The 115,343-nt window shown below is 68.7% G+C and carries 88 protein-coding genes and 4 pseudogenes (2 of these 92 running past the window's edge); 65 read left to right on the forward strand and 27 right to left on the reverse strand.

Features of this window, described 5'->3' with window-relative positions; translation table 11 throughout:
- The 3 genes from leuC to ADBZ9K_RS16310 all read left to right on the forward strand — a co-directional run.
- Positions 1–1,034 carry the 3' portion of a 3-isopropylmalate dehydratase large subunit gene (leuC, locus tag ADBZ9K_RS16300; protein WP_526622179.1) on the forward strand. Its footprint begins 400 nt before the window's first position, so only the last 1,034 of its 1,434 coding nucleotides appear in the window; its start codon lies off the left edge, out of view; it ends in the stop codon at positions 1,032–1,034.
- Positions 1,035–1,056: 22 nt separating this feature from the next.
- Complete coding sequence (gene leuD / locus ADBZ9K_RS16305; protein WP_526622181.1) at positions 1,057–1,653, forward strand: 3-isopropylmalate dehydratase small subunit; 597 nt, start codon at positions 1,057–1,059, stop codon at positions 1,651–1,653.
- A gap of 199 nt (positions 1,654–1,852) precedes the next feature.
- On the forward strand, positions 1,853–2,521 hold the full coding sequence (locus ADBZ9K_RS16310; protein WP_526622183.1) for an HU family DNA-binding protein: 669 nt from the start codon (positions 1,853–1,855) through the stop codon (positions 2,519–2,521).
- Positions 2,522–2,637: 116 nt separating this feature from the next.
- On the opposite strand, the gene mutT1 is transcribed toward ADBZ9K_RS16310, so the two are convergent.
- The 3 genes from mutT1 to cofC form a co-directional block, all read right to left on the reverse strand.
- Positions 2,638–3,516: an 8-oxo-(d)GTP phosphatase MutT1 gene (mutT1, locus tag ADBZ9K_RS16315; protein ID WP_526622185.1), complete on the reverse strand. Its 879-nt coding sequence runs from the start codon at positions 3,514–3,516 to the stop codon at positions 2,638–2,640.
- Positions 3,517–3,673: 157 nt separating this feature from the next.
- Positions 3,674–5,845: an RNA degradosome polyphosphate kinase gene (locus ADBZ9K_RS16320; protein ID WP_526622187.1), complete on the reverse strand. Its 2,172-nt coding sequence runs from the start codon at positions 5,843–5,845 to the stop codon at positions 3,674–3,676.
- 73 nt (positions 5,846–5,918) lie between these two features.
- Entirely contained in the window at positions 5,919–6,548 is a 630-nt protein-coding gene (gene cofC, locus ADBZ9K_RS16325; protein ID WP_526622189.1) for a 2-phospho-L-lactate guanylyltransferase, read from the reverse strand.
- A gap of 102 nt (positions 6,549–6,650) precedes the next feature.
- Between cofC and ADBZ9K_RS16330 the strand changes: the two genes are divergently transcribed.
- The 3 genes from ADBZ9K_RS16330 to ADBZ9K_RS16340 all read left to right on the forward strand — a co-directional run bounded on the left by ADBZ9K_RS16330 (position 6,651) and on the right by ADBZ9K_RS16340 (position 9,970).
- On the forward strand, positions 6,651–7,661 hold the full coding sequence (locus tag ADBZ9K_RS16330) for an NAD(P)H-dependent glycerol-3-phosphate dehydrogenase (RefSeq protein WP_526622191.1): 1,011 nt from the start codon (positions 6,651–6,653) through the stop codon (positions 7,659–7,661).
- A gap of 7 nt (positions 7,662–7,668) precedes the next feature.
- Positions 7,669–8,778, forward strand: coding sequence for a cystathionine gamma-lyase (locus ADBZ9K_RS16335; RefSeq protein WP_526622193.1), 1,110 nt, complete (start codon positions 7,669–7,671; stop codon positions 8,776–8,778).
- Between the two features lie 79 nt (positions 8,779–8,857).
- A complete protein-coding gene (locus tag ADBZ9K_RS16340) occupies positions 8,858–9,970 on the forward strand; it encodes a D-alanine--D-alanine ligase family protein (RefSeq protein ID WP_526622709.1) in 1,113 nt (370 codons plus the stop codon).
- Positions 9,971–9,977: 7 nt separating this feature from the next.
- On the opposite strand, the gene ADBZ9K_RS16345 is transcribed toward ADBZ9K_RS16340, so the two are convergent.
- Together ADBZ9K_RS16345 and ADBZ9K_RS16350 are read right to left on the reverse strand one after the other, a co-directional pair.
- Positions 9,978–10,541: a DUF3515 family protein gene (locus ADBZ9K_RS16345; RefSeq protein WP_526622194.1), complete on the reverse strand. Its 564-nt coding sequence runs from the start codon at positions 10,539–10,541 to the stop codon at positions 9,978–9,980.
- Between the two features lie 18 nt (positions 10,542–10,559).
- Positions 10,560–10,796, reverse strand: a complete 237-nt coding sequence (locus ADBZ9K_RS16350) for an Lrp/AsnC ligand binding domain-containing protein (RefSeq protein WP_526622196.1) — start codon at positions 10,794–10,796, stop codon at positions 10,560–10,562.
- A 239-nt stretch (positions 10,797–11,035) separates the two neighbouring features.
- Here ADBZ9K_RS16350 and ADBZ9K_RS16355 point away from each other — a divergent pair, with 239 nt between their 5' ends.
- Positions 11,036–11,944, forward strand: a complete 909-nt coding sequence (locus tag ADBZ9K_RS16355; protein ID WP_526622711.1) for a thiamine-phosphate kinase — start codon at positions 11,036–11,038, stop codon at positions 11,942–11,944.
- A 23-nt stretch (positions 11,945–11,967) separates the two neighbouring features.
- Entirely contained in the window at positions 11,968–12,666 is a 699-nt protein-coding gene (locus tag ADBZ9K_RS16360; RefSeq protein WP_526622198.1) for a uracil-DNA glycosylase, read from the forward strand.
- Between the two features lie 82 nt (positions 12,667–12,748).
- On the opposite strand, the gene rpmB is transcribed toward ADBZ9K_RS16360, so the two are convergent.
- Positions 12,749–12,943: a 50S ribosomal protein L28 gene (rpmB, locus tag ADBZ9K_RS16365; protein WP_135424465.1), complete on the reverse strand. Its 195-nt coding sequence runs from the start codon at positions 12,941–12,943 to the stop codon at positions 12,749–12,751.
- Between the two features lie 286 nt (positions 12,944–13,229).
- Between rpmB and fakA the strand changes: the two genes are divergently transcribed.
- The 4 genes from fakA to ADBZ9K_RS16385 all read left to right on the forward strand — a co-directional run bounded on the left by fakA (position 13,230) and on the right by ADBZ9K_RS16385 (position 18,673).
- Positions 13,230–14,876 (forward strand): fatty acid kinase ATP-binding subunit FakA, encoded by a 1,647-nt coding sequence (gene fakA / locus ADBZ9K_RS16370; protein WP_526622200.1) that lies wholly within the window; start codon positions 13,230–13,232, stop codon positions 14,874–14,876.
- The gene (gene recG, locus ADBZ9K_RS16375; protein ID WP_526622202.1) at positions 14,877–17,093 is read left to right on the forward strand and encodes an ATP-dependent DNA helicase RecG; all 2,217 of its coding nucleotides are present in this window, start codon (positions 14,877–14,879) and stop codon (positions 17,091–17,093) included.
- Positions 17,090–17,797 (forward strand): GmrSD restriction endonuclease domain-containing protein, encoded by a 708-nt coding sequence (locus ADBZ9K_RS16380; protein ID WP_526622204.1) that lies wholly within the window; start codon positions 17,090–17,092, stop codon positions 17,795–17,797. The genes recG and ADBZ9K_RS16380 overlap by 4 nt, the downstream gene beginning before the upstream one ends.
- A 264-nt stretch (positions 17,798–18,061) precedes the next feature.
- Entirely contained in the window at positions 18,062–18,673 is a 612-nt protein-coding gene (locus ADBZ9K_RS16385; RefSeq protein WP_526622206.1) for a superoxide dismutase, read from the forward strand.
- A 12-nt stretch (positions 18,674–18,685) separates the two neighbouring features.
- Here the strand turns inward: ADBZ9K_RS16385 and ADBZ9K_RS16390 are convergent, their stop codons facing one another.
- Positions 18,686–19,525, reverse strand: coding sequence for an aldo/keto reductase (locus ADBZ9K_RS16390; RefSeq protein ID WP_526622207.1), 840 nt, complete (start codon positions 19,523–19,525; stop codon positions 18,686–18,688).
- A gap of 318 nt (positions 19,526–19,843) precedes the next feature.
- On the opposite strand from ADBZ9K_RS16390, the gene ADBZ9K_RS16395 reads away from it, so the two are divergent.
- The 13 genes from ADBZ9K_RS16395 to smc all read left to right on the forward strand — a co-directional run bounded on the left by ADBZ9K_RS16395 (position 19,844) and on the right by smc (position 34,678).
- Positions 19,844–20,968 carry an alpha/beta hydrolase gene (locus tag ADBZ9K_RS16395; protein WP_526622209.1) on the forward strand — a complete coding sequence of 375 codons (1,125 nt, stop codon included), beginning with the start codon at positions 19,844–19,846 and terminating at the stop codon, positions 20,966–20,968.
- A 111-nt stretch (positions 20,969–21,079) separates the two neighbouring features.
- Positions 21,080–21,862: a DsbA family protein gene (locus ADBZ9K_RS16400; protein WP_526622211.1), complete on the forward strand. Its 783-nt coding sequence runs from the start codon at positions 21,080–21,082 to the stop codon at positions 21,860–21,862.
- Positions 21,859–22,497 (forward strand): vitamin K epoxide reductase family protein, encoded by a 639-nt coding sequence (locus ADBZ9K_RS16405; RefSeq protein WP_526622213.1) that lies wholly within the window; start codon positions 21,859–21,861, stop codon positions 22,495–22,497. The genes ADBZ9K_RS16400 and ADBZ9K_RS16405 overlap by 4 nt, the downstream gene beginning before the upstream one ends.
- 36 nt (positions 22,498–22,533) lie before the next feature.
- Positions 22,534–25,947, forward strand: a complete 3,414-nt coding sequence (locus ADBZ9K_RS16410; protein ID WP_526622215.1) for a pyruvate carboxylase — start codon at positions 22,534–22,536, stop codon at positions 25,945–25,947.
- Positions 25,944–26,513, forward strand: coding sequence for a 16S rRNA (guanine(966)-N(2))-methyltransferase RsmD (rsmD, locus tag ADBZ9K_RS16415; protein WP_526622713.1), 570 nt, complete (start codon positions 25,944–25,946; stop codon positions 26,511–26,513). Before ADBZ9K_RS16410 ends, rsmD begins: the two co-directional genes overlap by 4 nt.
- Before the next feature lie 111 nt (positions 26,514–26,624).
- Entirely contained in the window at positions 26,625–27,107 is a 483-nt protein-coding gene (gene coaD, locus ADBZ9K_RS16420) for a pantetheine-phosphate adenylyltransferase (protein ID WP_526622217.1), read from the forward strand.
- 199 nt (positions 27,108–27,306) lie between these two features.
- Positions 27,307–28,044 (forward strand): cell division protein SepIVA, encoded by a 738-nt coding sequence (gene sepIVA, locus ADBZ9K_RS16425; RefSeq protein ID WP_526622219.1) that lies wholly within the window; start codon positions 27,307–27,309, stop codon positions 28,042–28,044.
- Positions 28,045–28,103: 59 nt separating this feature from the next.
- Positions 28,104–28,709, forward strand: a complete 606-nt coding sequence (locus ADBZ9K_RS16430; protein WP_526622221.1) for a YceD family protein — start codon at positions 28,104–28,106, stop codon at positions 28,707–28,709.
- The gene (gene rnc / locus ADBZ9K_RS16435; protein WP_526622715.1) at positions 28,709–29,398 is read left to right on the forward strand and encodes a ribonuclease III; all 690 of its coding nucleotides are present in this window, start codon (positions 28,709–28,711) and stop codon (positions 29,396–29,398) included. The genes ADBZ9K_RS16430 and rnc overlap by 1 nt, the downstream gene beginning before the upstream one ends.
- Before the next feature lie 27 nt (positions 29,399–29,425).
- The gene (gene mutM / locus ADBZ9K_RS16440) at positions 29,426–30,277 is read left to right on the forward strand and encodes a DNA-formamidopyrimidine glycosylase (protein WP_526622223.1); all 852 of its coding nucleotides are present in this window, start codon (positions 29,426–29,428) and stop codon (positions 30,275–30,277) included.
- A gap of 86 nt (positions 30,278–30,363) precedes the next feature.
- Complete coding sequence (locus ADBZ9K_RS16445; protein ID WP_526622224.1) at positions 30,364–30,777, forward strand: OsmC family protein; 414 nt, start codon at positions 30,364–30,366, stop codon at positions 30,775–30,777.
- Positions 30,774–31,052: an acylphosphatase gene (locus ADBZ9K_RS16450; RefSeq protein WP_526622226.1), complete on the forward strand. Its 279-nt coding sequence runs from the start codon at positions 30,774–30,776 to the stop codon at positions 31,050–31,052. Before ADBZ9K_RS16445 ends, ADBZ9K_RS16450 begins: the two co-directional genes overlap by 4 nt.
- Before the next feature lie 26 nt (positions 31,053–31,078).
- On the forward strand, positions 31,079–34,678 hold the full coding sequence (gene smc, locus ADBZ9K_RS16455) for a chromosome segregation protein SMC (RefSeq protein WP_526622228.1): 3,600 nt from the start codon (positions 31,079–31,081) through the stop codon (positions 34,676–34,678).
- Here the strand turns inward: smc and ADBZ9K_RS16460 are convergent.
- The 3 genes from ADBZ9K_RS16460 to fni all read right to left on the reverse strand — a co-directional run bounded on the left by ADBZ9K_RS16460 (position 34,675) and on the right by fni (position 37,596).
- Positions 34,675–36,141, reverse strand: a complete 1,467-nt coding sequence (locus tag ADBZ9K_RS16460; RefSeq protein WP_526622230.1) for an amino acid permease — start codon at positions 36,139–36,141, stop codon at positions 34,675–34,677. The genes smc and ADBZ9K_RS16460 overlap by 4 nt on opposite strands.
- Positions 36,142–36,153: 12 nt before the next feature.
- Positions 36,154–36,444, reverse strand: a complete 291-nt coding sequence (locus ADBZ9K_RS16465; protein WP_526622232.1) for a hypothetical protein — start codon at positions 36,442–36,444, stop codon at positions 36,154–36,156.
- Positions 36,445–36,576: 132 nt separating this feature from the next.
- Positions 36,577–37,596 (reverse strand): type 2 isopentenyl-diphosphate Delta-isomerase, encoded by a 1,020-nt coding sequence (gene fni / locus ADBZ9K_RS16470; protein WP_526622234.1) that lies wholly within the window; start codon positions 37,594–37,596, stop codon positions 36,577–36,579.
- 87 nt (positions 37,597–37,683) lie between these two features.
- Here fni and ftsY point away from each other — a divergent pair, with 87 nt between their 5' ends.
- From ftsY to ADBZ9K_RS16490, 4 genes are all read left to right on the forward strand, one after another.
- A complete protein-coding gene (ftsY, locus tag ADBZ9K_RS16475; protein ID WP_526622235.1) occupies positions 37,684–39,033 on the forward strand; it encodes a signal recognition particle-docking protein FtsY in 1,350 nt (449 codons plus the stop codon).
- A gap of 177 nt (positions 39,034–39,210) precedes the next feature.
- The gene (locus ADBZ9K_RS16480; RefSeq protein ID WP_526622237.1) at positions 39,211–40,590 is read left to right on the forward strand and encodes an ammonium transporter; all 1,380 of its coding nucleotides are present in this window, start codon (positions 39,211–39,213) and stop codon (positions 40,588–40,590) included.
- 5 nt (positions 40,591–40,595) lie between these two features.
- Positions 40,596–40,934, forward strand: a complete 339-nt coding sequence (locus tag ADBZ9K_RS16485) for a P-II family nitrogen regulator (RefSeq protein ID WP_078020040.1) — start codon at positions 40,596–40,598, stop codon at positions 40,932–40,934.
- 74 nt (positions 40,935–41,008) lie between these two features.
- Complete coding sequence (locus tag ADBZ9K_RS16490) at positions 41,009–43,492, forward strand: [protein-PII] uridylyltransferase (protein WP_526622239.1); 2,484 nt, start codon at positions 41,009–41,011, stop codon at positions 43,490–43,492.
- 13 nt (positions 43,493–43,505) lie between these two features.
- Here ADBZ9K_RS16490 and ADBZ9K_RS16495 read toward each other — a convergent pair whose 3' ends face one another.
- On the reverse strand, positions 43,506–44,738 hold the full coding sequence (locus tag ADBZ9K_RS16495; protein WP_526622241.1) for a class I SAM-dependent methyltransferase: 1,233 nt from the start codon (positions 44,736–44,738) through the stop codon (positions 43,506–43,508).
- 15 nt (positions 44,739–44,753) lie between these two features.
- On the reverse strand, positions 44,754–45,170 hold the full coding sequence (locus ADBZ9K_RS16500) for a hypothetical protein (protein ID WP_526622243.1): 417 nt from the start codon (positions 45,168–45,170) through the stop codon (positions 44,754–44,756).
- Positions 45,171–46,900: 1,730 nt separating this feature from the next.
- Between ADBZ9K_RS16500 and ADBZ9K_RS16505 the strand changes: the two genes are divergently transcribed.
- The 6 genes from ADBZ9K_RS16505 to ADBZ9K_RS16530 are packed head-to-tail and all read left to right on the forward strand — an operon-like array spanning position 46,901 to position 53,431.
- Complete coding sequence (locus ADBZ9K_RS16505) at positions 46,901–47,869, forward strand: CehA/McbA family metallohydrolase (protein ID WP_526622245.1); 969 nt, start codon at positions 46,901–46,903, stop codon at positions 47,867–47,869.
- Positions 47,870–47,877: 8 nt separating this feature from the next.
- Positions 47,878–49,539 (forward strand): ABC transporter substrate-binding protein, encoded by a 1,662-nt coding sequence (locus tag ADBZ9K_RS16510; RefSeq protein WP_526622247.1) that lies wholly within the window; start codon positions 47,878–47,880, stop codon positions 49,537–49,539.
- Positions 49,539–50,519 (forward strand): ABC transporter permease, encoded by a 981-nt coding sequence (locus ADBZ9K_RS16515; RefSeq protein WP_526622249.1) that lies wholly within the window; start codon positions 49,539–49,541, stop codon positions 50,517–50,519. Before ADBZ9K_RS16510 ends, ADBZ9K_RS16515 begins: the two co-directional genes overlap by 1 nt.
- A complete protein-coding gene (locus ADBZ9K_RS16520; protein WP_526622251.1) occupies positions 50,497–51,438 on the forward strand; it encodes an ABC transporter permease in 942 nt (313 codons plus the stop codon). The genes ADBZ9K_RS16515 and ADBZ9K_RS16520 overlap by 23 nt, the downstream gene beginning before the upstream one ends.
- A complete protein-coding gene (locus tag ADBZ9K_RS16525) occupies positions 51,435–52,403 on the forward strand; it encodes an ABC transporter ATP-binding protein (protein ID WP_526622252.1) in 969 nt (322 codons plus the stop codon). The genes ADBZ9K_RS16520 and ADBZ9K_RS16525 overlap by 4 nt, the downstream gene beginning before the upstream one ends.
- Positions 52,400–53,431: an ABC transporter ATP-binding protein gene (locus ADBZ9K_RS16530; protein WP_526622254.1), complete on the forward strand. Its 1,032-nt coding sequence runs from the start codon at positions 52,400–52,402 to the stop codon at positions 53,429–53,431. The genes ADBZ9K_RS16525 and ADBZ9K_RS16530 overlap by 4 nt, the downstream gene beginning before the upstream one ends.
- On the opposite strand, the gene ADBZ9K_RS16535 is transcribed toward ADBZ9K_RS16530, so the two are convergent.
- Positions 53,372–54,043, reverse strand: coding sequence for an HAD family hydrolase (locus ADBZ9K_RS16535; protein ID WP_526622717.1), 672 nt, complete (start codon positions 54,041–54,043; stop codon positions 53,372–53,374). The two genes, ADBZ9K_RS16530 and ADBZ9K_RS16535, sit on opposite strands and share 60 nt — an antisense overlap.
- A gap of 129 nt (positions 54,044–54,172) precedes the next feature.
- On the opposite strand from ADBZ9K_RS16535, the gene ffh reads away from it, so the two are divergent.
- Positions 54,173–55,738 carry a signal recognition particle protein gene (ffh, locus tag ADBZ9K_RS16540; RefSeq protein WP_526622256.1) on the forward strand — a complete coding sequence of 522 codons (1,566 nt, stop codon included), beginning with the start codon at positions 54,173–54,175 and terminating at the stop codon, positions 55,736–55,738.
- Position 55,739: 1 nt separating this feature from the next.
- Positions 55,740–56,828, forward strand: a complete 1,089-nt coding sequence (locus ADBZ9K_RS16545; RefSeq protein WP_526622258.1) for a metal-dependent hydrolase family protein — start codon at positions 55,740–55,742, stop codon at positions 56,826–56,828.
- 81 nt (positions 56,829–56,909) lie between these two features.
- On the opposite strand, the gene ADBZ9K_RS16550 is transcribed toward ADBZ9K_RS16545, so the two are convergent.
- A complete protein-coding gene (locus tag ADBZ9K_RS16550; protein WP_526622260.1) occupies positions 56,910–68,291 on the reverse strand; it encodes a beta-propeller fold lactonase family protein in 11,382 nt (3,793 codons plus the stop codon).
- Here ADBZ9K_RS16550 and ADBZ9K_RS16555 point away from each other — a divergent pair.
- Together ADBZ9K_RS16555 and ADBZ9K_RS16560 are read left to right on the forward strand one after the other, a co-directional pair.
- The gene (locus ADBZ9K_RS16555; protein ID WP_526622262.1) at positions 68,284–68,517 is read left to right on the forward strand and encodes a hypothetical protein; all 234 of its coding nucleotides are present in this window, start codon (positions 68,284–68,286) and stop codon (positions 68,515–68,517) included. The two genes, ADBZ9K_RS16550 and ADBZ9K_RS16555, sit on opposite strands and share 8 nt — an antisense overlap.
- A gap of 1,101 nt (positions 68,518–69,618) precedes the next feature.
- On the forward strand, positions 69,619–69,801 hold the full coding sequence (locus ADBZ9K_RS16560) for a hypothetical protein (RefSeq protein WP_526622263.1): 183 nt from the start codon (positions 69,619–69,621) through the stop codon (positions 69,799–69,801).
- 333 nt (positions 69,802–70,134) lie between these two features.
- Here ADBZ9K_RS16560 and ADBZ9K_RS16565 read toward each other — a convergent pair whose 3' ends face one another.
- The 4 genes and pseudogenes from ADBZ9K_RS16565 to ADBZ9K_RS16580 form a co-directional block, all read right to left on the reverse strand.
- The gene (locus ADBZ9K_RS16565; protein WP_526622265.1) at positions 70,135–71,559 is read right to left on the reverse strand and encodes a hypothetical protein; all 1,425 of its coding nucleotides are present in this window, start codon (positions 71,557–71,559) and stop codon (positions 70,135–70,137) included.
- Between the two features lie 237 nt (positions 71,560–71,796).
- A pseudogene (locus ADBZ9K_RS16570) lies at positions 71,797–72,612 on the reverse strand (D-alanyl-D-alanine carboxypeptidase family protein).
- A gap of 168 nt (positions 72,613–72,780) precedes the next feature.
- The gene (locus ADBZ9K_RS16575) at positions 72,781–73,656 is read right to left on the reverse strand and encodes a D-alanyl-D-alanine carboxypeptidase family protein (RefSeq protein WP_526622267.1); all 876 of its coding nucleotides are present in this window, start codon (positions 73,654–73,656) and stop codon (positions 72,781–72,783) included.
- A 41-nt stretch (positions 73,657–73,697) separates the two neighbouring features.
- Positions 73,698–75,353 (reverse strand): diflavin oxidoreductase, encoded by a 1,656-nt coding sequence (locus ADBZ9K_RS16580; RefSeq protein ID WP_526622269.1) that lies wholly within the window; start codon positions 75,351–75,353, stop codon positions 73,698–73,700.
- A gap of 104 nt (positions 75,354–75,457) precedes the next feature.
- Here ADBZ9K_RS16580 and ADBZ9K_RS16585 point away from each other — a divergent pair, with 104 nt between their 5' ends.
- The 6 genes from ADBZ9K_RS16585 to ADBZ9K_RS16610 all read left to right on the forward strand — a co-directional run bounded on the left by ADBZ9K_RS16585 (position 75,458) and on the right by ADBZ9K_RS16610 (position 80,360).
- Positions 75,458–75,874: a nuclear transport factor 2 family protein gene (locus ADBZ9K_RS16585; RefSeq protein ID WP_526622719.1), complete on the forward strand. Its 417-nt coding sequence runs from the start codon at positions 75,458–75,460 to the stop codon at positions 75,872–75,874.
- 185 nt (positions 75,875–76,059) lie between these two features.
- Positions 76,060–76,539, forward strand: coding sequence for a 30S ribosomal protein S16 (gene rpsP / locus ADBZ9K_RS16590; RefSeq protein WP_526622271.1), 480 nt, complete (start codon positions 76,060–76,062; stop codon positions 76,537–76,539).
- A complete protein-coding gene (locus tag ADBZ9K_RS16595; RefSeq protein ID WP_099040063.1) occupies positions 76,536–76,778 on the forward strand; it encodes an RNA-binding protein in 243 nt (80 codons plus the stop codon). The genes rpsP and ADBZ9K_RS16595 overlap by 4 nt, the downstream gene beginning before the upstream one ends.
- Before the next feature lie 36 nt (positions 76,779–76,814).
- A complete protein-coding gene (rimM, locus tag ADBZ9K_RS16600) occupies positions 76,815–77,336 on the forward strand; it encodes a ribosome maturation factor RimM (protein WP_526622273.1) in 522 nt (173 codons plus the stop codon).
- 12 nt (positions 77,337–77,348) lie between these two features.
- Positions 77,349–78,038, forward strand: a complete 690-nt coding sequence (gene trmD, locus ADBZ9K_RS16605; RefSeq protein WP_526622275.1) for a tRNA (guanosine(37)-N1)-methyltransferase TrmD — start codon at positions 77,349–77,351, stop codon at positions 78,036–78,038.
- A gap of 225 nt (positions 78,039–78,263) precedes the next feature.
- A complete protein-coding gene (locus ADBZ9K_RS16610) occupies positions 78,264–80,360 on the forward strand; it encodes an MDR family MFS transporter (RefSeq protein ID WP_526622720.1) in 2,097 nt (698 codons plus the stop codon).
- Here ADBZ9K_RS16610 and ADBZ9K_RS16615 read toward each other — a convergent pair.
- On the reverse strand, positions 80,357–81,283 hold the full coding sequence (locus ADBZ9K_RS16615; RefSeq protein WP_526622277.1) for a serine hydrolase: 927 nt from the start codon (positions 81,281–81,283) through the stop codon (positions 80,357–80,359). The genes ADBZ9K_RS16610 and ADBZ9K_RS16615 overlap by 4 nt on opposite strands.
- 310 nt (positions 81,284–81,593) lie before the next feature.
- On the opposite strand from ADBZ9K_RS16615, the gene rplS reads away from it, so the two are divergent.
- The 4 genes from rplS (at position 81,594) to ADBZ9K_RS16635 (ending at position 83,947) form a co-directional block, all read left to right on the forward strand.
- A complete protein-coding gene (gene rplS / locus ADBZ9K_RS16620) occupies positions 81,594–81,935 on the forward strand; it encodes a 50S ribosomal protein L19 (protein WP_133689847.1) in 342 nt (113 codons plus the stop codon).
- 169 nt (positions 81,936–82,104) lie between these two features.
- A complete protein-coding gene (gene lepB, locus ADBZ9K_RS16625; protein WP_526622722.1) occupies positions 82,105–82,875 on the forward strand; it encodes a signal peptidase I in 771 nt (256 codons plus the stop codon).
- Positions 82,876–82,887: 12 nt separating this feature from the next.
- Positions 82,888–83,592, forward strand: a complete 705-nt coding sequence (locus tag ADBZ9K_RS16630; protein ID WP_526622724.1) for a ribonuclease HII — start codon at positions 82,888–82,890, stop codon at positions 83,590–83,592.
- Between the two features lie 49 nt (positions 83,593–83,641).
- On the forward strand, positions 83,642–83,947 hold the full coding sequence (locus ADBZ9K_RS16635) for a DUF2469 family protein (RefSeq protein ID WP_526622279.1): 306 nt from the start codon (positions 83,642–83,644) through the stop codon (positions 83,945–83,947).
- 1 nt (position 83,948) lies between these two features.
- On the opposite strand, the gene ADBZ9K_RS16640 is transcribed toward ADBZ9K_RS16635, so the two are convergent.
- A complete protein-coding gene (locus tag ADBZ9K_RS16640; RefSeq protein WP_526622280.1) occupies positions 83,949–85,127 on the reverse strand; it encodes an ROK family protein in 1,179 nt (392 codons plus the stop codon).
- Positions 85,128–85,321: 194 nt separating this feature from the next.
- On the opposite strand from ADBZ9K_RS16640, the gene ADBZ9K_RS16645 reads away from it, so the two are divergent.
- From ADBZ9K_RS16645 to dprA, 6 genes and pseudogenes are all read left to right on the forward strand, one after another.
- On the forward strand, positions 85,322–86,563 hold the full coding sequence (locus ADBZ9K_RS16645) for an MFS transporter (protein ID WP_526622282.1): 1,242 nt from the start codon (positions 85,322–85,324) through the stop codon (positions 86,561–86,563).
- 139 nt (positions 86,564–86,702) lie between these two features.
- The gene (locus ADBZ9K_RS16650) at positions 86,703–87,320 is read left to right on the forward strand and encodes a hypothetical protein (protein ID WP_526622284.1); all 618 of its coding nucleotides are present in this window, start codon (positions 86,703–86,705) and stop codon (positions 87,318–87,320) included.
- An 86-nt stretch (positions 87,321–87,406) separates the two neighbouring features.
- Complete coding sequence (locus tag ADBZ9K_RS16655; RefSeq protein ID WP_526622725.1) at positions 87,407–88,180, forward strand: HAD-IIA family hydrolase; 774 nt, start codon at positions 87,407–87,409, stop codon at positions 88,178–88,180.
- A 105-nt stretch (positions 88,181–88,285) separates the two neighbouring features.
- A complete protein-coding gene (locus tag ADBZ9K_RS16660; RefSeq protein WP_526622285.1) occupies positions 88,286–88,651 on the forward strand; it encodes a YraN family protein in 366 nt (121 codons plus the stop codon).
- Positions 88,651–90,163, forward strand: a pseudogene (locus tag ADBZ9K_RS16665) (YifB family Mg chelatase-like AAA ATPase). Before ADBZ9K_RS16660 ends, ADBZ9K_RS16665 begins: the two are co-directional and overlap by 1 nt.
- 41 nt (positions 90,164–90,204) lie before the next feature.
- Positions 90,205–91,290, forward strand: a pseudogene (gene dprA / locus ADBZ9K_RS16670) (DNA-processing protein DprA).
- Here the strand turns inward: dprA and ADBZ9K_RS16675 are convergent.
- Complete coding sequence (locus tag ADBZ9K_RS16675) at positions 91,273–92,466, reverse strand: sensor histidine kinase (protein WP_526622286.1); 1,194 nt, start codon at positions 92,464–92,466, stop codon at positions 91,273–91,275. The pseudogene dprA and the gene ADBZ9K_RS16675 sit on opposite strands and share 18 nt — an antisense overlap.
- A 131-nt stretch (positions 92,467–92,597) precedes the next feature.
- Here ADBZ9K_RS16675 and ADBZ9K_RS16680 point away from each other — a divergent pair, with 131 nt between their 5' ends.
- Both ADBZ9K_RS16680 and ADBZ9K_RS16685 read left to right on the forward strand, forming a co-directional pair.
- On the forward strand, positions 92,598–93,245 hold the full coding sequence (locus ADBZ9K_RS16680) for a response regulator transcription factor (protein ID WP_526622288.1): 648 nt from the start codon (positions 92,598–92,600) through the stop codon (positions 93,243–93,245).
- An 88-nt stretch (positions 93,246–93,333) separates the two neighbouring features.
- The gene (locus ADBZ9K_RS16685) at positions 93,334–94,182 is read left to right on the forward strand and encodes a siderophore-interacting protein (RefSeq protein ID WP_526622290.1); all 849 of its coding nucleotides are present in this window, start codon (positions 93,334–93,336) and stop codon (positions 94,180–94,182) included.
- Here ADBZ9K_RS16685 and ADBZ9K_RS16690 read toward each other — a convergent pair.
- Positions 94,179–97,160: an MMPL/RND family transporter gene (locus ADBZ9K_RS16690; protein ID WP_526622291.1), complete on the reverse strand. Its 2,982-nt coding sequence runs from the start codon at positions 97,158–97,160 to the stop codon at positions 94,179–94,181. The genes ADBZ9K_RS16685 and ADBZ9K_RS16690 overlap by 4 nt on opposite strands.
- Positions 97,157–97,588: an MmpS family transport accessory protein gene (locus ADBZ9K_RS16695; RefSeq protein ID WP_526622293.1), complete on the reverse strand. Its 432-nt coding sequence runs from the start codon at positions 97,586–97,588 to the stop codon at positions 97,157–97,159. Before ADBZ9K_RS16695 ends, ADBZ9K_RS16690 begins: the two co-directional genes overlap by 4 nt.
- A 75-nt stretch (positions 97,589–97,663) precedes the next feature.
- Here ADBZ9K_RS16695 and ADBZ9K_RS16700 point away from each other — a divergent pair, with 75 nt between their 5' ends.
- The 4 genes from ADBZ9K_RS16700 to ADBZ9K_RS16715 all read left to right on the forward strand — a co-directional run bounded on the left by ADBZ9K_RS16700 (position 97,664) and on the right by ADBZ9K_RS16715 (position 99,636).
- Positions 97,664–97,990: a metal-sensitive transcriptional regulator gene (locus ADBZ9K_RS16700; protein ID WP_526622295.1), complete on the forward strand. Its 327-nt coding sequence runs from the start codon at positions 97,664–97,666 to the stop codon at positions 97,988–97,990.
- A 27-nt stretch (positions 97,991–98,017) separates the two neighbouring features.
- Positions 98,018–98,185 carry a DUF8730 family Cys-rich protein gene (locus tag ADBZ9K_RS16705; protein ID WP_526622297.1) on the forward strand — a complete coding sequence of 56 codons (168 nt, stop codon included), beginning with the start codon at positions 98,018–98,020 and terminating at the stop codon, positions 98,183–98,185.
- A gap of 44 nt (positions 98,186–98,229) precedes the next feature.
- Entirely contained in the window at positions 98,230–98,652 is a 423-nt protein-coding gene (locus tag ADBZ9K_RS16710; RefSeq protein ID WP_526622727.1) for a DUF5078 domain-containing protein, read from the forward strand.
- 63 nt (positions 98,653–98,715) lie between these two features.
- Positions 98,716–99,636 carry a tyrosine recombinase gene (locus ADBZ9K_RS16715; protein WP_526622299.1) on the forward strand — a complete coding sequence of 307 codons (921 nt, stop codon included), beginning with the start codon at positions 98,716–98,718 and terminating at the stop codon, positions 99,634–99,636.
- A 4-nt stretch (positions 99,637–99,640) separates the two neighbouring features.
- On the opposite strand, the gene ADBZ9K_RS16720 is transcribed toward ADBZ9K_RS16715, so the two are convergent.
- Together ADBZ9K_RS16720 and ADBZ9K_RS16725 are read right to left on the reverse strand one after the other, a co-directional pair.
- Positions 99,641–101,074, reverse strand: coding sequence for a protein adenylyltransferase SelO (locus tag ADBZ9K_RS16720; RefSeq protein WP_526622301.1), 1,434 nt, complete (start codon positions 101,072–101,074; stop codon positions 99,641–99,643).
- 123 nt (positions 101,075–101,197) lie between these two features.
- Positions 101,198–101,626 (reverse strand): annotated as a pseudogene (locus ADBZ9K_RS16725) (M23 family metallopeptidase); the annotation flags it as partial.
- Positions 101,627–101,985: 359 nt separating this feature from the next.
- Here ADBZ9K_RS16725 and rpsB point away from each other — a divergent pair.
- The 3 genes from rpsB (at position 101,986) to ADBZ9K_RS16740 (ending at position 105,257) form a co-directional block, all read left to right on the forward strand.
- Positions 101,986–102,825 (forward strand): 30S ribosomal protein S2, encoded by an 840-nt coding sequence (gene rpsB / locus ADBZ9K_RS16730; protein ID WP_526622302.1) that lies wholly within the window; start codon positions 101,986–101,988, stop codon positions 102,823–102,825.
- A gap of 21 nt (positions 102,826–102,846) precedes the next feature.
- Positions 102,847–103,662, forward strand: a complete 816-nt coding sequence (gene tsf / locus ADBZ9K_RS16735) for a translation elongation factor Ts (RefSeq protein WP_526622304.1) — start codon at positions 102,847–102,849, stop codon at positions 103,660–103,662.
- Positions 103,663–103,808: 146 nt separating this feature from the next.
- The gene (locus ADBZ9K_RS16740) at positions 103,809–105,257 is read left to right on the forward strand and encodes an amidase (protein WP_526622306.1); all 1,449 of its coding nucleotides are present in this window, start codon (positions 103,809–103,811) and stop codon (positions 105,255–105,257) included.
- Here the strand turns inward: ADBZ9K_RS16740 and ADBZ9K_RS16745 are convergent.
- Entirely contained in the window at positions 105,216–107,687 is a 2,472-nt protein-coding gene (locus ADBZ9K_RS16745) for an FAD-dependent monooxygenase (RefSeq protein ID WP_526622308.1), read from the reverse strand. The genes ADBZ9K_RS16740 and ADBZ9K_RS16745 overlap by 42 nt on opposite strands.
- Positions 107,684–114,871 carry a non-ribosomal peptide synthetase gene (locus ADBZ9K_RS16750; RefSeq protein WP_526622310.1) on the reverse strand — a complete coding sequence of 2,396 codons (7,188 nt, stop codon included), beginning with the start codon at positions 114,869–114,871 and terminating at the stop codon, positions 107,684–107,686. Before ADBZ9K_RS16750 ends, ADBZ9K_RS16745 begins: the two co-directional genes overlap by 4 nt.
- Before the next feature lie 276 nt (positions 114,872–115,147).
- On the opposite strand from ADBZ9K_RS16750, the gene ADBZ9K_RS16755 reads away from it, so the two are divergent.
- Positions 115,148–115,343 carry the beginning of an ABC transporter permease gene (locus ADBZ9K_RS16755; RefSeq protein WP_526622312.1) on the forward strand. It continues 983 nt past the right edge of the window, so 196 of the gene's 1,179 nt are visible here — the first part of the coding sequence; it begins with the start codon at positions 115,148–115,150; its stop codon lies beyond the right edge, outside the window.

The following is a 115,343-nucleotide window of genomic DNA, read 5'->3' on the forward strand; positions in this document are numbered from 1 at the left end:
TTGTGTGTGGCGATAGTCATACCTCCACCCACGGCGCGTTCGGTGCCCTGGCGATGGGCATCGGCACCTCTGAGGTCGAGCATGTACTTGCCACCCAGACACTTCCGCTGCGGCCGTTCAAGACCATGGCGGTCAATGTCGATGGACCGCTGCCGCGCGGTGTGAGTGCCAAGGACATCATCTTGGCGGTGATCGCCAAGATCGGCACCGGCGGGGGTCAGGGGTACGTCATCGAATACCGCGGCAGCACCATCGAATCGCTGTCGATGGAAGCCCGGATGACGATCTGCAACATGAGCATCGAGGCGGGTGCCCGCGCCGGGATGGTGGCTCCCGACGAGATCACCTACGAATTCCTGCGCGGACGTCCCTACGCTCCGGCGGGTGCGGACTGGGATGCGGCTGTCGACGCCTGGGAGCGGCTCAAAACCGACGAGGGGGCGGAATTCGACGCCGAGGTCTACATCGACGCAACGACACTGACCCCGTTTGTGACATGGGGCACCAATCCCGGCCAGGGTGTCCCGTTGGGCGATGCGGTTCCGGACCCGGAGCTGATGACCAGCGATTCGGAGCGCCAGTCCGCGGAGAAGGCGTTGGCCTACATGGACCTTCGCCCGGGCACTCCCATGCGCGAGGTGCCGGTAGATGCGGTATTCGTCGGCTCGTGCACTAACGGCCGCATCGAAGACCTGCGGGTGGTGGCCGAGGTGTTGCGTGGCCGCACGATCGCCGACGGAGTGCGGATGCTGGTCGTGCCCGGCTCGATGCGGGTCCGGGCACAGGCCGAATCCGAAGGGCTGGGGGAGATCTTCACCGCGGCCGGCGCTGAGTGGCGCCAGGCCGGATGTTCGATGTGCCTGGGGATGAACCCCGACCAGCTGGCGGTCGGCGAGCGCTGTGCGTCGACGTCCAACCGGAATTTCGAAGGCAGGCAGGGCAAAGGCAGCCGGACGCATCTGGTGTCTCCGGCCGTCGCCGCGGCCACCGCGGTGCGTGGAACGTTGTCCTCACCTGCCGATCTCGATAACTAGACGACCTGCCAAGGAGTTCACAATGGAGCCATTTCACACCCACACCGGGATCGGCGTTCCGTTGCGCCGGTCCAATGTCGACACCGATCAGATCATTCCCGCCGTGTATTTGAAGCGGGTAACCCGAACAGGTTTCGAGGACGGGCTGTTCGCCGCCTGGCGCGCAGATCCTTCATTCATTCTCAATCTGAGCCCCTTCGATCGGGGTTCGGTTTTGGTCGCCGGACCCGATTTCGGCACCGGGTCGTCGCGGGAGCATGCCGTCTGGGCGCTCATGGACTACGGATTCCGGGTGGTCATCTCGTCCCGATTCGCCGACATCTTTCGCGGCAATGCGGGCAAGGCGGGGCTGTTGGCGGCCGAAGTCGCTCAGGATGATGTCGAACTGCTCTGGAAGCTGATCGAGCAGAATCCCGGCCTGGAAATCACTGTGAATCTTCAAGATCGAAATATCACCGCGGGAACGGCCGTGGTGCCGTTCACGATTGACGATTACACCGCCTGGCGGCTGCTGGAGGGGCTCGACGATATAGGCCTTACGCTGCGGAAACTCCCCGAAATCGAAGCCTTCGAGAGTAGTAGACCCCGGTGGAAGCCACGCGTATCGGCGACCGGCTGAACGGTGCGGGACGCTGAATTCCCGCACTGAAAGGGGGGTTCAGGCCCCCTCGAATCACCGCCCTAGGGCGGCAAGCGGATTGCTGAAATCCTCCTAAGTCGTTCCTGAAATTGGGCGTGGCTCTTGGAAATCTGCAGCACAAGGGTTTACCGTGTTGTGCAGTCGGTCCAAAGTGGACCACTGGCTTCGGAGGAATTGAATGAACAAAGCAGAGCTCATCGACGTACTCACGGAGAAATTGGGCTCAGATCGTCGGCAGGCAACTCTGGCGGTGGAGAACGTCGTCGACACCATTGTGCGCGCGGTGCACAAGGGCGACAGCGTGACCATCACCGGCTTCGGCGTTTTCGAGCAGCGGCGTCGTGCCGCCCGTGTCGCGCGCAATCCGCGCACCGGCGAAACCGTCAAGGTCAAGCCGACTTCCGTTCCCGCTTTCCGTCCCGGCGCTCAGTTCAAGGCTGTTGTTTCCGGTGCGCAGAAGCTTCCGGCCGAAGGCCCGGCCGTCAAGCGCGGTGCCGTCGCCGGTCCCGTTAAGAAGGCCGCTGCCAAGAAGGCCGTTCGCAAGGCGGTCGTGAAGAAGGCCCCCGCGAAGGCCCCGGTCAAGAAGGCCGCGCCGGTGAAGAAGGCCGCGCCGGTGAAGAAGGCCGCGCCGGTGAAGAAGGCTGCGCCGGTGAAGAAGGCTGCGCCGGTGAAGAAGGCTGCGCCGGTGAAGAAGGCTGCGCCGGCCAAGAAGGCTGCGCCGGCCAAGAAGGCTGCGCCGGCCAAGAAGGCTGCGCCGGCCAAGAAGGCCGCGCCGGTGAAGAAGGCTGCGCCGGCCAAGAAGGCCGCGCCCGCCAAGAAAGCTCCGGCCAAGAAGGGCCGTCGCTAAAGTTCAGAAGGTGAATACGCCGCGGGCCCAGCGCCCGCGGCGTATTCGCGTGTCTGGGGCCGTTAACCGATCGTCGTGGCGTCCGTCACCGGAGTCCTTCGGCGGGACCGGTGACGTCATGCCTTAGTGGCGAGCGCATTGTCGATGTAGTCGGCGGCGATGATCCGGCCGCCCTCCAATGACAGCACCCAGGTGCTGCCCTTGCGGTTGCGCGACTTGTCCGGCTTGCCGGTATCGCGCCACCAGGCGAGCAGGTAGGGAATCACCTTGCCCTGCGTGCAGATGACCGGTGTGCCGCCCCGCGAGGCGATCTCGGCAACGCGGTTGTGCGCGGTGTCCGGGTCGCTCGCGTACGCCTCTTCGGTGAGGCAGGGTTCCGAGGTGATCGCCACGCCGAGTTCCTGTGCCAGCGGCTCGACTGTCTGGACGCAACGCGTCCGGTCGGCGGCATAGATGTTGGTGGCCCCGAATGCCATCAGCTGTCCGGCCAGCGACTCGGCCTGCGCGCGACCGTTCTTGTCCAAGGGGCGGTTCCGGTCGTCACCTTTGTAGCGTGACTTGATCCCCGCGGTGCCATGGCGAACGATCAATACGGTCTGGGTGTCGGCGGGATGGGTGATGAAGGACGCGAGTACATCCCGGTCATGGGGATAGGTAAGCCTTTCCGACGCTTCGGCGATCGGTAACCACTCCAGACGGTCGACCTCGTCGCCCGGGACGAAGTCGCCACCCAGTGCGCGAGCCGCCCAGTAATGCACCGTCTTGTGGCCTTGCGGAATCTGGTAGTGGGTCTGGATCAGGCGACGGCCAAGGTGCGATCGCTGGCCGGTCTCTTCCCATATCTCGCGCACCGCGGCCACCGGCTCGTTCTCGCCGGGATCGACTTTGCCTTTGGGCAGGGACCAATCGTCGTACCGGGGGCGGTGAATCATCGCCAGGTGTGGTTCACCGGTATCAGGGTCGGGTCGCCACAGTGCCGCACCCGCCGCGACCACGCGCTGGGGTTTAGTTCCCGCCTTCTTGGTCGATACCTTCTTCGTCGATTTGGTCTTCGAGCTGTCACGTGACGCTCTCTTGGCCACCTCAACTCCCGCAAGTCAATTCGGGTCCATGCCAGGGCAGAACCGTGGTTGGTCGCTTCGGACAGGGCACTCAGTGCTGCCGGTGGAGCTCCATCAGCCACACCTGGTGATCGCGGACTTGTCGACCGTCTTGCGGAGACGCCGTCCAGCGGCCTTCGGGGCCGAGTTCCCAGCACCGCGTCGAGGGATCCATAGCCGACTCGAACACCTCATCGAGATAGCTGGTGAGCCGGGGGTCCTTGACCTGCGCGAGAACTTCGACGCGGCGGTCCAGGTTGCGGTGCATCATGTCGGCGCTGCCGATGAAGACCTCGTCAATGGCACGGAATTGGAAGACTCGCGAGTGCTCCAGGAAACGGCCGAGGATCGAGCGGACGACGATGTTGTCCGAGTAACCTTCGGCACCCGGCTTGAGCGCACAGATACCGCGCACGACGACCTCGACGCGCACGCCGGCCTGCGATGCCCGGTACAGCGCGTCGATGACTTGTTCGTCGACAAGGGCGTTGGCCTTCAGCCGGATCCGGCCGTTGCCGCTTTCGCGGTGCGCGGCGATCTCGAGGTCGATGCGCTCGATGATGCCCCGGCGCACGCCGTACGGCGCCACCAGCAGATTGCGGTAGCTCACCTTGCGCGAGTAGCCCGTCAGCGAGTTGAAGAGGTCGGTCAGGTCGGCCCCGATGTCGGGGGAGGCCGTCAGCAGGCCGACGTCTTCGTAGAGCCGGGCAGTCTTGGGGTTGTAGTTTCCGGTGCCGATATGGCAGTAGCGACGAATCGTCGAGCCTTCGCGGCGGACCACCAGGCAGGTCTTGCAGTGGGTTTTCAGCCCGATCAACCCGTAGACCACATGCACGCCCGCATCTTCGAGCTGGCGAGCCCACTTGATGTTGGCCTGCTCGTCGAAGCGGGCCTTGAGCTCGACGAGGGCGACCACCTGCTTGCCGGCCTGGGCGGCGTCGATGAGCGCGTTGACGATCGGGGAGTCGCCCGACGTCCGGTAGAGGGTCTGCTTGATCGCCAACACATTCGGATCCGCGGCGGCCTGCTCGATGAAGCGCTGCACGCTCGTGGAGAACGAGTCATACGGGTGGTGGACGAGGACGTCACCATCTCGGAGCGTCGAAAAAATACTCTTGGGCGTCTCGCGTTCCCCGAAGGCCGGGTGCGTTGCCGGGACAAAGGGCCGATCCTTGAGAGCCGGGCGGTCGACTCCGTAGATCTGCCACAACGACGAAAGATCCAGCAGCCCCGGCACGTGAACCACGTCACCGGGATCGACGTCGAGTTCGCGCAGCAGCAGTTCGAGCATGTGCTCGGTCATATCGCCGGCGATCTCGAGCCGGACCGGGGAGCCGAACCGCCGGCGGGCGAGTTCGCGCTCCAGCGCCTGGAGTAGATCCTCGTCGCGGTCTTCCTCGACCTGCATGTCGGCGTTGCGGGTGATACGGAAGACGTGGTGCTCGACGATCTCCATCCCGGGGAACAGCACCGGCAGGAACGCCGCGATGAGTTCTTCGGTGGGCAGGAACCGCACCACCTCGGTTTCCCCGTCGGTTTGCTTGAGTTCCACGAATCGGTCGACGTTGTCGGGCACCTTGATCCGGGCGAAGTGCTCGCCGCCGTCGTCGGGGGACTTCACCGTGATCGCGAGGTTCAGGCTCAGCCCGCTGACGAACGGGAACGGATGCGCCGGATCGACGGCGAGCGGGGTGAGGACCGGGAACACCTGCTCGTGAAAGTACGTCGACAACTGGCTGCGCTCGGCATCAGTGAGGTCGCCCCACGTGATGATGCGGATGCCTTCTTCGGCCAGTGCGGGACGCACCGACTCGAGGAACACCTGGGCGTGGCGGGTGGAGATCTGCTGGGTGCGCTCGCCGATGCGGCGCAGCTGCTCACGGGGGGACAGCCCGTCGGCCGAACGCACCGACAGCCCCATCTCGTCGCGGCGCTTGAGCCCGGCCACCCGGACCATGTAGAACTCGTCGAGATTGGAGGCGAAGATCGCCAGGAACTTCGCCCGCTCCAGCAGGGGTAGCGAGGTGTCGGCGGCCAGCGCGAGCACCCGGGCGTTGAAGTCCAGCCAGCTCAGCTCGCGGTTCAGATACCGGTTATCGGGCAGCGTGTCCTCGACGGCGGCCGCCGTAGCCGCGGGTGGAGCCTCCGGCGCAGCGTCACCGGGCTGCCAGTAGTCGTCCGTGGAGCGCGCGTCGGTTTCGGTCTCGGTCACATAGGCGATCATCCCTCATCGTCGGCGCTCGCGGACGCCGGCAGTCGAAAGTCGATCGTCGTTCAGGCGTTGTTAACCGTCGGCGTCACCCGATTGCCCTGGCTGTTGCCGCCCCGACACCGAGAAGCCGCGCTGCGTGCAGGTCCTCGACGGTGTCGATATCGCAGCGCAGGCCCGGCCAGGCCCCGGTCAGCTCCACCGCTCCGGAATCGCGGTGTCGGCGTGCCGAATCAGCTCCGAGCAGTGGATCCAGGGGAGTGCCGAATGCGAACAATGCCGCGGTCCCGCTGGCGTGGCGGTCGGCGACGAAACTGCGCCGGTGCAGTCGCGCCTGTGCTAACGCCGCACCCAGCTCGCGGGTCTGCAGAGCCGGCAGGTCCCCTTGGAGCACAACGGTATTGGTGATGTTGGTGGCAACACTGGCCCATGCGAGCCGCACCGCGGTGTTGAGCGGGTCTGGCTCGGTGGGCGGCGTCGTGTCGGGGATGACCACCGCGCCGAGCTCACGGGCGGCCGCGGCCGCCGTCTCGTCGGGCGTGACGACGGTGATCGACCGCACCGCACTGACCGCGCGGGCCGCTGTGATCGTGTCGACCAGCATCGCGAGCACGACCTGCTCGCGGGTGGCGGCGGAGAACACCGGTGCCAGTCGGGTCTTGGCCGCCGACAGGCGCTTGACCGCAATGATCACGCCGATATCGGCCGCGCCGCTCATGTTCACCATCCTTCCAGCGTCGATCGGCCCGGTTGCATTCCTGGTGCTGGCGCAGGTTTGTGGCTGCTGGCCGAGAAGTTGAGGTGCGTTACGTTAATCACCATGACCAGCTCGGTGGGGACTGCCACGGTGATGGGGGCCGGGGCCTGGGGAACAGCGCTGGCCAAGGTGCTGGCCGACGCCGGCTCCGAGGTGCGGCTGTGGGCCCGCCGCGCCGAGGTGGCCCAGGAGATCAACGGCAGCCATACCAACACTCCCTACCTGCCCGGCGTCGCGCTACCCGCTGCCGTGCGGGCCACCACCGACGCCGCCGAAGCCCTCGACGGTGTCACGACCGTGCTGCTGGGCGTCCCATCCCAGACGATGCGTGCCAACCTCGAACACTGGCGGGGTTTCCTCACCCCCGGCGCCACCCTGGTCAGCCTGGCCAAGGGCATCGAACTGGGCAGCCTCATGCGGATGAGCCAGGTTATCGCCCAGGTCACGGGCGTCGACTCCAGTCAGGTCGCGGTGGTGTCCGGACCCAACCTGGCCGCCGAGATCGCCGACGAACAACCCGCTGCGACCGTGGTGGCCTGCACCGACTCCGGCCGGGCGGTGGCCCTGCAGCGCGCGCTGAGCACCGGCTATTTCCGGCCGTACACCAATGCCGACGTCATCGGCACCGAGATCGGTGGGGCGTGCAAGAACGTCATCGCGCTGGCCTGCGGGATGGCCGCCGGGGTGGGGCTGGGCGAGAACACCGCGGCCGCGATCATCACCCGCGGCCTGGCCGAGATCATGCGACTCGGGATCGCGGTGGGCGCCAAGTCCGCGACGCTGGCCGGCCTGGCCGGGGTGGGCGACCTGGTTGCCACCTGCACGTCGCCGTACTCGCGCAACCGCAGCTTCGGTGAACGGCTCGGCCGGGGCGACACCCTCGACGCCGCCCAGCGCGCCGCCGACGGACACGTCGCCGAAGGCGTCACCTCGTGCGAGTCGATCCTGGCCCTGGCCTCCAGTTATGACGTGGAGATGCCGCTCACCGACGCGGTGCACCGGGTGTGCCACAAGGGGCTATCCGTCGATCAGGCCGTGGTTCTGCTGCTCGGGCGCAGCACCAAACCGGAATGATGATCCGATGAGCCAGGACTGCGGCGATTCCACCCGCGCTGTCAAAGCCACCGGCACCGAGCCGATTCCGGGTCGGCCGGTCGGGCCGGCTCCGGTCCTGGCGTCGGCCTTCCACCTCTCCCCGGACGAGGGCAGCGAGCAGGACACCTACGGGCGCGGTTCCAACCCCACCTGGCGAAGGCTCGAGTCGGCGCTGGCCCAGTTGGAAACTGCGGACACCGCACTGAGCTTCGGGTCCGGGATGGCGGCCATCACCGCCGCGCTCCGAGCCACGGCCAAACCCGGTTCGGTACTGGTGGTGCCGGCCGACGGCTACTACCAGGTGCGCCGCTATGCCACCGAATACCTTGCGCCCCTTGGTGTCACGGTGCGTGAGGCGAGGGCCTCGGAGATCTATGACGCGGCCGATGGCGCCGATGTGGTGCTGGCCGAAACCCCCACAAATCCCGCGCTGGACGTGGTGGACCTGGGCCGGTTGGTCCGGATCTGCCGTGCCGGCGGCGGGCGACTCCTGGTCGACAACACCACCGCCACACCGCTGGGCCAGCAACCGCTGTCACTGGGCGCCGATCTGGTGGTGGCCAGCGCCACCAAGGCGCTGTCCGGGCATAGCGACCTGCTGGCCGGCTACGCCGCAGGCAGCGACCCCGACTTGATGGCGGCGCTGGAACGAGAGCGGCTGCTGTCCGGGGCGATCCTGGGCTCCTTCGACGCCTGGCTGCTGCTGCGCAGCGTGGGCAGCGTCGGCTTGCGCTTCGAGCGGCAGTGCCACAACGCGCTCGCACTGGCCACCGCCCTGCAGAGCCACCCCAAGGTGGCCTTCGTGCGGTACCCGGGTCTGCCCGACGACCCGTCTCATCCGGTGGCCGTCGCGCAGATGCGCCGATTCGGCGGACTGGTCTCGATCGGACTGGCCGACGCCGCGGCGGTGCACGCCCTGGTCGAGCACAGCGATCTGCTGGTGGCCTCGACCAGCTTCGGCGGCCTGCACACCTCGGTGGACCGGCGGGCGCGCTGGGGTGACCCGGTCGGCGACGGGTTTGCCCGGATCTCGGCGGGAATCGAGGACACCGATGACCTGCTCGCCGACGTCATCGGCACACTCGACGCGGTGTGAACCCCGAAAGGCCTGTTCACGGCGTCGGATCGTGCTGGAAAGCCCCGGGCTGTAGCCTCTCTAGGTTGTGACTTCGCGCCTGCCCTCCGAGGGGTCTCGCATCCGTGTCGCCGTCGTCTACGGGGGCCGCAGCTCCGAGCACGCCATTTCCTGCGTGTCGGCGGGCAGCATCCTGCGCAACCTCGACCCGCAACGATTTGAGGTCGTTGCCGTCGGGATCACCCCGCACGGCTCCTGGGTACTGACCGACGCGCGGCCAGAGACCCTGGCGATCACCGACCGGCAGCTGCCGGAGGTGAGCGGGGAATCCGGTACCGCGCTGGCGTTGTCCGCCGACCCGCTGCGCCGCGGCCAGCTGGTGTCGCTGGGTCAGGCGACCGGTGAGGTGCTGGCCTCGGTTGACGTGGTCTTCCCGATCCTGCACGGCCCCTACGGCGAAGACGGCACCATCCAGGGCCTGCTGGAGCTGGCTGGAGTGCCTTATGTGGGCGCCGGGGTATTCGCCAGTGCGGCGGGCATGGACAAGGAATTCACCAAGAAACTGTTTGCCGCCGAGGGGCTGCCGATCGGTGACCATGTGGTGCTGCGGCCTCGGCAGGCCGCTCCCACGTTGGACGAGATTGAGCGACTCGGCTTTCCGATGTTCGTCAAACCCGCCCGCGGCGGTTCGTCGATCGGGGTCAGCCGGGTCAGCAACGCCGACGAACTGCCGGCCGCCATCGCCGATGCCAGACAGCACGATCCGAAGGTGATCATCGAAGCGGCGATTCTGGGCCGTGAACTCGAGTGCGGCGTGCTCGAATTCCCGGATGGATCAATCAAAGCCAGCGCTATCGGCGAGATCCGGGTGGCCGGCGTGCAGGGGCGCGATGACGGCTTCTACGACTTCGCCACCAAGTACCTCGACGACGGTGCGGAGTTGGATGTGCCGGCCGAGATCGATGACGATGTTGCAGATGAGTTGCGCGACTTGGCTGTTCGGGCGTTCAATGCGCTGGATTGTCAGGGCCTGGCCCGGGTCGATTTCTTCCTGACCGACCAGGGCCCAGTGGTCAACGAGATCAACACCATGCCGGGGTTCACCACCATCTCGATGTACCCGCGGATGTGGGCGGCCAGTGGCATCGACTACCCGACGCTGGTGGGCACGATGGTCGAGACCGCGCTGGCTCGCGGCACGGGCCTGCGTTGAAGCCTGGTCAGCGCGGGGGATTCGGGCTGATCGCGACCTCGGGCATGGTGCGCGCGATCGCATCCGACAACGCCTGGATCGGCGTCGGCCCGGACTGCTGGGGCAGCGTCAGCGCCACGTAGACCGGCCGATCGACACTGACCCACGTGCTGCGGTCGGTAGCGGGATCGTCGACCCGGAACCACTGCACCTGGTTGACCATCTGGATGGGCGAGCCGATCACGAACTCGGCGGGCCGGTCCACCCCGCACCGCAGGATCACCGGCTCGCCGTCGGCCCCGGCGCGCCAGGCCGCCGCGCCGGCCGGGGTGGGTTCGGCGGCCGCGACGCGGTCGAAGTCCCCGAGACGGTCGGGCAGGGCGTCGAGCAGGGCCCGGCAGGTCGAGGAGTCGGCGTTGGGGGCCGGTACCGACGCGATGACAACCGGCTGTACCGGAGCGCGGCGGGTGGCCGCGATGGCGAGCACGGCACCAATTGCTGCCACGGCCACCACCAGGGCGGCGATCAGCACGGCGCGCGGCGGACCGTCCGACGTGGGGGGCTCGGCCGGAGGGGGAACGGGTTCGGTCATCGGTCGGGCGAAGGCCGTTCAGCCAGCATCGGCGATGGGGCAGGTCAGTGTGCGGGTGATTCCGGTGATCTGCTGGACGCTGGGCACGACGGCGGCGGTGAGGGCGTCCTCGGTGGCCGCGCTGATCCGTGCCACCACGTCGTAGGGGCCGGTGACGTACTCCGAGGACAGCACCCCGGGCAGCGCGGCGACCTGCTTGGCGACGACCTCGGCGCGGCCGACCTCGGTCTGGATCAGCATGTAGGCCTCCACCACCCGTCGTCTCCTCGTCTCGGTGTTCGTCGGGTGCGGTGTCGCCCCGCCTACACTGGCGTGTTCGTGGGTCCTGACCCGCGCCGGTGAGCGGCCAGGACGGCGACGCACTGCGCGTCGACAGGGTCCAAAGGTTACCGCAGGTTGGGTGAGGCTGCGGCGATGAGCGGACGCGATAGCAGGAGGTACGACTGGTGGTCGACGGCCGTGGACCCACGCTGCAGCAACTGGGCGAGTTCCCGATGATCGACCGGCTGGTGGTGGGCCGCCACCAACCCGCGGGCGTGACGGTCGGCCCCGGCGACGACGCCGCGGTGGTCGGCGCGCCGGACGGACGCGTCGTGATCACTACCGACATGCTGGTGGAAGGCCGTCACTTCCGGCTGGACTGGTCTGCACCGCGCGACATCGGGCGAAAGGCGATCGCGCAGAACGCCGCCGACGTCGAAGCGATGGGCGCGCGGGCCACGGCTTTCGTCGTCGGGTTCGGCGCCCCGCCTGACACCGCGGTTGCACAGGTGCAGGAGCTCTCGGACGGGATGTGGCAGGAGGCCGGGGGCCTGGGAGCCGGAATCGTCGGGGGCGATCTGGTCAGCAGCCCGCAATGGGTCGTGTCGGTGACCGCGCTGGGCGATCTGGCCGGGCGCCCAGCGGTGCTGCGCAGTGGTGCGCGGGCGGGATCGGTGATCGCGGTGACCGGCGAGCTGGGCCGCTCTGCGGCAGGATTTCTGCTGTGGCACAACAGAATCGACGGATTCGACGACGTGCGGCAACGGCATCTGGTGCCGCGCCCGCCGTACGGACAGGGAGTCGTCGCCGCCGAGGCCGGCGCGCAGGCGATGACCGATGTCTCCGACGGATTGCTCGCCGACCTCGGTCACGTCGCCGCGGCGTCCGGTGTGGCGATGGATCTCGTCGGCGACGCCCTGCTGCCCGATGTCGAGGCCGTTGTGCCCGTGGCGGAGGTGGCCGGCGCCGACCCGTGGTCGCTGGTGTTGTCCGGTGGCGAAGATCACGCCCTGGTCGGGTGTTTTCCCGGTGCGGTGCCGCCGGGTTGGCGGGTGATCGGCACCGTCTCGGACGGCGCCCCCGGCGTCTCGGTCGATGGCCGGCAGTGGAGCGGCCCAGCGGGCTGGCAGTCGTTCGACTGATCGCGCACGTTAGGTTGGCGTCCGTGACGACCACGGCCAAACCGCTGACTGAACTCGTCGATCCCGGCTGGGCGAGGGCGCTGACCCCGGTCAGCGAGCAGATCACGCAGATGGGCCAGTTCCTGCGGGCCGAGATCACCGCGGGGCAGCGCTACCTGCCCGCCGGGCCGAACGTGCTGCGCGCCTTCACCTTCCCGTTCGAGGAGGTGCGAGTGCTGATCGTCGGCCAGGATCCCTATCCGACGCCCGGCCATGCGGTTGGCCTGAGTTTCTCGGTGGCCCCCGACGTGCGGCCGCTGCCGCGCAGTCTGGCCAACATTTTCACCGAGTACACCGCCGACCTGGGTCACCCACAACCCTCCAACGGCGACCTGACGCCCTGGGCGCAGCGCGGCGTCATGCTGCTCAACAGGGTGCTCACGGTGCGGCCGGGAAACCCCGCGTCGCACCGCGGCAAGGGCTGGGAAGCGGTGACCGAATGCGCCATCCGCGCGCTGGTCGCCCGTGATCAGCCGATGGTGGCGATCTTGTGGGGGCGTGACGCGTCGACGCTCAAGCCGATGCTCGCCAACGGGCGGGAGGGATCGTGCGCAGTGATCGAGTCACCCCACCCGTCACCGCTGTCGGCGTCGCGCGGCTTTTTCGGTTCGCGGCCGTTCAGCCGTGCCAACGAGCTGTTGACCGGGATGGGCGCACCGCCGATCGACTGGCGACTGCCCTAGCCCACGCCGAGATCGACGTTATGGCGTGCGCGTCTCGCTCTCTTCCGCCCAAACGTCGGTTTGGGCGGAAACGGGAGGGCGACTAGCCGCGGGTGACCTTGCCAGCCTTCAGGCACGAGGTGCAGACGTTGATGCGCTGCTTGTTGCCGCCGGGACGGGTCACGGCGTGCACCGTCTGGATGTTCGGGTTCCACCGACGGTTGGTCCGGCGGTGGGAATGCGACACCGACTTGCCGAAGCCGGGGCCCTTTGCGCAGATATCGCACACGGCAGCCATGTAGAACTCCTCAAATCAGTAGGCATCAGTAGCTCGCAGGGGCCAACGACCGGGCGACGGGTGACCCGACAACCTGACTAGGATAACCGTCCGGTGAACTGAACGCCAAAATGCGCCCCGCCCGTGCCCGCAGCGAGCGCCCCTGGACTCACCCATAGTTCCCTGAACTGCGGCGATCAGATGATCACACGGGACCGGGTCGCGGTGACGTCGAACTGTCGGACGGACTGGATAGGCTGGCGCGACGGGAGCCGTGTGGTGTGCCAGGGATCGCGAGGAGGTGTCGATGCCGGACCGGCGGCTGGACGCTTCGGCCTTGCGTGACTGGGCTCATACCGCGGTGGGCGACCTGATCACCCACACCGACGAGATCAACCGGCTCAACGTGTTCCCGGTGGCCGATTCCGACACCGGCACCAATCTCTTGTTCACCATGCGCTCGGCGCTCGCCGAAGCCAACTCGGCGGCCGACTCGGGTGACGTCACCCAGGTGGCCGCCGCGCTGTCTGAGGGAGCGCTGCATGGTGCCCGGGGCAATTCCGGGGTGATCCTGTCGCAGATCCTGCGGGGCCTGGCCGATGTGACGGCCTCGGCCGGCGCCGACTCCGAGGGCTCGCTGGCCGACATCGACGCCGTCTTGCTGGGGGCGGCGCTGCGTCACGGGGTGGGGCTGGTGGTGTCGTCGATGGGCGGGCAGCTGGTGGCCGGCACCATCGTGTCGGTGCTGCAGGCCGTCGCCGATGCCGTCGAGCACGGCGCGGCCCAGGGCGCCGGGCTGGGTGAGGCGCTGGCTGCCGGTGCCGATGCCGCGGTGGTGGCGCTGGAGCGCACACCGCAGCAGCTCGAGGTGCTGGCCGATGCCGGCGTGGTCGATGCCGGGGGGCGCGGCCTGCTGGTTCTGATTGACGCGCTGATCGCCACCATCAGCGGGCACACGCCGCACCGGCGGGCCTACGTGCCTGGCCCGCCCCGGTCCGAAAGCGTTGCCGCCGAAGCGGCCCCGCTGCAGTTCGAGGTGATGTACCTGCTCGGTGAGTGTGACTCGACGGCCCTGGACCGGTTGCGTGTGCGGCTGGACGAACTCGGGGATTCGGTCGCCATCGCTGCCTCGGCCAGCGATCGGCACTCCGTGCACGTGCACACCGACGACGCGGGTGCCGCCGTGGAGGCGGGGCTGGCCGCCGGTGCGGTGAGCCGCATCCAGATCTCGGTGCTCAGCACCGGACCGGCCCGACTCGCCTCGGGCAGTTGGAGCCGCGGACGCGCGGTATTGGCCGTCGTCGACGGTGACGGCGCCGAGGAGCTGTTCAGCCAGGAGGGTGCCTGTGTGCTGCGCCCGGATGCGGCGTTGGCCGATCCCGCCAATGGGGTCAGTGCCCACCATCTGATTCGCGCACTGGTCGACACCGGCGCCGCCCAGGTGATGGTGCTACCCAACGGGTACGTCGCGGCCGAGGAACTGGTGGCCGGGTGCACGGCTGCCATCGGCTGGGGCATCGACGTCGTCGCGTTGCCGACCGGGTCGATGGTCCAGGGCCTGGCCGCGTTGGCCGTCCATGATGCCCACCGGCAGGCCGTCGACGACGGCTACTCGATGGCCGCGGCCGCAGCCGCGGCTCGGCATGGCTCGGTGCGAGTCGCCACCGAACAAGCCTTGACCTGGGCGGGCACCTGCCGTCCGGGTGACGGTCTCGGCATCGCCGGCGACGAGGTGCTGGTGGTTGCCGACGATGTGGCCGGGGCCGGCGTCGGGCTGATCGACCTGCTGCTCGTGGCCGGCGGCGAACTGGTGACGGTGCTGGTCGGCCATGACATCGATCCCGCCGTCGCCGAGGCGCTGACCGACCACGTCCACCGCCGCCACCCCGGTATCGAGCTGGCGACGTATCGCACCGGCCATCGCGGTGACGTGCTGTTGATCGGGGTGGAGTAGATGGTCGGCCTCACCGACCGCCTCGACGGCATCCTCGGCGGCAAGGCCGCCGGACTGCTCGACGAGGTGTTCGCCATCCACACCGTCGATGACCTGCTCCGGCACTACCCCCGCAAGTACATCCACGGGATGTCGGTGTGGGGCGAGGACGAGGTGCCGCCCGAGGAGGGGGAGCACATCACCCTGGTCGGCGAGATCGACAAGGCCGAGGTCCGCTGGACCAACCGACAGCCCAAGCGTGAGTACCTGGTGATCACGCTCGGAAAGGGGCGCCGGAAGGTCACCGCGACGTTCTTCAACGCCAAGTACCTGAAGAAGGATTTGGTGGAAGGCGTCCGGCTGATGTTGTCCGGGGAGGTCGGCTTCTTCAAGGGCGCCATGCAGCTGACCCATCCGGACTTCCTGGTGCTGAACTCACCGAAGGGACGGGTGTTCGGCAGCAAGTCGCTCAAGACCATCGCCGACACCTCGACGTCGCCGAGCGGCGAGCTGTCGATGGCGGCGTTCGAACGTGACTTCTTCCCGATCTACGCGGCCAGCTCCAAGCTGCAGAGTTGGGACATCTATGCCTGCGTACAGCAGGTGCTCGCGGTGCTCGATCCGATCCCCGATCCGCTGCCGAAAGCCGTGCTGAATCAACGTGGTCTGATAGCCGAAGACACCGCGTTGCGCGCCATCCACGTGGCCGAGAAGGAAGTCGAGCGGGAGGCCGCCCGGGAGCGGCTGACCTTCGACGAGGCGGTCGGCATGCAGTGGGCGCTGGCCCGGCGCCGGCACGGCGAACTCGGCCAGTCCGGGCCGCCGGCCCCGCATCGTGATGACGGGTTGGCTGCCGCGATGATGGGCCGATTGCCGTTCGAACTGACCGCGGGGCAGCGTGAGGTGCTCGGCGTCGTGAGCGCGGAACTGGCTGCGACCAAGCCGATGAACCGGCTGCTGCAGGGCGAGGTCGGCTCCGGTAAGACGATCGTGTCGGTGTTGGCGATGCTGCAGATGGTCGATGCCGGCTACCAGTGCGCTCTGCTGGCCCCGACGGAAGTCCTTGCCGCTCAGCATGCCCAGTCCATCCGCGCTGTCCTCGGCCCGCTGGCGATGGCCGGTCAGCTCGGCGGTGCGGACGGTGCCACCCGGGTCGCGCTGCTGACCGGCTCGATGTCGGCGGCGCAGAAACGGCAGGTACGCGACGAGGTCGCCGCGGGGGAGGCGGGCATCGTCATCGGCACCCACGCGCTGCTGCAGGAGGCCGTCGAGTTCAAACAGCTGGGCTTTGTCGTGGTCGACGAACAGCACCGGTTCGGGGTGGAGCAGCGAGACCGGTTGCGCGCCAAGGCACCTGACGGTCTGACGCCACACCTGCTGGTGATGACGGCGACGCCCATCCCGCGCACGGTGGCGCTGACCGTCTACGGGGATCTGGAAACCTCGACACTGCGCGAGTTGCCGCGTGGACGGCAACCGATCACCACCAACACGATCTTCATCAAGGACAAGCCGCAGTGGCTGGACAGGGCCTGGCAGCGGATCACCGAAGAGGTCGGCGCCGGGCGGCAAGCCTACGTCGTGGCCTCGCGTATCGACGAGGACGACAAGCCCGCCGGCGAACAAGCCGGTCCGCCCGCCGAGACCGTGGTTGCCCTCTACGAGCGGCTGCGGCACGGGGCGCTGGCCGGGCTGCGGCTGGGTCTGATGCACGGCCGGCTGCCCGCCGACGAGAAGGACGCGGTGATGACGGCGTTTCGCGCCGGGGACATCGATGTGCTGGTGTGCACCACCGTCATCGAGGTCGGGGTGGATGTGCCCAACGCGACGATGATGGTGGTGATGGACGCCGACCGGTTCGGCATCAGCCAGCTGCACCAGCTGCGCGGCCGGATCGGGCGCGGGGCGCATGCCAGCCTGTGCCTGCTGGCGACCAAGCTCCCGCAGGGCTCCAAGGCGGGCGAGCGGTTGACGGCGGTGGCCGGCACACTGGACGGTTTCGCGCTCGCCGACCTCGATCTGCAGGAGCGTCGCGAGGGAGATGTGTTGGGGCTCAACCAATCTGGTCGGCCAATCACGTTGCGCTTCCTATCGCTGGCTGAGCACCTCGAGGTCATCGTGGATGCTCGGGAAGTCGCCCAGTCGATATATGCCGGCGACCCCGACAACCGGGGGATGGCGATCCTGGCTGGGCAGTTCACCGGCGGCGACCGCATCGACTATCTGGACAAGGCGTGAGGCGCCGGCAGTTCATCTGGCTGGCGGTGATCGCGGCGCTGGCGGTGATCGTCTCGGTGCAGGTGGTGTCCTCGACGGGTGAATCCGATCGGATGGTCGCCCGCGCCGACCCTCCGACCGTGGTGCCGGGAACCGATGTGCTCGCCGGTGTGATGATCATCCCGGCACGGGTCCGGGGTTACGACTATCGTCGGGCGGCGTTCGGCGAGGCCTGGGACGACGACAACAGTGCACCGGGTGGGCATAACGGCTGCGACACCCGCGACGACATTCTCGATCGCGATCTCGTTGACAAGACCTACGTCTCGACCAAGCGGTGCCCGCAGGCGGTGGCCACCGGTGTGCTGCACGATCCGTACACCAGCGCGACGATCCCGTTCACCCGGGGAGCCCAGGTCGGCGCGGCGGTGCAGATCGACCACCTGGTGCCGCTGGCCTACGCATGGGACATGGGGGCGCGAGACTGGCCGGACGCCATGCGGATTCGGTTCGCCAACGATCCGGCCAACCTGCTGGCCGTGGCGGGCCAGGTCAACCAGGACAAGGGGGATCAGCCCCCGGGGGCCTGGATGCCGCCCAATCATGGTTTCTGGTGCCAGTACGCCATCCAGTTCATCGCCGTGCTGCGCGGCTACTCGCTGCCGGTGGACGAGGCCTCGGCAGGCGAGCTGCGCGAGGCTGCGGCGAGCTGCCCGACTGGCTGACCGCCGCTGTTGTTGTGCTCCAGGCGTTGTCGCCATGGCGCGGATCGGCCGCTCCGAAAGCTCTCGCCGCCAAGACAAGTCGCTACACGATGTGCTGCATCGATGCCGTAGCGGCCGATCCGCACCGTCAGTCTACCCACAACAAATGAACATGTGAACATCTAGACATATGAGGCGACGGGGTCATAGGGTGCCAACCAGGCAGGCCCGCAGTCCCGGACGGCCTGGCTCACGACGCGCACCACGGACGAGAAGGGGAACCCCATGGCTGACTACACGCTGCCCGACCTGGATTACGACTACGGTGCGCTGGAACCGCATATTTCGGGTCAGATCAACGAGATTCATCACAGCAAACACCACGCCGCCTACGTCAAGGGCCTCAACGACGCGATCGCCACACTCGAGGAGGCCCGGGCCAACGGCGATCACGGTGCGATCCTGCTCAATGAGAAGAACCTGGCGTTCCATCTCGGCGGCCACGTCAACCACAGCATCTGGTGGAAGAACCTGTCGCCCAACGGCGGTGACAAGCCGACCGGGGAGCTCGCCGCGGCGATCGACGATCAGTTCGGCTCGTTCGACGCCTTCCGGGCTCAATTCGCCGCGGCCGCCAACGGTTTGCAGGGCTCGGGCTGGGCGGTGCTGGGCTACGACCCGCTGGGCCGGCGCCTGCTGACCTTCCAGCTCTACGATCAGCAGGCCAACGTGCCGCTGGGCATCATCCCGCTGCTGCAGGTCGACATGTGGGAACACGCCTACTACCTGCAGTACAAGAACGTCAAGGCCGACTACGTCAACGCATTTTGGAACGTCGTCAACTGGGCCGACGTGCAGCACCGTTTCGCCGCCGTGACCGACTCCCTGATCGGCTAGGGCCCCGCGGCTCTAGGTGCCGGTGTAGGTCTCCGGGTTCGGCCGGAACCGGGTGCCGTCGTCGAGCCCGTTGAGGGTGTCCATCTCGGCGGCGGTCAGCTCGAAGTCGAACACGTCGGCGTTCTCGGCGATGCGCGCCGGGTCCGACGAGCGGGGGATCACCACATTGCCCAGCTGCAGGCTCCAGCGGATCAGCACCTGCGCCGGGGACTTGCCGTGCGCGCCGGCCACGGCGGTGATCGCCGGGTGCTCCAGCAGCTTGCCGACTCCCAGCGGGCTGTAGGCCTCGGTGACGATGGAATGCTCGGCGTGCACCGACCGCAGCTCAGCCTGGTTCAGCAGCGGATGCAGCTCGATCTGGTTGATGGCCGGCGCGAAGAAGCTCAGGTCGATGATGTTCGACAGGTGCTCGGGGGTGAAGTTCGATACACCGATCGACTTGATGAGGCCATCTTGTCGGGAGCGCATGATTCCGCCCCAGGCATCGATGTACTTGCCGTTCTGCTCGGCCGGCCAATGGATCAGGTAGAGGTCTACGTAGTCCAAGCCGAGCCGCTCGAGGCTGGCCTTGATGGCGTCCTGGGACGACTGGAAGCCCTGGTCGGCGGTGGCGAGCTTGGTGGTGATGAAGAGTTCGTCGCGCGGCAGACCCGATGCGGCCACAGCCCGGCCGACGGCCTCTTCGTTGCCGTAGATCGAGGCGGTGTCGATCATGCGGTAGCCGGCCTGCAACGCGCTGGCCACCGCGCTCTCGGTTTCCTCGGGGGAAAGCTCGGCGACGCCGAGGCCCAGCACCGGGATGCTGTTGTCGTCATTGAGCGTGACGGTGGGGATCGCGGCCGCCGGCGTCATGTCACCTGCCTGTTGGATCGAAGTTTCCGGGTCGGGACCCGCATGATCGGTTCTGGGGTCACCGACTTCGGGATGACGATAGTACCCAGGGCTAAATGTCATCTGAGCAGGTCCGGCGCCGGTGTCGCCAGGTGCGGGCTCCCGCCCCGTCAAATTGTCGGGTTGGTCAACGCGGATGGGCGGGCCAGCGGACTCGTCCGGTCGAGCGTCTCGACCCCAAGGCTGTTGCCGTACCCTTCGGCGGTGTCGGCCTGGCGCCGTCCGGCACGGGCGTCGCACCAGCGCGCCGCACACCCACTCGAACCCTTGGGAGCAGCGATGACGGGGAGTTTGTCCGCACCGGCGCCCGGTGAGCTGCCGGTCGATACCGCCCGACGGAGCCGCTGGCTGCAGCGGGCGTTGGGGGCGGGGAATCGGGCCGGAGTGAAGGTCATCCCACACCTGCCCGGCGGGCTCAAGCGGCTGCTGTCCGGCGGCCGGGCCGTCAGCATCGACGGCAACACACTGGACCCGTCGATCCAGATGATGCTGGCCGCCCAGCGTGCGGTCGGGATGAGCAGCCTGGTCGTGGCCGACGATGCGGTCGCCACGCGTGTCCACAACCGCGAAGCGACCCGCAGCCTCGACGAGCCCGACGTGTACGTCGGCCACATCGCACCGGTGTCGATTCCCGGCCCGGCCGGGACGATCCCGGCCCGCCATTACCGTCCGGCCGGGGACGGGCCCGCCCCGCTGCTGGTCTTCTATCACGGCGGCGGCTACGTCTTCGGCGACCTGGAGACCCACGACTCGGCCTGCCGGCTGATCTGCCGTGACGCCGGCGTGCATGTGCTGGCCGTCGACTATCGGCTGGCCCCTGAGCACAAGGCGCCCGCCGCCGTCGACGACGCGTACGCCGCCTACCTGTGGGCCCGCGCTCACGCCGCCGAACTGGGTGCCGACCCGGCCCTGGTCGCCGTTGGCGGCGACAGCGCCGGCGGATGCCTGGCCACCGTGGTCACCCGGCTGGCCCGCGACGCCGGCGAGCCGCTGCCCGCCCTGCAATGGCTGATCTACCCGGTCACCGACATGCGGGGGTTGACCCGTTCGCGCACCTTGTTCGCCGACGGCTTTCTGCTGACCAAACACAACATCGACTGGTTCCGGGACGCCTACGTCGACGGCTCCGGCCTCGAGGTCACCGACCCGCGGGTGTCACCGTTGCTGACCGAGGATCTCTCGGGGCTGCCCCCGGCGCTGGTGATCACCGCCGGATTCGATCCGCTGCGCGACGAAGGCGAGAACTACGCGGCCAAGCTGCGCGAGGCCGGCGTTACCGTCGACGCTCGGCGGATGGGGGCGATGGTGCACGCATTCCTCAACTTCAACGCGCTGGGCGGCCAGGTGAGCCGGGCCAACGCCGAGATGATCTCGGCGTTGCGCGCCCACCTTGCCCGCGGCTGACCTCCGGCGGGGCAGGAGCGAAGCGACCTGGGGAATGAAGGCGCCGACGCGCGACGCCGGTACTCTAGAGGCGCCAACACCGAGTTCTGAACAGCGAGGATCAGTCGACCCGTGGCCACCAATAAGAAAAGCGCCCCCCGCTACGACCTGAAAGCCCAGGATCGCAAGCGCAACCTGGCCATCCAGCTGGGGCTGACTGCGATCGTCGTCATCTTCGCTGTCGCTCTGGTGCTCTACATCGTGATGAGCCACGACAAGAAGACCGCCTCCGGCGACGCGCAGGCCGTGCGGATCACTTCCAGTGCGCTGATCAAGAAGGACGGCAGCGATGAGCCCAAGGCCGTCCTGTCGATCTACGAGGATTTCCAGTGCCCGCATTGCCGTGACTTCGAGAAGGCCTTCAGCTCGACCATCGGCAAGCTGGTCGACAGCGGCGCGGTGGCTGCCGACTACTACCCGGTCGCCATCTTGAACTCGTCGTTGAACAAGGACTACTCGACTCGCGCCGCCAACGCCGCGTACTGCGTCGCCGACGTGGACAAGGAAGCCTTCGTCCGGTTCCACTCCGCGTTGTTCGCCCAGCAGCCCGAGGAAGGCTCCGGCAACGCGCCGGACAACAACGCACTGATCGAGATCGCCCGGCAGGCCGGCGTGCCGACCGACAAGGTCTCGCAGTGCATCAACAGCGGCAAGTACAACGACCGGGTCGAGGGGTTGGCCGCGGCCACCAAGATCAACGCGACGCCCACCGTCCGGCTCAACGGCCAGGACATCAGCCCGGCGTCGCCCGACGACCTGATCGCCAAGGTCACCGCCGTCGTCGGCAACGTTCCCGGCCTCGCGCCTGCACCCGCCGCCCCGGCCCCGGCAGCCCCGGCCCCCGCAGCGCCATGAGTATCGCGACGCCGGCTCCGGTCGAGCCCGCCCAGCCGGCTAGCTCGGCGGGCGCGTCCGGCGGCGTCGCGGTGCGACCCGCCAGCGCGTGGTGGGTGCTGATCGCCGGCGTCATCGGACTGGTCGCCTCGGCCACCTTGATGATCGAGAAGGTCGAGATGCTCAAGAACCCGGCCTATGTGCCGAGTTGCAGCATCAATCCGGTGCTCTCGTGCGGCTCGGTGATGGTGACCCCGCAGGCCTCGGCCTTCGCGTTCCCCAACCCGCTCATGGGCGTCGCCGGATTCTCGGTGGTCGTGGTGACTGGTGTGCTGGCAGTCGCCAAGGTCCGGTTACCGCGCTGGTATTGGGTGGGCCTGACCGGCGGCGTGGCGCTGGGTGCGGTGTTCGTGCACTGGTTGATATTTCAGACGCTCTACCGCATCGGTGCGCTCTGCCCGTACTGCATGGTGGTGTGGTCGGTGACCATCCCGCTGCTGGTGGTCGCGGCCTCAATCGCGTTTCGACCCCTGGCCGGCAACCCGGTGGCCCGGGCGCTCTACACCTGGCGCTGGTCGATCGTGGCGCTCTGGTTCACCGCCGTCATTCTGATGATCCTGGTCCGGTTCTGGAACTACTGGTCCACGCTCATCTAGCCGCGTCGTACCGGCACCACAGAGTAGGGTCCGCGTGTGATCTCCAAAGTCCTTGTCGCCAATCGTGGTGAGATCGCCATCCGCGCCTTCCGTGCGGCCTACGAGATGGGTATCGGCACCGTCGCGGTCTATCCGTATGAGGACCGCAATTCGCTGCATCGGTTGAAGGCCGACGAGTCCTATCAGATCGGCGACATCGGTCATCCGGTGCGGGCCTATCTGTCGGTCGACGAGATCGTTGCCACCGCGCTGGCGTGCGGGGCCGACGCGATCTACCCCGGGTACGGATTCCTTTCGGAGAACCCTGAACTGGCGGCATCCTGCGCGGCGGCGGGCATCACCTTCATCGGGCCCGACGCGTCGATCCTCGAGCTCACCGGCAACAAGGCGCGCGCGATCGCGGCAGCTCGTGCGGCGGGTCTGCCCGTACTCGCTTCCTCGCGGCCGTCGGCGTCGGTGGCCGAACTTGTTGCGGCCGCCCAGGACATGGACTTCCCGTTGTTCGTCAAGGCGGTGGCCGGCGGTGGCGGGCGCGGGATGCGCCGGGTGAGCGATCTCGCGGCGTTGCCGGAGGCGATCGAGGCGGCCAGTCGCGAGGCCGAATCCGCGTTCGGGGATCCGACGGTGTTCCTCGAGCAGGCTGTCGTCAACCCCCGCCACATCGAGGTGCAGATCCTCGCCGACACCCACGGCAACGTCATCCACCTCTACGAGCGGGACTGCAGTGTGCAGCGCCGCCATCAGAAGGTCATCGAGCTGGCCCCGGCCCCCAATTTGGATCCCGCTCTGCGGGAACAGATCTGCGCCGACGCGGTCGCGTTCGCCCGCTCCATCGGTTACAGCTGTGCGGGCACGGTGGAGTTCCTCCTCGACGAGCGCGGCCGGCACGTGTTCATCGAGATGAATCCCCGGATCCAGGTGGAGCACACCGTGACCGAGGAGATCACCGACGTCGACCTGGTGTCGGCGCAGCTGCGGATCGCGGCGGGGGAGACGCTGGCCGATCTGGGCCTGAGCCAGGAGACGATCGCACCCCATGGCGCGGCGCTGCAGTGCCGCATCACCACCGAGGACCCAGCCAACGGATTCCGGCCCGACACCGGCCGGATCACCACCTACCGCTCACCGGGCGGTGCCGGTATCCGTCTGGACGGCGGCACCCACCTCGGCGCGGAGATCACCGCGCATTTCGATTCGATGCTGGTCAAGCTGACCTGTCGGGGGCGGGACTTTCCTACCGCCGTTGCGCGGGCCAGGCGCGCGGTCGCCGAGTTCCGCATCCGCGGGGTTTCGACGAATATCCCGTTCCTGCAAGCGGTTCTGGACGACCCTGACTTCCAGGCGGGCCGGGTCACCACGTCCTTCATCGACGAACGCCCGCAACTGCTGACCTCGCGCACGTCGGCCGACCGCGGCACCAAGATGCTTAGATTCCTCGCCGAGGTGACCGTCAACTCGCCCTACCGCGACCGTCCCCGGTTCTACCCCCAGGACAAGCTGCCCGCCATCGACATCGCGTCGACCACTCCGGCTCCAGGCAGCAAGCAACGGCTCGCCGAACTGGGTCCCGAAGGATTCGCCAAGTGGCTCAAGGACTCTGGCGCCGTGGGCGTGACCGATACGACGTTCCGTGATGCACACCAGTCGCTGCTGGCCACTCGGGTGCGCTCGTCGGGGTTGCTGCTTGTTGCCCCCTACATCGCCAGGATGATGCCGCAGCTGCTGTCCATCGAATGCTGGGGTGGTGCGACCTACGATGTGGCGCTTCGCTTCCTGAAGGAAGATCCCTGGGAGCGGCTGGCCTCGCTGCGTGAGGCGATCCCCAATATCTGTCTGCAGATGCTGCTGCGCGGGCGCAACACCGTGGGGTACACGCCGTACCCGGAGGCGGTGACGCACGCCTTCGTCGACGAGGCCGCCCGTACCGGTGTCGATATTTTCCGCATTTTCGACGCGCTCAACCACGTCGAGTCGATGCGGCCGGCCATCGACGCGGTGCGCCAAACCGGTTCGGCGGTAGCTGAAGTCGCGATGAGCTACACCGGCGATCTGTCCAACCCCGCCGAGACGCTCTACACGCTGGACTACTGGCTGCGGCTGGCCGAGCAGATCGTCGACGCCGGCGCGCATGTCCTGGCGATCAAGGACATGGCCGGCCTGCTGCGCCCGCCCGCGGCGGCCACCCTGGTCTCGGCGTTGCGCAGTCGCTTCGATCTACCGATCCACGTGCACACCCACGACACGCCCGGCGGGCAGCTGGCCACCTATACCGCGGCCTGGCATGCCGGCGCGAGCGCCGTGGACGGCGCCGCGGCACCGCTATCGGGCACCACCAGCCAGCCGCCGCTGTCGGCGATCGTGGCTGCCGCCGCGCACACCCCCTTCGACACCGGTCTGGACCTGGGCGCGGTATGCGATCTGGAGCCGTACTGGGAGCTGTTGCGGCGGGTGTATGCCCCGTTCGAGGCGGGCCTGCCGGCGCCGACCGGGCGGGTCTATGACCACGAGATCCCGGGCGGTCAGCTGAGCAACCTGCGCACCCAGGCGATCGCGCTGGGGTTGGGGGACCGCTTCGAGGACATCGAGAACGCCTATGCCGGGGCCGACCGGATCCTGGGCAGGCTGGTCAAGGTCACCCCGTCGAGCAAGGTGGTCGGAGACCTGGCGCTGACGTTGGTCGGTGCCGGGGTTACCGCGGAGGAATTCGCCGCAGACCCGGGGCGCCACGACATCCCCGATTCGGTGATCGGCTTCCTGCGCGGCGAGCTGGGCGACCCGCCGGGGGGCTGGCCGGAGCCGTTGCGCACGAAGGCGTTGCAGGGGCGCGGGCCGGCCAAGCCCGAGGAGCCGCTGGCAGTGGAGGACGAGAACGTTCTCGCCGAGCCCGGCACGGCTCGTCAGGCTGCGCTGAACCGGCTGCTGTTCCCCGGGCCCACTCGCGAATTCGAGGCTCACCGCGAGGAATACGGCGACACCTCGGGGTTGAGCGCCAACCAGTTCTTCAGTGGGCTGCGCCACGGCGACGAGCATCGCATCAAGATCGAGCGCGGTGTGGAGCTCATCGTCGGGCTCGAGGCCATCTCCGATGCCGACGAGCGGGGGATGCGCACGGTGATGTGCATCATCAACGGACAGCTGCGCCCAGTGGTGGTGCGCGATCGCAGCATCGCCGACACCGTGCCGACCGCCGAGAAGGCCGACCGTGCCAATCCCGACCATGTCGCCGCCCCGTTCGCCGGTGTGGTGACCGTCAGCGTGTCCGTCGGTGACGAGGTCGAGGCCGGCCAGACCATCGCCACCATCGAGGCGATGAAGATGGAAGCCGCCATCACCGCACCCAAGGCCGGCTCCGTCAACCGCGTCGCGGTCGGCAGCACGGCCCAGGTCGAAGGCGGTGACCTGCTGGTGGTGATCGGCCCGGCGGGCGAAGCGACCGGGGGGGAAGGCTGACCCGGATCGTCGCCGGCGCGGCGGGCGGTCGGCGTATCGACGTGCCGGCCCGCGGGACGCGACCGACCACCGACCGGGTCCGCGAGGCGTTGTTCAGCGCCCTGGCGGCACGCCGGGATTTCGACGGTCTGCGGGTGCTCGATCTCTACGCGGGCTCCGGTGCGCTCGGCCTGGAGGCATTGTCCCGCGGGGCCGCCTCGGCGCTGTTGGTCGAATGCGATGCGCGCGCGGTCGCGGTCATCAAACGCAACGTCGCCACGGTCGGGCTGCCGGGCGCGACGGTTCGGCGGGGGGCGGTGGCGGCGGTCCTGGCATCCGGTCCCGACCGGCCGATGGACCTGGTGCTGGCCGACCCGCCCTACGAGGTGTCGGTGGCGGACCTGACGGCGGTACTGGCGTTGCTGGACGGCAACGGCTGGGTGGCCCCGGGCAGCGTCGTGGTGGTGGAGCGGCCGACATCCTCGGCGACGCTGACCTGGCCGGCGGGCTGGACGGGATGGCCGTCGCGCCGGTATGGCGACACCCGCGTCGAGCTGGCCGAAGTCGGCGAGGGAACCGACTGCTAGCGTCATCGCTTATGACCGCCGGCGACGATGCGGAGCGCAGCGACGAGGAGGAGTGGCGCTTATGACCGCCGGCGACGATGCGGAGCGCAGCGACGAGGAGGAGTGGCGCTTATGAGTGGCGCGGTTTGCCCGGGATCATTCGATCCGGTGACGCTGGGACACGTCGACATCTTCGAGCGCGCCGCGGCCCAGTTCGACGAGGTCATCGTGGCGGTGTTGATCAACCCCAACAAGAAGGGGATGTTCGACATCGACGAGCGGATCGCGATGATCTCCGAAGCCACCGCCCACCTGCCGAACCTGCGGGCCGAATCAGGGCAGGGCCTGGTCGTTGATTTTGTCAAGCAGCGCGGGTTCACCGCGATCGTCAAGGGTCTGCGCACCGGTACCGATTTCGAGTACGAGCTGCAGATGGCCCAGATGAACAAGCACATCGCCGGGGTGGACACGTTCTTCGTGGCCACGACCCCGCAGTATTCGTTCGTGTCCTCGTCGCTGGCCAAAGAGGTGGCGATCCTGGGTGGTGACGTCTCGGCACTGCTGCCGGCGTCGGTGAACCGTCGGCTGCAGGCCAAGCTCGCCGAGCGCAACTGACGGATTCGGCGCCGGTCGTGAGCGTGCGTGTCGGTACGCGACACGCCGTAGGCGGTGTACGCCAAGCGCACGCTCGCCGATACACCCGTTCTGGCGCCCTTAGGCCGATTCGGTTTCCGACACACCGACTCACCACCACTGTCACAGGCGTAACACCAGGCACACTGGTCACTACCAACTACGCCAGGAGGGCGGCGCCGTGTACCGAGTTTTTGAAGCGCTCGACGAACTGAGCGCAATCGTCGAAGAGGCGCGCGGCGTGCCGATGACGGCCGGCTGCGTGGTTCCCCGCGGTGACGTCCTGGAACTGGTCGACGACATCAAGGACGCGATCCCCGGCGAGCTCGACGACGCCCAGGACGTCCTGGACGCCCGTGACAACCTGCTACGGGAGGCCAAGGAACACGCCGACTCCATGGTCTCGACCGCCACGGTCGAGGCCGACTCGCTGCTCAGCCATTCCCGCGCGGAAGCCGACCGCCTCCTGTCCGACGCCAAGTCTCAGGCCGACCGGATGGTGGCCGAGGCGCGCCAGCACAGCGAACGCATGGTGCACGAGGCCCGTGAAGAGGCCTCCCGCCTCGCGGCCACGGCCAAGCGCGAGTACGAGGCCGCCAGCAGCCGCGCCAAAGCCGAGGCTGACCGGCTGGTTGAGAGCGGCAACATCTCCTACGAGAAGGCCGTCCAGGAAGGCATCAAGGAGCAGCAGCGGCTGGTCTCCCAGACCGAGGTGGTCCAGGCGGCCAACGCCGAGGCCACTCGGCTCATCGACACCGCACATGCCGAGGCTGACCGGCTGCGCGGCGAGTGCGACATCTACGTCGACAACAAGCTCGCCCAGTTCGAGGACTACCTCAACGGCACCCTGCGCTCGGTGAGTCGCGGCCGCCACCAGCTGCGGACCGCGGCAGGTACCCACGACTACGTGCAGCGCTGAGACCTGCGGGCAGCGCCTACTGGCTGAACCGGCCCGAGCCGAGCTTTAAGATTAGCTACATGGCGACGCTCAAGAGTGCACACAAGCAGCACAGATCGCGCTCGCCGCTGGTGTTCGACATCTCCCGGCTGGGCCGTCGTCCCGGCACCATGCTGGAGCTGCGGCAGGTCGTGCCCAGTCCCGCGCGGATCGGGCTCGATCTGATCGCCATTGAACGCGGTGCCGACCTGGACCTGGACCTGCGGCTGGAATCGGTATCAGAAGGTGTGCTGGTCACCGGCACCGTCCACGCTCCCACCCGCGGTGAATGCTCCCGGTGTCTGGCGCCGGTCACCGGCGACGTCGAGATCTCGCTGACCGAGTTGTTCGCCTATCCCGACAGCGCAACGGAGTCCACCACCGAGGAGGACGAGGTCAGTCACGTCGTCGACCAGACCATCGACCTCGAACAGCCGATCGTCGACGCCGTCGGTCTGGCATTGCCGTTCGCACCGCTGTGCACCGAGGACTGCCCCGGCCTGTGCCCGCGGTGCGGTGTAGCGCTGGCCAGTGCCGAACCCGACCACCAGCACGACCTGATCGATCCGAGGTGGGCCAAGCTCGCGGGTATGCTCCCCGGCGCCGAGGAGGATACGAACCCCGATGCGGGGGCTGGCACTTCGTGATGCCGCCGCGCGAGAACGTGTTGGCCGCCCTTGGCGTGGCGTTACCCGACGAGCTGCTCACGCTGGCGCTGACCCACCGCAGCTATGCCTACGAGCACGGCGGACTGCCCACCAACGAGCGCCTGGAGTTCCTCGGCGATGCGGTCCTGGGCCTGACGGTGACCGACGAGCTGTTCCACCGTCACCCCGACCGGTCGGAGGGGGATCTGGCCAAATTGCGCGCCAGCATCGTCAACACCCAGGCATTGGCTGATGTCGCGCGCGGGCTCACCCCGGAGGGCCTGGGAGCACACCTGTTGCTGGGCCGCGGTGAGGTCAACACCGGCGGGGCAGACAAATCCAGCATCCTGGCCGACGGCATGGAGTCGTTGCTCGGCGCGGTCTACCTCCACCACGGCATCGACGTGTCCCGCGAGGTGATCCTGCGGTTGTTCGGCGACCTGATGGACACCGCCCCGACCTTGGGTGCCGGCTTGGACTGGAAGACCAGCCTGCAGGAGCTCACCGCGGCGCGCAATCTCGGCCCGCCGTCCTACGTCGTGACCTCCACCGGGCCAGACCACGACAAAGAGTTCACCGCCGTGGTGATGGTGATGGACGCCGAATACGGGTGGGGCGTGGGACGCTCGAAGAAAGAGGCCGAGCAGAAGGCCGCCGCCGCGGCGTGGAATGCGCTGGACAACGCTTGAACCACAGTCGTGTCGGCGGAGGCGACGGTGCCTGAACTTCCCGAGGTCGAGGTCGTCCGGCGAGGCCTGCAGGAGCACATCGCCGGCAGATCCATCACCGCCGTGCGCGTGCACCACCCGCGTGCCGTGCGTCGCCATGAACTCGGTGCCGCGGACCTGTCCGCGCGCCTGCTCGGTGCCCGTGTCACCGGCACCGGCCGCCGCGGAAAGTACTTGTGGCTCAACCTCGATGACGATCAGACCGCATTGGTGGTGCACCTCGGGATGAGTGGGCAGATGCTGCTGGGGCCGGTCCCCAACACCGATCACCTGCGCATCGCGGCGCTCCTCGACGACGGCACCGCGCTCAGCTTCGTCGACCAGCGCACCTTCGGCGGATGGCAGCTGGCCGAGCTGGTCACCGTCGACGGCAGCCGGCTGCCCGAACCCGTCGCGCACATCGCCCGCGACCCGCTGGATCCGTTGTTCGACCGCGACGCCGTCGTTACGGTGTTGCGCCGCAAGCACTCCGAGATCAAGCGTCAATTGCTCGACCAGACGGTGGTGTCCGGTATCGGCAACATCTACGCCGACGAGGCGCTGTGGCGGGCCAAGATCAACGGCGCGCGGCTGGCCGAGAAACTCACCCGCCGCGAACTCGCCACCCTGCTGGACGCGGCCACCGAGGTGATGCGGGAGGCGCTCGGGCAGGGCGGCACCTCGTTCGACTCGCTGTATGTCAACGTCAACGGGCAGTCCGGCTACTTCGACCGGTCCCTGAACGTCTACGGCCGCGAGGATCTGCCCTGTCCGCGGTGTGGCACCGCGATTCGGCGGGAGAAGTTCATGAACCGCTCGTCGTACTACTGCCCGAAATGCCAGCCCCGCCCGCGGCGTTGACCTACTTCGAGAACGACGTTTCGGCGTGATTTACTCGCACTTCCTCGCCCGAATGTCGGCTTGGGCGCAAAAGGAGCGAAGGCAACATGACTGACCTGTGGGTGGAACGCACCGGAATCCGCCGCTATACCGGCCGCAGCAGCCGCGGAGCGGAGGTGTTGATCGGCTCCGAGACCGACGAGGGCGTCTTCACCCCCGGCGAACTGCTCAAGATCGCGCTGGCCGGCTGCAGCGGCCTGAGCAGTGACCAGCCCCTGCGGCGGCGTCTGGGCGACGACTACCCGGCGGTGATCAAGGTCTCCGGCGCGGCCGATCGTGACCAGGAGCGCTACCCGCTGCTCGAGGAGGACCTGCAGATCGACCTGTCCGGGCTGTCGCCCGAGGATGTCGAACGCCTGCTGGTGGTCGTCAACCGCGCCATCGACCAGGTCTGCACGGTGGGGCGCACCCTCAAGGCCGGCGCCGAGGTCCGCTTCGGCGTCACCGACACCGGGTCATGACCGAACGCGTCCGCCTGACCGCCTGGGTCCACGGCCACGTCCAGGGTGTGGGTTTTCGCTGGTGGACGCGTTCCCGTGCGCTCGAGCTGGGGCTGACCGGCTACGCGAGCAACCAGGCCGACGGCCGGGTGCTGGTCGTCGCGCAGGGCCCGCGGGCCGACTGTGAGCGGCTGCTGGCGCTGTTGCGCGGCGAAACCACGCCCGGATCGGTGGACAAAGTCGTCGCCGATGTCGGCGAACCCGGCGAGCCGATGGCCGGGTTCCGCGAGCGCTGATCGCCGCGCCGGTAACCTGACTCGACGTGTACCTCAAGAGTCTGACGCTGAAGGGCTTCAAATCCTTCGCCTCGCCGACGACTCTGCGTTTCGAACCCGGCATCACCTGCGTGGTCGGCCCGAACGGTTCGGGCAAGTCCAACGTCGTCGACGCCCTGACCTGGGTGATGGGGGAGCAGGGCGCCAAGGCGCTGCGTGGCGGCAAGATGGAGGACGTCATCTTCGCCGGCACCTCGTCGCGGGCGCCGCTGGGCCGCGCCGAGGTGACGCTGACCATCGACAACTCCGACAACGCGCTGCCCATCGAATACTCCGAGGTGTCGATCACCCGGCGGATGTTCCGCGACGGCGCCGGCGAATACGAGATCAACGGCAGCAGCTGCCGGCTGATGGACGTCCAGGAACTGCTCAGTGACTCCGGCATCGGCCGCGAGATGCACGTCATCGTCGGTCAGGGCCGGCTGGCCCAGATCCTGGAGTCGCGCCCCGAAGACCGCCGGGCCTTCATCGAAGAGGCCGCCGGTGTGCTCAAGCACCGCAAACGCAAGGAAAAGGCGGTCCGCAAGCTGGAGTCGATGGCGGCCAACCTGGCCCGGCTCACCGACCTCACCACCGAGCTGCGCCGCCAGCTCAAGCCGTTGGGCCGCCAGGCCGAGATGGCGCGGCGCGCCCAGACCATCCAGGCCGACCTGCGGGACGCGCGGCTGCGGCTGGCCGCCGACGACCTGGTGGCGCGCCGCGCCGAATTCACCGGAGCCGACACCACCGAGACCACCCTGCGCCGGGAGCACGACGAGGCCGCCGAACGGCTCACCGTGGCCACCCAGGCCCTGGCCGACCACGAGGCCGCCGTCGCGACCCTGTCCGAACGCACCGACGCCGCCCAGCAGGCCTGGTTCCGGCTCTCGGCACTGGCCGAACGGGTCAGCGCCACCGTGCGTATCGCCAGTGAACGCGCGCAGTACCTGGAGGGCGAACCCACCGCCAGCAGCGGTCCCGACCCCGACGCGCTCGAGGCCGAGGCCGATGAGATCGCCGCGCGCGAGCAGGAGGTGCTCGCCGAACTGGCCGAGGCCCGGTTCCGGCTGGAGGCCGCCCGGGCCGAACTGGGCGAGCGGGAACGCGCCGCCGTGGAGGCCGAGCGGGCTCATATGGCCGCCGTGCGCGCCGAAGCCGACCGCCGGGAGGGGCTGGCCCGGCTGGCCGGCCAGGTGGAGACGGTGCGCGCCCGCGTCGAGTCCATCGACGAGGGCGTGACGCGGCTGACCAACGCGATCGAGGAGGCCGCCGCCCGCGCCCAACATGCCAAGGCCGAGTTCGAGACGGTGCAGGGCCGGGTCGGCGAACTCGACCAGGGCGAGGTCGGCCTGGATGAGCAACACGACCGCACCGTGACCGCCCTGCGGCTTGCCGACGAACGGGTGGCCGAGTTGCAGGCCGCCGAGCGCAGCGCCGAGCGGCAGGTCGCCTCGCTGCGGGCCCGCATCGATGCGCTGGCGGTGGGTCTGGAGCGCAAGGACGGCGCCGCTTGGCTCACTCAAAACCAAAGTGACTCTGGGCTTTTCGGCACCATCGCAAAACTGGTGAAGGTGCACAGCGGCTTCGAGGTGGCGCTGGCCGCGGTGCTGGGTTCGGCCGCCGACGCGGTGGCCGCCGACGATGTCGCCGCGGCCCGCTCGGCGGTGCGCGCACTGAAGGAAGCCGACGGTGGTCGAGCGGCAATCGTATTGGGGGACTGGCCGATTACACCGCGTCCGCCGGGTGCACCGCTGCCCGGCGGTGCCCGCTGGGCGCTCGATCTGATCGACGCGCCGCCGCGCCTGCAGGGGGCGCTGACCGCGATGCTCACCGACGTCGCCGTCGTTGACGACCTGGCCGCGGCCCTGGACCTGGTCGCCGGCCACCCGGCGCTGCGGGCGGTCACCCTCGACGGCGATCTGGTCGGCCCCGGATGGGTCACCGGCGGTTCCGACCGCAAGCCGAGCACGTTGGAGATCGCCTCCGAAATCGACAAGGCCAAGACCGACCTGGCGGCCGCCGAGACTCAGGTCGAGGAATTGTCGGCCGCACTGGCCGGCGCGCTCAGCGAGCAGGCCAACCGTCAGGAAGCCGCCGAGGACGCGCTGGCCGCGCTCAACGAATCCGACGCCGCGATCTCGGCGATCTACGAACAGCTGGGCCGGCTCGGGCAGGAGGCCCGGGCGGCCGAGGAGGACTGGCGCCGCCAACTCGGCCAGCGTGACGAGCTCGAAGCCGGCCGGGTGCAGACCGTTGAGGAGCTGACCGAGCTGGAGAACCGGTTGTCCGCCGCGCAGGAGAGCCAGACGCCGGTGGAGGACGCCCCGGCCGACCGCCAGTTCATGCAGGCCGCAGCCGAAGAGGCCCGTGCCATCGAGGTGGAGGTGCGGTTGGCGGTGCGCACGGCCGAGGAACGCGCGAATGCCGTTCGCGGGCGCGCTGATTCGTTGCGCCGCGCCGCCGCTGCCGAGCGGGAGGCCCGGATCCGCACCGAACGGGCCCGTGCCGCCCGCGAGCACGCCGCCGCCGTGGCGGCCGCCGTCGCCGAGTCGGGGCGCCGCATCGCCGAGCGCCTCAGCGGTGTGGTGGCCGCGGCCTCGCGCCGCCGCGACGCGCTGGCCGCCGAACGTCAGGAGCGGGCCACGGCGATGGCCGCCGCGCGGGAGGAGGTGACCGCGCTGAACAGCCGGATCACCGCGCTGACCGACTCGCTGCATCGCGACGAGGTGGCCAAGGCCCAGGCCGCACTGCGCATCGAACAGCTCGAGCAGATGGTGCTCGAGCAGTTCGGCATGGCCGCCGACGACCTGATCGCCGAGTACGGCCCCGATGTGGCGCTGCCGCCCTCGGAGCTGGAGATGGCCGAGTACGAGCAGGCCAAGGAACGCGGAGAGCAGGTCATGGCGCCGGCGCCGATGCGCTTCGACCGGCCCACCCAGGAGCGCCGGGCCAAACGCGCCGAACGTGAGCTCGCCGAGCTGGGCCGGGTCAACCCGCTGGCGCTGGAGGAGTTCGCCGCCCTAGAGGAGCGCTACAACTTCCTGTCCACCCAGCTCGAGGACGTCAAGGCCGCCCGCAAGGACCTGATGGACGTGATCGCCGACGTCGACAACCGGATCCTGCAGGTGTTCGCCGAGGCCTACGCCGACGTCGAGCGGGAGTTTGAGCAGGTGTTCGCCACGCTGTTCCCCGGCGGTGAGGGTCGGCTGCTGCTGACCGATCCCAACGATCTGCTGACCACCGGCGTCGAGGTGGAAGCCCGGCCGCCGGGCAAGAAGGTCAAGCGGCTCTCGCTGCTCTCCGGCGGCGAGAAGTCGTTGACCGCGGTGGCGATGCTGGTCGCCATCTTCCGGGCTCGCCCGTCGCCGTTCTACGTGATGGACGAGGTCGAGGCGGCCCTCGACGACGTTAACCTGCGCCGGCTGATCAGCCTCTTCGAGCAGCTGCGCACGCAGTCGCAGCTGATCGTCATCACCCACCAGAAGCCGACGATGGAGATCGCCGACGCGCTCTACGGCGTCACCATGCAGGGCGACGGCATCACCACGGTCATCTCGCAGCGGATGCGCGGTCAGGAGCTGGTGGGCACCGGAACCCCGCCCAGCTAGCTGTTGTGGGCGTCCCTGGAACGGCTCTCGGCCCTGGAACGGCTCTCGGCAATGTCGAGGACGCGCTCGCGCACCAGGAACCAGCCTCCGATCAGGAGGGGAATGACGACCACGAGGCTGCTGACCGTCCAGGTGCCGATCGGCGGGTCGAAGGCCATGAGGACCAGCACGGCGCCGAGGAATGCCAGCGTCGCATAGCTCGTATACGGTGCCCCCCACATTCGAAACGCCGGCCGCCGCATCTTGCCCTGCTTGGACCAGCGGTACAGCTGGAGTTGGCAGATGACGATCGTCGCCCACGACGCGAGGATCCCCAACGCCGCGACGTTGAGCACGATCTCGAACGCCATGGCGGGCACGATGCCGTTGAGCAGGACACCGGCCAATCCGATCGACGCCGTCAGGCAGATGCCGCCGTAGGGCACGCCCCGGCTGGACATCCGCGCGGTGAACTTCGGGGCGCTGCCGTTCATCGCCATCGATCGCAGGATGCGACCGGTCGAATACAACCCGGCGTTGAGGCTGGAGAACGCGGCGGTGAGCACGACCAGGTTCATGATCGATCCTGCGCCGTCTATCCCGATTCTGGAGAAGAACGTCACGAACGGGCTCTCGTCGGACTTGTAGGCGGTGTAGGGCAACAGCAGGCCCAGCAGGAACAGTGAACCCACATAGAACAGGGCGATACGTGCGATCACCGAGTTGATCGCACGCGGCATGATCGCCGCCGGGTCGGCCGTCTCACCGGCCGCGATGCCTACGAGTTCGACTGCAGCGTAAGCGAATACAACACCAGCACACACCACGACCAGCGGTAGGATGCCATGTGGGAACAGGCCGCCACTGTCGGCGATGACACTGAACCCGGTGGAGTGGCCATCCACGGGGTAGCGGCCGGCGAGGAAAATCGTTCCGGCGACGAGGAAAGCGAGCAGGGCGACGACTTTGACAAGGGCTGCCCAGAACTCCAACTCCCCGAACAGCGTCACGGAAATGAGGTTCATCGTCAGGACGACGGCCAGGGCGATCAGGGCGATCAGCCACTGCGGAACGGCGTCGAACACACTCCAGTAGTGGACGTACGTCGCGATCGCCGTGGAGTCGACGATCGAAGTCATCGCCCAGTTCAGGAAGTACAACCAGCCCGCGACATAGGCGGCCTTCTCGCCCAGGAATTCTCGCGCGTAGGACACGAACGACCCCGACGTCGGGCGGTGCAGGACGAGTTCGCCCAGGGCGCGCAGGATGAGGAACACGAAGATGCCGCAAAACGCGTACGCGAGGAAAAGTCCGGGCCCCACGTGCGCTAGTCGGCCACCAGCCCCGAGGAACAGGCCAGTTCCGATCGCGCCGCCGATGGCGATCATCTGCAGTTGCCGCGGTTTCAGGCTCTTGTGGTAGCCGGCATCCTCGCTGGTCAGGGCGAGTGAGTCGGTGGGCGGCAGGCTGGGAAGGGTTGTCATCGGGAGGCAGCCTTACTCCGGTCGATTCGGGGATGGGGGTTGGTTGGCGGGGTCCGCGCCGGCGCTGTCGGCGGGGTGCGGCGGTGTCGGAATGTCACGAAACGTGAACACAAAACCGAATACCGCCACCCCCGCAGCAACCAGGTATCCGAGGATCGAATACCAACCCACATGCAGATAGGCGGTGATGGCCACCAAGGCCATCGCAGCAAAGACCATGCACATCCCGATGAGAGGTGTCTTGGCCTTGAAGTCGATGAGCCGCATGGTCCTGCCCTCGCAGTTGTCTGGCAAACGTTGCATCAGTAAATACGGAGCGAACTGTTCATGCCGACTGAGAGACGGGAACTTTTCGTGTTCGTAACAACGGTCGGCGACGTGCGCCGGACCGTTGATGTGTCTGCCAGCGAAATACCGTGCGGGCGAGCCGGGCCGTCAGCAGGCGGTGAGTTCGAGGCGGCGAAGAGCGGACAGCTCCGATACGCCGCAGCCGTGCAGGCAGACCCGCAGTTCCTCGATGAATCCGTGCAGGGCGTCCAGCGCGGCGGCCGGCGACTCGATCGCCGGCGCCAGCAGCGGGCGGGCCAGCGCCACCACATCGGCGCCGAGCGTCAGCGCCTTGGCGGCGTCCATCCCGGTGCGGATGCCGCCGGAGGCGACCAGCGGCATGCCCGGCAGTGCCGCGTGCACCTCTCGCAGCGCCTGTGCGGTGGGAACCCCCCACTCCGCGACGGCGGGGAAGCGCACCTGTCCGTAGCGCACCAATTGCTCCACCCGTGCCCACGACGTGCCGCCCGCGCCGGCCACGTCGACCGCCGCTATCGGCAGGTCACGCAGGTGCTCGGCGGCCGCCGCCCCGATCCCGTGACCGACTTCCTTGACCAGAACCGGATAGGGCAGGGCATCGACCAGTCGGCGCAACCGCTCCAGCGTGCCGCTGAAGTCGGTGTCGCCGTTGTCCTGCATCGCCTCCTGCAAGGGATTGGTGTGCACCGCCAGCGCGTCGGCGCCGATCCGGTCCAGCGCGGCGGCCAGCTTGGGCACCACCGCGTCGGAGAGCTGCGCCAATCCGATGTTGCCGATCAGCAGCACATCGGGCGCCAGTTCGCGCACCTCGAAGCTGGCCGCCGCCGCAGTGCCGGTGGGGGAGTCGTCGAGCATGATGCGCTGCGAGCCCAACATCATGCCGATGCCCAGCTTCTGGGCAGCCTCGGCGAGATTGCGGTTGATCGTCCGCGACAGTTCCGCCCCGCCGGTCATCGCCCCGATCAGGACCGGCGCCTGGAGCCGGGCATCGAGGAATCGGGTGCTCAGGTCGATGGCGCCCAGGCTGGTCTGGGTCACGGCGTTGTAGGGCAGACGGTACTTCTCGAAGCCGGTGGTGACGGTCTGGTACTCAACCGGCCCGTGCAGGCAGGCGTCGATGTGGCGCAGTTTGCGCCTCGAGATGGACATGCCGTCGTCGCTGCGCTCCACCATCACCACGTACCCCGTTGTGCGGGGGTGGCGCAGCCCCGCACCGCACCCTGAAACAATGGCACGGTGTCACAGGGTCTCTGGATCGCTATCGCGGTCATCGCCGTCCTGGTCGTCGCTGCACTCGTCCTCGGTCTGGTGCGGTACCGGCGGCGGCGGATCAGTCTGCGCCGCAGCTCAGAGGGTGCCACACCGATCGACCGGTCCGGCGGGTACACGGCCTCCTCGGGCATAACGTTCACACAATCGTCAGGGACTGCGACGCTGCCCGGCGTCGGCGACGACGCCGCTGTTCCGCGGGACTCGGTCAAGCGGCCCATCGCCGATGTCCGGCTTCCGGAACCGCCGGTCGCCGAGGAGCCCGTCGCCCGCGACACCGCGGTGGCGCCCCCGGTTACCGAGGCTCCGGTCACCGAGGCACCGGTTACCGAGGCTCCGGTACCCGCGCCCGATACCGGCGCCATCGCACCCACCGCGCCCGATGTCGGGTCCATTGCCCCTCCGGAAGGCCGCCTGGAACGCCTGCGCGGCAGGCTGGCCAAATCGCAGAACGCGCTGGGTCGCAGCATGCTGGGCCTGCTCGGGGGCGGCGACCTCGACGAGGCGTCCTGGGAGGAGGTGGAGGACACGCTGCTGATCGCCGACCTCGGTCCGGTGGTCACCGCCTCGGTTGTCGAGCAGTTGCGCAGCCGGTTGGCCAGCAGCACGGTTCGCACCGAGGCCGACGCCAGGGCGGTATTGCGGGAGGTGCTGATCGCCGAGCTCAATCCCGGCCTGGACCGTTCGATCAGGGCACTGCCGCACGACGACAAGCCGTCGGTCCTGCTGGTCGTCGGCGTCAACGGCACCGGCAAAACCACCACCGTGGGCAAGCTGGCCCGGGTGCTGGTGGCCGATGGACGCCGCGTGGTTCTCGGCGCGGCCGACACTTTCCGCGCTGCCGCGGCCGACCAGCTGCAGAGCTGGGCATCGCGGGTCGGCGCCGATGTGGTGCGCGGGGCCGAGGCCGCCGATCCGGCGTCGGTGGCCTTCGACGCGGTGGACAAGGGCATCGCCGCGGGCGCCGACGTCGTCGTCATCGACACCGCCGGCCGGCTGCACACCAAGACCGGCCTGATGGACGAGCTCGGCAAGGTCAAGCGGGTGGTGAGCAAGCGCGCGGCCGTCGACGAGGTGCTGCTGGTACTCGACGCCACCATCGGCCAGAACGGCCTGGCGCAGGCACGGGTGTTCGCCGAGGTTGTCGACATCACCGGGGTGGTGCTCACCAAACTCGACGGCACCGCCAAGGGCGGTATCGTCTTCCGTGTCCAGCAGGAGCTGGGCGTGCCGGTCAAGCTGGTCGGCTTGGGCGAGGGCCCCGACGATCTGGCGCCATTCGAGCCGGCCGCCTTCGTCGATGCGCTGCTCGGATAGCCGCAAATCGCTTCTCAGCCCGGCGAATTGCGGGATGTAACACCAGCGAAACGAAGACTGCCTATCCGTTCACATGCGTGAAACACCCAGGCGTCGTAGCTGAAACAACCACTGCGCATTGTCTTGGCCTAGGTCAACGGTGCCTAACCGTGGCATGGGTGAAGGAGGAAACTGCGAGTGGACCAATTCCCGGTATTGGGCGCGCCGGACACCGGCGACACGGCGTGGATGCTGGCCAGCTCCGCGCTGGTGTTGCTGATGACGCCAGGCTTGGCCTTTTTCTACGGCGGTATGGTGCGCGCCAAGGGCGTGCTCAACATGATCATGATGAGCGTCAGCTCCATGGGCGTCGTGACGGTGCTCTGGGTGCTCTACGGCTACTCGTTGGCTTTCGGCAACGACAAGTTCAACCTCTTCGGTGACCCCACCGAGTTCTTCGGACTCAAGGGCCTGATCGGCGGCAACGCGGTTGCCGCGGTCTCCGCCGATCCGGCGGCGGGCGTCGAAGCGGTAGAGGCAGTCGGAATTCCCTTGGTCGGCACCATTCCGGCAACGGTGTTCGTCGCCTTCCAGCTGATGTTCGCGATCATCACTGTGGCCCTGATCTCCGGGTCGGTGGCGGATCGTCTGAAGTTTGGCGGTTGGTTGGTCTTCGCCGCACTGTGGGCCACGTTCATCTACTTCCCGGTGGCGCACTGGGTGTTCGCATTCGACGGTGTCACCTCCGAGACGGGCGGCTGGATTGCCAACAAGCTCAAGGCAGTTGACTTCGCCGGTGGCACCGCGGTGCACATCAACGCCGGTACAGCGGGCCTGGTGCTGGCCATCATCTTGGGCAAGCGGTCCGGTTGGCCGGGCACCCCGATGCGGCCGCACAACCTGCCGTTCGTGATGCTCGGTGCCGGTCTGCTGTGGTTCGGCTGGTACGGATTCAATGCCGGTTCGGCAGTCGGTTCCGGCGGCTTGGCCGGTTCGACCTTCGTCACCACCACGGTGGCCACCGCCGCCGCAATGCTGGCGTGGCTGCTGACCGAGCGGATCCGGGATGGGCATGCCACCTCGCTGGGTGCCGCCTCGGGCGTCGTGGCCGGGCTGGTTGCCATCACCCCGTCCTGCTCGTCGGTGAATGTGGTTGGCGCACTGGTGATCGGCGTGGTCGCGGGTGTTGCCTGCGCGCTCGCGGTCGGCCTGAAGTTCAAGTTCGGGTTCGACGACTCGCTCGACGTCGTCGGCGTCCACCTGGTCGGTGGCATCCTGGGAACCTTGCTCGTCGGCCTGGTAGCCGCACCGGAGGCCGGTGCAGCCGTCGCTGGCCTGTTCTATGGCGGCGGTTTCGACCAGCTCTGGCGACAGGCCGTCGGTGCGGGTGCGGTTTTGCTCTATTCGGCCGTGGGCACGGCTATCTTGGCCTTGATCGTCAAGTACACCATCGGACTGCGACTTGATCGTGAGGAAGAGGCGACCGGCATCGACGAAGCCGAACATGCGGAGACCGCATACGACTTCGCAACTGCGGGCACCGGCTCGGTTCTCGGACGTCACGGCGCGGAGGAATGAGGGAAATGAAGCTGATTACTGCGATCGTCAAGCCGTTCACGCTCGAAGACGTCAAGACCGGCCTGGAGCAGACGGGTATTCTGGGAATGACCGTCAGCGAGGTTCAGGGCTACGGGCGCCAGAAGGGTCACACCGAGGTCTACCGCGGCGCTGAGTACTCCGTCGACTTCGTCCCGAAGGTCAGGGTGGAGGTCCTGGTTGATGATTCCGCCGTCGACAAGGTGGTGGACGTCATCGTCCAGGCCGCCCGGACCGGCAAGATCGGCGACGGCAAGGTGTGGGTCAGCCCGGTGGAGACCGTTGTTCGGGTTCGTACCGGTGAGCGGGGGTCCGACGCCCTCTGACGCCTAGGTTGTGACGTCTTCTTGCGGCCACACCGAATGAGCGTTAATTGGGCGTCGGCTGCAGGAGGACTGAAATGACAAAGCAATCAAGAGATTCCGCCGCCGGTGCGTCCCGATGGGAGGCGCCGGCGGCGGGCTCGTCTAAGCCCGCCAAGGATCTGGCCGCCGCGTGCAAACAGCTGTTGGAGGGCGGCCAGCGTCAGCTCGATTCGGCGGCACTGCGCGACGCCCTGCTGGACTTGCACGAATTCTGGTTGACTACCAAGGCCACCGAGATCGGTATCACCGCCACCAGCGGCTTCGCGATCGTGGCCACCGGCGGGCTGGGCCGGCGGGAATTCGTGCCGTACTCCGATCTCGACCTCATGCTGTTGCACGACAACATGCCCGACGACATTGTCACGCAGGTGGCCGAGCTGCTCTGGTATCCGTTGTGGGACGGCAACATTCGTCTGGATCACAGCGTGCGGACCGTCGCCGAAGCGCTCAAGGTCGCCAGCGAGGACATCTCGGCCGGGTTGGCCATGCTGGAGGCCCGCCACATCGCCGGTGACTCCGAACTGTCGACGTTGCTGATCAGTGGTGCCCGGCGGCAGTGGCGCACCGGAATCGCTTCCCGCTTCGACGAACTCGTCGAGCACACGCAGGCTCGCTGGCAACGTAGCGGGCAGATCGCGCACCGCGCCGAGCCGGACCTCAAATGCGGGCGGGGTGGCCTGCGCGACGTGCAGTTGCTCAACGCGCTGGCCATCGCCCAGTTGGCCGACGTCTACCCCAATCACTCGCTGGCCTCGCCGACCGGCTCGCTGGGTGGCGCGCACCTGTCGTTACTGAACGTGCGTACCGAACTGCATCGGGTGTCCAAGCGCGGCCGCGACCAACTGCTGGCCCAATACGCCGACGAGATCGGCGCTTCGCTGCGCATCGGTGACCGATTCGATCTGGCCCGGGTACTCTCCGATGCCGCGCGCACGATCAGTTACTACGTCGACGCCGGGCTTCGCACCGCGGCCAATGCGCTTCCCAAACGCGGCCTTTCGGTACTGCGCCGGCCCACCCGTCGGCCCCTGGACGAGGGCGTCGTGGAGTTCGGCGGGGAGGTGATCCTGGCCCGCGACGCGCGCCCGGAACGAGACCCCGGACTGATCCTGCGGGTGGCCGCCGCGTCGGCGACCACCGGCCTGCCGATCTCGGGTTCGACGTTGAGCCGGCTGGCCGAGTCGGCACCGGAGTTGCGGACGCCCTGGCCGCGCGACGCCCTCAAGGATCTGCTGGTGCTGTTGGCTGCCGGTCCGACGACGGTGGCGTGCGTCGAGGCGCTGGACCGTACCGGGCTGTGGGGGCGGCTGTTCCCGGAGTGGGGCGCGGTGCGCGACCTTCCGCCGCGCGACGTCGTCCATATCTGGACCGTCGACCGTCACCTGGTGGAAACCGTCTCGCGGGCAAGCGCATTCACCACCCGGGTGTCGCGCCCGGATCTGCTGGTGCTCGGCGCGTTGCTGCACGACATCGGCAAGGGCCGTGGCGGGGACCACAGTGTGATCGGGGCGGACCTCGCGGTTCAGGTCGGTACCCGGTTGGGCCTGTGGCCCTCGGACATCGAGTTGCTTTCGGCGGTGGTGCGCTACCACCTGCTGCTGCCCGACACCGCGACCCGGCGTGATCTGCAGGATCCGCGGACCATCTCGCGCGTCGTGGAGGCCCTCAACGGCGATCTGGTTCTCCTGGAGCTGCTGGATGCGCTGGCCGAGGCGGATTCGCTGGCCACCGGGCCCGGGGTGTGGGGTGACTGGAAGGCCTCGCTGGTTGGCGATCTGGTACGCCGTTGCCGGCTGGTGCTGGCCGGGGAGCCGCTGCCCCAGGCAGATCCGATCGACCCGCATCATCTTTCCCTTGCTGCCGACCACGGGGTGCACGTCGAGCTGACGCCGGGGGACAGCGCGCACAGCTACAACGTCGCCATGATCGCCCCCGATCGGCGGGGGCTGCTGTCCAAGGCCGCCGGGGTGCTCGCGCTCAACTCGCTGCGGGTGCATTCGGCGTCGGTCAACAGCTCGGGCGGGGCGGCGATCAACACGTTCGTGGTGTCGCCGCGCTTCGGTGCGCCGCCGGCGGCAGAGCTCCTGCGCCAGCAGTTCATACTGGCCCTCGACGGTGAACTCGACGTCATCGCCTCGCTGGAGAAACGTGACCGCGAGGCCGCGCAGTACGGGCCGGCCCGGGTGGGCGAACCGAAGCCGGCCGTGCCGGTCAATGCCGCACCCGCCCCGCCGCGCATTCTCTGGCGCGCGGGCAGTGGGCCCGGACAGCTGCTGGTGGAGATCCGCACCGTGGACCGCACCGGCCTGCTGGCCATGCTGACCGCGGTGTTCGAGCGTGCCGCCGTCGACATCGCGTGGGCGAAGATCACCACGCTGGGCTCGTCGGTGGTCGACGTGTTCGGCATCGCGGTGCCGGCCCTGAGTTCCGCTGACGAGGTTCGCAAGCAGCTCGAGCGTGAGCTCTACGCCGTGCTGCCGACTCCACCGCCGGCCAAGGCGGTCGAGGAAGCGAGCTGAATCGCTCAGCCCATTACGAGTTATCCCCCTGGCGGCTCACGTCAATTGCGATGTAGTCCTCTTGCCACAGCTGCTTGAACAGCGTTGTGCCAGCCAGCGTCAGGTCATCGAGGTCGGGGTCGGCGACGACTCCGCTCAGTGCCACCTGCTCGGCTATCTCGCGGATGGTGTGATCTGCATCGACACGTTGCAGGAACGGTAGCTCCATCGGAGTGAGTGGGCGCCGCGAGCCGGGTTTGTGCAGTTCGGTGCCGACCAGCCTGCAGCGGTAACGCATCACGGGTACGAAGTCAGAAGCGTGCGTAGAGCCGAAATCCACGCGGTAGGTCGCCGGCGGGCGATCTGTTCTGCAAGCGGTGAAGAAATGACAGGCGTTGGAGCTGTTGATGCGTTCCATTACCGCCCATCGTTGGGGCGCGTCCAAGGCCGCTGCGGCCGCATAGAAGGCGTTGCCGCCGGAATCGGCTGGGGGGTAGTAGTAGCTGTTGAAGAACCAATCTTGGAAGGCGAGCCCCGAGTTGGCAACGAGTTCCAGGCATTGGGGCACGGTGAAACTGCGATCACGGCCATGGAGGAACGTGTCGACGAGGCCGGCGTCGTAATCGATATCGGGTGCGGCGGCCAGGTAACGCCGCACGGGGTGGGTGGCGGGAAGACTACGAATCGCGTCGTGAACGATCGCCAGGGACTCGGCGTCTTGCTCCAGGCCGAGATCGCGGAATACCGACTGCATGGTTTCGACGCCGTCGCGACCATAGCTCGCGTACAGCATCACAGCCAGTACGCCATCGGCACGCAACCGCTCTGCCAACGCGCGCATGCCGACCCCGGGGTCTGCGAGATGATGGAGGACTCCCGTGGTCACGATCAGGTCGAAATCGGTTGCAAGCGTGTGGACTTCCTCGATCGGCAGCAGATGCAAGGTGAGGTTGCTGAGGGAGTACTTGCCCTTGAGGTACCGGTGGTGGTCCAAGGAAGGTGCACTGACGTCGATAGCGGTGACGTGGGCTCCGGGGTTCGTGTAGGCGAGAACGGCGGCCTGGTTGGTGCCGCAGCCCGCTACGAGGATGTCAAGATCGTTGCGGCGCGGGCGATCCGGCCACAACACGCGATGGGCATGGCTCGGATCGAACCATTGCCAGTTGTTGACCAACCAGGCATCCAGATCTTCGATGGGCGCCGGATACTGCCAGCGCTGGTACTGGCGGACGACGACATCTCCGTCGGCAAGGGGGTGTGCGGTCATCGATGGACGGCTCCTCTATGACGTCGCGAGCAGCGGATTGCGCTGAAGGATCGGCAGCTGGAACTCATGCTCGGTCTTCGTATCATCGAGGCTCTCCCGCAGGGCCAAGGTGTACACACCGGCCGATTCGACGCGGATGGGCAAGTGCTGGGCAAACACGCGGTACTTCACCGGCGCTGGGGGATTGTCATGCCAGTGCCAGCTGAATTCCAGTGCGCCTACCCGCTGACCGTCGGAAGTGGTCGCGGTGATGAACAGACGCGGGTCGTACTCGCCGCCACCGGGCGCGGAGACTGCCACGACTATCGGCACGGTGATCTGCGTCGGCAGCGCCTCGACGAAGCAACTTGTCATCGGAAACCCGGTGACGCTGACGCCACCGGCGTCCTCCTCCGAGGTGCGTAGAGCAGGCGCGAACGCGACAACACGCATGACGTCCTTTCAGGGCTGTAGTGATAGCTCACAATTGCTGGTGCGGAACGGATCGACCTAGACCAACGGTTGGCCGTCCGCGCCGGGATCACCGTCCTGGCCACCCGGCCCGGCGGTCCCGCCTATCCCACCGATGCCTGCCGATGATGTCTACTTTGCTGCGGCATACTCCGACCTACAATCGTTGACCTTCCATGCGGCCTCGGGCGCCAGAAACCTGAACCGTTATTCAGAACTGTCCGACAGTCGAGGAGAGCATTTGACGAATGAGGACATTAGCGGCAGAGCGGGATTTCGTCTACAGATACCTCACTGTCGCAGAGATATTGAATCTACAGAACAGTGGAAAGTCCGCCAGCAGGCCCGGGCCGGCCTGTCCCACGCGGGTGTAAACGGCCTTACCGGTTCCGGCTGTCGGAGCCGGAAGGCCGGCCTTGATGACCCTGACCGCCGTCGAGGGCGCTCTGGGCGACAAACGATCCCAGAGCCACGTCTCTGGCCGCCGTGATCCGCAAAGGCGAGAATCAGTCCTTGTCGCAGCAGGAAACAACGGCGCGAGGTGCTCAGCGATGCCCGTGACTGGCTACGGCACCCATCGGCGCGTGACGCCGATAGGGGACTCCGACGCGGATGATGTTCAACACGAATTCGATACGACTAATATGCAAATGGGCCAGTTTGAGTAACATGATTATGTTTGCGAGACGATTGCATAATAAAAATATCCCAGTGTGCTCCGATATCGAGCGGAATGTTGATGAATCGTGCCGAGGTCAGCGCGGGGCGCGGCTGATCGGGTCGTCGCAATTCAGGGTGCGTGGACAAGTGGCTGCGGGGCGCCACTGTGGGGCCGGGATCACCGGCGGTAGCGGGAGAGGTCGCGGAGTCCACGGCGTTGCTGGGCAGGGCCGCACTCGGCCGGTAGATGGGCACGGCCGGGTGACCCTGCGGCCGGGCCTACGAGTCAGGCGGCGAGGACGGCTGCCGAACCGGGAGCCTTCCTCGATGACGATCGCACCGAGATCGCGTGATTGCCGTCAAGCCCGCCCCCGAAGCGGGCATGCTGGCGGCCAGCAGGTCGCCGTCGTGCCAGGCAGGCCTTGTCGTTGGCGATGTCGACGCCTGGCACGACGATCCCGTGATTCGCGTCTGGAGCCGGCGTCTCGACGCTCGCCCTAGAACGCGTTCACGATCAGCGCGACATTGACGACCACGACCCGGACTTTGCTGCTGCTTCCCGTGCTGCTGCGGAACACCGGCGCGGGGGAGGGACGCGAAGCATCAGGTGATCGCGGCCGACCTCTCCGTTCAAAATTCACCACAGGTTCACGTGGGTGAACTCCGGCTGTGCGGCGCGGCAATGCCTGCCCCACGTTGGGGTGTCGTGTACGCGGAGTTCACCTACCGGTCAGGTGAGGCCCGGTACACGGCAAAGCGGCGCGGTCGCGGTCTGTGCGCGACGGGAGCGCCGAGTCGCAGATGAAAGCGTCTGCGCTGCGGACTGATTCGAATTCGCAGCGTTGTCGGACTCTCCGACGGGCGGTCGCGGAGCGGAGATCGGCGGCAACGTCCCCGGCCCGGGCCAGCACGGCGGTCAGCCCTGTCCGGGTGCCGCTGCCCGTGGGTTCATCGAAGGGCCGAATAGCGTCATCGGATCGTTTGAACGATCATTCGAACGGCGTGTACTGTCCGGCTGTCCGGGGGGATGTACCTCAAAGATTTGGATCCCAATGTTGGCAGAGCCCAATGTGTTCGAGCGCGACGGAAAGTGGCTGCGGTGTGCGCTGCATGCGCATTCCACCGTCAGCGACGGTGACCTGCCGCCGAAGGCGCTCGCCCGCCAGTACGCGACCGCGGGGTTCGACGTACTGGCGATTACCGATCACTGGCGATTGGCAACAGTCGAGGGTGTCCCCGAGATCTTGACGATCCCGGCCGCCGAGCTCACCGCGGATCTGGGCCGGGTTGGCTGGACGGCAGACGTCCTGGTCTACGGAATCGCGGACATCCCCGAGGATCCGGGCGGTGACCGGCGCAACTGGCTGATCAACACCGAAGAGCACTGGGAACAGCGCACCTTCCCCTCGGTCGAGGCGTGTGCGGCCTGGGCGCATCAGCAGGGCGGCGTGGCCTACCTCGCGCATCCCTACTGGACTGGAGCGGGCTCCGACGCGTTCGACGATGCCCCGCACCTGGCCGGGGTCGAAATCTTCAACGGAAGCGCCGAATACGAAGGCGGGCGGGGCGACTCGTCGCTGCTGTGGGATGAAGCCCTGCAACGCGGCCTGCGGCTGCACGGCATCGCCACCGACGACTCCCACATGCCGCTGTTCGACATCGGGCTGGCGTGGACCTGGGTGAAGGTCACCGAACGAACCCCGAAGGCGGTGATCAACGCCCTACGGGCCGGCGACTCGTACGGGTCGAGCGGTCCGGACATCATCGAGGTCCACACCGACGCGAACGGCGTCGAGGTGCGGTGTTCACCCGCACGCTCGATCCACGTGACCACCAGCCGGGAGAACGGGGCCAGCATCACGGCCGGGCGCGGCGGACGACGCACCGGCCGGGTATTGGCGACCGACGGTGCGGGCCTGATCACCCATGCCGTCATCGAATTCGACAGGGCCGGTATCGACTACACCCGGGTGCGGGTCGTCGACGCCGCCGGCCACCAAGCTTGGAGCAACGTTCTGTGAGGGCACATATGAGAAGCATCCGACGCCGCGCCGCGGCCGTACTCGCCGTGGCGGTCGTGCTGGCCACGGGCTGTTCGTCGAACGCGGGCAAGGACACCGACAGCGTCCTGACCATCGGTACGACGTACTACATCTCGTCGCTGAATCCGTTTGTCGGCATCGAAACCCAGGACAGCACAGCCTATTCGATGCTCTACCCGCAACTGGTGCAGTACGGTCCGGGTCTGAAACTCGAAGGGGACTGGGCCAAGGAGTGGACCGAATCCCCCGACGGGCACACGATTAGCTTCACGCTCAACGACGGCAAGTGGTCCGACGGTCAGCCGCTGACCGCCGACGACGCCGTGTGGACCATCGACACCATCCGCAAGTACTCCGAGGGCGCCACCGCCTCGATGGCGAAGGTCCTTGCCGGTGTGTCGTCGGCCGAGGCGCCCGATCCGCACACCCTGGTCATCCACTACGAACAGCCGATGGGCCCGGCGATGGCCAACCTGGAGCAGATGTACGTTCTGCCCAAACATGTCTGGGCACCGCACGCGACCGGTGACGGTGGCTCCGGGCTGACCGACTTCAAACCGGAGCAGCAGTTGCCGGTGGTCGCCGGCGGCCCCTTCACCATCACCAAGTACGAGGACAAGGGCACCACCGTCTTCACGCCCAACCCGAACTTCTACGGTCCCAAGCCCCACGCCTCGGCTGTCGCGCTGACGTACTACACCAACCCGACTGCCTTGATCGCGGACCTGAAGGCCGGTCGGCTGGGGTTTGTCGACAACATCCCGTTCAAGGATGCCGCGCAACTGAAATCCGTTCCCGGCATCACGGTGGCCAGCCAGCCCGGCAACGAGGTCACCAACCTGGGTTTCAATTCCAGCGACGCCAAGAAGCAGAACCGTGAGCTGCTCAACCCCACGCTGCGCGAGGCATTCGAGTACGCCCTGCCGCGTGAGCAGATCGCCGGCACCGTCTTCGGTGGTGAAGCCAAACCGTGGGCCAATATCTTGTCCGGATGGTCCGGTGACTGGGTCAACCCGGATGTCACGCCGCTGCCGAACGACGTCGACAAGGCCAACCAGATCCTGGACTCACTGGGCTACCGGCGTGGCCCGGACGGCGTGCGGGTGGTCCCGGCCACCAGCGGTGAGAAGGCCCAGCCCGAGCACCCCATGCGCTACTCCGTAATCGTTCCCAACGACACCGACTACGACGGCCACCTGCAGTTCACCCTGCTCAAGAGCGCCTTCGAGAAGGTGGGTGTCGACCTCAGTGAGAAGGCCGGTGGCGACGGCACCCAGGCCTACGCGCTGATCACCGGTCCGGACGGCAAGTACGAGGACACCGACATGTTCACCTGGTACTGGCACCCCTACATCGACCCGGACTTCAACCTCGGTGTGGTCACCACCAGCGAGCTGGGCAACAACAGCGACACCGGGTGGAGCAATCCGGCCTACGACGCGCTCTACGAACAGCAGCGCACCACCGTGGACCCGGCGGCGCGCCGGACGCTGGTGTGGCAGGCCGAGGCTGAGATCGCCCGTGCCCGGCCCTACATCCAGGTCGTGGAGACCAATCTGGTGACCGCCAGCTCCAACGGCTGGACCGGCTTCGAACCGGAACTGTTCACCCTGGGCAAGGCCTACTACACCAGTCCGAAACGGGCTTGATGGCTGCGCTGAGCCGAATCTGGTTCGCCTGTGTCACGGTGGTCGTCGCGGCGACGATCAACTTCTTCCTGTTCCGGGTGATGCCGGGCAACGCCGTGTCGGCGCTGCGCTGCCGCAGCTGCACTCCGCAACTGCGGCAGGCCCTGCTGGAGCGCTACGGTCTCGACGAGCCGCTGCCCGTGCAGTTTGTGCGCTACCTGGCGCAGCTGGCGCGCGGCGACCTCGGTATCAGCCTGGCGACCGGAAAGTCGGTGTGGCAGTCGATCATCGGGCCACTGGTCAACACCTTGCCGATGTTGGTCGCCGGCACGCTGATCGCTCTGGTCCTGGGTGTCGTCAGTGGTGTGGTGTCGGCCTGGCGGCGTGGCACGGTCCTGGATTCGGCGTCCCAATGGACCGGCCTGGCCTGCTATGCCATGCCCACCCAGTGGATCGGGTTGCTGGTGGTGTTCTATGTGGCCGCCGCGGTGGGGCTGCCGGCGGTGGGCATCCAGAGCGCGACCCTGGATGTGCTGGGTGCGCCGTCGACGTGGGATCTGCTGGCCGACCGCACCCAACATCTGATTCTGCCGGCCCTGACGCTGGGGATCGGCTGTTACGGCCAATACTCGATCGTGGTGCGATCGGCGATGCTCGAAACCCTCGGTGAGGACTACATTCTCACCGCGCGGGCCAAGGGATTACGCGATTGGACCATCGTGCGCCGCCATGCCTTCGGCAACGCGATGCTGCCGCTGGTGACGATCGTCGCGTTGTCGGCCGGATCGATCGTCGCGGGGGCGATCGTGGTGGAGGACGTGTTCAGTTATCCCGGAATCGGTTTCGCCGCCGTCGACGCCATCAACAAACGCGACTATCCCGTCCTGCAGGGCATCTTCCTGCTGCTGACGGTCGCGGTCGTAGTGGCCAATCTGGTCGCCGACCTGATCTACGTCCGCATCGACCCGAGGATCTCCCATGGTCGTCTCGCTGCCGGCTGACCGCACCGGCGACCCGCCGAAGCGGACCGGCACCCTGCGTCGCCTCCTCACCGGCAGCCGCCAGACCGTGGTCGGCCTGTGCGCGCTGGGGGTGTTCGCCGTCGTGGCGCTGGCGGCCTCGGTGATCGCCCCGACCGACGTCGACACCCAGTTCTACAACGGATTCGCCGCGCCCAGCGGCGCGCACCCGCTGGGGCTGGACGGCGGCGGCTTCGACGTTGCGACCCGGCTGGTGCACGGCGCCCGGACATCACTGCTGGTGGGTTCGGTCGCCGCGCTGGTCGGCATGCTGATCGGTGGCGTGATCGGCGTGGCCGCAGGCTATTTCGGTGGACGTACCGACGGGCTGCTGATGCGTGTCACCGACTACTTCCTGGTCATTCCCGACATTCCGCTGATGATCGTCGCCGCCGCCGTGTTCGGCCAGAACCTGACCAATATCGTGATCGTCATCGGGCTGGTCTACTGGGCATCGACCGCGCGGCTGATCCGCGCCCAGGTGATGTCGGTGCGCCAGCGCACCTTCGTGCGCCGGGTCGAGGCGATGGGCGCCTCGCCGGTGTCGGTGCTGGCCCGACACGTCGTGCCGCATGTGATGCCGCTGCTGGTCGCCAACACCGTCCTGATGGTGGCCAACGCGATCTTCGCCGAGACCTACATCAGCTTCCTGGGCCTGGGTGATCCGTCGGTGGTGTCCTGGGGCCGGATGATTCAGGATGCGCTGGATCAGGGTGCCGTGCTGGCCGGGGCATGGTGGGTGGTGTTGCCGCCCGGGTTGGCGGTGACCATGGTCGTGCTGGCCGCCACCGTCGCCGGACAGGGGATGGAGGACACCCTCAACCCGCGGCTGAAGGTGGGACACCTGGCCGTGCGCCGGTTCCGGGTGCGTCCCCTGTACGGCCGGCTGGAGCGCGCGTGACCCCGCCGCTACTGCAGGTGCGCGACCTGTGTGTCGACTTCGGTTCGGGCTCAAGACGAATCGGCGCCGTGCGCGGGGTGAGCTTCACCCTCGAGGAACGCAGCCGGCTGGGCATCGTCGGTGAGTCCGGCTGCGGCAAGTCCACCGCTGTGCTCGCCGTGATGGGTCTGCTACCCCCGAATGCCGAAGTCGCCGGCCAGGTGCTGCTCGACGGGGTTGACATCCTGGCTGGCGGTGATGCGGGCATGCGCCCGCACCGCTGGCGCGACATCGCCATGGTCTTCCAGGGCGCGATGAACGCCTTCAACCCGGTGCGCACCGTCGGCGAGCAGATCGCCGAGCCGATTCGTCTGCACCAGAACGCAACCCGCCGGCAAGCCGCGGGTCGGGTCGGGGAGTTGCTCGAATTGGTGGGCATCGGCGCACGGCGGGCGGCGCACTACCCACACGAGTTCTCCGGAGGTATGCGCCAGCGCGCCGCGTTGGCGATGGCCCTGGCGTGCGAGCCGAAGGTGCTGCTGGCCGACGAGCCGACCACCGCGCTGGACGTGATCGTCCAGGCCGAGGTCCTGGAGCTACTGCGCAGTGTCACCGACCAACTGGGGGTCGCGCTGGTGTTCATCAGCCATGACCTGCCGGCAGTGGCGCAGGTGGCCGAGCGGGTGGCGGTGATGTACGCCGGCCGCATCGTCGAGGAGGGGCCGGTGGCAGCCATGCTCACCGCCCCGCGCCACCCTTACACCGCGGCGCTGCTGTCGGCCATCCCTAACCCGATGTCGGACACGGGGATGCGGTCGATACCTGGTGAGCCACCCCGGCTCGACGCGCCGTTCGCCGGGTGCGCCTATGCGCCCCGCTGCCCGTCGGTGCACGACATCTGCCGAACGTCGCAGCCTGCCAACGAATCTGACGGTGCCGACACCGTCGCCTGCCATTTGGTGGGGGCCGGCGGGGGACCGCGGTGAGCGCGCCACTGCTGCAGGTTGCCGACCTCACCGTGCACTACCCGGTCGGCAGCGCCGGGCTGTTCGGCCGTCGCCGTTCGGTGGTGCACGCCGCCGAACGGGTCTGCCTGACCGTCGACTCCGGCGAGATCGTCGCGCTGGTAGGTGAATCTGGTTGCGGCAAGAGCACTGTCGCCCGAACCATCGCCGGGGTGCAGCGCGCCAGTAGCGGCCACGTCTACTTCGACGGAACCGACCTGACCGGCCTGGGCCGCTCGGCGCTGCAGCCGTACCGCCGGACCATCCAGCTGGTCCACCAGGATCCCTACGACTCGCTGGATCCGCGGATGACGGTGCGCGCCATCGTCGAGGAGGGCTTGCGCATCCACCGCGTGCCACGCGGGGAGCGCGACGCCGCGGTGCGCCGCGCGCTGGAGCGGGTGGGGCTGAGCCCGGCGGACTGGGTGCTCGACCGGTTCCCGCACGAACTGTCCGGGGGGCAGCGCCAGCGGGTGGCCATCGCCGCTGCGGTGGCGTTGGCCCCGCGGCTGCTGGTGGCCGACGAGCCGGTCTCGATGCTCGACGTCTCGGTACGGGCCAGCGTGCTCAACCTGATCGACGATCTGCGCCGGGACGGGCTGGCCGTGCTGTTCATCACCCACGACCTGGCCAGTGCCGTCGTGCTGGCCGACCGGATCGCGGTGATGTACTTCGGGCGGATCGTGGAGGAAGGTCCCGCCCGCCAGGTGCTGCACCGGCCCGCGCATCCCTATACCCGCGCGCTGCTCTCGGCGATGCCCTCACCGGATCCGTCCGTGCGGACGCGGCCGGAGGTCGTGCACGGGGAACTGCCGGACGCCCTGAACCCGCCGCCCGGGTGCGCGTTCGCTTCGCGATGCCCGGTGGCCGAACCCGGCTGCGACCAGCAGGTCCCCGTCTTGTCGACGGTGGGGGATGGTCAGCGCGCGGCGTGCTTCGTGGCGGCCCGGTCAGCCGGGACGGCCGGCGACGGTGCGTGCCCACCGATGCAGTCGCGGATCGCTCAGTGAGTCGGCGCGGAAGTCACCATCGAGCCGGCCGGCGTCCTCGGTAGCCGACGGGACGGCGATGACGAATGCCCCCGCCGCACGGGCCGCGGCCAGCCCGGTGGCCGAGTCCTCGAAGGCCACGCCGTCGCCCGGCTCGGCCCCCAGCCGGGCGAATGCGGTCAGGTAGGGCTGCGGGTGGGGTTTGGGGTCGGCGACTTCGTCGGCCGCGACGGTGACCTCGAAATGGTCTGCGATACCGCCGGATTGCAGGATCATGTCGAGAACCCGGCGGTTGCTGTTGGAGGCGATCGCCAGGGGGAACCGCTGCGAGAGCGTCGCGAGCAGCTCGCGGGCCCCGGCCATGGGGGCCACGTTGGCCCCGAGCTCGGCGTCGACGAGCACCATCAGGTCGTCGTGCAGCTCGGCTCCCTGCCCGGGCTGTCCGACCAGCGTGGCAATGACCTCGCAGATGTCGTCGACGGTCCGGCCCAGCAGCATCGTGCGTTCCCGCTCGCCGAACGCGTGCCCGTGCTGGGCCAGCAGGGCGGCCTCGGCGCGCGCCCAGGACGTCTCGGTGTCCAGAAGCAGCCCGTCGCAGTCGAACACGATTCCGCTCACCGCCTGCGGGAGCATGCTCACGGGGGCTGAGTTTATCCTGGCTGCCGACTGTGGGCCCTATTCACCCGGAGCGGCCCGGATCGGTGCATAGCCCACACGGTCGGCGGATCAGGCTGCCGAGGCGCAACCGGTTAGGCTTAGCACGTGTTCGAATCCCTGTCCGACCGGTTGACCGGTGCGCTGGCTGGCCTGCGTGGCAAAGGCCGGCTGACTGACGCCGATATCGATGCCACCACGCGCGAGATCCGGCTGGCGCTGCTGGAAGCCGACGTCGCGCTGCCGGTGGTGCGCGCGTTCGTCAACCGCATCAAGGAGCGGTCGCGCGGTGCCGAGGTCTCGGCGGCCCTCAACCCGGCACAGCAGGTCGTCAAGATCGTCAACGAGGAGCTCATCGGCATCCTCGGCGGCGAGACCCGTCAGCTGGCATTCGCCAAGACCCCGCCGACGGTGATCATGCTCGCCGGCCTGCAGGGCGCCGGTAAGACGACGCTGGCCGGCAAGCTCGCCAAGTGGCTCAAGGATCAGGGTCACACCCCGCTGCTGGTGGCCTGCGACCTGCAGCGTCCCGGTGCGGTCAGCCAGCTCACGATCGTCGGTCAGCGCGCCGGGGTCAGCGTGTTCGCTCCGCATCCGGGCACCGCCGCCGAATCCGCCGAAACCCAGGGCGCCGGGCCCGGTGACCCGGTGGCGGTTGCCGCCGCCGGTCTGGCCGAGGCCCGCGCCAAGCATTTCGACGTCGTCATCGTCGACACCGCCGGCCGCCTGGGTATCGACGATGTGCTGATGGCGCAGGCCGCGGCCATCCGCGACGCCGTGCACCCCGATGAGACCCTGTTCGTGCTCGACGCGATGATCGGCCAGGACGCCGTGGCCACCGCCGAGGCCTTCGGTGCCGGTGTCGGCTTCACCGGTGTGGTGCTGACCAAGCTCGACGGCGACGCCCGCGGTGGTGCCGCGCTATCAGTGCGCGAGGTCACCGGCGTGCCGATCCTGTTCGCCTCTACCGGCGAGAAGCTCGAAGACTTCGATGTCTTCCACCCCGACCGGATGGCCAGCCGCATCCTCGGCATGGGTGATGTGCTGTCGCTCATCGAGCAGGCCGAGCAGGTCTTCGATCAGCAGAAGGCCGAGGAGGCTGCCGCCAAGATCGGCTCCGGCGAGCTGACGCTGGAGGACTTCCTCGAGCAGATGCTGATGATCCGCAAGATGGGGCCGATCGGCAACCTGCTGGGCATGCTGCCCGGCGCGGGCCAGATGAAGGACGCGCTGGCCGCCGTCGATGACAAGCAGCTCGACCGCCTGCAGGCGATCATCCGCGGCATGACCCCCGCGGAGCGCGCCGATCCCAAAATCATCAACGCCTCGCGGCGGTTGCGGATCGCCAACGGCTCCGGCGTCACGGTCTCGGAGGTCAACCAGCTGGTCGACCGGTTCTTCGAGGCCCGCAAGATGATGTCGCAGATGGCCGGCGCGATGGGGATGCCGTTCGGGCGCCGCTCGGCCAAGAAGAGCGCCAAGAACAAGAAGGGGCAGAAGGGCAAGAAGGGCGGCCGGGGGCCGACCCCGCCGAAGGCCCGCAATCCGCTGCTGGCCGGCGGGCTGCCCGCTGGCTTCCCCGACCTGTCCCAGATGCCCGACGGGCTCAACGAGTTGCCGCCGGGTCTGGCGGGCATCGACCTGTCCAAGTTGAAGTTCCCGGGTCAGAAGTAGCGTGGCGGTCGCGCCGCTGCATGTTCGGGGTCGCGGCCTGCCCGACGGCGAGCCCGTCGAATGGTGGATCGCCGACGGCGTCCTGCACGCCGAGCCGGTAGCCGGAGCCGAGACGGTCTTTGACAGCGGCTGGATCCTGCCCGGGCTGGTCGACGCACACTGTCACGTCGGGCTGGGGGAGCACGGTGAGATCCCCCTCGACGAGGCGATCGCCCAGGCTGAGGTCGAACGCGACGTCGGCGCGCTGCTGTTGCGCGACTGCGGATCACCCACCGACACCCGCAGTCTCGACGATCACCACGACCTGCCGCGGATCATCCGGGCCGGACGGCATCTGGCCCGGCCCAAGCGTTACGGGCGTGGCTTTGCCATCGAACTCGAGGACGAGTGGCAGCTGCCGGAGGCGCTGGCCGAGCAGGCCCGCCTCGGCGACGGCTGGGTCAAGTTGGTCGGCGACTGGATCGACCGGTCGGTGGGAGACCTGGCGCCGCTGTGGTCCGACGATGTCCTGCGGGCCGCGGTCGCGGCGGTGCACGACGAGGGCGCCCGGGTCACCGCCCACGTGTTCAGTGAGGATGCGCTGCCGGGCCTGATCGGTGCCGGCATCGACTGCATCGAACACGGGACCGGGCTGACCGACGAGACCATCGCGATGATGGTCGAGCACGGCACCGCGTTGGTGCCCACCCTGATCAACGTCGAGAACTTTCCCGGATTCGCCGACGCCGCAGCCAAATTCCCGACCTACGCCGCGCACATGCGTGATCTCTATGCGCGCTGCTATCCACGGGTGGCCGCCGCCCGGGAGGCCGGGGTGCCGATCTTTGCCGGCACCGACGCGGGCAGCACCATCACCCACGGCCGCATCGCCGACGAGGTCGATGCCCTCACTCGGATCGGGATGAGCCCGACCGACGCACTCGGCGCGGCCTGTTGGGATGCCCGCCGGTGGCTGGGGCGCAGTGGGCTAGCGCATGGCGCGGCAGCCGATCTGGTGTGTTACCGGGATGATCCGCGCAGCGGCCCGGCGACGTTGCGTACGCCCGACCTGGTTGTGCTCAGCGGCCGAGTATTCCGGACGACTCGCTGACCGGGGATCATCGCGGCATCGCCACATGAATGACCGGTGGGCTGGGCAGCTGCCCAGCCCACCGACCCTGTCGGGCGATGACTATCCGTCGAGCCCTGGCTGACCGTTGGGAGCACCGCCTTGGCCGCCTTGGCCGCCGGGGACTCCGCCGTTGCCGCCGTTGCCGCCGTTGGCGTTGCCCACGACTGCCGCCACCGCGTCACCGCCGTGTCCGCCTCCGCCGCCACCGTCGGCGCCGTCGGCGCCATTGCCTCCGTCGCCGCCGGTCGCGGTGCCCGTACCCGTGGCCGCCGCGGTGCCGCCGTTGCCGCCGTGGCCGCCTTCGGCGGCGGTGCCGGTCCCGCCGGTGCCGCCTGCACCACCGACGGCGTCGTACACGCCGGAAGCGGTGGAATTGCCGCCGTTTCCGCCGTTGCCGCCGCTATCGCCGCTTCCGCCGCTTCCGCCGCTTCCGCCGATGCCGTTGATCCCTGAGTCGCCGCCGTTTCCGCCGTTTCCTCCGAATATCACACCGGGAGCGCCGAAGCCGTCGCCGCCGTTTCCGCCGTTTCCGCCGACGGCGGAGTCGGCACCCGGGTCGCCCGCACTGCCATCGGTGCCGCCGGTGCCACCGGTGCCCTTGCTGCCGCCGGTGCCGCCGGCGCCGTGGACACCCGGTGCGCCGCCGTTGCCGCCGTTGCCGCCGTCATACGCAGCTTCGCCGCCGTCGCCGCCGTTGCCGCCGGTGCCGCCGTTTCCGCCGTCGCCGCCGGTGCCGCCGTTGCCGCCGTTACCGTTGACGCCGCCGACGCCGGCGTTTCCGCCGCTGCCGCCGTTGCCGCCGGTGCCGCCGGCTTGTCCGTCACCGCCGGCTTGTCCGTCACCGCCGGTGTCGCCGTCGCCGCCGGTGTCGCCGACGCCGCCGTTTGCACCGGTGCCGCCGTTGCCGCCGTTGCCGGCGACACCGCCCACGCCAACGGCGTCGCCGCCGGCGCCGCCGTTGCCGCCCCTGGCACCTGCGGTGGTGGGGCTGCCGCCGTTGCCGCCGTTGCCGCCGTTGGAGACCGCCGTGGGCGTGGTTCCGTCGCCGCCATCGACGCCCGCACTGCCGCCAGAGCCTCCGGTACCTGCCGCACCGCCGGCGCCGCCGAACCCGCCAAGACCAGCGGTGCCGCCGTTGCCGCCGTTGCCGCCGTCGGGGGAATTGGCGTCGCCGTCGGCGCCGTCACCACCAGAACCGGACAGGCCGCCGTTGCCGCCTGCGCCGGCATCTCCACCGCTGCCATTGACACCCGATGCCCCGCCGTTGCCGCCCGCGCCACCTGCGCCACCGCGGCCGCCTGCGCCGCCGTTTCCGCCGTCGACGCCGTTGGCTCCGGCGGTCGTGCCGTCGGCACCGTCACCGCCGTCACCGCCTGTACCACCTGCACCACCTGTGCCGCCTGCGCCGCCGTTGCCGGTAGCAGCCAACGCTGCACCGCCAGCACCGCCCGCCCCGCCGAGGCCGCCGGCAGTGCCACTGGGCACTGTCGTTCCCAGCACTACGGCTGGGGCGGCGTAGTAATTGGCGACGTAGATGTTGCCGTTGAGGTCGGTCGCCAGTGACTCGGGATACTGCACGCGGTCGGTGATCGTAGCGGTGACGTTCTTCGTGGCCAGGTCGACGACCTGGACTGCGCTGCCGAAGAAACTCGCCACATAAAGCGTCGATCCATCGGTAGACAGCGCCACCGAACGCGGGGTGGACAATCCGGTAATGGTGTCGATGCGGGTATTGGTGGCGGTGTCGACGATGCCGACCGATCCACCGTCCGCGTCGCTGACGTACAGCGTCGAACCGTCGGAGCTCAGTGCCAGCCCCCAGGGACTGATGAACGAGCCCGAGACAACGCCGATTTCCAGGGTTTCGGTGTCGATTACCGAGACGGTGGTTCCCCAGCCGTTGGTGACGTAGAGCTTGCTGCCGTCACCGCTGACGATCAGTTCGCGGGGATGGTTGAACCCGTCGATCGTCGTCACGGCATCGGTGACGGGGTTGATCACCGACACCGAACCGGTGTTCTCGTTGGAAACGTAGACCATCGATCCATCCGGGCTGACGGTGATGAACGTCGGAGAACTCAGCCCGGTGATCTGTTTGGTGATGGTGTTCGTCGCCGCGTCGACGATCGCCACGCTGCCGTTGCCAGCGTTGGTGACATAGATGGTGGTTCCGTCGGGGCTGACCACGGCACTGTGCGGGTTCTGCAACCCGCCGATGATGGCCACGGTCGCGTTGGTTGCCGTATCGACCACGAGCAGTGCGCCGTTGTAGGAATCGACTATATACGCGGTGTGGCCATCAGGGCTGATCGCGACACCGGTGCCGTTGCCGACGCTGGGTATGGAGGCCACCGGGCCGAAGCCTCCGGTGGCACTGGAACCCACTCCCGATGCGCCGTTACCGCCATCGCCGCCGTTGCCGCCAATCCCGCCGTTTCCGCCTAGCGCGCCACCGTCACCGCCGACGCCGCCGGCGCCACCGAGACCACCGGCAGTCAGCGAATCACCGGCTGCGCCGTTGCCGCCGTTGCCGCCGTTGCCGCCGTTGCCGTAAGCCCCGGCAGCACCTCCGTCACCGCCGGCACCCCCGGCATAGCCGACCAATACCGCATCAAAGCCGTTGCCGCCGTTGCCGCCGTTACCCACGCCAATCGAGGTGACCCCGTCAGCACCGGCTAGTCCAGCTGTGCCTCCGGTCCCGCCGGTACCTGCCGCACCGCCGTCACCGCCCACACCACCAGCTCCCGGGTTGCCGCCATCGCCGCCATCGCCGCCGTCAGCTGTGCCCGCGCCGCCGTCGCCGTCCGCGCCGTCGCCGCCGTTACCGGGGTTGCCGCCGTCGCCGCCGGCGCCGCCGGCGCCACCGTTGCCGTTGACTCCCAGCGCTCCGCCGTTGCCGCCGTTGCCGCCGTTACCGGCAGCGCCGCCCGCCGCTCCATCGCCCCCGGCAGTGCCACTGGCGCCGGCCGTGTTCGCGTCGATGCCGTCTGCGCCGTTGCCGCCGTCGCCGCCGTTGCCGCCGGCGCCACCCGCGCCGCCGTTTCCGCTGCTGCTCAGCGCGGCCCCGCCTGCGCCGCCATTTCCGCCCGCACCGCCTGCCGTGGCGTTGGGGGAGAGGTTGGCGATTTCGCTGACAGTCTCGTAGTAGTTGGCCGTGTAGATCACCCCGGTGACGGGATCGACTGAGATGGCCCCCGGGTAGTCACCGATTTCGATCGTCTGGACGACGGTGTTGGTTGCGGTGTCGATCAGGGCCACCGTTGCGCTGTCGTAGTTTGCGACGTAGGCGTAGTGGCCATCGGCGGAAACGGCGACTCCGTAGGGGTAAGCGAACCCCGAAATGCTTGTCGTCAGTGTGTTTGTCGCGGTGTCGTAGACGTCCACCGTGTCGTTGGAGTAATTCGTCACGTAGAGGGTGGCTCCGTCGGGGCTGATCGCGACCCCGTACCGGTAACCCGAGTCGCCGCCGATGGTGGTGACAATCGTGTTGGATGCGGTATCGACAACCGTCACAGGCGTGTAGTAGCTGGCGAAGTAGAGCGTCGATCCATTCGGGCTGACCACAACCGAGTAGGGGTAGCTGGCCGCAATGTCGGCTGTCACTTGGTGAGTTGCGACGTCGATGACCGACACCGAATTGTCGTAGTTGGCCACATACAACGTGGAGCCGTCGGGGCTGACGGTAATGCCGCCCGGGTAGTAGAGCCCGCCCCCGCTGATCGTGGTCGTCGCATGCGTGACGCTATCGATTGCTGTCACGGTGCTGTCGTCGTAGTTCGTCACGTAGATCGTGGATCCGTCGGGACTGACGACAATTCCTCGCGGGCTAGTACCCACTGGGATGGTGGCCGTGACGGTGTTGGTCGCAACGTCGATCAGCTGAACCGCGTCGCTTTCGGTTGCGGCGACGTAGATGGTCCCTCCGTCCGGTGAGACGGCCACGCCGTAGCCTTGACTGCCAGGGGTGCCGACCTGACCGACCAGGTTGAGACCCGGGGTAGCGCTACCGGTTCCACCGGTGCCGCCGTCGGCGCCAATTCCACCATCGCCGCCGTTTCCGGCCAGGCTGCCGCCGAGGCCGCCGGCTCCGCCGTTGCCGCCGCCGCCGGCTGGGAGGGTGGCGTCGCCGTCTGCGCCGGTTCCGCCGGCGCCGCCGTTTCCGCCGTCCCCGTAGGTTCCGCCGTTTCCGCCGTTTCCGCCGTTTCCGCCGTCAGCTCCGATGGCGGTCACGTCGTAGCCGTCACCGCCGTTTCCGCCGTTTCCGCCGGCGGTCGAGGCTGTGCCGTCTCCGCCGTTGGTACCGGCGGTACCGCCGCTGCCACCGGTACCGGCTGCACCGCCGTTGCCGCCATTGCCTGCGGTTCCCGGGTTGGCGCCATTGCCGCCGTTGCCGCCGTCGGGGAAGGCCGCGCTGCCGTTTCCGCCGTTGCCACCGTTGCCACCGGTTGCGGCATCGCCGCCGTTGCCGCCGTTGCCGCCGGTGCCGTTGATACCACCGTTAGCGTCACCGCCGGCCCCGCCGTTTCCGCCTGTGCCACCGGACCCACCAGCACCGCCAGTGCCGCCGGACCCGGCCGCGAAGTCGGTATCGGCGTTGCCGCCGTTGCCGCCGTTGCCGCCGGCCCCGGCGTTGCCGCCCTGGCCGCCGCTACCACCGGAACCTCCATTGCCGGTGGCCGACAACGCCGCGCCACCGTTACCGCCGTTGCCGCCGGCGCCGCCGGACGTGCCTGCGCCACCGTTGCCACCGGCAAGGCCCGTTTGGAGCACGGTGGAGCCACCCAGCAAGTTCGCGGTGTACACGACGCCGCTCGCGCTCACTGCCACGCCTTGAGGCAAGCTGCCGACGCTGGCCGTCGACGTCACCATATTGGTGGCGGCGTCGATCACTGACAGCGTGCTCACGGAGAAGTTGGCCACGTAGATCTGGCTGCCATCGGCGCTGACCGCCACGCCAAGCGGGCCAGTCCCGACTGGGATGGTGGCCACCACGGTGTCGTCGGTGGCGTCGATAACCGAGACGGTGCCGCCGTATTGGTTGGTGACGTAGACCCGTGTCCCGTCGGGGCTGATTGCTACGCCGGTCGGATTGGCGCCGACGGCGACAGTGGTCAGCTGAGTATTCGTGGCGGTGTCGATCACCGACACGGTGCCGAGGCCAGAGAGTGCGACGTACAACCGGGTGCCATCGGGGCTTACCGCCACCCCGAACGGGTTGGAGCTGACCGGGATCGTGCTGACGTTGAAAGTTGTCGCGTCGATCACCGACACCGAACTCGAGCTATTCGTCACGTAGACAGTGGAGCCGTCGGGGCTGACCGCCACCCCCCACGGATTGCTGCCCAGCTCGACGGCCTGAATAAGGGCGCCGGTATTGGCGTTGAGCACCGATACCGTGGTGCCGCCCCCGTTGGTCACGTACAGGCGGGTGCCGTCGGGACTGATCGCCGCTGAGACCGGAAGGGTACCGACGCTGTAGGTGTCGATAACGGTGTTGGTGGCGGTGTCGATCACCGACACGGTGTTGCTTCCGTAGTTGACGACGAAGGCGCGGGTGCCGTCAGGGCTGATCGCCACGCCAGACGGGTAGGCGCCGACAGGCACGGTTGCCACCGTGGTCAGCGGTGCCCCAGGGGTGCCGCCGTTGGCGCCGCTCGCGCCGTTGGCCCCGGTGCCGCCATCGCCGGCTGCGCCGCCGTTGCCGCCGTCGCCTGCTTGGGTGCCGCCATCGCCGCCTTCGCCGCCGTTGCCGCCGGATCCGCCTGCGGTGGTGGCGTTTCCGTCGGCTCCGTCTCCGCCGGCGCCGCCGTTGCCGCCGTTGCCGTAGGTGCCGCCGTTGCCGCCGTTGCCGGCGTTGCCGCCGTTGGTGCCGGCCAGGGCGGTGACGTCGGAGGCAGCGTCGTAGCCGTCACCGCCGTTTCCGCCGTTTCCTCCGGCGGTCGTGGTCGTACCGGAGGTGCCGTTGCCGCCGTTGCTTCCGCCGGTGCCGCCGGTGCCGGCTGTTCCGCCAGTTCCGCCGGAGCCGCCCGTGGTGGTGGTGCCGCCGTTGCCGCCGTTGCCGCCGTTGGGTGTGGTGGCGTCGCCGTCGGCGCCGTCGCCACCGTTACCCGCGGCGCCGCTCGCCCCGCCGGCCCCGCCTGCTCCGCCGTTGCCGTTGATGCCGGTGGCACCGCCGTTACCACCGTCGCCGCCGGCGCCGCCGGCACCGCCGGCACCAGCGTTACCACCGTCGGCGCCGTTGTCGCCGGGCTGGGTGCCGTTGGCTCCCTGGGCGCCGTTTCCGCCGTTGCCACCGAGGCCGCCGGCTCCGCCGCTGCCGCCGTTTCCTGATGGGGCTTGGGCCGCGCCGCCGGCGCCACCGATACCGCCCGCTCCGCCGGCGGTGCCTGAGCCGATGAGCAGGCCGATCACCGACACTGTGCCGCCGTAGTAATTAGTCGTGTAGGCGTTGCCGTTGGAACCAGTGGCAACGTTGAACGCTTGGATACTTGTGATCGCCTGGATGATGTTGCCTGTAGCGGCATCGATGAGTGTTAGCGATCGATCAGACTGGTTGGTGACGTAGAGCGTTGTGCCGTCCGAACTCACCGCGATTTGATCCGGCAAGGACACTCCGGTGATCGTCTGGGAGATCGTGTCGGTCGCAGTGTCGACAACCGATATTTCACTGCTAGCGATATTGGTGACGTAGAGCTTGGTGCCGTCCGGGCTCACCGCGAGTCCCAAGGGGTAATTGAAGCCTTGGATGGACGTGGTCACGGTGTTGGTAGCGGCATCGATCACCTCCACCGATCCGGTCTGGGGGTTGGCGACGTAGACCTTGGAGCTGTCGGGGGACACCCCGATGGCCCAGGCGCCACTCATGGCGATTGTGGCGGTCACCGTGTTGGTGGTCGTGCTGATGACCGTGACGCCGCTGCTGCTGCTGACCGCGTAGACGTTCGCACCGTTGGGGCTGACTGTCAGACGACTGGCAGGAGCGTTGATTGTCGTCTCGATTGTGTTCGTAGCGGTGCTGATCACGTTGATGCCGTTGGCGTCGCTGACGTACAAGTGATGGCCATCTGGGGTGATCGCAATTGCTGTCGGGTTGGTCAGCCCGTCGATCGTCCCGACGACGGTGTTGGTGGCGTTGTCGATCACCGTGACCGTGGTGCCAGAACTATTGGTGACGTAGGTCTTCGTGCCGTCGGAGCTGACCACGATGCCAGTGGGTGCGCCGAAGTCGGTGAGCGTGGTGATGACACCGCGTCCGCTGCTGGCCACACCGGTCGCTCCGGCTCCGCCGTTGCCGCCGTTGCCGCCGGTGCCGCCGTTGCCGGCAGCGGTGCCGCCGAGGCCGCCGGCGCCGCCGTTGCCGCCGGTGCCGCCCGGGGTGGTGGCGTCGCCGTTCCCGCCGTTTCCGCCGGTGCCGCCGTTGCCGCCGTTTCCGTACGTGCCGCCGTTGCCGCCGTTGCCGCCGATTCCGCTGGTCTCGCCGGGGTTGGTGGCGGTGTAGCCATTGCCGCCGTTTCCGCCGTCGGCATAGCTGACTGTCGTGACGCCGGTTGCGCCGTCGACACCTGTCGTGCCCCCGGTGCCGCCGGTTCCGGCCGCGCCGCCGTTGCCGCCGTTGCCGCCCGCCGCGGTATTTCCGCCGTTGCCGCCGTTGCCGCCGTTGGGGGTGGTGGCGTCGCCGTTGGCGCCGTCGCCGCCGCTACCCGCGGCACCGCTTGCACCACCGGCACCACCGGCTCCGCCGGTGCCATTGACGCCGTCGGAGCCCCCGTTTCCACCGGCTCCGCCGGTGCCACCAGCGCCACCGGCTGCGGCGCTGCCGCCGGCACCGCCATCGGCGCCGGGATCAACGCCGTCCGTTCCGTCGGCGCCCGTGCCGCCCGTGCCGCCCGTGCCGCCGGCGCCGCCGGTTCCGCCGTTTCCACTGGTGGCCTGGGCGTTGCCGCCGAGTCCGCCGGCGCCGCCGTTACCGCCGACGGTGCCGTCGGCGCCGGGTGTGGTGGCGCTGTAGCCGGTGCCGCCGTTGCCGGCGTTTCCGCCGTTGCCGCCGTTGCCTGCGGTGGTTCCGCCGGTGCCGCCGTTGCCGCCGTTTCCGCCAGTGCCGCCGGGTGTGGTGGCGTCGCCGGTGCCACCGGTTCCGCCGTTGCCGCCGGTGCCGCCGTTTCCGTAGGTTCCGCCGTTGCCGGCGTTTCCGCCGTTGCCGCCGTTGGCTCCGGTGGTGGCATTCCAGCCGTTTCCGCCGTTGCCGCCGTTTCCGCCGCTGGTCGAGGCCGCTCCGGAGGTGCCGTTGGTGCCGGCGTTGCCGCCGGCGCCGCCGGTGCCGGCCACACCACCAGAGCCGCCGTTGCCCGCGGTGGTGGTGCCACCGTTGCCGCCGTTTCCGCCATTGGGGTTGGTGGCGTCGCCGTCGGCGCCGTTGCCGCCGTTGCCGGCATCGCCTCCGGCGCCGCCGGTTCCGCCAGCTCCGCCGTCGCCGTTGGTGCCGGTTGCGCTGGCGTTTCCGCCGTCTCCGCCGTCACCGCCTAACCCGCCTGCTCCGGCGTTACCGCCGTTGGTGCCGTCGCCGCCTGGGGTGGTGGCGTCGGTTCCATCGACACCGGCACCGCCGGTGCCGCCGGTGCCGCCCGCCCCGCCCGTGCCCGCGGTCGCGCCGTCGGCCAGCGCGTCGCCGCCGGTGCCGCCGGCTCCACCATTGCCGCCGGCAGAGCCCGTTCCGCCGGCGCTAGTCGCGGGTAGGCCGGTGCCGCCTTGTCCGCCTCGTCCGCCGGTGCCGCCGTTGCCGGTGGTGGTGCCGCCGGCGCCGCCGGTGCCGCCGGTGCCGCCGGTGCCGGCTGGGGTGGTGGTGTCTGCGGTGCCGCCTTGTCCGCCTTGTCCGCCGGTGCCGCCGTTGCCGTTGGTGCCGCCTGAGCCGCCGGTGCCGCCGTTGCCGCCGGTGCCGCCGGGGATGGTGGAGTTCCATCCGGTGCCGCCTTGGCCGCCGGTGCCGGGTTGTTCGGTGCCGGTGGTGCCGTTGGTGCCGTTGGTGCCGTTGGTGGTGCCGTATCCGCCGGTGCCGCCGGTGCCGCCGTTGCCGCCGGTGCCGCTGGTGCCGGCCGATCCGCCCGCGGCGCCGTCGGGGTGGTAGGCGGTGCCGTTGGCGCCGTTGCCGCCGTTGCCGGCTTGGCCGCCCTGGCCGCCGTTGCCGGCGTTGCCGCCGGTGCCGCCGGCGCCGTGGAGTGCTGTTCCGCCGGCGCCGCCGTTGCCGCCGTTGCCGCCGTTGGCGCTGTTGGTTCCGCTGCCGCCGATGCCGTTGTTGATGGTGAATGTGCCGTCTGTGCCGTCGGTTCCGGCGCCGCCAGCGCCGCCGAGGCCACCGGCGCCGCCGTTACCGCCGTTGCCGGAGATCACGCCACCGGCGCCGCCGGCGCCGCCGTTGCCGGCGTTGCCGCCGTTGGTTGGTCCGTTTGTGGGGGTGGCGTTTTGGCCTTGGAAGCCGTTGCCGCCGTTGCCGCCGTTGCCGCCGTTGCCGACCGAGCCGGCGGCGCCACCGGCGCCGCCGTTGCCGCCGAGAGCCCCGGCCGGGCCGTCGCCGGCCTGGTAGCCGTTGCCGCCATTGCCGCCGTTACCTCCGGCGGTCACCGCTGTTCCGGAAGTTCCGTTGGTGCCGGCGTGGCCGTTGTGTGCGCCCTGGCCGCCGGCGCCGCCCACGCCGCCGCCGCCGACCGCACCGGCGTTACCGCCGTGGCCGCCGTTACCGCCGGTGGGGGTGGTGGCGTCGCCGTCGGCGCCGTCGCCGCCGTTGCCGCCGACCCCGGCATTGCCGCCTACCCCGCCGTTGCCGCCGTTGCCGCCGTTGGCGCGGGTGGAGAACAACAACAGGAATCGGCCGTTGCCGCCGTTGCCGCCGACGCCGCCGTTGCCGGCCACGCCGCCGTTTCCGCCGTCGGTGCCATCACCGCCGTCACCGCCGGCGACGCTGGCATCAGCGCCGTCGCTGCCGGTGGTGCCGGTGCCGCCGGTGCCGCCGTTGCCGCCGATCCCGCCGGCGCCACCACGCCCGACGATCCAGCTGCCGTTTCCACCGGTGCCGCCTGCGCCGCCATTACCGCCGCTTGCGCCATTGGTGCCCGCGCCGCCGTTTCCGCCTGCCCCGCCGGCCCCGCCGGCGCCCCACACCGAGAGCAATCCGGTGTTGCCGCCGCGGCCGCCTGCGCCGCCATCTTGGCCGTCGCCGGTGGAATCACCGCCGGCGCCGCCGCTGCCGCCGGATCCGATGAGCCAACCGCCCTTTCCGCCGGCCCCGCCGTCACCACCGCCGTCACCGCCGTCACCACCGGCTCCGCCCGCGCCACCGCGGCTTCCCGCTGCTAGCAAGCCCGCGCGACCACCGGCCCCGCCGCGGCCGCCGGTGCCGTTGGTGCTCGCACCGCCAAGACCGCCGGCACCGGCGATGGCCAGAAGGGCGAAGAATCCGGTGAAGCCGCCGGTGCCGCCGGTGCCACCGATCGCGTCCACGGCGCTGGCGGCACCACCTGTTCCGCCCATGCCGCCGTTGCCGAACAGCAGGCCGCCAGTTCCGCCGTTTCCGCCGGTGCCGGCATAAAGACCGTCACCACCGCTGCCGCCGGCACCGCCGGTGGAGTTCAGTGCGAGGATCCCGGCGCGTCCACCGGTGCCACCGGCGCCGCCGGTGCCGTCGGTGCTGCTACCGCCGGTGCCGCCGGTGCCGGCGGTGCCCCACAACGAGAGCCAGCCGGTCCGGCCGCCATGTCCGCCCGCGCCGCCCTCGGCCTGGGCCTCGGTCGCGGCGCCGCCGCCGCCACCGTTGCCGCCGTCGCCGATGAGCCATCCGCCGTAGCCACCCGCGCCGGCGTCACCGCCGGCGAGTGCGCCTTCACCGCCGGCGCCGCCGGCGCCGCCGCTGCTCGACAGTGACAGCAAGCCGGCATGTCCGCCGCGGCCACCAGCCCCGCCGGTTCCAGCCGTACTGTCGCCGCCGGCTCCGCCGGAACCTGCGGTGCCCCAGATCGACAGCAGGCCGGTGTTGCCGCCCGCGCCGCCCGCGCCACCGATAGCGCCGGAGGCGCTTACCGCCCCGCCGGCTCCGCCGTTGCCGCCGTTGCCGATGAATACACCCCCGGCGCCGCCGCGACCGCCGGCGCCGCCGTTGACGCCGGCCCCACCGTTGCCGCCGTTACCGAACCACCCAGCTGAACCGCCGTTGCCGCCGTTGAATCCGTTGCCGCCGTTGCCGAACAGGCCACCGTTGCCGCCGTTGCACGCTGTCGACCCCGAGCAGGTGCTGGCGTCGTAGCTAAACCCATTGCCGACCAACACACCGCCGTTGGGCTGATCAGCGGTGCCGTTACCGATGAACAGCCGAATGAAATCGTTGACCGCATCACCCGGGGACGCACTGGCCCCCACCGATGCCGCAACACGGGCCGACGGCTCAACAGTGGTCACCGCAGCGGCGGCCGGGCTGGCGGACTCGCGCACCGGAACATCGGAGACATCGCTGGAACGCGACGTGCTCGATGCCGAGGAATCCGAATCCGACGGCAACCCGGTCGCGCCGTCTGACGAGGAAGTCGCGCTCGAGGAGCGCGACCGGGAGGACGCAGCAATGCCGGACGACGAACCCGGAACCGTTCGCTCCGAGGAACTCTGGCCCGGTGTCGTGGAGCTCTGACCCGCTTTGGTCGAGGAACGCTTACCCACCCCGCCTAGCCCGGATGAACGCTTACCCACGTCGGATGAACCAGTCGAACCCGAGTCCTGCGAGCCCGACGACCCTGTGGAGCCTGACGACCCGGTGGTGTCCGCAGCCGCGACCATCGGCACCGCGGCCATCGCCGCTCCGATACCCAACGCGACCGCGAGAGCCCCGATGCGTCCGACGTAGCGCCCGTAGCCCGAGCCGGCATGTATAGCTGCATCTGATGGATCAGGTCGCCGGGACGGTTCGATCGGTCGCACCGGCGCCGCCACGACGCCGCTCTGCCGACGATGTCCACTTTGCTGCGACACACTCCGACCCATAGCCGATGACCTTCCCTACAGCTGAAACCCCGGGCGTCAGAAACCTGAACTGCTATTCAGGACCGTCCAACAGACGGAGGACGCATTTGACGAATCAGAACATTAGCGGCGGCGCGACATTTCGTCTACAGGGGATTCACAGATGCGACAATTTTAAAATCGTTGAACGGTAGAAGTCCCGCTTGCTTGCGGGCGGCCCTGCCGCAAGGAGGGGTAAACGCCCCGACGCGGCCCTGGCGTTCCGGGGCCAGAGAATCGGCCTGGACGCCCAAGGGGCGTCATCGCGGCGTGTTGAACGGTGGGATCTCTGCGTGTCGGGGCGGTCGCGGCCATGGCCTGGGCGGATAGGGAAGTAGCAGCTCGTGCAATAGAACCCGCGCTAGGACTGTGGGGCCATGCGGGCGCCTCGCCTCCGCGGATGTCGGCGCGTCGCAGTCGCGGAGGTCTTTGACGATGAGGATGACGCGCCTTGACGGGGATAAATAAAATATGAGAAGCCGGTAGAAAGATAATAAAATTATGGAACTGATCGATTTGCATAACGAGAGCATGTAATGGGCGCCGTAAAATAAAGTTAGTATGTTGATTGAATTTGCCGACACCTTCCCGATGTTCATCCGTGTAATCGGACTCTTCGTCGTTCGGAAAGTGTTGGCAATTGGCTCGGCGCGACGGCCGTGCAGGGGGATCGCCAGTGGCGGTCGGGGGCGATGGCGACAGTCGAAATGTTGCTGGGCAGGGTTTGCGGCCGGTGAAGGCCGCGGTGGAAGCGTGGTGGTCGAAGAGCGCGGGTGTCGGCGCAACGGCGCAGGGTGCGGCCTGGCTCGGCCAGTTCGGCCACGGTGGTGGCTACGCCACGAGGCGTGGGTGGATGACCGCGGTGATCTTCGATGGTCGGCGCCGCCGGATTGGCTGTGGGGTGATGATGCGCTGACGCAGGCTCAGGTCACCGCGGCAGCAGGATCGTCGCGTCTGTCGACGACGGCCGCGTCCGAGGCCTCACCCGCTGATCAACAGAGCGGAAGTGGGCTACCCGGCGTGCGCCGCAACCGAAGCGGGTATGGCGGTGACGTAGCCGACGAGCGGTCGACCGGGTCCAGCAAGGACCGTGCTTTCAGCACCGGTGCCGAGCGCCCTGCGGGGCAGGTGCCGTCGCGCACCGGGCGCAGATGGTAGTGGTCTATCCGCCCCGCACTCAGCATCACCACCGACCGTACGAAACCAACGCCGACCCACGGTGGGTCGAAGCTGTCCAGCCCGCGGGACCTCAGGCGGCGAGGACTTCTGCCTGCGCGGGAGCCTTCTCGGCGACGATCACGCCGAAATCGCTTGCTTGCCATGACCACATGAAGCCCGCCACCGACACCGGCGTGCTGCCGGCCGGCAGGTTGCCGTCGTTGAGGTAGACCTTGCCGGTGGCGATGTCCACGCCCGTCACGACCACCCAGTGATTCGGTTCTGGGGCCGGCGTTTCGACGTTCGCCCCGGACGCGTTCACGATCAGCGCGGCATCGACGACCACGGCCACGGCCTTGCCGGCAGCCAAGGCCGCCTCGACGTCGTAGAGCGCCCGCTGACCATCGATCTGGGTGGCCTTGTTCGGTGCTTCACCCGGCTCGGGGTCATCGACGTAGGACTTGTAGGTGGCGTTGATGCCGTACTTCTGCAGCAGTGCCACGCCGTCGGCGGTGTACACACCCGACGATCCGGTGTCGGCCTTGGTGCCCACATAGATGGGCTTGCTGGGGTCCACGACGCTCGGGGTGCTCTTGCCGATTGCGACGATCTCGTCCTCGGTGAGCTTCGGTCCGCCGAGCTGGGCAATGATTGCGGCATCGGCGATCAGCACGCAGTCGTTGTCCAGGGTCTGTTCCAGCCAGTATTGCTTCTGCGCGGCCTGGGTGCCGTAGACGCCGGTGCCCGTCACCTTGACGGCGATGTCTTTCTCGATGGTGTCGGGCTTGGCGGCGCCGACGGCGATCGCCAACGAATGCAGCAGCAGTTGCACCTGGCCGAGCAGACCGGGCAGCTGGGCGTTGGTCCCGTTGTTGACGGTGACGGTGAACTCGTCGGTGATCCCGGGGCCGATGAGCTCGTCGCGGGCAACGTAGGTGTATTCACCGGTCTTGGGGTCGAGCGTGACGGTGCCGTATTTGGGCTGCTGACTGACCGTGTAGGTCGGATCGAATCCGTTGTTGCCGGTGCCGTTGAGCGCACCGGTGACCGCCTTGTCGGGACCGCTCTGCGCGTTCTGGGTCGGGTCGACCGTCGGGGCCTTGTTGAAGAACGTGTACTCGATTTGGCGGGCGATATCGCTCAGGACCGATTGGACGGTCACGGCCTTGGGCGCCGCGGACGCCTTCGGTGTGACGTCGCTCGTCGTAACCAGCGACAGCGACGGTCGTGAGGTCAGCTGCGACACATCGGCGGCGTCGGAACCCCGATCGATCACCGAAGCCAGCCCGGACACGGAAGTGCCGGCGCCACCGCTGGCCGTCACTCGCGGCGCGGGCTTGCCGACGGCTCTGCGACTGGTTGGTGCGCCGGGCGTATCGCTTTTTGCCGGTGTGGTGCTCTGGGCGTCCGAGGTGGCGTGCGAGGCGGTCGCGGACGATCCGGTGTCCGCGTTTGCCATGGCCGCGCCGCCCACCAGCGCTGCCCCGAGGCCGGTGGTGATCGCGCCGACGGCCACCCACGCGGAGATTCGGCGAGCGGCTCGACGCCGACGTGTCTGGCCAGCAGAAGTGCAGTGATCCATCAACGAAGCTCCCCGTCCCCACGTCAACGCTGGTAAGCCACCGGCGACCGCCTCGGCGGAGGTTCGCGCCGGAGTGGTCTTAGCGTAGGGTCACTCGGCCCGTCCGGCAATCGGTTCGGGGCGTCGGGTGCGAAACCTTTGCCGTCAGTGGTGTTCTCGCGCGCTCCTCATTCAGCGTCCGGATTGGCTGAAGCCCCAGTCGAGCAGACGCGCCGCCTGATTCCATAGATCGTCGCTGCCATACATCTGCACCACGATCAGCCGTCGCCCGTTGCGCTGGGCCATGCCGACGTAGGTTTCGCGGGCCAGGTCGGTGTATCCGCTCTTGCCGCCGATGAAGCCGGGATAGCTGCGCAGCAGCCGGTCCTGGTTGCGGATCTCCCGCTACCCGGACCGGTCGGGGAACAACGCCGACGGTTGGTGGACGATCTGGACGAACAGCGGATAACGCAGGGCTTCCCGGTAGAGCACCGCCAGGTCGTGCGGTGAGGACACCGACTCCCAGCCCGGCCCGTCCAGCCCCGACGGCGATCCGGCCTGGGTGCTGCGCGCTCCCAGCTGATAGGCCTTGGCGTTCATCCGTACGACCGCCGCCTGGTAGCCACCGAGCATGTCGGCCAGCAGGTTGGCCGCGTCGTTTCCCGACACCATCAGCAGCCCGTCGAGCAACTGCCGCACGGTGTACACCTGGCCCGGCACCAGACCGACGCAGGAACATTCCACCTGGGTGTGCGCAGCGGAGGCACGCACCGCCGCGTTGGGCGGCAACTGGTCGAGCACCACCATCGCCAGCAACGCTTTGATGGTGCTGGCCGGTGCGTGCGCGCTGTAGGGGTCCCGGCCGCCCAGGATCTGGCCGTTATCGAGGTCGGCGACCAGCCAGGCTTGCGCCGGGCCGTCGGGCGGGGCGACGGCCCCTGCCGGTTCGGGGCCGGGTTGTGCCGCCGCCGGTGATATCAGCAGCAGGGACATCGCGATGCCCAACATCGCTGTGAAGGACGCGCGCCCGAAGCGATGCTGGCGCGGTGGGCGGGCCGGCATGCCTGCCGAGGCTAGCCAGCGGGCGCGACGGCAACGACGCGATCACGTCTCAAAAGCGCTGCGAAGCACGATCCCGATTCGGCGGGCAGGAGCGAAGCGACCCGGGGGATTGGTTCAGAGGGTGGCGATGCTCTCGGACGGGTTCTGGGCGAACCCCCAGTCCAGCAGCGCCGCGGCCTGATCCCAGTAGGTCGGTCCACCTTCGTGGATCAGGCCGTACATCATGGCGATCACCAGCCGGCGGCCGTCGCGGTCGGCAGCGCCGACGAACGTCTTGCGGGCGGCGTCGGTGAAACCGGTCTTGCCGCCAATCGCACCGGGATAGCGGACCAGCAGCTCGTCCTGATTGACCAGCGGCTTGTCGCCGGAGTCGGTGGGGAACATCGCCACCGGCTGTGCCGTGATCTGGGCGAAAACCGGGTTGGCCATCGCGGCGCGGAAGATGGCGGCCAGATCATGCGGAGTGGTCCAACCGGAGCCGCCCGGCCCATCCAGACCCGACGGTGTGGTCGCGTGGGTGTTGGTCGCCCCGACGGCTGCGGCCTTCGCGTTCATCTTGTCCACGGCGACGTCGAAACCGCCCAGCATGTCGGCCAGCGTGTTGGCGGCGTCGTTGCCCGATACCAGCAGCACTGCATCGAGGAGTTGGCGCGCGGTGTAGGTGCGGCCCGGTTTGATACCCGCGCAGTTGCATTCGACCAGCGTGTCAGCGTTGTCGGCGACCACCGTGGCGTCGAGGTCGGGCAGTTCGTCGAGCGCGGTCAATGCCAGCAGGGTCTTGATGGTGCTCGCGGGCGGGTGGACGGCATACATGTCGCGGCCGGCCAGTACCTGCCCGGTGTCCATATCGGCGACGATCCAGGCCGGTGCCGGACCGTCCGGGACCGGAACCGAGCCCACCGGCTGCGCGGCGGTGTCTGCGTGGGCGACTCCCGGCGCCGAGATCAGCAGACTTAGCGCTGTCGTGACACCGGCGAGAAGTCTGCGCATGGCACCCGAGCCTAACCGCAGCGGGTGGGCGGCGCCCAGGCTCAGTAGACGTCACGCACGTAGCGGTGGGCCTTGATGAGTTCGTTGACGTAGGCGTGCGCGGCCGCAGGGTCCAGGCCGCCTGCGGTGGAGACGATGTCGTGCAACGCCCGGTCGACGTCCTTGGCCATCTTTTCGGCGTCACCACAGACGTAGAGGTGCGCGCCGTCCTCGAGCCAGCCGAACAATTCTGCCGCGCTGTCTTTCATGCGGTGCTGGACATAGCACTTCGCTGCTCGGCAGTCCCGGGAGAACGCCAGGTCCAGACGGGTCAACGTGCCGGAGCCCAGGAATGCCTGCAGCTCGTCGCCGTAGAGGAAGTCGGTGCTGCGGTGCCGGCCGCCGAAGAACAGCCAGGACTTGCCCGGGGCGGCGACGGACTGCCGCTCCTGCAGGAAGGCCCGGAACGGCGCTATGCCGGTCCCCGGGCCCACCATGATGATCGGCACCTCGGGCGCGGGTAGCCGGAAGTGGTGGTTCGGCCGCAGGTGGAGCCGCACCGATTCCCCGCGGTCGGCCAGGAAGGTCGACGCGACACCACCGCGGCGCCGGCCGCCCGAGCTGTAGCGCAGTGTCGCGATCGTCAGATGGAGCCGGCGGGGGTGCACAAGCGGGCTCGATGCGATCGAGTAATCGCGAGACTGCAAGGGCCGCAGGGTGTCCAGCACCTCGTCGGTCTGCAGGTCGGCCAACTCCAGCAGGTCCAGCATGTCGCGCCCGTAGAGCCACGACGACAGCACGGCTGCATCGGTAGAGCGCAGGGCGGCGGCAGCCTCGGGGTCGGTAGTCCGGGCGGCCACCAGCGACCGCAGCGCAGGTGAGGGAGTGCGAATCTCGAGCTGATGGGTGAGGCGTTCGCCCAGCGGCAGCGGTGAGTCGGCACAGACGTACGAGTCGTCGACGCCCAGCTTCCCCAACACCGCCGCGACCAACTCGGGGGAGTTGACCGGGTGAACGGCAACGGAATCCCCGGCCGTGTAGCTGATCCCGGAATCGCCGAGGTCCAGTTCGATGTGACGGACCTCTTTGTCGGACCCCGGTGCCGTCAGCAGTCGGTTCACCAGGGCAGTCGCGCGGTACGGCTGGGCCTCGGTCCAGCGTGACGCACCCTGGCGCTCGACGGGTGCGGGAACCTGAGCCGGTGCAGTGTGATCGGCCCCGGTGGTGTTGGCCTCATCGAGCACTGCGGTGTTGGCCTCATCGAGCATTGTGACGGTGTCGGCCAGCCATCCCCGGGCGTCGCCCTCGCGGTAACAGTCCAGCTCGACCCGCTCGGCGAGCCGGCGTGCGCCGAGTTCGGCCAGCCGGGCGTCGATGATCCGACCCGCGTTGCAGAACAGCAGGTAGGAGCTGTCGCCCAGCGCGAGCACCGTGTAGCTGAGGTGGTCCAGGCCGGCCGGGTCGGCATCGCGGCGCGAGAGGTCCTCCCAGAACACGGTGGCGTTGTCGGGCACATCGCCTTCGCCGAAGGTCGAGGTGACCACGACGAGGTGCGTGGCCGCCCGAAGGTCGTCGAGCGAGATGTCGTTGAGTTCGGTCTCGGTGACGTCGATGCCTGCCGCCTTGGCGGCGTCGGCTAGCTGCATGGCCAGGTACTCGGCTGTGCCCATGTCACTGCCGTAGCCGATGATCAGGGAAAAGCCGGGATCGTCTGCCACCAGGTCTCCACTTCATTTAGTTTGGTTAGGATTACCTTAGTTATTTTGTCCCGCTGGTGTGGACCTCCCTCCCGGGACGGGCCGACGCGGTGTTGAATCAGCGCATGCTGAGCCTCGCGGAGATTTCGGACCGGCTGGAGATCCAGCAACTGCTGGTGGATTACTCCACGGCCATCGACAGTCGCCGGTTCGACGACCTCGACCGGGTGTTCACCCCCGACGCGCACATCGACTACACCGAGCTGGGTGGCATCGCGGGCACCTTCCCCGACGTCAAGGCCTGGTTGGCCGAGGTGCTGCCCAACTTTCCGGCCTACTTCCACATGCTCGGCAACTTCGACATCCGGCTCGCCGGAGACACCGCGAGCTCGCGCACCATCCTGTTCAATCCGATGCAGCTCGGTGAAGACGGCCAGATCATGTTCTGTGGACTGTGGTACGACGACGAGTTCGTCCGTACCGCCGAGGGCTGGCGGATGACCAAGCGGGTCGAGTCGAAGTGCATTCAGAAGGTGGTCTGAGCGACCGCCGCCGCCGTTCGGACGATTAACACCTGATCAGCGCGATCTGGCACAATGGGCGGCTGTCCGCGCGCGGCTTCTGAGGATGGATGCGCCGCACCGCGGTCACACACGCGAGGCAAAACCGGATCCGGCACTCCCGCCGTATCGCTGAATTGCAGCGTGACAACCACAGGAGTTAGTTCATGGCTGTCAAGATCAAGCTCACCCGGCTTGGCAAGATCCGCAATCCCCAGTACCGCATCGCCGTCGCCGATTCGCGCACCCGCCGCGACGGACGCTCGATCGAGGTCATCGGCCGCTACCACCCCAAGGAAGAGCCGAGCCTGATCGAGATCGACTCCGAGCGCGCGCAGTACTGGCTCTCCGTCGGCGCCCAGCCCACCGAGCCCGTCCTCAACCTGCTCAAGATCACCGGTGACTGGCAGAAGTTCAAGGGCCTGCCCGGCGCCGAAGGCACCCTGAAGGTCAAGGAGCCCAAGCCGAGCAAGCTCGACCTGTTCAACGCCGCGCTAGCCGAGGCCGACGGTGGTTCCACCGGCGAGGCCACCCAGCCCAAGAAGAAGAAGGCGCCCGCCAAGAAGGCCGAGCCGGCCGCTGAGACTGCTGCCGCTGAGCCGGCCGCGGCCGAGAGCGCCGAGCCTGCTGAGGCCGCCGCCGAATGAGCTCGGTCGTCGTCGACGCCGTGGAGCACCTGGTCCGCGGGATCGTCGACAATCCCGACGACGTCCGCGTCGACATGGTCACCAGCCGCCGTGGTCGCACGGTGGAGGTCCATGTCCACCCCGAGGACCTCGGCAAGGTCATCGGCCGGGGCGGTCGCACGGCAACCGCGTTGCGCACCCTGGTGGCCGGTATCGGCGGCCGTGGGATCCGCGTCGACGTGGTTGACACCGACCAGTAATCCGGCGAGCAGGAGCGAAGCGACTCGGGGATCGATATGGAACTCGTCGTCGGGCGCGTGGCGAAAGCGCACGGTGTTACCGGCGAACTGGTAGTCGACGTCCGCACGGACGACCCCGATGAGCGGTTCACCCCGGGTAACCGCTTGTGGCTCAAGCCTTCCCGTGGCAACGGCGGTCGCGAGGTGGTCGTCGAGTCGGCGCGCCCACACGGCGGTCGGCTGTTGGTGCGCCTCACTGGCGTATCCGACCGCACCGCGGCCGACGCGCTGCGCGGCAACGTGTTCGTCGTCGACTCCGCCGATCTGCCGCCGATCGAGGACCCCGACGAGTTCTACGACCACCAACTCGAAGGTCTGGCGGTGCGTACCGTCGACGGCCTGGCACTCGGGTCGGTCGCCGAGGTGCTACACACCGCGGGCGGTGAATTGCTGGAGGTGCGCGGCCCCGACGGGACCGAACTGCTGGTGCCCTTCGTCAGCGCGATCGTCACATCGGTGTCCCTGGCCGACGGCGTTGTCGAAATCGACCCGCCCGAGGGGCTGTTGGACCTGGAATAGGAATGCGCACCCGTGCACATTGATGTGATCACGATCTTCCCCGGGTATCTCGATCCGGTGCGACAGTCGTTGCCCGGCAAGGCCATCGGGTCCGGCATCGTCGACTTCGCGGTGCACGACCTGCGCCGCTGGACCCACGACGTTCACCACTCCGTCGACGATTCTCCGTACGGAGGCGGGCCGGGCATGGTCATGAAGGCGCCGGTGTGGGGTGAGGCGCTCGACGAGATCTGCACCGAGTCAACACTTCTCGTCGTCCCCACGCCGGCCGGGCGGCTGTTCACCCAGGCCGACGCCCAGCGCTGGACGCAGGAGCGGCATCTGGTGTTCGCCTGCGGGCGTTACGAAGGCATCGATCAACGGGTGGTCGACGACGCCCGCAGCCGGATGCGGGTCGAGGAAGTCTCCATCGGCGATTATGTGCTGGCCGGTGGCGAGGCGGCAGCGCTGGTGATGATCGAAGCGGTGGTGCGGCTTCTACCGAACGTACTGGGGAATCCGCGTTCGCACCAAGATGATTCGCACTCACCAGGCAATGCCGGTCTGCTGGAGGGGCCCAGCTACACCCGGCCACCGATGTGGCGCGGGTTGCAGGTGCCCGACGTACTGCTTTCCGGTGACCACGCAAAGGTCGCCGCCTGGCGCCATGACCAGGCGGTACAACGTACCCGGGAGCGGCGACCGGAGCTGCTGGGGGAGTGACCTGGCTCGCGCCTCCGCCTCGCGATTTCGGCGCGTTCCCGTTCGCTGCGCGGCGGAATGCGCGCCGAAATGCCGGTGCCGATCGGGTTACCGGCAGCCGCCGCCGGGTATGGACTGTGGGTGATTCGTCCAACCACCGGCGTCTCGCCCGAATCGGCCCCGTCGGCGCCGACCCAGCTTGTGGGCCGGCAACGTAACCTGGTCTTTCTGGCGGTAGTGCTCGGCATGCTGCTGGCCGCCCTGGACCAGACGATCGTGGCCACCGCACTGCCGACCGTCGTCGCCGATCTGGGCGGTGCCGGTCACCAGTCGTGGGTGGTGACCAGCTACCTGCTGGCCTCGACGATCGTGACCGCGGTGGTCGGCAAGCTCGGTGACACCTTTGGGCGCAAGCCGGTGTTCCAGGCGGCGATCCTGTGCTTTCTGGCCGGGTCGGTGCTGTGCGGTCTGGCCGGGTCGATGAGCATGCTGGTTGCTTCCCGGGCCTTGCAGGGCATCGGGGGCGGAGCGATCACCGTCACCGCGGTCGCGGTCATCGGTGAGGTCATTCCGCTGCGTGAGCGGGGCCGCTACCAGGGCGCGCTCGGCGCCGTCTTCGGCGTCACCACGGTGGTGGGCCCGCTGCTGGGCGGGCTGTTCACCGACCACCTCGGGTGGCGGTGGGCATTCTGGGTCAACGTGCCGGTGGCCGTGGTGGTGCTGGCGGTGGCGGCGCTGGCGATTCCGAAGCTCGGGCGAACCACTCGGCCGGTCATCGACTACCCCGGCATCGTGCTGGTTGGGCTGGGTGCGGCCGGGCTGACACTGGCCACCAGCTGGGGCGGCACGACCTACCCGTGGGGCTCGGCGACCATCATCGGGCTGTTCGTCGGCTCGGTGGCTGCGCTGGTGGCGTTTGTCGTCGTGGAAAGCCGTGCGGCCGAGCCCATTCTGCCGATCCGGTTGTTCGCCGACCCGGTGTTCACGGTGTGCTGTGTGCTGTCGTTCGTGGTCGGGTTCGCGATGCTGGGCGCACTGACGTTCCTGCCGACCTACATGCAGTTCGTCAACGGGGTATCGGCCACGGTGTCCGGGCTACACACCCTGCCCATGGTGCTGGGCCTGTTGGTCACGTCGCTGAGCAGCGGCGTGATCGTGGGCCGCACCGGGCGCTACAAGATCTTCCCGATCGTCGGCACCGCGGTGATGGCCCTGGGTTTCGTGCTGCTGTCCCGGATGGACGCGGGCACATCCACGTGGGTGCAGTCGCTGTATCTGCTGATCCTGGGCGCCGGCATCGGGCTCAGCATGCAGGTGCTCATCCTGACCGTGCAGAACACCGTCGATTTCACCGATCTGGGCGTGGCCACCTCGGGTGTCACGTTCTTCCGCACCATCGGCAGCTCCTTCGGTGCGGCGATCATGGGTTCGCTGTTCAGCAATTTCCTCGCCGACCGGCTGCCCAAGGCCCTGGCCGCCAGCGGCGCACCACCCGGGACGGCGCAGTCACCGCAGGCACTGCACCGACTTCCCCGCGAGCTCGCCGCGCCGATCATCGACGCCTACGCCGACTCGTTGAGCCGGGTTTTCCTGTTCGCCGCGCCCGTCGCGCTGGTCGGTTTCGTGCTCGCCCTCTTCCTCAAACAGGTGCCGCTGCGAGACGCTGCGGCGATGGGCAGCACCGACCTCGGTGAGGGCTTCGGGATGCCCACGACGGAGCCGGCAGAGAAGGTGCTGGAGGTGGCCGTGAGCCGGTTGCTGCGCGAGTCCCGGGGGATGCACCTGCAGGCGCTGGCCCGCTCCGGGGCCACCCGCCTGGACGCCCCGAGCATGTGGGCGCTGATGCAGATCTACCGGCACGCGCAGGCAGCCGGCGCCGCAGACCTCACGGCAATCGCCGCCCGCCACCGGGTGCCCGCCGAGATCCTCGAGCCCGCCTTCGAGCGACTGGTCGCGACGGGTTACGCCCACCGCGGCGGTGACCAGTTCTCGCTGACGCCGGCCGGCGCAGCGGAAGTGAACTACGCGCGCAACCTCATCGCGAACTGGATCACCGACACGCTGACCCGCTCGCCGTCCTTTGCGGGACGGCCGGACCGGTTGCAGGTGCAGGGCGCGATGGAGCGCATCGCCCGCAGCATTCTGGCGCAGGACGACGGCACCGATCAGGCCGCCACCCGTCCGCTGCTGATGGGCCCGCCGCACGCAGTGTCCGATCCGGGGGCGACGACGAGACTGCGCAGTAGCGTGCTCACCGCGGAAGCGGCCACCGAACCCACCCGGCCGTTTCGGGCCCGCGCCGCGATCGACCCGACCCGGCGGCAACCGCGCCGTTGGGGCTAGACCCGGCCGCCCGGGAACATCGTCTTGATGGCTTGGGTCAGTGTGTTGCGCGCGGTGGTGTCATCGACCGGCTGCAGCGAGGCCATGGCGATCACGAACCGACGGTCGGGCCCGATGACGCCGGTGGTCATGTGCAGCCAGTTGCCGCCGTTCCAGCAGCACATCCACCCTTGTTTGACCGCAACGGGTTCGGCGTAGAGGCCTTCGGGGATGCCGAATCGCTGCGGGTAGCCGTCGATGCCGGTCGGGGTCGACGCCGACAGATCCGACAGGATCGTGGCGGCCTGGTCGGGCGGGAGCCCACCGGCGCCGTCGAGCAGCATGTCGTAGTAGCGGACGAGGTCGCCCGTCGTGCTCATGGTGTTCCACCAGTGCCCGTCATACGGCACGCTGGTCGACTTGAGGCCATAGCGTGCGGTCACCCGGTTGATGACCGCACTGCCGCCACCCTCGCTCCAGAACACCTCGGCGGCGCTGTCGTCGGAGGACTGCAACATCACATCGAAGGACTGACGCTCCTCGGGGCTCAGCTGGCGCTGACCCTTGGCCACCTGCAGCAGCAAGTCGTCGGCGATGAACAGCTTGCTCACCGACGCGATCGGGAACGGGCTGCCGTCGCCGCCGGAAATCGTCTGGCCGGTGGTGCGGTCCAGCACCGTGAAGCTGATGTCGGCGCCGCGGCTGGCGGCATCGGAGGCGGCCTGTCTGGCCCGCACGTCGAGCCCAATCGTCGGATCGGGTGGCGCATCGGGCAGCGGCCCCATGGCGGGCGCCTGAGGAATGGAACTGGGGTCCACCGAAAGCAGGTTCATCGCCCGGCCGTCGCCGGGACCGGCGTTGACCTGAGCGGAAGACGCGGCGACCGAAACCCCGATGATCACGGCCGCGGCCCCCGTGACCAGCATCGACAGATGCCGTCGCATGGCCGTCTCCTTGAACATTGGGTGGTATGCAGTGGTGTGGGCTTGCCGCGTCGCCGCCCGACATCCTCAGGTTAACCGTACCTTCCCTACAGCGCGTCCTTAGCGCAGCGACACCTGTCCGGGCCGCGGCGAGTCGCGCGATTTCACTGCTCGCGGCCCGTCTGGCACAATTGAGCAGTTGCCCGCGCGGGCCGGACTTCTCTGGGCCTGCTGCGACAAACAACCACGTGCCCGAATCCATCGGCCGGCGACTGCCAGCGCGTTTGCGCGGGCCGTCGACTGAGCCGCGAACCGCAAGGAAGTGTCACCGATGAACACGCTGGACTTCGTCGACCAGGCGTCGCTGCGCGACGACATCCCGACCTTCAGCCCCGGGGACACCATCAATGTCCACGTGAAGGTCATCGAGGGCAACAAGCAGCGCATCCAGGTGTTCAAGGGTGTCGTGCTCCGCCGCTCGGGTGGTGGCATCCGCGAGACGTTCACCGTCCGCAAGGAGAGCTACGGCGTCGGCGTGGAGCGCACCTTCCCGGTGCATTCGCCCAACATCGACCACCTTGAGGTCGTCACCCGCGGTGACGTCCGCCGCGCCAAGCTGTACTACCTGCGCGAGCTGCGGGGCAAGAAGGCCAAGATCAAGGAGAAGCGCTGAGCTTCGACATGGGTCGCACCCAAGCGCGCACGTCCCTGCGCGTCGCGGCCCATGACGGCGTCGACCGGTCCGGTCAGCTGGCTACGCTGATCCCGTGACCGACAGCACGGAGCCGCAGCCGGCGACCTCGAACCCGGACTCGCCCGAATCCTCAACTCCGACCGAATCGCTGGACGACTCGTCCGCGGACTCCGCGGACGGCGCAGGCAAGAAACGGTCGGCGCTGCGTGAGGGTGCCATCCTCGTCGCCATCGCGATGGTCCTCTACTACGTGATGCTGACCTTTGTGGCGCGTCCGTACCTGATTCCGTCGGAGTCGATGGAACCCACGCTGCACGGCTGCGCCGGCTGCGTCGGCGACCGGATCATGGTGGACAAGGTCACCTACCGGTTCGGCTCGCCGCACCCGGGTGACGTGATCGTCTTCAAGGGCCCGCCGAACTGGAATGTCGGCTACAAGTCGATCCGGTCGGACAATCCCGCGATCCGGACGCTGGAGAACGCGCTGTCGTTCGTCGGCTTCGTCCCGCCGGACGAGAACGACCTGGTCAAACGCGTCATCGCGGTGGGCGGACAGACGGTTCAGTGCCGTGCCGACACCGGGTTGACCGTCGACGGCAAACCGCTGACGGAGCCGTACCTCAACGCGCAGACGATGATGGCCGACCCACTGGTCTACCCGTGCCTGGGCAACGAGTTCGGCCCGGTCAAGGTGCCCGAGGGCCGGCTGTGGGTGATGGGGGACAACCGCACGCACTCCGCGGACTCGCGCGCCCACTGCACCAGCACCCCCGCCGACGCCCAGAAGGGCATTCTGTGCACCGGTGACCCGATGGCCGGCACCGTTCCGGTGGACAACGTCATCGGCAAGGCACGGTTCATCGCCTGGCCGCCGTCGCGGTGGGGTGGTGTGTCCTCGTTCGACCCGCAGCAGGGCTGATCCGTGCCCGCGATGGCGTGGCCGCCGCGCACGGTGATCCGCAAGTCGTCGGGGCTGCGCACCCTGGAGTCGGCGCTGTATCGCAGTGGCCTGGGTCCGGTGGCCGGCGTCGACGAGGTGGGCCGGGGCGCGTGCGCGGGTCCGCTGGTGGTGGCCGCCTGTGTGCTCGGCCCGAACCGGTTCGAGAGCCTGGCGGCCCTCGACGATTCCAAGAAGCTCAACGAGAAGGCTCGCGAGGAGCTCTTCCCCCTGATCCGCCGGTACGCACTGGCCTATCACGTGGTATTCATCCCCTCGACCGAGGTCGACCGCCGCGGCGTGCACGCGGCCAATATCGAGGGCATGCGGCGGGCCGTGGCCGGCTTGTCGCTGCGCCCGGGGTATGTGCTCTCCGACGGATTCCGGGTACCGGGGCTGCCGATGCCCTCGCTGCCGGTCATCGGCGGGGATGCGGCGGCGGCCTGCATCGCAGCAGCCAGCGTGCTGGCGAAGGTCAGCCGCGACCGCCTGATGGTCGCGATGGACGCCGAGCACCCGGGCTACGGTTTCGCCGAGCACAAGGGGTACAGCACCCCGGCGCACAGCGCGGCGCTGGCGCAGCGGGGCCCCTGCGCCCAGCACCGGTTCTCCTTCATCAATGTCCGGCGGGTTGCGGGCGCCAGCAGCGCGGAAATGGTGGTCGAATGCCCACCCCCGCAGCGCGACGACGAGGTGTGAGTCAAGATGGTTACCACGACGCCGAGAAGACAAAAGGACCGCTGAGCCGATGAGTGCCGAAGATCTCGAAAAGTACGAAACCGAGATGGAACTCTCGCTGTACCGCGAATACAAGGACATCGTGGGGCAGTTCAGCTACGTCGTGGAGACCGAGCGCCGGTTCTATCTGGCCAACAGCGTCGAGCTGGTTCCCCGCAACACCGATGGCGAGGTGTACTTCGAGCTGCGCCTGGCCGATGCGTGGGTGTGGGACATGTACCGCCCGGCCAGATTCGTCAAGCACGTCCGGGTCATCACGTTCAAGGACGTCAACATCGAAGAGGTCGAGAAGCCGGAGTTGCGGCTGCCGGAGTGAGTCAGCGCAGCGCGGCGTCGATGGCGTCGGCGGACAGGATGCGATCGAGCACCAGTGCGGCGCTACCGATGTTGCCGGCCTTGTCGCCGTAGGTCGACGGAACCACCTGCAGGTGTCGGGTGGCTAGGGCAGTTGCGTTGCCGTACAACGTTTCTCGCAACCCGGCGACGAATACGTCGTAGGCCCCTGACATGTCGCCGCCGATCACCAGCACGGCCGGGTTGAGCAGGTTCACCGCGGCGGCGATCACCTCACCCACATGGCGGCCGCTCTCGCGCAGCAGCCGGCGGACTTCGCCGTCACCGTGGTTGGCCAACTCGACGACATCGCGGATGTGGTTGACGGGGCGGCCCTGGTCCTGCAGGGTTCGGACCAGTGCCCAGCCGCCGGCGATCGCCTCCAGGCAGCCGGTGTCGCCGCAGCGGCACAGCAGTCCCGCGGCGGCCGCGGTCTTGTTGTGGCCGAACTCGCCGGCCGCGCCGAGCGCGCCGCGCTGCAGCACCCCGCCGGAGACGATCCCGGCGCCCAGTCCGGTGGAGGCTTTGATCAGCAGCAGGTCGTCGTAGGCCTTGAGGCCGCTGCGGCGCTCGGAGAGCACCAGGACGTTGGTGTCGTTGTCCAGCACGATTGGCGCCGAGGTCAGCTTGCGGAAGTAGGGCTCCAACGGCACCCCGTCCCAGCCGCTCATCACCGGGGTGGCCAGGCTACAGCCGCGCTGCTGGTCGACGGTGCCGGGCAGTGACACCCCCACGCCCAGGACGTCGCGGGCGCGACGGCCGGTCTCGTCGAGCAGCACCTCGAGTCGTTTGACCAGATCGGGCATCACATCGTCTGGGCCGATGCGGATTTCGGAGTCCATGTCGGTCAGGGCGTGGATGTCGCCGGCGAGGTTGCACACCGCCAGCCGGGTCCGGCTGCGGCCGATGGCTGCCGAGAGCACCACGCCGGCTTCGGCGTTGAATCGGAGCAGCGCCGGCGGCCGCCCGCCGGTCGACGGGCCTTCCTCGCCTTCGGACACCAGTCCGCGGCGGGCCAGCGCCGAGACCCGGGCGCCCACCGCGGTCCGGGACAGACCGGTCATTTCTCGCACGTCGGTCCGGGTGGTCGCGACGCCGTCCCGGATCAGCGCGAAAACGTCCCCCGCGGTAGCGGGGGCAGCAGAACGCCTGGTGACCGGCATCTTTCCATTGAACCAAGTTCTATCGATGACCGATAGCGAAAGAGACGCCCGTCACTTTAGCCTTTTTATGACCTAAGTCTGATTGATGAACGGTGAAAGTGGGGATAGGGTCGGAACGAGGGATGGAACGCTGCAATGCGGCAGCAACCGACGTCACCGGAAATCCGGTGACCGCCTGCCACCGCAGAAGAAAGTTGATAGCTCCCGTGACCGTCACTTCACGACCTGCCGCGCCGACGGCATCGCCCGCGTTATGCCCGACCCGGGCGCGGCTGGCGATTCTGGCCCTGGCAATGGGCGGATTCGGCATCGGCACCAATGAGTTCGTCGCGATGGGGCTGTTGCCCGAGATCGCCAGCGGACTGCGCATCACCGAGCCGACCGCCGGCCACGTCATCTCGGCCTATGCGCTGGGAGTGGTGATCGGCGCCCCGGTGATCGCCGCACTGACCGCGAAATACAACCGCAAGGTCGTGTTGATGAGCCTGACGGCGGTGTTCGCCGCCGGCAATGTGGCCACCGTCTTGGCGCCCAGCTACCCGATCCTGATCGGCGCCCGCTTCCTGGCCGGTCTTCCGCACGGCGCCTTCTTCGGCGTCGCAGCGCTGGTGGCGGCCCAACTGCTCGGACCCGCCCAGCGGGCCAAGGCCGTCGCCCAGGTGATGACCGGGCTCACGGTCGCGACGGTGGTGGGCGTGCCGCTGGCCTCCTGGCTGGGGCAACTGTTCGGCTGGCGAAGCGCGTTCGCGTTGGTGGTGCTCGTCGGACTGGCCACGCTGGCCGCCATCTGGCTGTGGCTGCCCGAGCTCGGCGCCACGCACGCCACCAACACCCGCACCGAACTGGGCGCGCTCAAACGGCCCCAGGTGTGGCTGGCACTGGTGATCGGCATGGTCGGCTTCGGCGGCATGTTCGCCGTCTACACCTACATCGCCACCACGCTGACCGATGTCGCCGGGATGTCTCGTTCGTGGGTTCCGTTGGGGCTGATGGTCTTCGGTCTTGGCATGGTGGTCGGCAACCTGGTTGGCGGGCGGATGGCGGACCGTTCGGTGATCCGTGGCCTGTATGTGTCGATGACGGCACTGGCGGTGGTGCTGGCGGTCTTCGTGGCCGCCGCCCATAACCCCTATACGGCACTGCTGCTGTTGTTCGGCATCGGCGCCAGCGGCGCGGCGATCGCGCCGGCGTTGCAGACCCGCCTGATGGACGTCGCCGCAGAGGCCCAGACACTGGCCGCCGCGCTCAACCATTCGGCGCTCAACATCGCCAACGCTTCCGGCGCCTGGATCGGCGGGCTGGTGATCGCCGCCGGATACGGCTACACCGCGCCGGCCGCTGCCGGTGCCGGACTGGCTGTCATCGGTCTTGTCGTACTTACCTTCTCGGTGGCGCTGCAGCGACGCCCGGTGGCCCACGGTGCGGCCCGCACATGATCAGCGCATTGACCGCCCTACTCGGGCTGCGCGGTGAGCCGCTGCACGTCGAACTGTATCTGCCTGCACGACAACGCCTCACAGTCGTGGTCGGGGCCAGCGTTGACCGACCGGCCGATCAGAAGGGAGAGGACCTCCGATGAGCGATCACGTGATCTTCCGGTACGACCCGGACCACCAGCCCGAGATCACCTTCCGGGCCGTGCCCAGCGGGTGCACCGGGGGAGCGAACACCATGGCTGAGGCTCGCGCGTCGTACCGGGCCTGCCTGTCGGCCCGCCTGCACGTCGACCGGCGCGCTCTGCCTGCCGCGGTCGAGCATCTCGAAGGCCTGGTCTGCGGTATGTGGGTGCGCACCAAAGTCGGTGCGGTACATCGCGATCAGTCCAGCGACCGGATGCTGCTGCAGACCCTGCTCTCGCCGGGCGACGCGCAGCGCGCACTGCGCGACGACGTGGCCGGGCTGACCGACAAGGGGGCGCAGCCGATCGTCGTCCTTGCCGAGCCGGACCAGCCGGTCGAGTCCCTGGTCGATCAGATGGCGCCGCGCGACACCCTCGTCGTCGCGCACTCCGACGGTCAGGGCGGGGTGGCGTGGACAACCCTGCACGGGCCGGAATCCGTTGATGCCGAGGCTGTTCGGCAGGTCCTGGACGACGCCGCGGCCGAGGCGACGCCGGTGGCCTCGTTGACCCGCTCGGGTGCGGGTGTGCGGCTGGTGGTGCGCCGCCGGCGGGCGGCCGAGATCGCATCATGACAATCCTGCTCGATCACGCCGAACACCGTGTTCGCGGTGCGCAGTCGGGGAACACTGATGTTGACGACGTCGTCGAAGGGAGAACCGTGCGTTCCACGCCGCAATGCTGGCTCACCGACATGGACGGTGTCCTGGTGCGCGAGGAGCACGCGCTGCCCGGTGCCGCCGAATTCCTGCAGCGACTCATCGACAAGCAGCGACGGTTCCTCGTCCTGACCAATAACTCGATCTACACCCCGCGCGACCTGGCCGCTCGGTTGGCCCGGTCCGGACTCGAGGTGCCCGAAGAGGCCATCTGGACATCGGCCATGGCCACCGCGGCATTCCTCAACGACCAGCTGCCCGGCGGTTCGGCGTACGTGATCGGCGAGGCGGGATTGACCACCGCATTGCACGACGCGGGGTACACGCTGACCGATACCGATCCCGACTTCGTGGTGCTCGGCGAGACGCGCACCTACTCGTTCGAGGCGATCACCAAGGCAATCCGGCTGATCGGCAAGGGCGCTCGCTTCATCGCGACCAATCCGGACGTCACCGGGCCGTCGGCTGAAGGGCCGATGCCGGCGACCGGATCGGTGGCCGCGATGATCACCAAGGCCACCGGTCGCGAGCCGTATTTCGTGGGCAAGCCGAACCCGATGATGTTCCGTAGTGCGTTGAATCGCATCGAGGCGCATTCGGAGAGCACGGTGATGGTCGGCGACCGGATGGACACCGACGTGGTGGCCGGCATCGAGGCCGGGCTGGAGACTATCCTGGTGCTGACCGGGTCGACGACGCTCGATGATGTGGAGCGCTATCCCTTCCGGCCGGCTCGTATCTTGCCGTCGATCGCCGAGGCCGTCGACCTGATCTGAGGTCGCGCTGTGGATGAGCGTGGGTGTGGGGACAACTCGGCGTGTGTGAGGGCGTGACCCCGCACGCCGGCGGAGACTGTCGGCCCGGGCGCCGATGCTGGCGCCATGACAACGTTGACGCGCAACCAGATCGGGGCGCTCGGAGAGCAGCTGGCCGTCGAGCACCTCACCGGCGTGGGGTTGCAGATCGTGGCCCGCAATTGGCGCTGCCGCTACGGCGAACTCGACGTGATCGCCGCCGCAGGCGACCACACGGTGGTGTTCGTGGAGGTCAAGACCCGCACCGGTGACGGTTTCGGCGGTCTGGAGCAGGCGGTGACCCCGGCCAAGGTGCGCCGCATCCGGCGGCTGGCCGCGATCTGGCTGGCCGGGCAGGACCAGCACTGGGCCGCGATCCGCATCGACGTGATCGGGGTTCGGATCGGTCGGCAGCGCACCCCGGAGATCATCCACCTGCTCGGGGTCGGCTGATGGCACTGGGACGGGCCTACTCGGTGGCGGTGCGTGGCCTGGACGGGGAGATCGTCGAGATCGAGGCCGACATCACTTCGGGGTTGCCCGGGGTGCACCTGGTCGGCCTGCCCGACGCCGCGCTGCAGGAGTCCCGCGACCGGGTCCGCGCCGCGATCACCAACTGTGGCAACGCCTGGCCGATGTCGCGGCTGACCCTGGCGCTGTCGCCGGCCACCCTGCCCAAGACCGGGTCGCTGTATGACATCGCGATCGCGGCCGCGGTGCTCTCGGCGAGCCGCAAGAATCCGTGGGACCGCTTGGAGAAGGCGGTGTTGTTGGGGGAGCTGGCACTGGACGGGCGGATCCGCCCGGTGCACGGTGTGCTGCCCGCGGTGCTGGCCGCCAAGCGGCAGGGCTGGCCCACCGTCGTGGTCCCGGTCGCCAACCTGGCCGAGGCCAGCCTGGTCGACGGAGTCGAAGTCCTCGGGGTGCGTACGCTGCGGCAACTTCAGGGCTGGCTTGGTGGTTCGGCGCGCCTCGATGACCGCGTCGAAACGCCCGCATCCACGGCAGAGCACGGTGTCGATCTGGCGGATGTGGTGGGGCAGACACATGCCCGCTTCGCCGTGGAGGTCGCCGCCGCTGGCGCCCATCACCTCATGCTGACCGGCCCGCCCGGCGTCGGCAAAACGATGCTCGCCCAACGGCTTCCCGGGTTGTTGCCCGAGCTCGCCGAGAGTGAGGCGTTGGAGGTGACCGCGATCCACTCGGTGGCCGGGCTGCTCTGCGAACGGACCCCGCTGATCACCCGCCCGCCGTTCATCGCGCCGCACCACTCGTCGAGCGTGGCGGCACTGGTCGGCGGCGGGTCGGGCATGGCCCGCCCCGGCGCGGTCAGCCGTGCGCATCGGGGTGTGTTGTTCCTCGACGAGTGTGCCGAGATCAGGCTCAGCGTGCTCGAAGCATTGCGGACACCGTTGGAGGACGGCGAGATTCGGCTGGCCCGCCGCGATGGGGTGGCCCGCTACCCGGCCCGGTTCCAACTGGTGCTCGCCGCCAACCCCTGTGCCTGCGCGCCGTCTGACCCCAACGATTGTCTGTGCTCCTCGATTCAGAAACGCCGCTATCTCGGCAAGCTGTCGGGCCCGCTGATGGACCGGGTGGATCTGCGGGTGCAGATGCACATGGTGCGTGCCGGTGCCTTCGCGCCGGACGCGGCGGAGAGCACCACAGCCGTGCGTGAGCGTGTGGCGCAGGCCCGTGCGGCGGCCGCGGCGCGCTGGCGGCGATACGGTTACACCACCAACGCCGAGGTGACCGGCTCGGTCCTGCGCCGAAAATTCCGGCTCGACAACACCGCGATGGCCCCGCTGAAGACGGCACTGGAACGCGGCGTGCTGAGCATCCGGGGCGTCGACCGGTCGCTGCGGGTCGCGTGGACGCTGGCCGATCTGGCCGGGCGCACGATGCCCAGTGTCGATGACGTCCGCGGTGGCGCTGAGCTTCCGTCAAGGCGAGGTCACGCGGTGAGCGACGACGCCCGGTTGCTGGCGTGGGCGTACCTGTCCCGGGTGGCCGAACCGCCGTGCGACGAGATCGCCGCGCTGGTCGGCAGCGTCGGGCCGGTGGAGGCGTCGTTGCAGGTCGCGGCCGGCGAGGTCAGCCCGGCGCTGGCGGAGCGGACCGCCGCACGCCGCGATATCGATTCGGCCGCAGCGGATCTGGAGCTGCTGGCCTGCCGCGGCGGACGCCTGATCACCCCCGACGACGACGAGTGGCCGGTGTTGGCGTTCATGTCCTTCGGCGGGTCGCCGGTGCGCGACAAGCCGGCCGGCCGCCCGCCCGCTGGCGCTGTGGGCGATCGGACCCGCCCGCCTCGACGACGTCGCCGACCGGGCGGCGGCCCTCGTCGGCACCCGCGCCGCCTCCGGCTACGGCGAGCACGTGACGGCCGAGCTGGCCGCCGGGCTGGCCGAGCAGGACGTCGCCGTCGTTTCCGGGGGTGCCTACGGCATCGACGGGGTGGCGCACCGCGCGGCGCTGAGCGCCGACGGCCAGACCGTCGCCGTGCTGGCCGGTGGTATCGACATTCTGTATCCGGCCGGGCATTCGGCGCTGCTGCACCGCATCGGCGCCACGGGCCTGCTGCTCAGCGAGTACCCGCCCGGCGTGCGCCCGGCCCGGCACCGCTTCCTGACCCGCAACCGGCTGGTCGCCGCGCTGGCCGCGGCCACGGTGGTGGTGGAAGCCGGCGTGCGCAGCGGTGCGGCCAACACCGCGGCGTGGGCGCGCGCGCTCGGACGGGTGGTCGGCGCGGTACCCGGCCCGGTGACGTCGGCGGCGTCGACCGGCTGTCACATCCTGCTGCGCAACGGCGCGCAGGTGGTCACCCGCGCCGGCGACATCGTCGAATTGGTAGGCAGGGTAGGGGAATTGGCTGATGAACTGCCGAGGCCGACGACTCCGCTCGACGGCCTGGGCGACGCCGAGCGGCACGTCTATGAAGCCCTCCCGGCGCGCGGGGTCCGAAGTGCCGACGACATCGCGGTGGCATCGGGCCTGTCCCCAACGGCGGTGTTGGGGCCGCTGGCCATGCTGGAGCTGGCCGGTCTGGCCGGCGTCAGGACGGCTGCTGGCGGCTATGCCGCCCGCGCTAGCGGAACGGTGACGGCGACGTGCGTGCCGTTGGGCACCTCGAGGATCTGCAACGTGCCCCCGGCGGCTTCGATGCGGGCGCGCTGGGAGGCCAACCCGATGTGTCCCTTGCGCAGCCGGTTGACCGCCGCGTCCGCGGCGATCCCGATGCCGTCGTCGACGACGTCGAGGTGACACACGCCGTCGGTGGCCTTCAGCGTGACGGTGGCCCGGGTGGCCCGCGAGTGCCGAACGATGTTGGACAGCAATTCGCGGGCGACGGCGAACACGATCGGATCGGTCAGGTCCGGGTTCGGGTAGTCGATATCGGTGGTGATGTCGATTCCGGAGCGCTCGGAGTTGGCATCCGCCAACTGGGTGACGGCGCGGGCCAGACCCGCGCCGGCCAGCACCGCAGGGTGCAGTTCGAAGGTGGCCTGGCGCATCTGGTCGGTGGCGCCGCGCAGCCCCGCCAGCGCCCGCTCCAACGCCTCGTCCGGATTGCGCTTGAGCACCGACATGATGTCCTGGCGGGCCATCAGCACCGACTGCAACGGACCGTCGTGGATGAACTCGGAGATGACCCGCTGCTGCTCGTCGGAGGCGGTCATGATGTCGACCAGCAGCGCCTGGCGGGATGCGCTCAGCCGGGCGATCTCATCGAGCTGGCGGCCCTGTGCATACACCGCCAGCCACACCGTGCAACACAGGAAGACGAATATCACCGTCGCCAATGTCATCCGGGCGAAGCCGATTTGGTCTCGCATCACCGGGTCGGTGTAGATCTCGACGGCGAAGGTTCCCGCGATCACGGCCAGCGCCACCGTTGCGCGCCGCCACGACACGTCCAGCACCACCATGATGGGCAGCAGCATCAGCACCAGCAGCGGTACATAGGCGCCGTCGGCGGAAATGATCTTGTAGGTGAAGATCGCCGCGACGTCGATGATCACCAACACCAATTGCATCCGCGACGCCACCAGGTAGTGCGATCTGGTGCTGAACAACAGGACGACGGCGACGACGGCGATGACCCCGTACGCGTAGGGCACCCAGCTGAACTGCGGCCACTTGGGTTTGAGGCCGACGTGCGTCGCGATGATCATCACCGCCGCCACGCCGAGACGGGCCAGCGCCACGATGCGCAGCGCGTTCAGTTCGCGGGAGTGGCGGATCTGGTCGAGATCGGCGGCTTCCAAGCGGGGCACCTTCTGGGCGTCGGCGGGTGGGTCGACTTGGTTTATACGCTGCGAACAGGGCAGGACATGCGCGAATTGCCGCACCGGCGCGTCCGCCGTGAGACGATGTCGGCCGGTCGAGAGGGCGAAGGATGGCACGAGAGTCGGAACCGGTCACCGTCGTCGTCGGTGACGACCACCCGATGTATCGGGAGGGCGTCGTGCGCGCGATGAAGGACACCGGCCGCATCCAGATCGTGGCCGAGGTCGGTGACGGCCGCGCGGCGCTGGACGCGATTCGCGAGCACCAGCCGGCGGTGGCCCTGCTGGACTACCGGATGCCCGAACTCGACGGGCTGGCCGTGGTGGCGGCGGTCGTCCGCGACGAGCTACCCACCCGGGTGTTGCTGCTCAGCGCCACCGAGGATCCCGCGACGGTCTACGAGGCGCTGGCCGCCGGTGCGGCGGGGTATCTGACCAAGGAGTCCGATCGCGACGAGATCGTGGCCGCGGTGATCAGCTGCGCCAAGGGCGGCGGGTATGTGCCGACCCATGTGGCCAGCGGGCTGGCCAACGAGGTGCGCCAGCGCTCCCGCGGTGATGCCACGCTGCTGTCCCCGCGGGAAGCCGAAGTGATCAAGTTCATCGCCGAGGGGCTCTCGGTGCCCGATATCGCCAAGCGTCTGCATCTGGCTCCGACCACGGTGCGCACCCACGTGCAGCACCTCTACGAAAAGCTCGGGGTGTCGGACCGTGCCGCCGCGGTGGCCGAGGCGATGCGGCGCCGCCTCGTCGAATGACGCCTCGTCGAATGACGGAGCCCACCGGGGCACCCGCGCGGACCGTATAGTCGAAAAGGTTGGCTAACAATTCTCGTCGGGAGGCGATGTGGCGGGTCGACCACTGCACACATTCCAGGTTGTCAGCACCGAGCGGATCGCACCGCACGTGGTGCGGGTGGTGCTCGGCGGCACCGGATTCGACACCTTCACACCCGGTGAATTCACCGACTCCTATGTGAAGTTCGTCTTCCTGCGCGACGACATCGACGTCGGGGCGCTGCCGCATCCGTTGACATTGGACAGTTTCGCCGCCCTGCCGCCCGGGCATCAGCCGACGGTGCGCACCTACACCGTGCGCCGGGTCGATCCCGAGGCACGGCAGATCACGGTGGATTTCGTCGTGCACGGCGAACACGGCGTCGCCGGTCCGTGGGCCGCGTCGGCGCAACCGGGTGACACCATCCACCTGATGGGCCCGAGCGGCGCGTACTCGCCCGACCCGGCCGCCGACTGGTACCTGTTCGCCGGCGACGAGGCCGGCCTGCCGGCCATCAGCGCGGCCCTGGAAGCGTTGCCGCCCAACGCGATAGGCAGGGTGTTCGTCGAGGTGGCCGGCCCGGAGGATGAGATCGATCTACGCGCCCCCGAAGGCGTGGAGGTCTACTGGATCTACCGGGGCGGTCGCGCCGACCTGGTTCCCGAGGACCGGGCCGGCGACCACGCTCCGCTGGTCGAAGCGGTCACCACCGCCCAGTGGCTGCCCGGCCAGGTCCAGGTCTTCATTCACGGGGAAGCCCAGGCCGTGATGCACAACCTTCGGCCCTACATCCGCAAGGAACGTGGGGTTGACGCCAAGTGGGCCTCCATCTCGGGCTACTGGCGGCGCGGGCGCACCGAAGAGACGTTCCGCCAGTGGAAGCGGGAACTCGCCGCCGCCGAGGCCGGCGAGGGCTAGGCCGGCGTCGTCACCTCGGCGCCATCGGCGGTGTCGGGTTCCGTCGCGCTCCGCGGCGGTGAGACGGCGCCCATCCGCTCGCTGTAGGCGGGCCGCTGGCGGACCTTCAGCGGCCACCAGAACCACGGACCGAGGATCGCCGCGATGGACGGCGTCATCAGGGACCGCACGATCAGGGTGTCGAGCAACAAGCCGATGCCGATGGTCATGCCGCCCTGTCCGACGTTGAGCAGGTCACCGGAGATCATCGAGCCCATCGTGAACGCGAACACCAGACCGGCCGCGGTCACCACGGTGCCGGTACTGCCCATGGACCGGATGATGCCGGTGTTGATGCCCGCCCCGATCTCCTCCTTGAACCGTGACACCAGCAGCAGGTTGTAGTCGCTGCCGACGGCCATCAGGATGATCACCGCGAACGCCAGCACGATCCAGTTCAGCTCGATGCCCACGATCCGCTCGAAGATGAAGACCGACAGCCCGAACGCGGCACCCAGTGAGATCACGACGGTCCCGACGATCACCATCGACGCCACCAGGGCGCGGGTGATGATCAGCATCACGATGAAGATGAGGGTCAGCGCGGCGAACGCGGCGATCATCGTGTCGTACTTGGCACCCGATTGGACGTCGCGGTAGGTGGCTGCGGTGCCCGTCAGGTAGATGTCGGCGCCGGCCAGCGCGGTGCCCTTGACGGCCTCGTGCGCGGCGGTCAGTTGATCGTCGACGACCGAGATGCCCTCCTCGGAAGCGGGATTCACGTCATGGGTGACGATCAGCCGGGCCGCCTTGCCATCCGGCGACAGGAACAGCTTCAAGCCCTTCTGGAAGTCGGGGTTGGCGAACACCTCCGGCGGAAGGTAGAAGTAGTCGTCACTCTTCGAGGCGTCGAACGCCTCACCCATCGCGGTCGCGGTGTCGGTCATCTGTTGCATCTGCTCGATGAGCCCGTCGAAACTGCTGTGGATGGTCTGCAGTGTCTGCTGCATTGTGGTGGCGGTGGCGATGATCGGGCCGAACTGCTGGACCATCTGCGGCACCAGGGCCTCGATGTCGCCCATCCCGTTGACCATCTTGTCCATGCCGTCGACCATGGCGGCCATGTCGGTCTGCAGCACGGCCATGTTGTCGCTGAACGTGTTCACCCCGTCCATGGCGTCGAACGCGGACCGAATGCCCCAACACGCCGGGATGTTGAAGCAGTGTTCATCCCAATAGAAGTAGTTGCGGAACGGTCGGACCTCGTCGTCGAAATCGGCGATGTGGTCCCGCATTTCGTCGAGCGTCGCCTTCATGGTGTTCATGTCGGCAACGCTGCGGTGCGCGGAGTCGACCATGCCGTCGGCCGCGCCGACCGTGGTGTGCATGGCCGCGGAGAACGTCACCATCAGCGCCTGCATCCGGGTCATCGACGCGATCATCGCGCCCATGTCGTGCGACATCGTGCTGATGTCGCCCACCCGCTGTTTCAGGAACTGCAGGTTCTGGGTGATCGGCACCGAGGACATGCTGATCTGGTAGGGGATCGAGCTGTGTGCGATCGGCGAGCCCAGTGGGCGGGTGATGCTCTGCACCATCGCGATGCCCTTGATCCGGAACAGCGCCTTGGCGATGCGGTCCAGCACGATCATGTCGGTGGGGTTTCGCATGTCGTGGTCGGACTCGATGGTCATGATGTCCGGATTGAGTCGGGCTGTGCTGAAATGCTTTTCGGCCGCCGAATACCCAATGTTGGCGGGCACGTCGGCGGGAATGTAGCGCCGGTCGTCGTAGCTGGTCTTGTAGCCGATCATGGCCAGCAGGCCGAGCAGCACGACGCTGGTGGCCGCGGCCAGAATCGGTTTGGGCCAGCGGACCGTCGCGGTGCCGACCTTGCGCCAGCCCCGGGTCTTCATCATCCGCTTGGGGTCCAGCAGCCCGAAGCGACTGCCCACGACCAGGATCGCGGGGGCGACGGTCATGGCGGCCGCGACGACGATGATCAGGGCCATGGCCGACGGATAGGCCAACGAGTTGAAGTAGGACAGCCGGGTCAGGCGCAGCGTCAGCATGGCGCCGGCGATGGTCAGTCCCGAACCGAGGATGACGTGGCCCACCCCGTGAAAAGCACTGTAGTAGGCCGACTCCGGATCCTCACCGTTCTGCCGGGCTTCCTGGTAACGGCCGATGAGGAATATCGCATAATCGGTCCCTGAGGCGATCGCCAGAGCTGTCATCAAGGGCACCGAGAATGTCGAGAAGTCCATCACGCCGAGGTGCCCGACCACGGCCACCGCGCCACGTGCGGCGCCCATCTCGATGCCGACGATCGCCAGGATGAGCAGCACGGTACTGACGGACCGGTAGACCAGGGCCAGCATGATGGTGATGACGATCATCGTGACCACGGTCATCTTGATCATGCCGCGGTCGCTGGCCTCCAGGGAATCCGTGGTCAATGGAGCCGGTCCGGTGACGTAGGCGTGCAGTCCCGTCGGTGGCGGGGTTTTGTCGATGATCGTGCGGACGGCGTCCACCGAGTGGTTGCCCTGCGTGCTGCCCTGATCACCGGCGAGGTTGAGCTGCACATAGGCGGCCTTGCCGTCACTGCTCTGCACGCCTGCGGCGGTGATCATGTCGCCCCAGAAGTCGTGGACATGTTCCACGTGTTTCTTGTCGGCGGTGAACTTGTCCACCAGGGTCTGGTAGTAGCGGTGTGCCGATTCGCCGAGGGGCTGATCACCGACCAGCACCACCATCGCGATGCTGTCGGAGGTGGACTCGCCGAACTTCTGACCCATCCGTTTGGCGGCGATCACGGCGGGCGCGTCCTGGGGCGACATCGACACGGCGTTGGCCATGCCGACCTTTTCGACCTGGGGGACAAGCAGATTCACGGCCGCGGTGAAGGCCACCCAGACGAGGATGATGGGAACCGCGAATGCGCGGATGGTACGCGGGAGGCGGGTGCGGGTGTCCTTACCGGTGTGGGCGCTCATGCGGCTTTGTCCAGACAGAAGGCCTGGGCGTCGCGGCCCTCGGCGAAGTCCTCGGCGACGAGCTTGTCGTTGACCAGGATGCGGCAGCCCAATGTGTCGGTGTCACCCTGGGCGACGACGTTGGCCAGCACCCCGGGGTCGGTGGTGCTCACGGTCACCGACCACGGCAACTCGGTGAAGCCTGCCTCCATGGTCTTGCCGTTGACGTCGAGGTAGCTGACTCGTCCGGTTGCATGTGCGGGGCCGACGATCTCGTAGGTCACCCGCTTGGTGTTGATCGCCTTGATGGCGTCTGCCGGCATTGAGGCGGCGATATAGGGCTTGTCGGAGTCGAAGAACGTCCGCAGTCGGCTGACCACGCTGACCGCCGCGACCAGAGCGATGGCGATGACCGCCGCCACCCAGAACCGTTTCATCAAGCCGAGCATCGCGGCATCTCCCTCTCGTCCGGCGCAGTCCCGCGTCAGGCGGGTATCAACTACTGCAGTAATACCATAGGGGGTATGGTATACAGAAATGGTCGGACGTCGAAAGGTGATGTCGTGAGTGCGCAGATTCGTCAGCCGCAATGCGATGCGGCCGTGGCTGCAACGCTGAACCGGTTACGTCGCGTGCATGGTCAGCTCGGTGGTGTGATCGGGATGATCGAGGACGGCCGCGGGTGCAAGGATGTCGTGACCCAGCTCGCTGCGGTGTCAAAGGCGTTGAATCGTGCCGGATTCACGATTATCGCCACCGGCCTGCGTGACTGTATCGACCCGTCCGCCGGCTCCGGCGAGCAGAAGCTGACGATCGACGAGCTGGAGAAATTGTTCTTGAGCCTGGCCTGAGGCCGGCTCGATCGGAAAGGGATCACCATGTGTCGAGCTGTGAATTGCCGCGAGTGCGGGAAGACGACCTGGGCAGGCTGTGGCATGCACGTCGACGCCGTGCGGCGTAGCGTGCCTGCCGGGCAGTGGTGTGCCGGTCACACTGCCGGCGAGGCGACATCATCACGCTGGAATCTGTTCAGGCGTAAGAAGTAACCCCGATGGCACAACACCGCGCCGGCGCCGTATGGCGAACCGCCATGGCGGTCCTCACCTCGGGTGTGGTGGCGTTGGCCGGGGCGGGTGTCGCTGCCGCTGACGCCACCGACGACTATCCGATTCCCAACCGGATCCTGCGCACATCGTGTACGCCCGAACAGATCATGGCTGCCGCACGCGACGTCACCCCGATCTATTACGAGCGCTACATGATCGACTACGGCAACAAGTCCCCGGAGTTGCATCAGGCGGTGCAGGACAGGATCCACTGGTTCTTCGCGATGGACTACGGGGGGCGGCGCCAGTACTCCGAAGACACCGCGACCAACGCCTTCTACGAACCGTTGTCCTGGCAATGGCCGAACTGGGCGAAGCTCTTTTTCAACAACAAAGGCGTGGCCGCGCACACCACCGATGTGTGTGCCCAGTACCCGGCCGATGATCCATCGGTCTGGAACGGGTAACAGCCAGGACACGGCTCCGCGTCGGTCGGCCACCATGACGGCGACGGATGCGACGGTAGGGGAGTGCAGCACTCCGGCGACTACGAGGCGATTCTCGACGACTACGCCGAACACCTGGCGCTCGAGCGGGCCCGCTCCGAGCACACCCGGCGGGCCTACCTGACCGATTTGCGCTCACTGTTCGCCTTCGTCGACCAACGTGCACCCGGAGCCGGTCTGGCCGGGCTCAGCCTGCCGGTCCTGCGCTCCTGGCTGGCCGCCCAGGCCGCCGGTGGCGCGGCGCGCACGACACTGGCCCGCCGCACCTCGGCGGTCAAGACGTTCACCGCATGGGCCACCCGGCGGGGCCTGCTCGAGGCCGATCCCGCGGTGCGGCTGCAGCTGCCCAAGGCCCGCCGCACCCTGCCCGCGGTGTTGCGCCAGGACCAGGCGCTGGCGGCCATGGCCGCCGCCGATCTGGGCGCCGAGCAGGGCGACCCATTGGCGCTGCGGGACCGGTTGATCGTCGAAATGCTCTACGCCACCGGTATCCGGGTCAGTGAGCTCTGCGGTCTGGACGTCGACGACGTCGACACCGAGCGACGGCTGCTGCGCGTGCTGGGCAAGGGCAACAAGCAGCGGACCGTCCCGTTCGGCGCGCCGGCGCTGGCCGCGCTGACCTCATGGCTCACCGATGGCCGCCCCGAGCTGGCCACCGCCGAATCCGGCCCGGCACTGCTGCTGGGACCCCGCGGGCGGCGGCTGGATCCCCGGCAGGCGCGCACGGTCGTGCACCAGACCGTGTCGGCGGTCGACGGGGCCCCCGACATCGGTCCGCACGGTCTGCGCCACAGTGCGGCAACCCATCTGCTCGAGGGCGGTGCGGATCTGCGCATCGTCCAGGAGATTCTGGGCCATTCGACTCTGGCGACCACGCAGCTCTACACCCATGTGACGGTGGCGCGGCTGCGGGCCGTGCACGATCAGGCGCATCCGCGAGCTTGAAAACCTAAGTCCCGCAGAAGGTTTGGAAACAGCGCCCGAACTCTTCGGGGGCGGGCTCGGCGTAGCGGTCGAACCCCGGCCGCTCATCGTAGGGTGCGCTGATCGCGGCGAGCAGCCGGTTGAACGGCCCCAGGTCGCCTGCCACCGTAGCGGCGGTCAACGCCTCCTCGACCAGGTGATTGCGCGGAATGTAGACGGGGTTGACCCGCTGCATCACACCGACGTCCGGATTCAGGCTGCGCCAGCGGTTGGCCCAGGCCTCGAACGCCGGCTCGACCACGCCGTGCGCAAGCCGGCGGAAGAACGAGGTGTAGTCGACGGCTTCGCTCTCCAGCAATGCCGCCAGTTCGTCGATGAGTTGCTCGGCCGCCGCGCTGTCGGCAATGTCGTTGAGTCCCAGTTTGCGGCGCATGCCCGTCGACCACGCCGCGGTGTAGCGCGGCCTGAAGTTCTCCACGGCCGCGGTCGCCAGCTCGATTGCCTGCTGCTGGTCGTCGGCGATCAGCGGCAGCAGCGCTTCGGCGAAGCGCGCCAGGTTCCAGGTGGCCACCGCCGGCTGGTTGCCGTAGGCGTAGCGGCCCCAGGAGTCGATCGAGCTGAACACGGTCCGCGGGTCATAAGCGTCCATGAACGCACACGGCCCGTAATCGATCGTCTCGCCCGAGATCGTCATGTTGTCGGTGTTCATCACGCCATGAATGAACCCGACCAGCATCCACCGCGCGATGAGCTCGGCCTGGGCCGCCACCACCGCGTCGAGCAGGGCCAGATACGGATTCTGCGCCTGCGCGGCCGTCGGATAGTGCCGGGTGATGGCATGGTCGGCGAGGCGGCGCAGCAGCGCGGGGTCACCGGTGGCGCCGGCGTACTGGAAGCTGCCGACGCGCAGATGGCTCGTTGCGACCCGGGCGAGGACGGCGCCGTCCAGCGGGGTCTCACGCTGCACGGCGCGACCGGTGGCGACGACGGACAGCGCGCGGGTGGTCGGGATGCCCAGCGCGTGCATCGCCTCGCTGACGAGGTATTCGCGCAGCATCGGGCCCACGGCCGCCAGACCGTCTCCGCCGCGAGCGAACGGCGTCCGCCCCGAGCCCTTCAGGTGCAGATCGCGCGGCTGGTCGCCGGTGCCGGTCAGTTCGCCGAGCAGTAGGGCGCGACCGTCGCCGAGGCGCGGAACCCAGCCACCGAACTGGTGGCCCGCATAGCCCTGCGCGACCGGCTGCGCGTCGGCCGGTACTTGCGTGCCGACGAGCAGGGCAACTCCGTCCGGGCTGCGCAGCCAGGCGGGGTCCAGACCCAGTTCGGCGGCCAACGATTCGTTGAGCACGAGCAGCCGCGGATCGGGAGCGGGTTCGGCCTGCCATCGCACGGCGAGTTCGGGCAGCTCGGTGGCGAAGTGGTGGCCGAGGACGACGGTCGGATCGGTCGCGATGCGCATTACCGGCCAGCCTACGGAAAACACGCCGGTGCCCGATGATCTCTGCCGCGAGCAGACACACAATCGCACTGTTCGGGGGCGATTCGTGCGATTGTGTGTCTGCTCGCGGCAAGACGGTCAGCCCGCCAGCGGCTTGAGACGGATCGGGGTGGCGGCCAGCAGCCCGGTCGGATCGACGTAGTCGGCCCGCGCCGCGGGCCCCCACATCGCACCCCAGTGCAGGCAGGCCGGCGCCGGACAGCCCGGATGTCCGCTCGCCAGCCGGCCCACCACGGTCGACGCATCGACCAGCTGGCCCACCCGCACAGCGGCCTCGACGGGCTCGTAACTGGTGCGCAACCCACCGGGATGGGCCAGCGACACCACCGGACGGCCGGCCAGGGTGCCGGCGAACACCACCGTCGCCGACCCGGCGGCATACACCGGCTGTCCCGGAACGCCGGCGACGTCCACCCCGCGATGTCCGCGCTGCCAGTCCGGTGACGGCGCGTCGAAGGCCCGGGTGACCGCCGGCGGCGGGCGAAGGGGCCACTGCAACCGGCCGGTGTCGGCCCGGCCGGTCCCGGCGCACAGCAGCAGCGCTATCACCACCGCGATCAGGGGCATCGGCCCAGTTCAGCGCGCGGTCGGGGAGTATGGAAGCCGCGTGAGCCAAAGCTGTGCACGGCCGCCGGAGTGTGGACAAAGCACCCCGCCGGGCGGTGTAAACTTTGTAACGCAATTCGCTCAAGCGGGTTGACTTCGCGCGCCTGTTCGCAAGTTCGCCATGTCGACACTTGCACACGCATGCCGGTTGGTCCCGTCTGGCTCCCCTCGGGGTTCCCGACGACGGGTCGGTATGCGCGCAGACGCCAGGGCCCGCCTTCACCCGAAGGCGGGCGACAACCGACAATGAAGGCTGGCCAACAACCATGGCTGTTGTAACCATGAAGCAGCTGCTTGACAGCGGCGCTCACTTCGGGCATCAGACCCGACGCTGGAACCCCAAGATGAAGCGGTTCATCTTCACCGACCGCAACGGCATCTACATCATCGATCTGCAGCAAACGCTGACCTACATCGACCAGGCGTACGAGTTCGTCAAGGAAACCGTCGCCCACGGCGGCAGCATCCTGTTCGTCGGCACCAAGAAGCAGGCCCAGGAATCCATCGCCGAGGAGGCGACCCGGGTCGGCATGCCGTATGTCAACCAGCGTTGGCTCGGCGGCATGCTCACCAACTTCTCCACCGTCCACAAGCGTCTGCAGCGCCTCAAGGAGCTTGAGTCGATGGAGCAGACGGGTGGCTTCGAGGGTCGCACCAAGAAGGAAATCCTGATGCTGACCCGCGAGAAGAACAAGCTCGAGCGCAGCCTCGGCGGTATCCGGGACATGCAGAAGGTGCCGTCGGCGATCTGGGTCGTCGACACCAACAAGGAGCACCTGGCCGTCAGCGAGGCCATCAAGCTCGGCATCCCGGTCATTGCGATCCTGGACACCAACTGCGACCCCGATCAGGTCAATTACCCGATCCCGGGCAACGATGACGCGATCCGTTCGGCAGCGCTGCTGACCAGGGTCGTCGCCTCCGCGGTCGCCGAGGGCCTGAAGGCTCGTTCCGGTGCCGGCAGCAGCGACAAGGCTGGCTCGGATGCCGGGGCTGCGGCCGAGCCGCTGGCCGAATGGGAGCAGGAGCTGCTCGCCAGCGCAACTGCGTCGGTCCCCAGCGAAGCCGGGCCGGTCGCCACCGAATCCACCACTGACGCTTCTTGAGTTTTTCGGAGGAAGGCTTTCATGGCTAACTACACCGCTGCCGACGTCAAGCGGCTTCGGGAGCTCACCGGTGCGGGCATGCTCGCCTGCAAGAACGCCCTGGCTGACAGCGATGGCGACTTCGACAAGGCCGTCGAGGCGCTGCGCATCAAGGGTGCCAAGGACGTCGGCAAGCGCGCCGAGCGCGCCACCGCCGAAGGCCTGGTTGCGGCCAAGGACGGTGCGCTGATCGAGCTCAACTCGGAGACCGACTTCGTCGCTAAGAACGCCGAGTTCCAGAAGCTGGCCGACGACGTCGTCAACGCGGCGCTGGAGTCCAAGGCCGCCGACGTGGAGGCCCTCAAGGCCGCCAAGATCGGCGACAAGACCGTCGAGGAGGCCATTGCCGAGCTCTCGGCCAAGATCGGCGAGAAGCTCGAGCTGCGCCGGGTGGCCTACTTCGACGGCAACGTCGAGGCCTACCTGCACAAGCGGGCGGCTGACCTGCCGCCGGCGGTGGGTGTGCTCGTCGAGTTCGAAGGCACCGACAAGGATGCGGCGCATTCGGCCGCCCTGCAGATCGCCGCGCTGAAGGCCAAGTACCTGACGCGTGACGAGGTGCCCGAGGACATCGTCGCCAACGAGCGCCGCATCGCCGAGGAGACCGCCAAGGCCGAAGGCAAGCCGGAGCAGGCGCTGCCCAAGATCGTCGAGGGTCGCATCACCGGGTTCTTCAAGGACGTCGTGCTGCTCGAGCAGCCGTCGGTGTCCGACAGCAAGAAGAGCGTCAAGGCGCTGCTCGACGAGGCCGGCGTGACGGTCACCCGGTTCGTCCGCTTCGAGGTCGGCCAGCAGTAACACGCTTGGGTGGCCCACCAACGCCGCCCACTGGAAAACCCCGCGTCACATCCGGCGATCCCGGCGACGCGGGGTTTTGCCGTTTGCGGGGTCGGGAGCCGGTGAGTCGGAGCACTATTGGACACGTGCCTGCTAGCGTCGGGTGGATGCAGCATGTGCACGCTTTCGGCGACGATGCGCTCGGCAACCTGGATGCGGTCGGCCTGGTCGATGCCCTGCGCACGGGCAAAGTGTCCCGTCCCGAACTCGTCGAGGCCGCCATCGCGCGCACCGAGGCGGTCAACCCGGTGCTCAACGGGCTGGCGCACGCGACCTTCGACCAGGCGCTTGCCCGCGCCAACGCCGGCACCCCGTACGGCGGGTACTTCGACGGGGTCCCGACGTTCATCAAGGACAACGTGGACGTCGAGGGCATGCCGACGATGCAGGGCACCGACGCCTGGGATCCGCTGCCGCAACCCGGCCACGGCGATTTCGCCCGCTTCTTCCTGGCCACCGGCCTGGTCCCGCTCGGCAAGACCCAGCTCTCGGAGTTCGGGTTCAGCGCCTCGGCCGAACATCCCCGGCTGGGCGCGGTCCGCAATCCGTGGGACACCGACTTCACCGCGGGCGCGTCGTCGTCGGGATCGGGCGCCTTCGTGGCCGCCGGGGTGGTGCCGATCGCCCATGCCAACGACGGTGGCGGGTCGATCCGGATTCCCGCGGCCTGCAACGGCCTGGTCGGCCTCAAGCCGTCACGCGGTCGCCTCCCGCTGGACAAGATGACCCGGCAGATGCCGGTGCGCATCGTCAACGACGGGGTGCTGACCCGTTCGGTGCGCGACACCGCCGCGTTCTACCGTGAGGCCGAACACATTTGGCGCAACCGTCGGCTGCCACCGATCGGCGCAGTCACCGGGCCGGGCAGCCAGCGGCTGCGGATCGCGGTGGTCACCCAGTCGGTCATCCGGCAGAGCAGCCCCGACGTCCGGGAGCTGACCCTGCAGACCGCCGAACTCCTTGGCGGCCTGGGCCATCAGGTCGACCACCTCGACCACAACCCGGTGCCGCGCTACTTCGTCGATGATTTTCTCTTGTACTGGTCGCTGTTGGCGATGACGTTGGTGCGTACCGGAGCGCGCACCTTCGGCGAGTCCTTCGACCGGACCAAGCTGGACAATCTCACGTTGGGCCTGGACCGCTACGCCAGCCGCAACCTGCACCGGTTACCGGTCGCCATCGCGCGCCTGAGCCGGCTGCGGCGGGTCACCGCCCGCTTCTACCAAACCTACGACATCCTGCTGACCCCCACCCTGGCCGAGGAGACCCCGCGCGTCGGGCACCTCGACCCGACCGCTGACTACCAGCAGATCATCGACCGGCTGGTGGACTGGGTGGCCTTCACGCCGCTGCAGAACGCGACCGGCGAGCCGGCGATCTCGCTGCCGCTGGCGCAATCGGCCAACGGTATGCCGGTGGGGATGATGTTCTCCGCTCCGATCGGCCACGAGCGCCGGCTGCTGGAGTTGTCCTACGAACTCGAGGCGGCCAGGCCGTGGCCGCGCATCGACAGCTCACAACATAAGCCGTTGTCGGACAACGTCGCCGGACACTAGCGCACCGACGACTCGGTCGAGCAGCGCCTCGGCGCGCCCAGCGGTGATGATCCCGTCGACGTAGCCGAGGTTGAGCGACAGCTCATCGCGCCCCACGGTGGCGTAGAGGATGAGGTAGCCGCTGATGGAGATCCCGGACACCACCTGCGTTCCCGACAACGACCAGTCACCCACCCGGGCCGGGACGTCGCCGGCGTCGGCCAGGCTGACGCAGAGGTTTCCCGGGCCGCGGGCATCCAGCGTCGACACCACCCGATCGGGCTGGCTCGGGGTGAGCGCCGCGAGCACCCGGAGCAGGGGGAGGCCGGCCAGGTGGTGGCGGTGCTCGATCGCGGTGCGCAGCCGGGTGTCGAACTCCGCGGCGTCAGCCCAGGCCGACCCGCCCGGATCGCCGGTCGCCGGGATCGCCACCATCGCCTGGTAGCTGCCGGTGGCGTCGGCCGCCGGCACGGGGCCCAGATGAGTGCGGAACGGAACCGACACGCTCACCGCGAAACGGGCTCGCGCACAGCTATTTTCGGCGGCGGCGGCACCGGCCAGCGCCACCGCGATCGCCGACTCCGGCCGGACACCCCGGTCTCGGCAGCGGTGCAGCAGGGTGTCGAACTCGGCGCCGCCGATGCTGCGATGCGCCAGCCGGGTCCGCCGTTGGGCGGGGGGCACCGCCGCGCTCGGGGTGAGCCGCACCAGCGGGGAATCACCGCGCTGCTCGCTGGCTTCGGCGGCCAGCCGGCCCAGCGCGCGCAGCGTGCCGCGCACTCCCCGAAACGGTCTGGGCATCAGGGGCTCCGGGGCTCCGGGCGCGGGAATCTCCGGCACCCAGCGCCCGGCCCCGGCGGCCAGCTCGACGACCTGGTGGCACAGCGCCACCATGGTGGCGCCGTCGGCCAGCGCATAGGTAGAGGTGAGCACCAGGTCGTGCACCTGCGGCCCGACGGTGACCAGGGTGGCGCGCAGCAGCGGACCGTCGCTGTCGATGGGCTCGCGCAGTTCGTGGTCGATCTCGCTCAGCCATGTGCCGGTGTCGACCACCCGCAGCGGAACCGGCCGCCCCACGACCGGCACGAATTGCGATCCGCGAACCGCTGCGCGCAGCATCGGATGCCGCAGCGCGAGGGCGTCCAACCCGGCGCGCACCTGCGACGCGGTGATCGGCCCGTCGATGCGGATCCGGCAGCAGATGGGCAGCGGCGAGACCCGATCGGCCCGCCAGTGCCAGCGTTCCAGCGTCGACAACGGGCGGGGCAACGCCGCCTCGGAGGTGTTCTCCCCGAAACCCGGCCACGTCATCGGCGTGGCCATGAAGGTGTGTACCGCGCGTCGGCTGGCGTGCCGGATCAGCCTGCTCCGCGCGGTCAGGACCACCCGACTCGTGCTCTCCTCGATGCGGGCCAGCCGGCGCGAGCCGTCGACCAGCTGGGTGGTCCGCGGCAGCCGGAGTCGTTCATAGGCCGCCAGCGCCTGTGCCGGGTCGTGGTGTCGGGCCACGGCATGGGCGAGCACCACCGCGTCTTCGATCGCGGAGTTGGCACCCTGACCCAGACTGGGCAGCATCGGGTGGGCGGCGTCACCGAGCAGCGTCACCCGGCCGTGGCCCCATCGCGGCAGCGGGTCGCGGTCCAGCGCCGGGACGGTGAGGATAGCGGATTCGTCGGTGGCGGTGACGATCTGGCGGATATCGGGGTGCCAGTCCCGCAGCCGCCGCAGCAGGTCGTCCCGGCCATGCGGCCAGTTCGCGGCCAGCGGGCCGGCGGCCGATGTGGTGGCCCACCAGTAGACGCCGCCGTGGCCGCAGTCGTGCAGGCCGAAACGCAGATCACGTCCCCAGAAGTGGATCGACTCACCGGGACTCATCAGTGCCGGGGCCGCCTGCGCCAACGCCAGCCAGCACACGAAGTTGCCCGGCCGCGGGTCGCGCAGACCATGCAGTTGCGCGCGAATCACCGAGTTGACCCCGTCGGCGCCGATCAGGATGTCGGCCTGCACCCGGCGGCCGTCGGCCAGGTGCAGCGTCACGCCGTCGGCGTCCTGCTCGAAACGGACCGCCTCGGCGCCGGTCAGCACGCTGAGCCCGCGTCCGGCCGAGTCGACCAGGATGTCATGAAGGTCCTTGCGGGCCAGCACAACCGAGGGCGCACCCAGCCTGGCATCGATCGGGCCGACGTCGATACGTCGCAGCAGGGCGCCGCGGGCGGTCCGGAAACTGAAGGTGGTGACCTTGCCGCCGGCGCGCAGCAATGCCTCGTCGATGCCGAGGTCGAGGGTGCGCAACGCGTTCATCGCGTTGCTCTGCACCGCCAGGCCGAACCCGGCCGCCCGTAACTGCGGTGCGCGCTCGCACAGCGTCACCTCGATGCCTGCCCGTCGCAGTGCGGCGGCCGCTGTCAACCCGCCGATGCCGGCCCCTACGACGATCGCCGAACGGGTCACGGCGTCATCTCCAGATATCGTTGTAGCCCAACCTGTTCGGCCAGTACCGCGGCCAGATCGGCCACGTGCGGCTCGGTGACCATGCTCAGATGGTCGCCGGGCACCGCGATGACCTCCAGGTGCCCGCCGACGTAGTGGTCCCAGCCGTTGGCGGCCTCGCCGTAGCGGGAGCCGGCCGCGTCGTGGGCGGCCCGGAGCGGCTCGGGCAGCGCCTGGGCGGCACGCAGCAGCGTGACGTCCAGATCGCATTGCGGCGGCCGGTAGTCGGCGCCGGCCCGCCAGCAGGCGCGGAAGACGTCGAAGAGCCGGCGTAGCACGTCACGGGACCCGCGACCGGGCAGCACCCCGTGCTCGACGGCGCGGGCCAGGACGAAGTCCAGCGCCGCCTCGTCGGAGTTGACGTCGGCCGGCAGCGGCTCCACCGCGCTGGCCGCACCGCCCGCTCCCCACAGCAGCTCGGCCAGGAAGAACGAATACAGGTGCTGCGCCGCTACATCGGTGTGCGAACCGGGTCGCAGGGTCATGGTGTCGATCAGCACCACCGATCCGAGGTCGGCGTCCTGCTCGGCCAGCTGGCGGGCCATCTCGAAGGCGATCAGCCCGCCCAGCGACCAGCCACCGATGTGATACGGGCCGTCCGGCCGGATGCGCTGGATGGCCCGCAGGTAGTCGCGGGCCATCTGCGGCACGGAATCCGTTGGTGTGGTTCCCGGCTCGATGCCCGCCGCCTGCAGCGCGTACAACGGCTGCTCGGCCGGCAGGTGCCGGGCCAGGCCGGCGTAGCACAGCACGGTGCCGCCGATCGGGTGCACCAGAAACAGCGGCGGCCGGTCGCCGGCCGGTGTCAGGGCCACGACCGGGTCGAACCGCGCCGCGCTGCGGTGTCGTACCCGGTCGGCCAGGCCGGCCACGGTCGGGCCGGCGGCCAGCACCGACATCGGGACGTTCACCCCGAACCGCTGCTCGATGCCGACGATGAGCCGCAGCGCCGACAGCGAATCACCACCGAGGGTGAAGAAGTCGTCGAGCACGCCGACCCGCGCGACCCCGAGCGCGTCGGCCATCAGCCCCGCGATCACTGTTTCGTGTGGGTCGCGCGGCGCGACGTGTGACGGCGTTGATGCCGTCGGGGGCAGCGCGGCCAGGACGCGGTCGGCGCGTTTGCCGCTGGCGGTGCGGGGCAGTGCCGACAGCCATTCGAACCGGGCCGGGACCATGTGGTCGGGCAGGCTGTCGCGCAGGGCGTGACGCAGCCGGCGGGTCACCGCGTCGTCGGCGGTGCCCACCAGGAACGCGACGAGTTGGGTTGTGGCACTGGACTGGCCAGCCTCCCGGCGGGCGACGACCGCCACGTCGGAGACCGGCAGATCCGCGGCCGCCTGGGACAGGGCCAGTTCTACCTCGCTCGGTTCGACGCGGTGGCCGCGCACCTTGACCTGGGTTCCCCGACGGCCGTCGATCAGGATCCGTCCGTCGGGCAACCGCCGGCCCAGATCGCCGCTGCGGTACAGCCGCGCCCCGGCCACCGGGCAGTTCCGGAAGGCGGCGTCGGTGAGGTCGGGCCGGCCCAGGTAGCCGTCGGCCAGTGCGGCGCCGCCGATCCAGATCTCACCGGGCGTCCCGTCGGGCACTGGGCGCTGCCGGTCGTCGAGGACGAGGACGGCAACGTTGGCGATCGGGGTGCCGGCGGCCGGCAGAGCGGGGAACCGGTCCGGGTCGCCGGTCATCGGCTCGTGCGTGACGACGTGAGTTTCGGTCGGCCCGTACTGGTTCTCCAGCAGCACACCGTCGATCGCCGCGCAGAACCGGCGGATGGCGTCGGTCACCCGCAGCTGTTCCCCGGACGAGACGATGATGCGCAGCGCCGAGGGCACCGTCCCGCGCGCCACGGCGATCTCGGCGAGCGGCTGCAGTGCCACGTAGGGCAGCAGCACCCGCTCGGTCCCGGTGGTCTCCAATGTGGTCAGCAGCGCGGGCAGGTCGCGGCGCAGTTCCTCGGTGACCAGCACCAGCGTGCCCCCGCCGCACAGCGTCGAATAGATCTCCTGGAATGCCACATCGAACGTCAGCGGGGCGAACTGCAGGGTCGAGGGCGCCCGCCCCGCCTGCGGACTCCACCCGCTCGGCACCGACAGCTGCCAGCCCACGAGGTTGGCCAGCGCGCGGTGCGACATCACCACACCCTTGGGCCGCCCGGTCGACCCGGAGGTGAACAGCACATAGGCGGCGTTGCCGGGTCGCACCGCCGGCAGCGGCCGCGGTGCGGTCGCCGGGGTGGCCAGCAGATCCGGCAGGTTCAGTCCGGCCCACCGACCGGTGTCGACGGGCTGGTCGGTGACCACGGCGACCGGGGCAGCCTGATCGAGCATCGCCGCCCGGCGGGCTCGCGGATAGGCCGGGTCGATCGGCACGCACGCCGCGCCGGCCAGTGCGATACCCAGCACGGCCGCGATCTGCTGCGGGCCGCGCCCGGCGCACAGCGCCACCCGGTCGCCGCGGCGGGTTCCGTGCGCCAGCAGTCCGGCCGCGACGCTGTCGGCCATCGCGGCCAGCTGCCGGTAGGTGACCGTGGTGTCCTCGACTCGCAGCGCCGCCGCGTCGGGGGTGCACCGGACCCGGTCGGCGAACATCGACACCACGGTGTCGGTCGTGCTGGACGGGGCGGGCACCGTGGCGGCCGGGGCGCCGAAGTCGATGGCGCCGTCGGGATCGGTGCAGATGCGTTGCAGCGCAGTCAGATAGGCGGACGCGATCTTCTCGAGCTGCCCGGTGGTGTACAGGGTGGCATCGCCGTCGAGGCGCAGCGACACCGCCCCGTCGCGGGGATCGCGGGACACGGTGGCCAGCAGGGCGAAGTTGGTGTCCTCGTGGATATCGACGCCGAGCAGCTCGACGTCGGCGGCGCGCAGCAGGGAACCGGCCCGGTGGAAGTTGACGTAGTTGAACGCGACTTCGATCGCCACGTCGGCATCACGTTGCAGGTCGGCCAGCGGGTAGCGGGAGTGCGCGGCGCCGGCACGTTCGCGCTCGAAGGCGGCGTGCACCACCGCCCGCCAGGTCATCGCGGTCGTGTCGACCCGCAGCGCCACCGTGTTCAGGAACAGCCCTGCCGCCCGTTCGGCGTTGGCCCGCTCCGGGCGGCCGTGCGTCACCACGCCGCAGGTCACGTCGGGCTGCCCGGCGAACAGCCCCAGCGTGATCAGGTGGGCGGCCAGGTACAGCGATTTGACCGGAACATGTTCGGTGGCCGCGACCCGGGCGGTGTGGGCGCTCAGCGGCGCGGGGACCGCCACCGTGTGCCGGATCCGCGCGCCAGGGGCGGGTCGGTCGGCATCGGGCGGTAGGTGGTTGCGCAGCCCCGGAAGGTGGACCGGCGGTGCGCCGTCGAGCATCCGGGTCCAATACTCCCGGTCGGCGGGGTCGGCGGCGGAAAGACGTTCGGCGCGTATGTATTCGGCGAACGAGGGCAACGCCTCGGCGCCGACCGGACCGACGGCCGACCCGCCGAGGTACCGATAGTCCTGCAGGAGCTCGGCCAGGATGGTCGAGACACTCCAGCCGTCGAGGATGGCGTGGTGGAACGCGAACACCACGTCGACCCGGTCGGCCAGCAGGAACACCGCGAAGTGGTAGAGGCCGGGCCGGTCGAACCGGTAGCGGCGGTGCCGGCGGTCGGTGATGTGCTCGCCGACAACGGCTTCCGCATCGACGGTGTCGGCGTCCCGAAGATCGACGACCTCGCAGTGGGTGGCGGCGTCGTGGTGTACCAGCTGCAGCGGCTCGCTGAAGCGGGCCAGGTCCAAGGACGTGCGCAGCACCGGGTGGCGGGCCACCGCCAGGTCCAGCGCGGCACGCCAGACCCCCTCCTGCCAGGGCATACGCAGGCTGTAGCGGAACACGTCGTGGTAGGTCGAGGAGCCGGCGCGCTCACTGCTGTGGAACAGCATGCCCAGCTGTAGGCGGCTCAACGGGTAGGCGTCCTCGATGTCGCCCAGTCTCGGCCGGTCCACGGCACTGATCAGTTCGAACGGCGCGACCGGCGGCACCGGGTCGGCGCCGATGACGACGTGGGCGGCCAGTTCGGCCGCGGTGGGGTAGCGGGCGATGTCGCGGGTGTCGAGCAGGATTCCGCGGGCCTCGGCCAGGGCCCGCACCCGCAGGGTCAGGATCGAGTCGCCGCCGAGGTCGAAGAAGTTGTCGTGCACCGACACCGCCTCGGCGTCGAGGACCTCCCGCCACACTGCGACGAGGGTGGCTTCGACGTCGGTGCGTGCCTCGACCGGGCGGGGGTCGGCGCCGCTGTCGCGCCAGTCGGCCAGCAGCGCGGCGCGATCGGCTTTGCCGCTGGCGGTCAGCGGGATGTGCGCCACCTGCCGCAGGTGCGACGGCAGCATGTACTCCGGCAGCCGACGGGCCAGGTGGGCTCGCAGCGCGGCGCGGTCCAGCTCGGGCGCGCCCACATAGAAGGCGATGAGATGGGTTCCACGGTCTGCGGATTGACCGGCGATGACCACCGCGTCGCTCACCCCAGGCACCGTGGCGATGGCGTCCTCGACCTCGGCGGGCTCGACCCGGTTGCCCCGGACCTTGACCTGGCGGTCGATGCGGCCGAGATACTCCAGCTGGCCGTCGGCCAGCCGGCGTGCGAGATCGCCGCTGCGATACATCCGCTGGCCCGGGTGGAACGGATCGGGCACGAAGCACTCCGCATCCAGGTCTGGCCGGTTGAGGTAGCCGCGGGCGAGTCCCGCCCCGGCGATGCACAGCTCACCGGGAACGCCGATCGGCAAGGGCGTTCCGGACCCGTCGAGCACATAGAGCCGGGTGTTGTCGATCGGCCGGCCGATCGGCACCCGGCGCGGAGCCCGATGCGGGTCGGGCGGGCAGTCGAAGTAGGCGACGTCCACGGTGGCCTCGGTCGGGCCGTACAGGTTGATCAGCCGCGGTGCCCGGGCGCCGAGAGCGGCGAACACCCGGTTGAACCGGACGACGTGGTGCGGGCGCAGGGATTCCCCGCTGCAGAACACCAACCGCAGGCTCGTGGCGCGTCCGGCCGCCTCCGGCGAGGCCTCAAGCAGGTCCAGGAATGGCGTGAGCATGGACGGCACGAAGTGCACCACCGTGACACCCCAGCGGGCGATGGCATCGAGGATCTCGCGGGGGTCCCGCTCGGCGCCCGGCGGCGGCAGCGCCACCGCGGCGCCGTGCATCGCCCACCAGAACAACTCCCAGACCGAGACGTCGAACGAGATCGACGTCTTGTGCAGGAGCACGTCGCCGGGCCCGATCGGGTAGCGCCGCTGCATCCAGTCCAGCCGGTTGACCACCGAATGGTGCTCGACGGCGACGCCTTTGGGTTGTCCGGTCGATCCGGACGTGTAGATCACACAGGCCAGATCGCTTCCCGACGCCGGCCCCGGCCCGGCGGACGGCGCCGTGGCGTCGGGGGTGATGAGCGTGAGCCCATCGAGCCCGGGACGGTGAACATCGTCGGTGATCACCGCCGCCACACCGGCGTCGCGCAACACATAGGACACCCGCTCGCCGGGATGGCGCGGGTCGACGGGCACGTAGGCCGCACCGGCGTGCAGTACAGCCAGGATCGCGACCACCAGATCCGGGCCGCGCTCCATCGCCACGCCCACGCGGTCACCGATCCCAATGCCGTGGCCGCGCAAGCCGGCAGCCAGCCCGTCGATACGGGTACCCAGCTGGGCGTAGGTCAGCGGCGCCGAACCGATGGCCACCAGCGCGGTCTCGTCGGGAAAATGCTTGGCCTGCGCCAGGATCCGGGCGCTCACAGTGGCGGAGTCGTCGCGGGGCACCGTGGTGCTCGGGTGGGGATCGGTGAGTGCGTCCTGGTCATCGGCTGCGACCATCGACAGGGTTCGGGGATCGGAGTCGAGGGCGTCGAGGCCAGCCTCGAACAGCGTCTTGAGCTGGTGTTCGACGGCCTGGATCGGATAGTCCTGGTCGAACACATCGGTGGCGTAGTCGAAGATCAGCTCCATCGGGCCGTCCTCGTCGAACTCGTGCACGTGCACCGCAAGCGTCAGCACATCGGAGCCCTGCGGCAGCCCGTCGACGCTGGCCACGATCGGTGACAGCGCCGCGACCTGGGGCAGCCGCAGGTAGTTGACCGTGACGTCGAACAGCGGACCGCCCTGCCCGCCGGCCCGGCGCAACTCGGTCATGAGGTCGCCGAGTGGGAATGCCTGTCGCGCCTTGGTGTCCTGCACGCGGCGACGGACCTCGGCGACGACGTCGGTCAGTCGGGGGTGGCGGCCCAGCTCGATGCGCAGCGGCAGGGTATTGGCCAGGTGGCCGCCGGCGACACCCATCTCCGCGCCGGTGCGATTGTTGAGCGGGATGCCGACGGTGATGTCGTCGGTGCGCAGCATGGCACCGAGGTAGGTGCCCACGATGGTGCACAGGTAGGGAAAGAACGGCAGGCCCGCCGCGCGCACCCGGTCGGCGAAGGAGCGGGGCAGTTCGCAACGGTGCCGCAGGACCGGGGCCAGTTCCATGCCGGGCCGGTCGAACAGGACGGCGGCCGCGTCACCGGCCTGCTCGACGAGAAAATCCCGGTCGGCGCACCACTGTTGGGAGCTGCGGTACTCGTGGGCCCGGTCGATGCACTCCAGGAACGACGATCCCGCGACATCGACCAGCTGCCCGGTGGTGGCGGCGATGTTGTAGTCGGCCAGGATGTGGGCGGCCAGGATGAACAGCCCCGTGGCATCGGTGGCGACGTGGTGGGAGCGCAGCAACACCCGATAGGAGGTGGCGCTTTCGCGCAGCAGCGTCAGCCGCAGGGGGACCTGGCCGTCACGCAGGTCGATGGGGGAGTCCATCGAGGCGCGGATCACCGCGCTCGCCGTGGCGGCAGGATCCGGGTGTCCGGACAGGTCGCGCTGGTCGATCGGCGGCATCTGCGTCGCGAATTCCTGGTAGGGCACGCCGTCGCAGACCCCGAAGCGCACCCGCATCCCATCGTGGCGTTGCCACGCCCGCCGGTAGCACTCGATGAGCAGGTCGACATCGATGTCGCCGACGAGGTGGGCCGTCAGTCCCGACACGTAACAGGGCACCCCGGGGAACAGCTCGGCCACCATCCAGAGATCGCGCTGGTATCCGGTGAGCTGACGACGCCATCGATAGGCGCCACCGTCGGCGGTATCCATGCTCTCGTCCACCTCTTTCTCGCCGTCCGTGCTTGCTGGCCGGGCAGGGCGACACCGATTTCGGTGACACCAGCCCACAAACCGTCGGAGCCTAAACGGGTCGCAGCGAAAAGTGGGGGCTACCTTTTGGGTCCTTCGCCGCCGTGCGCAGGCCGGGCCGACGGGAGCCGGCGTGGCCGGCGGAGTTCCCACAGACACGCCGAATTAACACCACCGGGGCTGACTTAACTCGGCGGACATCTATGGCTGCGGTCCGCGAAACAGGCCGAGCCGAATATGTTCGGTGTGGAAACCTCTGCGTCCACAGTGATTTCGCGACCATCGGCGATCGCCACCTCATCCGGGAACAACACCTTTGTGTGTCTTCTCCGGTTTGCCTGGGCGAATATTCGCCGCAGGCCCGAGCGCTTCGTGCTGTCGGTCCTCGGCATCGCTCTGGCCCTCATGTGTGTGACGGTGGTGCGCACCATCT

It is taken from the genome of Mycobacterium sp. (genome assembly GCF_965229265.1).
Taxonomy (GTDB): Bacteria; Actinomycetota; Actinomycetes; order Mycobacteriales; family Mycobacteriaceae; genus Mycobacterium.

Bases quoted from the DNA above. Each gene is read 5' to 3' on its own strand.
- ADBZ9K_RS16460 (WP_526622230.1), bottom strand. From the start codon at position 36,141: ATGACAACCCTTCCCAGCCTGCCGCCCACCGACTCACTCGCCCTGACC.
- ADBZ9K_RS16490 (WP_526622239.1), top strand. From the start codon at position 41,009: ATGACAAAGCAATCAAGAGATTCCGCCGCCGGTGCGTCCCGATGGGAG.
- leuD (WP_526622181.1), top strand. From the start codon at position 1,057: ATGGAGCCATTTCACACCCACACCGGGATCGGCGTTCCGTTGCGCCGG.
- ADBZ9K_RS16615 (WP_526622277.1), bottom strand. From the start codon at position 81,283: ATGCGACGGCATCTGTCGATGCTGGTCACGGGGGCCGCGGCCGTGATC.
- ADBZ9K_RS16700 (WP_526622295.1), top strand. From the start codon at position 97,664: ATGGTATACAGAAATGGTCGGACGTCGAAAGGTGATGTCGTGAGTGCG.
- rimM (WP_526622273.1), top strand. From the start codon at position 76,815: ATGGAACTCGTCGTCGGGCGCGTGGCGAAAGCGCACGGTGTTACCGGC.
- ADBZ9K_RS16720 (WP_526622301.1), bottom strand. From the start codon at position 101,074: ATGCGCATCGCGACCGATCCGACCGTCGTCCTCGGCCACCACTTCGCC.
- ADBZ9K_RS16630 (WP_526622724.1), top strand. From the start codon at position 82,888: ATGGCGTGGCCGCCGCGCACGGTGATCCGCAAGTCGTCGGGGCTGCGC.
- ADBZ9K_RS16500 (WP_526622243.1), bottom strand. From the start codon at position 45,170: ATGCGTGTTGTCGCGTTCGCGCCTGCTCTACGCACCTCGGAGGAGGAC.
- ADBZ9K_RS16395 (WP_526622209.1), top strand. From the start codon at position 19,844: ATGACGGGGAGTTTGTCCGCACCGGCGCCCGGTGAGCTGCCGGTCGAT.
- fni (WP_526622234.1), bottom strand. From the start codon at position 37,596: ATGTCCATCTCGAGGCGCAAACTGCGCCACATCGACGCCTGCCTGCAC.
- ADBZ9K_RS16640 (WP_526622280.1), bottom strand. From the start codon at position 85,127: ATGCCGGTCACCAGGCGTTCTGCTGCCCCCGCTACCGCGGGGGACGTT.
- ADBZ9K_RS16430 (WP_526622221.1), top strand. From the start codon at position 28,104: ATGGCGACGCTCAAGAGTGCACACAAGCAGCACAGATCGCGCTCGCCG.
- ADBZ9K_RS16310 (WP_526622183.1), top strand. From the start codon at position 1,853: ATGAACAAAGCAGAGCTCATCGACGTACTCACGGAGAAATTGGGCTCA.
- ADBZ9K_RS16740 (WP_526622306.1), top strand. From the start codon at position 103,809: ATGCAGCATGTGCACGCTTTCGGCGACGATGCGCTCGGCAACCTGGAT.
- rplS (WP_133689847.1), top strand. From the start codon at position 81,594: ATGAACACGCTGGACTTCGTCGACCAGGCGTCGCTGCGCGACGACATC.
- rpsP (WP_526622271.1), top strand. From the start codon at position 76,060: ATGGCTGTCAAGATCAAGCTCACCCGGCTTGGCAAGATCCGCAATCCC.
- ADBZ9K_RS16535 (WP_526622717.1), bottom strand. From the start codon at position 54,043: ATGCTCCCGCAGGCGGTGAGCGGAATCGTGTTCGACTGCGACGGGCTG.
- fakA (WP_526622200.1), top strand. From the start codon at position 13,230: ATGCCGGACCGGCGGCTGGACGCTTCGGCCTTGCGTGACTGGGCTCAT.
- ADBZ9K_RS16390 (WP_526622207.1), bottom strand. From the start codon at position 19,525: ATGACGCCGGCGGCCGCGATCCCCACCGTCACGCTCAATGACGACAAC.
- cofC (WP_526622189.1), bottom strand. From the start codon at position 6,548: ATGAGCGGCGCGGCCGATATCGGCGTGATCATTGCGGTCAAGCGCCTG.
- ADBZ9K_RS16660 (WP_526622285.1), top strand. From the start codon at position 88,286: ATGACAACGTTGACGCGCAACCAGATCGGGGCGCTCGGAGAGCAGCTG.
- rnc (WP_526622715.1), top strand. From the start codon at position 28,709: ATGCCGCCGCGCGAGAACGTGTTGGCCGCCCTTGGCGTGGCGTTACCC.
- ADBZ9K_RS16710 (WP_526622727.1), top strand. From the start codon at position 98,230: ATGGCGGTCCTCACCTCGGGTGTGGTGGCGTTGGCCGGGGCGGGTGTC.
- ADBZ9K_RS16485 (WP_078020040.1), top strand. From the start codon at position 40,596: ATGAAGCTGATTACTGCGATCGTCAAGCCGTTCACGCTCGAAGACGTC.
- ADBZ9K_RS16650 (WP_526622284.1), top strand. From the start codon at position 86,703: ATGAGCGATCACGTGATCTTCCGGTACGACCCGGACCACCAGCCCGAG.
- ADBZ9K_RS16355 (WP_526622711.1), top strand. From the start codon at position 11,036: ATGATCGACCGGCTGGTGGTGGGCCGCCACCAACCCGCGGGCGTGACG.
- ADBZ9K_RS16635 (WP_526622279.1), top strand. From the start codon at position 83,642: ATGAGTGCCGAAGATCTCGAAAAGTACGAAACCGAGATGGAACTCTCG.
- ADBZ9K_RS16335 (WP_526622193.1), top strand. From the start codon at position 7,669: ATGAGCCAGGACTGCGGCGATTCCACCCGCGCTGTCAAAGCCACCGGC.
- ADBZ9K_RS16750 (WP_526622310.1), bottom strand. From the start codon at position 114,871: ATGGATACCGCCGACGGTGGCGCCTATCGATGGCGTCGTCAGCTCACC.
- ADBZ9K_RS16405 (WP_526622213.1), top strand. From the start codon at position 21,859: ATGAGTATCGCGACGCCGGCTCCGGTCGAGCCCGCCCAGCCGGCTAGC.
- ADBZ9K_RS16385 (WP_526622206.1), top strand. From the start codon at position 18,062: ATGGCTGACTACACGCTGCCCGACCTGGATTACGACTACGGTGCGCTG.
- ADBZ9K_RS16445 (WP_526622224.1), top strand. From the start codon at position 30,364: ATGACTGACCTGTGGGTGGAACGCACCGGAATCCGCCGCTATACCGGC.
- recG (WP_526622202.1), top strand. From the start codon at position 14,877: ATGGTCGGCCTCACCGACCGCCTCGACGGCATCCTCGGCGGCAAGGCC.
- ADBZ9K_RS16705 (WP_526622297.1), top strand. From the start codon at position 98,018: ATGTGTCGAGCTGTGAATTGCCGCGAGTGCGGGAAGACGACCTGGGCA.
- ADBZ9K_RS16450 (WP_526622226.1), top strand. From the start codon at position 30,774: ATGACCGAACGCGTCCGCCTGACCGCCTGGGTCCACGGCCACGTCCAG.
- ADBZ9K_RS16610 (WP_526622720.1), top strand. From the start codon at position 78,264: ATGCTGCTGGCCGCCCTGGACCAGACGATCGTGGCCACCGCACTGCCG.
- ADBZ9K_RS16345 (WP_526622194.1), bottom strand. From the start codon at position 10,541: ATGACCGAACCCGTTCCCCCTCCGGCCGAGCCCCCCACGTCGGACGGT.
- ADBZ9K_RS16520 (WP_526622251.1), top strand. From the start codon at position 50,497: ATGGTCGTCTCGCTGCCGGCTGACCGCACCGGCGACCCGCCGAAGCGG.
- ADBZ9K_RS16510 (WP_526622247.1), top strand. From the start codon at position 47,878: ATGAGAAGCATCCGACGCCGCGCCGCGGCCGTACTCGCCGTGGCGGTC.
- ADBZ9K_RS16495 (WP_526622241.1), bottom strand. From the start codon at position 44,738: ATGACCGCACACCCCCTTGCCGACGGAGATGTCGTCGTCCGCCAGTAC.
- ADBZ9K_RS16690 (WP_526622291.1), bottom strand. From the start codon at position 97,160: ATGAGCGCCCACACCGGTAAGGACACCCGCACCCGCCTCCCGCGTACC.
- ADBZ9K_RS16515 (WP_526622249.1), top strand. From the start codon at position 49,539: ATGGCTGCGCTGAGCCGAATCTGGTTCGCCTGTGTCACGGTGGTCGTC.
- rpmB (WP_135424465.1), bottom strand. From the start codon at position 12,943: ATGGCTGCCGTGTGCGATATCTGCGCAAAGGGCCCCGGCTTCGGCAAG.
- coaD (WP_526622217.1), top strand. From the start codon at position 26,625: ATGAGTGGCGCGGTTTGCCCGGGATCATTCGATCCGGTGACGCTGGGA.
- rpsB (WP_526622302.1), top strand. From the start codon at position 101,986: ATGGCTGTTGTAACCATGAAGCAGCTGCTTGACAGCGGCGCTCACTTC.
- ADBZ9K_RS16330 (WP_526622191.1), top strand. From the start codon at position 6,651: ATGACCAGCTCGGTGGGGACTGCCACGGTGATGGGGGCCGGGGCCTGG.
- ADBZ9K_RS16680 (WP_526622288.1), top strand. From the start codon at position 92,598: ATGGCACGAGAGTCGGAACCGGTCACCGTCGTCGTCGGTGACGACCAC.
- ADBZ9K_RS16465 (WP_526622232.1), bottom strand. From the start codon at position 36,444: ATGCAACGTTTGCCAGACAACTGCGAGGGCAGGACCATGCGGCTCATC.
- tsf (WP_526622304.1), top strand. From the start codon at position 102,847: ATGGCTAACTACACCGCTGCCGACGTCAAGCGGCTTCGGGAGCTCACC.
- ADBZ9K_RS16585 (WP_526622719.1), top strand. From the start codon at position 75,458: ATGCTGAGCCTCGCGGAGATTTCGGACCGGCTGGAGATCCAGCAACTG.
- ADBZ9K_RS16575 (WP_526622267.1), bottom strand. From the start codon at position 73,656: ATGCGCAGACTTCTCGCCGGTGTCACGACAGCGCTAAGTCTGCTGATC.
- ADBZ9K_RS16695 (WP_526622293.1), bottom strand. From the start codon at position 97,588: ATGCTCGGCTTGATGAAACGGTTCTGGGTGGCGGCGGTCATCGCCATC.
- ADBZ9K_RS16595 (WP_099040063.1), top strand. From the start codon at position 76,536: ATGAGCTCGGTCGTCGTCGACGCCGTGGAGCACCTGGTCCGCGGGATC.
- ADBZ9K_RS16505 (WP_526622245.1), top strand. From the start codon at position 46,901: ATGTTGGCAGAGCCCAATGTGTTCGAGCGCGACGGAAAGTGGCTGCGG.
- ADBZ9K_RS16320 (WP_526622187.1), bottom strand. From the start codon at position 5,845: ATGATCGCCTATGTGACCGAGACCGAAACCGACGCGCGCTCCACGGAC.